93 protein-coding genes and 5 pseudogenes are annotated in these 97,854 nt (G+C 72.6%); 40 read left to right on the plus strand and 58 right to left on the minus strand.

Features of this window, described 5'->3' with window-relative positions; translation table 11 throughout:
- Positions 1-564: 564 nt before the first annotated feature.
- The 8 genes and pseudogenes from ACZ55U_RS20620 to ACZ55U_RS20655 form a co-directional block, all read right to left on the minus strand.
- A complete protein-coding gene (locus ACZ55U_RS20620) occupies positions 565-666 on the minus strand; it encodes a hypothetical protein (RefSeq protein WP_465527592.1) in 102 nt (33 codons plus the stop codon).
- A 10-nt stretch (positions 667-676) separates the two neighbouring features.
- Positions 677-787, minus strand: a pseudogene (locus ACZ55U_RS20625) (DUF6087 family protein); the annotation flags it as partial.
- 34 nt (positions 788-821) lie between these two features.
- The gene (locus ACZ55U_RS20630; RefSeq protein WP_465527593.1) at positions 822-1,361 is read right to left on the minus strand and encodes a hypothetical protein; all 540 of its coding nucleotides are present in this window, start codon (positions 1,359-1,361) and stop codon (positions 822-824) included.
- Positions 1,362-1,554: 193 nt separating this feature from the next.
- A complete protein-coding gene (locus ACZ55U_RS20635; RefSeq protein ID WP_465527594.1) occupies positions 1,555-3,132 on the minus strand; it encodes a sensor histidine kinase in 1,578 nt (525 codons plus the stop codon).
- Positions 3,129-3,872 (minus strand): response regulator transcription factor, encoded by a 744-nt coding sequence (locus ACZ55U_RS20640; RefSeq protein WP_465527595.1) that lies wholly within the window; start codon positions 3,870-3,872, stop codon positions 3,129-3,131. Before ACZ55U_RS20640 ends, ACZ55U_RS20635 begins: the two co-directional genes overlap by 4 nt.
- Positions 3,873-3,935: 63 nt before the next feature.
- A complete protein-coding gene (locus ACZ55U_RS20645; protein WP_465527596.1) occupies positions 3,936-5,477 on the minus strand; it encodes a streptophobe family protein in 1,542 nt (513 codons plus the stop codon).
- A gap of 90 nt (positions 5,478-5,567) precedes the next feature.
- The gene (locus ACZ55U_RS20650; RefSeq protein ID WP_465527597.1) at positions 5,568-7,817 is read right to left on the minus strand and encodes an MMPL family transporter; all 2,250 of its coding nucleotides are present in this window, start codon (positions 7,815-7,817) and stop codon (positions 5,568-5,570) included.
- Positions 7,818-8,561: 744 nt separating this feature from the next.
- Positions 8,562-9,272 carry a hypothetical protein gene (locus ACZ55U_RS20655; RefSeq protein WP_465527598.1) on the minus strand — a complete coding sequence of 237 codons (711 nt, stop codon included), beginning with the start codon at positions 9,270-9,272 and terminating at the stop codon, positions 8,562-8,564.
- A gap of 158 nt (positions 9,273-9,430) precedes the next feature.
- On the opposite strand from ACZ55U_RS20655, the gene cpt reads away from it, so the two are divergent.
- Positions 9,431-9,964 (plus strand): chloramphenicol phosphotransferase CPT, encoded by a 534-nt coding sequence (gene cpt, locus ACZ55U_RS20660; protein WP_465527599.1) that lies wholly within the window; start codon positions 9,431-9,433, stop codon positions 9,962-9,964.
- Between the two features lie 220 nt (positions 9,965-10,184).
- Here cpt and ACZ55U_RS20665 read toward each other — a convergent pair whose 3' ends face one another.
- The 10 genes from ACZ55U_RS20665 to ACZ55U_RS20710 form a co-directional block, all read right to left on the minus strand.
- Complete coding sequence (locus ACZ55U_RS20665; RefSeq protein WP_465527600.1) at positions 10,185-10,385, minus strand: hypothetical protein; 201 nt, start codon at positions 10,383-10,385, stop codon at positions 10,185-10,187.
- 95 nt (positions 10,386-10,480) lie between these two features.
- Entirely contained in the window at positions 10,481-12,724 is a 2,244-nt protein-coding gene (locus ACZ55U_RS20670; protein ID WP_465527601.1) for a peptidase domain-containing ABC transporter, read from the minus strand.
- On the minus strand, positions 12,721-16,146 hold the full coding sequence (locus tag ACZ55U_RS20675; protein ID WP_465527602.1) for a type 2 lanthipeptide synthetase LanM family protein: 3,426 nt from the start codon (positions 16,144-16,146) through the stop codon (positions 12,721-12,723). The genes ACZ55U_RS20670 and ACZ55U_RS20675 overlap by 4 nt, the downstream gene beginning before the upstream one ends.
- A 281-nt stretch (positions 16,147-16,427) precedes the next feature.
- On the minus strand, positions 16,428-17,657 hold the full coding sequence (locus tag ACZ55U_RS20680) for an MAB_1171c family putative transporter (protein WP_465527603.1): 1,230 nt from the start codon (positions 17,655-17,657) through the stop codon (positions 16,428-16,430).
- Complete coding sequence (locus ACZ55U_RS20685) at positions 17,650-18,180, minus strand: ParH-like protein (RefSeq protein ID WP_465527604.1); 531 nt, start codon at positions 18,178-18,180, stop codon at positions 17,650-17,652. Before ACZ55U_RS20685 ends, ACZ55U_RS20680 begins: the two co-directional genes overlap by 8 nt.
- A 40-nt stretch (positions 18,181-18,220) precedes the next feature.
- Complete coding sequence (locus ACZ55U_RS20690; protein WP_465527605.1) at positions 18,221-18,646, minus strand: XRE family transcriptional regulator; 426 nt, start codon at positions 18,644-18,646, stop codon at positions 18,221-18,223.
- A gap of 521 nt (positions 18,647-19,167) precedes the next feature.
- Entirely contained in the window at positions 19,168-20,142 is a 975-nt protein-coding gene (locus ACZ55U_RS20695; RefSeq protein ID WP_465527606.1) for a redoxin family protein, read from the minus strand.
- A gap of 334 nt (positions 20,143-20,476) precedes the next feature.
- Positions 20,477-21,649: a serine hydrolase domain-containing protein gene (locus ACZ55U_RS20700; protein ID WP_465527607.1), complete on the minus strand. Its 1,173-nt coding sequence runs from the start codon at positions 21,647-21,649 to the stop codon at positions 20,477-20,479.
- Positions 21,650-22,187: 538 nt separating this feature from the next.
- The gene (locus tag ACZ55U_RS20705) at positions 22,188-22,523 is read right to left on the minus strand and encodes an STAS domain-containing protein (protein WP_465527608.1); all 336 of its coding nucleotides are present in this window, start codon (positions 22,521-22,523) and stop codon (positions 22,188-22,190) included.
- On the minus strand, positions 22,514-23,020 hold the full coding sequence (locus tag ACZ55U_RS20710) for a J domain-containing protein (RefSeq protein WP_465527609.1): 507 nt from the start codon (positions 23,018-23,020) through the stop codon (positions 22,514-22,516). Before ACZ55U_RS20710 ends, ACZ55U_RS20705 begins: the two co-directional genes overlap by 10 nt.
- 158 nt (positions 23,021-23,178) lie before the next feature.
- Here ACZ55U_RS20710 and ACZ55U_RS20715 point away from each other — a divergent pair, with 158 nt between their 5' ends.
- Entirely contained in the window at positions 23,179-23,373 is a 195-nt protein-coding gene (locus tag ACZ55U_RS20715) for a hypothetical protein (protein WP_465527610.1), read from the plus strand.
- Between the two features lie 106 nt (positions 23,374-23,479).
- Here ACZ55U_RS20715 and ACZ55U_RS20720 read toward each other — a convergent pair whose 3' ends face one another.
- Positions 23,480-23,773 (minus strand): helix-turn-helix domain-containing protein, encoded by a 294-nt coding sequence (locus tag ACZ55U_RS20720; protein WP_465527611.1) that lies wholly within the window; start codon positions 23,771-23,773, stop codon positions 23,480-23,482.
- Positions 23,774-23,947: 174 nt separating this feature from the next.
- Here ACZ55U_RS20720 and dnaK point away from each other — a divergent pair, with 174 nt between their 5' ends.
- Positions 23,948-25,804, plus strand: coding sequence for a molecular chaperone DnaK (gene dnaK / locus ACZ55U_RS20725; RefSeq protein WP_465527612.1), 1,857 nt, complete (start codon positions 23,948-23,950; stop codon positions 25,802-25,804).
- A gap of 302 nt (positions 25,805-26,106) precedes the next feature.
- Here the strand turns inward: dnaK and ACZ55U_RS20730 are convergent, their stop codons facing one another.
- A complete protein-coding gene (locus ACZ55U_RS20730; protein ID WP_465527613.1) occupies positions 26,107-26,328 on the minus strand; it encodes a hypothetical protein in 222 nt (73 codons plus the stop codon).
- 337 nt (positions 26,329-26,665) lie between these two features.
- Here ACZ55U_RS20730 and ACZ55U_RS20735 point away from each other — a divergent pair, with 337 nt between their 5' ends.
- The 4 genes from ACZ55U_RS20735 to ACZ55U_RS20750 all read left to right on the plus strand — a co-directional run bounded on the left by ACZ55U_RS20735 (position 26,666) and on the right by ACZ55U_RS20750 (position 29,256).
- Complete coding sequence (locus ACZ55U_RS20735; protein WP_465527614.1) at positions 26,666-26,857, plus strand: hypothetical protein; 192 nt, start codon at positions 26,666-26,668, stop codon at positions 26,855-26,857.
- A gap of 3 nt (positions 26,858-26,860) precedes the next feature.
- Positions 26,861-27,208 (plus strand): ArsR/SmtB family transcription factor, encoded by a 348-nt coding sequence (locus tag ACZ55U_RS20740; protein ID WP_465527615.1) that lies wholly within the window; start codon positions 26,861-26,863, stop codon positions 27,206-27,208.
- Positions 27,205-28,917: a SulP family inorganic anion transporter gene (locus ACZ55U_RS20745; RefSeq protein ID WP_465527616.1), complete on the plus strand. Its 1,713-nt coding sequence runs from the start codon at positions 27,205-27,207 to the stop codon at positions 28,915-28,917. Before ACZ55U_RS20740 ends, ACZ55U_RS20745 begins: the two co-directional genes overlap by 4 nt.
- Positions 28,918-29,124: 207 nt before the next feature.
- On the plus strand, positions 29,125-29,256 hold the full coding sequence (locus ACZ55U_RS20750) for a DUF6126 family protein (protein WP_465527617.1): 132 nt from the start codon (positions 29,125-29,127) through the stop codon (positions 29,254-29,256).
- A 261-nt stretch (positions 29,257-29,517) separates the two neighbouring features.
- Here the strand turns inward: ACZ55U_RS20750 and ACZ55U_RS20755 are convergent, their stop codons facing one another.
- The 3 genes from ACZ55U_RS20755 to ACZ55U_RS20765 all read right to left on the minus strand — a co-directional run bounded on the left by ACZ55U_RS20755 (position 29,518) and on the right by ACZ55U_RS20765 (position 31,377).
- On the minus strand, positions 29,518-29,838 hold the full coding sequence (locus ACZ55U_RS20755) for a DUF6191 domain-containing protein (protein ID WP_465527618.1): 321 nt from the start codon (positions 29,836-29,838) through the stop codon (positions 29,518-29,520).
- Positions 29,839-30,424: 586 nt separating this feature from the next.
- Positions 30,425-30,739, minus strand: coding sequence for a hypothetical protein (locus ACZ55U_RS20760; RefSeq protein WP_465527619.1), 315 nt, complete (start codon positions 30,737-30,739; stop codon positions 30,425-30,427).
- Positions 30,740-30,819: 80 nt separating this feature from the next.
- Positions 30,820-31,377: a hypothetical protein gene (locus tag ACZ55U_RS20765; RefSeq protein WP_465527620.1), complete on the minus strand. Its 558-nt coding sequence runs from the start codon at positions 31,375-31,377 to the stop codon at positions 30,820-30,822.
- A gap of 721 nt (positions 31,378-32,098) precedes the next feature.
- Between ACZ55U_RS20765 and ACZ55U_RS20770 the strand changes: the two genes are divergently transcribed.
- The 3 genes from ACZ55U_RS20770 to ACZ55U_RS20780 all read left to right on the plus strand — a co-directional run bounded on the left by ACZ55U_RS20770 (position 32,099) and on the right by ACZ55U_RS20780 (position 34,695).
- Positions 32,099-32,683, plus strand: a complete 585-nt coding sequence (locus ACZ55U_RS20770) for a DinB family protein (RefSeq protein WP_465527621.1) — start codon at positions 32,099-32,101, stop codon at positions 32,681-32,683.
- A gap of 171 nt (positions 32,684-32,854) precedes the next feature.
- A complete protein-coding gene (locus tag ACZ55U_RS20775) occupies positions 32,855-33,709 on the plus strand; it encodes a MerR family transcriptional regulator (RefSeq protein ID WP_465527622.1) in 855 nt (284 codons plus the stop codon).
- Positions 33,706-34,695, plus strand: a complete 990-nt coding sequence (locus ACZ55U_RS20780; RefSeq protein WP_465527623.1) for a BtrH N-terminal domain-containing protein — start codon at positions 33,706-33,708, stop codon at positions 34,693-34,695. The genes ACZ55U_RS20775 and ACZ55U_RS20780 overlap by 4 nt, the downstream gene beginning before the upstream one ends.
- A 418-nt stretch (positions 34,696-35,113) precedes the next feature.
- On the opposite strand, the gene ACZ55U_RS20785 is transcribed toward ACZ55U_RS20780, so the two are convergent.
- A complete protein-coding gene (locus tag ACZ55U_RS20785) occupies positions 35,114-35,995 on the minus strand; it encodes an SDR family oxidoreductase (protein WP_465527624.1) in 882 nt (293 codons plus the stop codon).
- Positions 35,996-36,079: 84 nt separating this feature from the next.
- Here ACZ55U_RS20785 and ACZ55U_RS20790 point away from each other — a divergent pair, with 84 nt between their 5' ends.
- Both ACZ55U_RS20790 and ACZ55U_RS20795 read left to right on the plus strand, forming a co-directional pair.
- Positions 36,080-36,655 carry a TetR/AcrR family transcriptional regulator gene (locus tag ACZ55U_RS20790; protein WP_465527625.1) on the plus strand — a complete coding sequence of 192 codons (576 nt, stop codon included), beginning with the start codon at positions 36,080-36,082 and terminating at the stop codon, positions 36,653-36,655.
- Between the two features lie 7 nt (positions 36,656-36,662).
- A complete protein-coding gene (locus tag ACZ55U_RS20795; RefSeq protein ID WP_465527626.1) occupies positions 36,663-37,022 on the plus strand; it encodes a hypothetical protein in 360 nt (119 codons plus the stop codon).
- An 806-nt stretch (positions 37,023-37,828) separates the two neighbouring features.
- On the opposite strand, the gene ACZ55U_RS20800 is transcribed toward ACZ55U_RS20795, so the two are convergent.
- Positions 37,829-38,899, minus strand: a complete 1,071-nt coding sequence (locus tag ACZ55U_RS20800; RefSeq protein ID WP_465527627.1) for a YncE family protein — start codon at positions 38,897-38,899, stop codon at positions 37,829-37,831.
- Between the two features lie 138 nt (positions 38,900-39,037).
- Between ACZ55U_RS20800 and ACZ55U_RS20805 the strand changes: the two genes are divergently transcribed.
- From ACZ55U_RS20805 to ACZ55U_RS20815, 3 genes are all read left to right on the plus strand, one after another.
- The gene (locus ACZ55U_RS20805; protein WP_465527628.1) at positions 39,038-39,937 is read left to right on the plus strand and encodes a LysR family transcriptional regulator; all 900 of its coding nucleotides are present in this window, start codon (positions 39,038-39,040) and stop codon (positions 39,935-39,937) included.
- 71 nt (positions 39,938-40,008) lie between these two features.
- Positions 40,009-40,134 carry a hypothetical protein gene (locus tag ACZ55U_RS20810; protein ID WP_465527629.1) on the plus strand — a complete coding sequence of 42 codons (126 nt, stop codon included), beginning with the start codon at positions 40,009-40,011 and terminating at the stop codon, positions 40,132-40,134.
- A gap of 184 nt (positions 40,135-40,318) precedes the next feature.
- Positions 40,319-41,347, plus strand: coding sequence for an aminoglycoside phosphotransferase family protein (locus ACZ55U_RS20815; RefSeq protein ID WP_465527630.1), 1,029 nt, complete (start codon positions 40,319-40,321; stop codon positions 41,345-41,347).
- Positions 41,348-41,354: 7 nt separating this feature from the next.
- On the opposite strand, the gene ACZ55U_RS20820 is transcribed toward ACZ55U_RS20815, so the two are convergent.
- The 5 genes from ACZ55U_RS20820 to ACZ55U_RS20840 form a co-directional block, all read right to left on the minus strand.
- Positions 41,355-42,524 (minus strand): methyltransferase domain-containing protein, encoded by a 1,170-nt coding sequence (locus ACZ55U_RS20820; RefSeq protein ID WP_465527631.1) that lies wholly within the window; start codon positions 42,522-42,524, stop codon positions 41,355-41,357.
- 214 nt (positions 42,525-42,738) lie between these two features.
- Positions 42,739-43,173 (minus strand): ATP-binding protein, encoded by a 435-nt coding sequence (locus ACZ55U_RS20825; RefSeq protein WP_465527632.1) that lies wholly within the window; start codon positions 43,171-43,173, stop codon positions 42,739-42,741.
- Positions 43,174-43,429: 256 nt separating this feature from the next.
- Complete coding sequence (locus ACZ55U_RS20830) at positions 43,430-44,278, minus strand: helix-turn-helix domain-containing protein (protein ID WP_465527633.1); 849 nt, start codon at positions 44,276-44,278, stop codon at positions 43,430-43,432.
- 38 nt (positions 44,279-44,316) lie between these two features.
- Entirely contained in the window at positions 44,317-44,844 is a 528-nt protein-coding gene (locus ACZ55U_RS20835) for a DUF6879 family protein (RefSeq protein ID WP_465527634.1), read from the minus strand.
- Positions 44,798-45,079, minus strand: coding sequence for a hypothetical protein (locus tag ACZ55U_RS20840; RefSeq protein WP_465527635.1), 282 nt, complete (start codon positions 45,077-45,079; stop codon positions 44,798-44,800). Before ACZ55U_RS20840 ends, ACZ55U_RS20835 begins: the two co-directional genes overlap by 47 nt.
- Before the next feature lie 281 nt (positions 45,080-45,360).
- On the opposite strand from ACZ55U_RS20840, the gene ACZ55U_RS20845 reads away from it, so the two are divergent.
- Entirely contained in the window at positions 45,361-46,416 is a 1,056-nt protein-coding gene (locus ACZ55U_RS20845; protein WP_465527688.1) for a saccharopine dehydrogenase family protein, read from the plus strand.
- Entirely contained in the window at positions 46,413-46,994 is a 582-nt protein-coding gene (locus ACZ55U_RS20850; RefSeq protein WP_465527636.1) for a TetR/AcrR family transcriptional regulator, read from the plus strand. The genes ACZ55U_RS20845 and ACZ55U_RS20850 overlap by 4 nt, the downstream gene beginning before the upstream one ends.
- Before the next feature lie 314 nt (positions 46,995-47,308).
- Here ACZ55U_RS20850 and ACZ55U_RS20855 read toward each other — a convergent pair whose 3' ends face one another.
- Entirely contained in the window at positions 47,309-47,821 is a 513-nt protein-coding gene (locus ACZ55U_RS20855; protein WP_465527690.1) for a hypothetical protein, read from the minus strand.
- 264 nt (positions 47,822-48,085) lie between these two features.
- Between ACZ55U_RS20855 and ACZ55U_RS20860 the strand changes: the two genes are divergently transcribed.
- From ACZ55U_RS20860 to ACZ55U_RS20890, 7 genes and pseudogenes are all read left to right on the plus strand, one after another.
- On the plus strand, positions 48,086-50,380 hold the full coding sequence (locus ACZ55U_RS20860; RefSeq protein ID WP_465527637.1) for an excinuclease ABC subunit UvrA: 2,295 nt from the start codon (positions 48,086-48,088) through the stop codon (positions 50,378-50,380).
- 669 nt (positions 50,381-51,049) lie between these two features.
- Positions 51,050-51,346: a hypothetical protein gene (locus ACZ55U_RS20865; protein WP_465527638.1), complete on the plus strand. Its 297-nt coding sequence runs from the start codon at positions 51,050-51,052 to the stop codon at positions 51,344-51,346.
- 1,159 nt (positions 51,347-52,505) lie between these two features.
- Positions 52,506-52,868, plus strand: a pseudogene (locus ACZ55U_RS20870) (DUF6192 family protein); the annotation flags it as partial.
- Positions 52,869-52,983: 115 nt separating this feature from the next.
- Positions 52,984-53,148, plus strand: coding sequence for a DUF6192 family protein (locus ACZ55U_RS20875; protein ID WP_465527639.1), 165 nt, complete (start codon positions 52,984-52,986; stop codon positions 53,146-53,148).
- A 290-nt stretch (positions 53,149-53,438) separates the two neighbouring features.
- Positions 53,439-53,570 (plus strand): annotated as a pseudogene (locus ACZ55U_RS20880) (site-specific integrase); the annotation flags it as partial.
- A gap of 134 nt (positions 53,571-53,704) precedes the next feature.
- Positions 53,705-54,298 (plus strand): winged helix-turn-helix domain-containing protein, encoded by a 594-nt coding sequence (locus ACZ55U_RS20885; RefSeq protein ID WP_465527640.1) that lies wholly within the window; start codon positions 53,705-53,707, stop codon positions 54,296-54,298.
- A gap of 32 nt (positions 54,299-54,330) precedes the next feature.
- On the plus strand, positions 54,331-55,602 hold the full coding sequence (locus ACZ55U_RS20890) for an MFS transporter (protein ID WP_465527641.1): 1,272 nt from the start codon (positions 54,331-54,333) through the stop codon (positions 55,600-55,602).
- Between the two features lie 121 nt (positions 55,603-55,723).
- Here ACZ55U_RS20890 and ACZ55U_RS20895 read toward each other — a convergent pair whose 3' ends face one another.
- The 8 genes from ACZ55U_RS20895 to ACZ55U_RS20930 all read right to left on the minus strand — a co-directional run bounded on the left by ACZ55U_RS20895 (position 55,724) and on the right by ACZ55U_RS20930 (position 63,456).
- Complete coding sequence (locus ACZ55U_RS20895) at positions 55,724-56,167, minus strand: hypothetical protein (protein ID WP_465527642.1); 444 nt, start codon at positions 56,165-56,167, stop codon at positions 55,724-55,726.
- A gap of 15 nt (positions 56,168-56,182) precedes the next feature.
- On the minus strand, positions 56,183-58,498 hold the full coding sequence (locus ACZ55U_RS20900) for a putative T7SS-secreted protein (protein WP_465527643.1): 2,316 nt from the start codon (positions 58,496-58,498) through the stop codon (positions 56,183-56,185).
- Between the two features lie 4 nt (positions 58,499-58,502).
- On the minus strand, positions 58,503-59,075 hold the full coding sequence (locus ACZ55U_RS20905) for a hypothetical protein (RefSeq protein ID WP_465527644.1): 573 nt from the start codon (positions 59,073-59,075) through the stop codon (positions 58,503-58,505).
- A complete protein-coding gene (locus ACZ55U_RS20910) occupies positions 59,068-59,415 on the minus strand; it encodes an SseB family protein (RefSeq protein WP_465527692.1) in 348 nt (115 codons plus the stop codon). The genes ACZ55U_RS20905 and ACZ55U_RS20910 overlap by 8 nt, the downstream gene beginning before the upstream one ends.
- Positions 59,416-59,922: 507 nt before the next feature.
- The gene (locus tag ACZ55U_RS20915; RefSeq protein WP_465527645.1) at positions 59,923-61,359 is read right to left on the minus strand and encodes an MFS transporter; all 1,437 of its coding nucleotides are present in this window, start codon (positions 61,357-61,359) and stop codon (positions 59,923-59,925) included.
- Between the two features lie 257 nt (positions 61,360-61,616).
- Positions 61,617-62,114, minus strand: coding sequence for a nucleoside deaminase (locus ACZ55U_RS20920; RefSeq protein WP_465527646.1), 498 nt, complete (start codon positions 62,112-62,114; stop codon positions 61,617-61,619).
- A gap of 142 nt (positions 62,115-62,256) precedes the next feature.
- On the minus strand, positions 62,257-62,727 hold the full coding sequence (gene cynS, locus ACZ55U_RS20925; protein ID WP_465527647.1) for a cyanase: 471 nt from the start codon (positions 62,725-62,727) through the stop codon (positions 62,257-62,259).
- 141 nt (positions 62,728-62,868) lie between these two features.
- Positions 62,869-63,456: a carbonic anhydrase gene (locus tag ACZ55U_RS20930; protein ID WP_465527648.1), complete on the minus strand. Its 588-nt coding sequence runs from the start codon at positions 63,454-63,456 to the stop codon at positions 62,869-62,871.
- Positions 63,457-63,580: 124 nt separating this feature from the next.
- Here ACZ55U_RS20930 and cynR point away from each other — a divergent pair, with 124 nt between their 5' ends.
- On the plus strand, positions 63,581-64,510 hold the full coding sequence (cynR, locus tag ACZ55U_RS20935) for a transcriptional regulator CynR (RefSeq protein WP_465527649.1): 930 nt from the start codon (positions 63,581-63,583) through the stop codon (positions 64,508-64,510).
- Positions 64,511-64,941: 431 nt separating this feature from the next.
- Here the strand turns inward: cynR and ACZ55U_RS20940 are convergent, their stop codons facing one another.
- Entirely contained in the window at positions 64,942-65,133 is a 192-nt protein-coding gene (locus ACZ55U_RS20940; protein WP_465527650.1) for a hypothetical protein, read from the minus strand.
- Positions 65,134-65,214: 81 nt separating this feature from the next.
- On the opposite strand from ACZ55U_RS20940, the gene ACZ55U_RS20945 reads away from it, so the two are divergent.
- Positions 65,215-68,025 (plus strand): NACHT domain-containing protein, encoded by a 2,811-nt coding sequence (locus tag ACZ55U_RS20945; protein WP_465527651.1) that lies wholly within the window; start codon positions 65,215-65,217, stop codon positions 68,023-68,025.
- Between the two features lie 261 nt (positions 68,026-68,286).
- Here ACZ55U_RS20945 and ACZ55U_RS20950 read toward each other — a convergent pair whose 3' ends face one another.
- Positions 68,287-68,853, minus strand: coding sequence for a hypothetical protein (locus ACZ55U_RS20950; protein WP_465527652.1), 567 nt, complete (start codon positions 68,851-68,853; stop codon positions 68,287-68,289).
- A gap of 148 nt (positions 68,854-69,001) precedes the next feature.
- Positions 69,002-69,154 (minus strand): hypothetical protein, encoded by a 153-nt coding sequence (locus ACZ55U_RS20955; protein ID WP_465527653.1) that lies wholly within the window; start codon positions 69,152-69,154, stop codon positions 69,002-69,004.
- A 58-nt stretch (positions 69,155-69,212) separates the two neighbouring features.
- Between ACZ55U_RS20955 and ACZ55U_RS20960 the strand changes: the two genes are divergently transcribed.
- Both ACZ55U_RS20960 and ACZ55U_RS20965 read left to right on the plus strand, forming a co-directional pair.
- Positions 69,213-69,437: a serine protease inhibitor gene (locus tag ACZ55U_RS20960; RefSeq protein ID WP_465527654.1), complete on the plus strand. Its 225-nt coding sequence runs from the start codon at positions 69,213-69,215 to the stop codon at positions 69,435-69,437.
- A gap of 348 nt (positions 69,438-69,785) precedes the next feature.
- Positions 69,786-70,538 carry a hypothetical protein gene (locus ACZ55U_RS20965; protein ID WP_465527655.1) on the plus strand — a complete coding sequence of 251 codons (753 nt, stop codon included), beginning with the start codon at positions 69,786-69,788 and terminating at the stop codon, positions 70,536-70,538.
- A gap of 250 nt (positions 70,539-70,788) precedes the next feature.
- On the opposite strand, the gene ACZ55U_RS20970 is transcribed toward ACZ55U_RS20965, so the two are convergent.
- Positions 70,789-71,514 carry a GbsR/MarR family transcriptional regulator gene (locus ACZ55U_RS20970; RefSeq protein WP_465527656.1) on the minus strand — a complete coding sequence of 242 codons (726 nt, stop codon included), beginning with the start codon at positions 71,512-71,514 and terminating at the stop codon, positions 70,789-70,791.
- A 256-nt stretch (positions 71,515-71,770) separates the two neighbouring features.
- Here ACZ55U_RS20970 and ACZ55U_RS20975 point away from each other — a divergent pair, with 256 nt between their 5' ends.
- Positions 71,771-72,994, plus strand: coding sequence for a serine hydrolase domain-containing protein (locus ACZ55U_RS20975; RefSeq protein WP_465527657.1), 1,224 nt, complete (start codon positions 71,771-71,773; stop codon positions 72,992-72,994).
- 109 nt (positions 72,995-73,103) lie between these two features.
- On the opposite strand, the gene ACZ55U_RS20980 is transcribed toward ACZ55U_RS20975, so the two are convergent.
- The 5 genes from ACZ55U_RS20980 to ACZ55U_RS21000 form a co-directional block, all read right to left on the minus strand.
- The gene (locus tag ACZ55U_RS20980; RefSeq protein ID WP_465527658.1) at positions 73,104-74,378 is read right to left on the minus strand and encodes an aminotransferase class V-fold PLP-dependent enzyme; all 1,275 of its coding nucleotides are present in this window, start codon (positions 74,376-74,378) and stop codon (positions 73,104-73,106) included.
- Complete coding sequence (locus ACZ55U_RS20985) at positions 74,375-75,277, minus strand: class I SAM-dependent methyltransferase (protein ID WP_465527659.1); 903 nt, start codon at positions 75,275-75,277, stop codon at positions 74,375-74,377. The genes ACZ55U_RS20980 and ACZ55U_RS20985 overlap by 4 nt, the downstream gene beginning before the upstream one ends.
- Positions 75,278-75,293: 16 nt before the next feature.
- Complete coding sequence (locus ACZ55U_RS20990) at positions 75,294-76,586, minus strand: glycosyltransferase family 4 protein (protein WP_465527660.1); 1,293 nt, start codon at positions 76,584-76,586, stop codon at positions 75,294-75,296.
- A gap of 18 nt (positions 76,587-76,604) precedes the next feature.
- Positions 76,605-77,606, minus strand: coding sequence for an NAD-dependent epimerase/dehydratase family protein (locus ACZ55U_RS20995; protein ID WP_465527661.1), 1,002 nt, complete (start codon positions 77,604-77,606; stop codon positions 76,605-76,607).
- Positions 77,607-77,703: 97 nt separating this feature from the next.
- The gene (locus tag ACZ55U_RS21000) at positions 77,704-77,910 is read right to left on the minus strand and encodes a hypothetical protein (protein WP_465527662.1); all 207 of its coding nucleotides are present in this window, start codon (positions 77,908-77,910) and stop codon (positions 77,704-77,706) included.
- Positions 77,911-78,301: 391 nt separating this feature from the next.
- On the opposite strand from ACZ55U_RS21000, the gene ACZ55U_RS21005 reads away from it, so the two are divergent.
- Together ACZ55U_RS21005 and ACZ55U_RS21010 are read left to right on the plus strand one after the other, a co-directional pair.
- Complete coding sequence (locus tag ACZ55U_RS21005) at positions 78,302-79,354, plus strand: MFS transporter (RefSeq protein ID WP_465527663.1); 1,053 nt, start codon at positions 78,302-78,304, stop codon at positions 79,352-79,354.
- Positions 79,258-79,659, plus strand: a complete 402-nt coding sequence (locus ACZ55U_RS21010; RefSeq protein ID WP_465527694.1) for a hypothetical protein — start codon at positions 79,258-79,260, stop codon at positions 79,657-79,659. The genes ACZ55U_RS21005 and ACZ55U_RS21010 overlap by 97 nt, the downstream gene beginning before the upstream one ends.
- 90 nt (positions 79,660-79,749) lie before the next feature.
- Here ACZ55U_RS21010 and ACZ55U_RS21015 read toward each other — a convergent pair whose 3' ends face one another.
- Positions 79,750-81,075, minus strand: a complete 1,326-nt coding sequence (locus ACZ55U_RS21015) for an MFS transporter (RefSeq protein ID WP_465527664.1) — start codon at positions 81,073-81,075, stop codon at positions 79,750-79,752.
- Positions 81,076-81,135: 60 nt separating this feature from the next.
- Here ACZ55U_RS21015 and ACZ55U_RS21020 point away from each other — a divergent pair, with 60 nt between their 5' ends.
- The 3 genes and pseudogenes from ACZ55U_RS21020 to ACZ55U_RS21030 all read left to right on the plus strand — a co-directional run.
- The gene (locus tag ACZ55U_RS21020) at positions 81,136-81,777 is read left to right on the plus strand and encodes a TetR/AcrR family transcriptional regulator (protein ID WP_465527665.1); all 642 of its coding nucleotides are present in this window, start codon (positions 81,136-81,138) and stop codon (positions 81,775-81,777) included.
- A 354-nt stretch (positions 81,778-82,131) separates the two neighbouring features.
- Positions 82,132-82,506 carry a hypothetical protein gene (locus ACZ55U_RS21025; RefSeq protein ID WP_465527666.1) on the plus strand — a complete coding sequence of 125 codons (375 nt, stop codon included), beginning with the start codon at positions 82,132-82,134 and terminating at the stop codon, positions 82,504-82,506.
- A pseudogene (locus ACZ55U_RS21030) lies at positions 82,425-82,853 on the plus strand (transposase); the annotation flags it as partial. The gene ACZ55U_RS21025 and the pseudogene ACZ55U_RS21030, both read left to right, overlap by 82 nt.
- Positions 82,854-82,955: 102 nt before the next feature.
- Here the strand turns inward: ACZ55U_RS21030 and ACZ55U_RS21035 are convergent.
- From ACZ55U_RS21035 to ACZ55U_RS21045, 3 genes are all read right to left on the minus strand, one after another.
- A complete protein-coding gene (locus ACZ55U_RS21035) occupies positions 82,956-83,366 on the minus strand; it encodes a VOC family protein (RefSeq protein ID WP_465527667.1) in 411 nt (136 codons plus the stop codon).
- A 394-nt stretch (positions 83,367-83,760) separates the two neighbouring features.
- Entirely contained in the window at positions 83,761-84,441 is a 681-nt protein-coding gene (locus ACZ55U_RS21040) for a response regulator (protein WP_465527668.1), read from the minus strand.
- The gene (locus ACZ55U_RS21045; protein ID WP_465527669.1) at positions 84,438-85,691 is read right to left on the minus strand and encodes a sensor histidine kinase; all 1,254 of its coding nucleotides are present in this window, start codon (positions 85,689-85,691) and stop codon (positions 84,438-84,440) included. Before ACZ55U_RS21045 ends, ACZ55U_RS21040 begins: the two co-directional genes overlap by 4 nt.
- 164 nt (positions 85,692-85,855) lie before the next feature.
- Here ACZ55U_RS21045 and ACZ55U_RS21050 point away from each other — a divergent pair.
- Positions 85,856-87,475 (plus strand): annotated as a pseudogene (locus ACZ55U_RS21050) (serine hydrolase domain-containing protein).
- A gap of 269 nt (positions 87,476-87,744) precedes the next feature.
- Here ACZ55U_RS21050 and ACZ55U_RS21055 read toward each other — a convergent pair.
- Both ACZ55U_RS21055 and ACZ55U_RS21060 read right to left on the minus strand, forming a co-directional pair.
- Positions 87,745-88,428 (minus strand): response regulator, encoded by a 684-nt coding sequence (locus tag ACZ55U_RS21055; protein WP_465527670.1) that lies wholly within the window; start codon positions 88,426-88,428, stop codon positions 87,745-87,747.
- Positions 88,425-89,633 (minus strand): sensor histidine kinase, encoded by a 1,209-nt coding sequence (locus tag ACZ55U_RS21060; protein ID WP_465527671.1) that lies wholly within the window; start codon positions 89,631-89,633, stop codon positions 88,425-88,427. Before ACZ55U_RS21060 ends, ACZ55U_RS21055 begins: the two co-directional genes overlap by 4 nt.
- Positions 89,634-89,999: 366 nt before the next feature.
- Between ACZ55U_RS21060 and ACZ55U_RS21065 the strand changes: the two genes are divergently transcribed.
- From ACZ55U_RS21065 to ACZ55U_RS21075, 3 genes are all read left to right on the plus strand, one after another.
- Entirely contained in the window at positions 90,000-90,635 is a 636-nt protein-coding gene (locus ACZ55U_RS21065; protein ID WP_465527673.1) for a PadR family transcriptional regulator, read from the plus strand.
- Positions 90,632-92,161: an FAD-dependent monooxygenase gene (locus tag ACZ55U_RS21070; protein WP_465527675.1), complete on the plus strand. Its 1,530-nt coding sequence runs from the start codon at positions 90,632-90,634 to the stop codon at positions 92,159-92,161. Before ACZ55U_RS21065 ends, ACZ55U_RS21070 begins: the two co-directional genes overlap by 4 nt.
- 167 nt (positions 92,162-92,328) lie before the next feature.
- Complete coding sequence (locus tag ACZ55U_RS21075) at positions 92,329-93,102, plus strand: maleylpyruvate isomerase family mycothiol-dependent enzyme (RefSeq protein WP_465527677.1); 774 nt, start codon at positions 92,329-92,331, stop codon at positions 93,100-93,102.
- 224 nt (positions 93,103-93,326) lie between these two features.
- Here the strand turns inward: ACZ55U_RS21075 and ACZ55U_RS21080 are convergent, their stop codons facing one another.
- The 4 genes from ACZ55U_RS21080 to ACZ55U_RS21095 form a co-directional block, all read right to left on the minus strand.
- The gene (locus ACZ55U_RS21080; RefSeq protein WP_465527679.1) at positions 93,327-93,626 is read right to left on the minus strand and encodes a hypothetical protein; all 300 of its coding nucleotides are present in this window, start codon (positions 93,624-93,626) and stop codon (positions 93,327-93,329) included.
- A 321-nt stretch (positions 93,627-93,947) separates the two neighbouring features.
- Positions 93,948-94,394, minus strand: coding sequence for a hypothetical protein (locus ACZ55U_RS21085; protein WP_465527681.1), 447 nt, complete (start codon positions 94,392-94,394; stop codon positions 93,948-93,950).
- A 192-nt stretch (positions 94,395-94,586) separates the two neighbouring features.
- Entirely contained in the window at positions 94,587-94,991 is a 405-nt protein-coding gene (locus ACZ55U_RS21090; protein ID WP_465527683.1) for a hypothetical protein, read from the minus strand.
- Positions 94,991-95,122: a hypothetical protein gene (locus ACZ55U_RS21095; RefSeq protein WP_465527685.1), complete on the minus strand. Its 132-nt coding sequence runs from the start codon at positions 95,120-95,122 to the stop codon at positions 94,991-94,993. The genes ACZ55U_RS21090 and ACZ55U_RS21095 overlap by 1 nt, the downstream gene beginning before the upstream one ends.
- A 1,232-nt stretch (positions 95,123-96,354) precedes the next feature.
- Here ACZ55U_RS21095 and ACZ55U_RS21100 point away from each other — a divergent pair.
- Both ACZ55U_RS21100 and ACZ55U_RS21105 read left to right on the plus strand, forming a co-directional pair.
- On the plus strand, positions 96,355-96,516 hold the full coding sequence (locus ACZ55U_RS21100) for a cold shock domain-containing protein (RefSeq protein WP_465527696.1): 162 nt from the start codon (positions 96,355-96,357) through the stop codon (positions 96,514-96,516).
- Between the two features lie 293 nt (positions 96,517-96,809).
- Positions 96,810-97,763, plus strand: coding sequence for a phosphatidylinositol-specific phospholipase C (locus tag ACZ55U_RS21105; protein ID WP_465527687.1), 954 nt, complete (start codon positions 96,810-96,812; stop codon positions 97,761-97,763).
- Positions 97,764-97,854: the final 91 nt, after the last annotated feature.

Below are 97,854 nucleotides of genomic sequence, written 5' to 3' on the forward strand. Positions count from 1 at the left end.
GGGGGTGTGTAGGGAGGGTTTTTTTTTTGGTGCGAATGAAAAACAGGTGAGGGAGGGGGGAGCGGCGAGCCCCCCCCCCCCTCCCCCCTTCCCCCCCTCCCCCCCCCCCCCCCCCCCCCCCCCCCCCTCTCCCTCCCCCCCCCCCCCCCCCCCCCCCCCCCCCCCCCCCCCCCGCCCGGCTCTCGCAAGTCAGCCGACAGAGACGGTCTGACGCTCGTTGTGCTTGGTTGAGCGCGGTCCAGCATCATGGTGAACTCGTCAGTCGGCATGTTGTCGATCAGGTCGCGCGCCGCGGCGACACCGTCGCCGTACGAGAACAGCGTGGACTGCTGCGCCCCTGTCGTTTCGGTCGGGCTGGCCTGTCCGGGAACGACTGGCGTGTTCCCCTGCGGCGATGCGCTGGCAGAGGACTCCCAGCGGTGGGAGCCGCCGGCGCCGGGCCGGGAAGGTCGGACAGCCGGTCAGGCGCGGCGGCGGGGGTTCGGCGCAGCACGGCATCCGGTCCGATGGTGGATCAGGTCCGCCCGGCTGTCGTGGGTCGGGCGGGTGGTGTCGGCGCGGGGGTCAGGGCCGGCGGTGGCGGCCGGAGCCGGTCACCACCACGGTCGTCGCTGGTTCGTCGGTGAGCGCCATCGCCGTCCAGGTGTGCCCGTCCCATTCCTGCAACAGCCGCGGGGCGGGTGGGGTCGATGTGTGCGGCGGTCGTGGTGACGACCCGGCGGGTTCCGACCGGGCGAAGGCGCTGGCTGCGGCGCGCGGCCCACTCGCTCAGCGGTTCGTCGTCCACGGCCCGTTCCGTTTCTCGCTGGGGGTCGGTGCGGTCAGCGTGGCAGGGGCTGGGTCTCGAACTCCTCCCACAGCCGCCAGGCCCCGTCCTGGCGCACCCGGTGCTCGCGCTCGCCGTCGCGGAACGTCGTCGCCGACCAGGCCGGTTCGGCCGGCGAGTACAGCCACAGGGTGCGGGCGCCGTCGTCGTGCGATTGAACCGCGTGTGTGACGCCGTCCAGGAGCAACCCCATCAGGAAGGTGAAGGCGGCGTGGTCACCGTGCTGCTTTCGGCGAGGGGGCCACCCGGTGCCGGTGCCGACCTCCAGGACGCGCTGCCCGGAGCGGGCGTCCAGGTGCTCCAGCATCGCGGCGACCACCGAGGGCTGGGAGGCCGAGCTGATCGGCACACTGCCGGGCTGCTCGCCGTGGTGGCGGCCGTCGTCCCACTGCGTGACGATCGGGATCTCGGCCGCGGTGGCCGTCGCCCAACCGCCCGGGTCCGCGGTCCTGCTGACGGGCCGACTGGTGTTGGTGGCCGGGTCGTGCGCCCACATCAGGTCCGGCAGGAACAGGGAGCGGGGAACCGCGGTCAAGGCGGCATCCCGGGTGCGGGCGGGCCGCCCCGGTGCGGGGCGTCCCGCCTGCTGCGCGGTGCTGGTCACTTCCGGCGCCCTCCGTCACCGGGCGGCGTGCTGCCGTCGGGGTTCGGCGGGTCCGCCGGCGGCGTCCACGGGGTGCCCGGGTACCGCCCTCGACGAGGTCGGGAGTACGCCGAGATCGGGCGGGTCACTGGTGCGATGGCGGGGGCAGGGGGAGGAGGACACGGAAGGTGCAGCCCCGGCCGGGGGCGGTGTCGAGGGTGATACGGCCTGCGTGGGCGGCGACGAGCGCCTGGGCGATGGCGAGGCCGAGGCCGGAGCCGCCGGTGGCGCGGTTGCGGGAGTCGTCCGCGCGGTAGAAGCGGTCGAATACCCGTTCGCGTTCGGTGGGGGTGAGGCCGGGGCCCTGGTCGGCGACCTCGAGCACGGCGTGGGCGCCGACGGTGCCGACGCCGATGCGGATCCGGGTGCCGGGCGGGGTGTGGGTGACGGCGTTGCCGATCAGGTTGGTGACGACCTGGCGGAGGCGGGCCTCGTCGGCGATGGCGGGGGCGTTGGACGGTTTCCCTCCGCCGGGTCCCGTGAGAGTGACCGGGCGGTCCTTGTCCAGGGCGCGTACGTCGCGGAGGGCGTCGGCGGCCAGGGTGCGCAAGTCCATCGGGGCGAGGTCGAGGGCGAAGGCCGGTACCCGGCCGAGCCCGGCGGCCGCGTTGTGGGTGTCCTCGTCGAGACGGGCGAGGAGGAACATCTCCTCCACCAGCCGGGTGAGGCGTTTGGACTCCGCCGCGATCCGGGTCATGGTCCGGTCGAGGTCCTCGGGGGTGGACAGGGCACCCATGCGGTAGAGGTCGGTGTAGCCCTTGATGCCGACGAGGGGAGTGCGGAGCTCGTGGCTGGCGTCGGCGAAGAAGCGCCGCGCTCTCGACTCGGCCTCCGCGCGGGCCTGGAACGCCGTGTCGATCCGGGCGAGCATCTGGTTGAGGCAGGCCGCCAGGCGTCCCACCTCGGTGTGGGGAGCGGCCAGTTCCGGGACCCTGTGGGAGTAGTCACCGACGGTGATCGCCGTCGCGGTCTCCTCGATCCGGGTCAGGGGGCGCAGGCCGGAGCGGACGGCGAACCAGCCGACGGCCGTCAGGACCGCGAGCAGTGCGGCCCCCATGGTCAGGGAGAGGGTCCGGGTCTTGGCGATCGTGCGGTCGACCTCGTCGAGGGCGGTCGCCACGACGACGCTGCCCCGCCCCTCGGACGGGTCCGGCGGGACGAGCAGGGTGGGCTGCGTGAGGGCGACCACCCGCCAGTCGTGCTCGCCGTCACGCGAGGGCACGGTGAAGGGGCGGCCGCCGCGGGCGAGGACGGCCTCGCGGTCGAGGGGAGGCGTTTCGGGGCCGCCGCCGGGCGGCGTGGGGCTCACGTCGAACGCCCTGCGGGTGGCGCCCCCGTCGTCGAGGTACGTCACGGTCGTGTCCCCGAGGACGCCCAGGGCCTGCACGCCCGTCGGAGTACCGGTACCGGCGGGCGGCGAGAGACGGGCCGCGATCTGGCCGGTGAGGACCAGCCGGTCGTCGACGCGGTCCTGGAGGTATCCCTGCAGGGCCCCGGTGACGAGCAGGCCCGTGCCGATGAGGCCGACGGCGACCAGGGCGATGGACAGGCACAGCAGGCGGGTGCGCAGCGACAGTCCGCTCAGCCCGCGCCGGATCGGCGACAGGAGGCGCGCGGCTGGGGCCTGGGCGTGGGGCGGGGCCGGTGGCGAGGGGCGCGTCACGGGCGCGGCCCGCGGATCACGTACCCCACCCCGCGGACGGTGTGGATGAGCTTGGGCTCGTCGCTGTCGACCTTGCGGCGCAGATAGCTGATGTAGGTGTCGACGATGCCGGCGTCGCCGCCGAAGTCGTACTCCCACACGCTCTCCAGGATCTGGTTCTTCGTCATGGTCCGTCCGGCGTTCGTCACCAGGAAGTGCAGCAGGCGGAACTCGGTCGGGGACAGCCGCACGCTGCGCCCGGCCCGGGTGACGTGGTGGCTTTCGGGCTCGACGGACAGGTCGCCGACGGTGATCCGGGCCGTCTGCTCGCCCCGGGTGCGCCGCAGGACGGCGTGGATCCGGGCGATGAGCTCCTCCAGGTCGAAGGGCTTGGTGATGTAGTCGTCGCCGCCGAGGCTCAGGCCGTGCAGGAGGTCCTGGCGGTCCTCGCGCGCGGTGACGAAGAGGACCGGCACGTCGCCGCCGCGGCCGGGGTGGGACGTCCGGGGCTGGGCGCGCAGGCGGCGGATCACCTCGAAGCCGTCCATGTCGGGGAGCATGACGTCGAGCAGGACGAGATCGGGTGTGTGCCGTGCGGCGACTTCGAGGGCCTCCTGCCCGGTGCCGGCGGCGTCGACGTCGAAGCCGGCGTAGCGCAGGGCGGTGCGCAGCAGTTCCCGGACGGTGGGCTCGTCGTCGACGACGAGCAGGTGGTCCGGTCGGTCACCCGCGGGTCGGGGCGGGTGGGTCGGTGCCGCCATGGTGTGGATCGCCGCCTTCGGGGACAGGGTTGGCCGGGGTCCTCCCAGGAGATCACACGGAGCTCAGGAGGCGGGTTCGGAGGAGCGCGGGGAGGAGTTCCGGGAGGATGCCCGGCGGGCGGGCGCGGGGGCGGGGGCGGGCGCGCGGGCGACGTTCTGCGGCGCGGCCCCGGGGACGTGGACGGCCCGGTCGCGGCGGCGGGCCCGCCACTCGTGGAGGCGGCTGCCGCCGTAGCCCGCGAGGGCGGCCAGGGCGACGGCGGCGAGCGCCGACAACCCCGGGCGTCCGTCGAGGGCGGCGGTCATGCCCCCCATCTCGTTGCCCATCAGGCTGACGCCGATCCGCAGCGACCCGCGGGCCACCAGGGGCAGCAGGAGGAACGGGAGGCCGGCCGCGATCCCCAGGCGCATGGCGGTCTCGGTGTGCCGGTCGAACACGGCCTGGGCCTCCTCCCGTCGGGTGCGCGCCGGGGTGCGGGCGGCGGCGAGATACCCGGCGATCACCAGCAGGAGCGAGACGAGCAGCAGCCCGATCAGCCACACCGGCACACCCGCACCCGACCAGCCGCCGATGCTCAGGGACCTGTCCGTGCCGGCGGCGTCGCCGCCGGCACCCCCGCCGAACATGCCGGACATCCCGCCGCCCTCGGGCCTCAGGCGGTGCACTCCGGCCTCCCACGGGGTTCCCGGCCCGGCGGTGAGCAGCACGGCGACCAGGTTCGGGCCGACGAGCAGCAGCGCCCCGGCCGCCTTGACCGCCTGCTCCCGGCCGGCCAGGGCCGCGAGTCCGGCGACGAGGGCGACAGCCAGGACCGAGCAGCAGAGCACGGCGGCGATGCCCGTCAACGTGGACGTGACGGCGTGCCACCTGCGTCGCGCCTGGCCCAGGGTGAGGGCGCGCGACAGCGTCGTCCGCCGGGCCGTGACGCAGCCGATGCCGAGGACCACGCACACCCACAGCAGCCCGAAGAAGACGGTCACCGCGACGTTGGTGTCGAAGACCACCGAGGACAGTCCCGAGGTGAGGCCACCACCGCCGCCGAACCGGCCGAGCGCTCCGGACGAGCCGCCGTTGCCGAACCGCCGCGTCACGCTCTCCGGCAGCCGGGCCGTGCCGTGAGCCGCGGCGGCCAGCAGGGGAAGGAGCACGGCCGCGACCGACACCGCGCCGCCGAACCGGGCCCACAGCATCTCCGAGGCGGGCTGTGGCCGCCGGTGCAGGGGGCGGAAGAACCCGATCGCCAGGACGGCCGTGCCCAGGAAGGTCAGGGTCAGGGGCGTCACCGAGAGTACGCCGGTCAGACCGAGGTCCAGGCCGCCACCCCCGCCGAGCAGCCCGCCGAGCCCGCCCCCGCCGAGTCCGCCGTCGCCGCCGGACCCGGGCATGGCCGCCGGCTTCACGGTGATGTCGCCGCCGAAGGCCATGCCCACGGCCGTCGGCACCAGGCGGGAGACTGGGGCGATCGCATCGGCGCCGAGGGCGGCCAGCGCCGCCCAGGCGGTGGCGGCCATGACCACCAGGGCGGCCACGATGGACAGCGCTCCTTCGAGGACGTGGCGCCAGAGCGTGCGGGCGGAAGCGGGGCGTGGCGGGGCAGCGGGCATGAGCGGCCTCCTGTGCGTGGGGATTCGGGGCGGACGGTGCCGGAGGATCGGGCCGGGAGCGAAGCCCCGGCCCGAGGAGGAGCGGACGGCTCAGGTACCGGGCGTACGGGGGCTTCCGCTTCCGGGCGCTCCGGCGACGGGGTCCGGGCCCGCGGCGGACGACACCTCGGCCGGCACGGCCACGGCCGCGCCCGAAGCCCGTTCGAGCCGCTCGCCTTCGACGTCGAGGTCGGGCAGGAGGCGGTCCAGCCGGCCGGGCAGGTGCCAGGCGCGTCGTCCGAGTAGCGCCAGGACGGCCGGCACGAGGGCCATCCGGACGACGAACGCGTCGAGGAGGACGGCCGCGGCCAGCCCGAAGCCGATGGCCTTGAGCATCTGCTCGTCCGATCCCATGAACGAGGCGAACACCGAGATCATGATCACCGCCGCGGCGGTGACCACCCGCGCGCTGTGCTCGAATCCGCTGACCACGGCTTCCAGCGGCGCCTGCCCGTGCACGTACGCCTCGCGCATCCTGGTGACCAGGAACACCTCGTAGTCCATGGCGAGGCCGAAGACCACGCCGACCATGAAGATCGGCATCATCGACATCACCGGCCCCGGCTCCGCGGCCCCGAGGAGGGACCCGAGCCAGCCCCACTGGAACACCGCGACCACCGCGCCCAGCCCGGCCACGACCGACAGCAGGAAGCCCAGCGCCGCCTTGAGCGGGACGAGCAGGGACCGGAAGACGGCGATCAGCAGCACGAACGCCAGGCCGACCACGAGACCCAGGTACGGGATCAGCGCGCCGGACAGTTTCTGCGAGACGTCCACGTTCATCGCGGTCGTACCGCCGACGAGCACGTGGGCGCCGCTGCCCCCGGCCAGCGCCGGATCACGCAGCGCGTGCACGAGGTCGCCGGTCTCCGCGCTGCCCGGCGACGCGGTCGGGACGACGTTCAGGACCGCGGTGTCGCCGGACTCGCTGAGCTTCGGCTGCCCGACCGCGGCGACGTCCTTCCTTCCTCCGAGCCCCGCGGCGACGCTCTGCGCCGCCGCCTGGGCGCCGGCGCCGCCGTCGGCCTGGACGACCACGGTCAGCGGGCCGTTGAAGCCGGGGCCGAAGCCCTCGGAGATCATGTCGTAGGCCCGGCGCTGGGTCGTCGAGACGGACTTGCTCTCGTCGCCCGGCAGGCCCATCTCCAGCGAAGCCGCCGGGACCGCGACCACGCCGAGCAGGGCGACGCCGCCCAGGAGAACGGCGACCGGCCGCCTGACGACGAACCGGGCCCACCGCACGCCCAGGCCCGGCCGAGGTGCGCCCTTCACGCCTCTCCCCCGGCGCCGCGGGCGGACCGGGCCGATCCGGCGGCCGCAGATTCCGAGCAGGGCGGGAATCAGGGTGACGGCGATCAGCACCGCCATGACGACCGTACCGGCCGCGACGAGGCCCATCCGCGTCAGCAGCGGGATGCCCACCACACCCAGTCCCACGAGGGCGATCACCACGGTCAGACCGGCGAACACCACCGCCGAGCCCGCGGTGCCCACCGCGTGGCCGGCCGCCGACTCCCGGCCGCGGCCACGGGACAATTCGGCCCGATAGCGGGAGACCACGAACAGGGCGTAGTCGATGCCGACGGCCAGCCCGAGCATGGTGGCGAGCCCGGTCGTCGTCGAGCCGAGACCGAGCGGCTGCGCCAGCACCCGGATGGCCAGCCCGCTGATGCCCACTCCGAGCACCGCGGTCAGCAGCGGAAGTCCGGCCGCCAGCAGCGAGCCGAACGTGACGACCAGCACCACGGCGGCCACCGCCAGGCCGAGGGCCTCCGAGGAATGCCCGCCGGGCGCGGCGTTGACGGCGTTGCCGCCGACCTCGACGGACAACTCCGGCGAGCGTGACTGCTCGACGGTCGACAGCAGCGCGGTGCGCGAGCTGTCCTCCAGCTTCGACGCGGGGACCTGGTAGGAGACCTGCGCGTACGCGGTGGAGCCGTCCTCGCTCACCGACCGGGCAGTGAACGGGTCGGTGACCCGCGCGACCTGCGGATCGCTCCCGAGCGACCGGACCGTCCGCCCGATCGCCTCCTTCGCCCCGGGATCGGTGACCTTGCCGTCCTGCGCACGGAAGACCACCCGGGCCGTCGCACCGTCGGCGGTCAGCTCCGGGAAGCGATCCTTCAGAACGTCGTACGCCTGCTGCGCCTCCGTACCCGGCATGGAGAAGTCGTTCGGCGGCGGAGCGGCGGCCCGCCCGGCCAGCACCCCCGCCCCCAGGAGCAGTCCCACCCACAGCAGGGCGACCAGCCAGTGTCTCCGGAAGGAGAACCGGCCCAGCTTGGAAAGGAACGTGGCCACGGCAAGAGCTCCAAGTCGGTCGAGGCTCGGTGGGAAGAACCGGCACCGACGTTTTCAGCCCTCTCTGGCTGCCTCGGTAGAGAATCTGGGAGTCCTCTGAGAACTCCGGCCGCCGTCCATCGCCGGAACGGCGGCAACCGGACACTCCTGCGATCGGCGCTCCGGGATTCCCAGGAAGCTCTTCCACTTCGGGCGCTCGCTGCTCGGTTGTGGCGGAGCCGTCCGGAGCGCTGGGCGAGCACGCTGGGCGGCTGGGACCGGATGGGACCGGCCGGGCTCCTGGATTCCGGATCACGGCATGCGGTCCGCGCTCAGGGCCGCCGGGTGGCCCCCAGCCGACGCCCGCCGACTGCCCTTTCGGGCCCCCGCCGCAATCGCGCCCCGGCCATGGTCCCGGGGCCCGGGCGGGTCATTGGTTTCCTAGTGGAGCGGGATGGGGGTGAGGCCGGGCTGTCGTAGAGAAGGGCTGGCCCGTGTCCGGCGGCGGGCGGACGACATGCCTTGGCGTGGCTCGGCCGTGCGCATCCGACCGGGCGAACCGGTCCAGGGAGACACGAAGCCGGCCCACGCCGTCGCCCGCCTGGATCGCGGTGCGGTGCGCGTCGAACGTCGCCCGGTCGCAGCGCAGTTGGAAGACGTCGTGCGAAGCGGCTGAGTCGATGTCGAGGGTGGCGGTGGCATCGCCGTCGCCATTTTCCGCACCAACGGGGTGGTCGTGCGAGTGGCTTGCCTCGATGCCGGGTTTCAGATAGCGATCGGGAGGGTCTCGATCCAGCAGTCCGCGGCCTTGGGCGCGATCATGGTCCGGGCGTCTTCCGCATCGGTTTCGGTGAGGAAGACGCCGGCACCCGAAATGCCTGCCCCGTTGGCTTGTTCGACTCGGGTCATGACGACGTAGACGTGGCGATAGCGTTCTCGGCGGACCGGGCCATCGTCGGTGGTGCTCAGAGCGGTGATCAGTTCCTGCACCGAGGCGAGGTTGAATCTGGGCCCGGCGCTGAACAGCGGCTCGCTGGGCCAGCGAGGCCTGCCGGCGTCGACGTCGTTGAAGAAGCTCTGCCGAGTGGGTGACAGGACGCCCTCGCGCCAGCCGACGGCCATGGCCACGACGTAGTCGGTTTCGCCCTTGCTTTCCAATATGAAGACGCGGTCATCCCGGTAGAAACGGACGCTGGGGTAGGCGGTCTGAATGCCTTCGGCCTCCTGGACAGTTGCGCATCGGATGACCAAGCCGTCGTAGAAGTCCCGGATCCTCAGGACGCCAGCCGGTTTGAACAGTACGTCGATCGTGGTGTTGGCCGGGCCACCAGGGCGGTCCAGGTCCGCGTGGCTGCGCAACAGCAGCTGGCCGTGGCTGTTGGCGTAGGCACAGAGCTCGAACCTGCGGGCGCTTCTGAAGAGTTCCGTGCCCGGCTGCAGCGCGGACCCGGCGTTGAGCCACTCCTCGGTTCCCATGCGGGCAACGCTGTCGGTCCTCTCCGCCCCTCGTCAACTCGATTGAATTGGGGAGGTCCCCGAGGATCGCGACGATCAGGGTCGCCTTGTCCGCTGGGCTGTGCCGGTTCGCCCGAAAAGATGTTGGATTGGTATCCGGGCCACCTTAGAGTGGCGCGATGGCGACTCAAGTGATCATTCTCAATGGCGGTTCCAGTTCGGGGAAGACCGGTCTGGCCCGCTGCCTCCAGGCCGTCCTGCCGGACCCTTGGCTGACGTTCGGGCTGGACACGCTGATCCAGGGCATGCCCCCGTCCCTCCTCGCCTCGGAGGAGGGGATCGACATCGGCACAGACGGCTCGGTGTCGGTAGGGAACGGCTTCCGGGAGCTGGAGGACGCCTGGATGGCGGGGATCGCGGCCATGGCCCGCGCCGGGGCACGGGTGATCGTGGACGAGGTCTTCCTCGGCGGCCCTGTCTCCCAGGAGCGGTGGCGGCGGGCCCTCGCAGGGCTCGAGGTGCTCTGGGTCGGTGTGCGGTGCGAGGCGGAGGTCGCGGCGTGGCGCGAGGTCACCCGGGCTGACCGGGTCGTGGGGATGGCAGAGGCCCAGGCTGTGGCCGTCCACCAGGGCGTGCACTACGACCTGGAGGTGGACACGGCCGGTACCGAGTCCGTGGAGTGCGCGCGGTTGGTCGCGGCCAGGCTCGGCTGACCCGCACGGCCGTCCCCCGCGCCGTCGGACGGCCTGAGGCCGCCGCACCTGGCAGAGCGCGGCCCAGGTCGGGCCCGGGTGGTCTCACGGTCGGATCCGGGGGTGTCCTCCCGGCCGGCACGCGCGAGCGGGCGGCGGGCGGGGTGCGCCGCAGGACGGCGACCGGGCGCGCGACGGCGGGTGCCCCCGGCCGGGGCTGCCGGGGGCACCTGGGCCGGACTCAGCAGAAGCCGATGAAGGAGTTGCTCCCGCAGCCGACACAGTAGCTCGCGAGGGTGCCGCAGCCGGCCTCCTCCAGGCCCGTGATGTCCTGCTCGCCGCCGAAGATCGCGGTCAGGTCCGGGTCACCGAGCGGGTATCCGGTGGCGGAGCGGTCCGCCTCCGGGTCCTTCCAGGCACGGACGATCTCGTGGTCGCTCATCTGGTTGTCCCTTCGGGTAGCGGTCGGCCGGGATGGCCGGACCGGGTTCGGGGGCGGGGCGGTGAAGCGCCTCCGCAGGGGGCCGGCCCTCGGCGTCAGGGGCGCGGGGCGGGCAGGGCGGCATCGGCCGGGCCGAACAGGCGGCGGTAGACGCCCTCCGTTCCGATCAGCTCCTGGTGCCGGCCGCGCTGGACGATCCGGCCCTGGTCCAGGACCAGGATCTGGTCCGCGCCGCGCACGGCGTTCAGCCGGTGCGACACCACGATCCGGGTGACCGCCAACTCGCCCAGGGCGCGGTCCACTTCACGCTCGGTCTGCGGATCGAGGTGGCTGGTCGCCTCGTCCAGGAGCAGCAGCCTCGGCCGGTGCACCAGCGCCCGGGCCAGCGCCACCCGCTGCCGCTGGCCCGCCGAGAGGGCCGAGCCCGACTCGCCGACCGGCGTCCCGTAGCGCCGCGGCAGAGCCATCACGTCCTCGTGCAGACCGGCGATCCGCGCCGCGCGGGCCACCTCGTCGTCCGTCGCATCCGGCCGGCCGAGCGTCAGGTTCTCCCGGATGCTGCCGCTGAACAGGCTCAGCTCCTGGAGCACGGCGCCGCAGTGCGAGCGCAGGTCGGCGAGGTCCAGCCGCTCGATCGGCACCCCGTCGTGCTGCACCGACCCCTCGGAGGCGCGGAGCAGGCCGAGCAGCAGCAGCGCCAGCGTGCTCTTGCCCGAGCCGGTCCGGCCCACCAGGGCGAGCTTCCCCCCGGCGGGCAGGTCCAGGTCGATGCCGCTCAGCACCGGCGGGCCGCTCCGCTGGTACCGGAAGGCGAGGCCGGTGGCGGTGACCGCGGTGGGACGGGTGGCGGGGAGCCGGACCGTACCACCCGTCTCCGTCGGCGTGTCGGTGACGTCGAAGAGCCGTTCCACCTGCGCGTTCACCGCGAGGAAGAGCTGCCCGCCGATGCCGAAGGTCTCCAGCGGCGCCAGCGCGGACAGCGCCAGGCTGTTCACGGCCAGCATCGTGCCGAGCGTCATCCGGCCGCTCATCACCAGGCTCGCACCGGCGCCGAGCAGCAGCAGCGGCCCGAGGGCCAGCAGTCCGCGCTGGGCCCCGCCGAACCAGGCGGCCGCCCGTCCGCGCCGCACCATCGCGCCCTGGTAGCGGGTGAACAGCCGCTCCCAGTGCTCCACCGCGCGCTGCTCGAACCCGTTCGCCTTGAGCGGGACGACCGCCTCCAGCGCCTCCACCAGGTAGCTCTGCTCGTCGGATCTGGTGGCGAGTTCGAGTTGGGCGAGGTTGCGCAGCCGGCTGTGGGTGCGCGCCACCAGCAGCAGCTGGACCAGGCACAGCGGTATGACGGCGAGCAGGTAGAGCGGCTCCAGTGCCACCACCGCGACCAGGTAGCCGGCCATCAGGGCGCCGTCCAGCGCGAGCGTCATCAGCTGCTGGGTGAGCGCCTCCCGGGTGCTGGAGACGCTGGACAGCCGCATCAGCAGGTCGCCGCGGCCGCGCTCCAGGAAGAAGTCCACCGGCAGCCGGAACAGATGGGCGACGAAGTCGCGGGTCAGCGCCTTGTCCCCGCGCCGGCGCAGTGCCAGCAGTGCCAGGGCGCGCAGCGCCGTCAGCGTCCCGGTGAGCAGGGCGGCCCCCAGCGCGCCCGCGCCGAGCACCCCGAGCAGGTCCGTGCGGTGGTCGGGCAGCACCGAGTCCACCACCGAGCGGGTGATCAACGGGACGGCCAGGCCGAGCACTTGGAGAAGCGCGGCGATCAGCACGGTGAGCCCGAGCAGCGCCCGGCCGCCGGGGGCCGCGACGAACTCGCGCAGGTAGCGCACCATCGGCCGCTCCCGCAGCGCGGTCCGTCGCCGCTCGAAACCCTCGGCCGGCCGCAGGTGCAGCACCACGCCGCCGAAGACCTCGTCGAAGTCGGCCCGGGTCATCTGGCGCCGGCCGCCGGCCGGATCGACGAACCGCACGCGGCGCTCGTCCACCCGTTCGAGCACCACGAAGTGCTGCTTCGCCAGGTAGGCGATCGCCGGGCCGTCCAGTGGCCGGGCGAGCGCCGCGGGGCCGTGCTCGGCCTCCGCCGTCAGGCCGCAGCGCCCGGCCGCCGCCATCAGCGCCGCCACCGAGGCGCCGTCCCGCCCGGTGCCGAGCATCGGACGGCACTGGGCCACCGAGGTGTCCCGGCCGTGGTGGCTGAGCACCATCGCCAGGCAGGCGGCGGCGCACTCGGTGCGGGTGAACTGGAGCCGGGGCGGGACCCGGTGGCCGCGCGGACGGCGGCGCGGGCTCGACGCCGCGGCGGCCCGCTCGGCGGTAGGCGGTGGTACGGCCGCCTCGGGGACGGTCATCGCCCGGCCCCCTGCGGCGCGAGCAGCAGAACCGGTGCGACGAGCTCGGGGGCCGCGATCCGCAGCAACCCGTGCCCGATCCCGGCCAGTCCGGCCATCAGCCCCGGCGTGGCGGCGCCGCCCGGAGTGCCGCAGACCGGGCCGCGCTCCTCGATCCTGCCCACGATCGCCGCGGCGGCCCGCCGCTGGGCCGCGCCCGCCTCCGTGATCCCGGCACCGGCCGCCACCGCGAACAGCTCCAGGTTGCCGAGGTCACCGTGGCACAGGCTGTCGTTGCCGACCCCTCCCGCCGCGTCCGCGGACCGGACGGCGCGGCGCAGCGCGCGGTCGTCCTCGGGCGTGCGCAGCCCGGCGGGCAGGCCGGCCCGCAGCAGTCCGATCCCGGGCGCGCCATGGCACCAGGCCTGCATGTGGTGGACCGCCCGAGGATTCCGGGCCGGCTGCCCCGGGCGCGGCACCTGCTCCCGGAAGTCCGGCCAGTTGCCGATGCCGTCGTCGAAGCCGGCGTTCTCGTACGCGAGCGCGCTCCGGCCCGTGCGCAGCGCCTCGGCGTCCCCGGTCCGCGCGGCGTGCCGCAGCAGCGCCCAGCCGATGCCCCCGGCGCCGTGCGACATCCCCAGCAGCGGCCGCACGGCGGCCATCGGGGTGCGCCAGGCGACCGTGCCGGGCGGGCCGTCCGGCTGGGCCTCGGCCTGCCGGAGGAGGACGGCGGCGCACGAGGCGGCGAGGTGCTCGGCGACGCTTCCGTACCGGCCCACCAGGGCCTCGGCCACCGCCAGGCCGCCGGCGGCGCCGCCGATCACGTCGAGTTGCTCGTCCGCGCCGGCGGCCCGGCCGGCGGCCGCGAGCAGTTCGGGCACCGGTGCCGCGATCGCGCGTTCCCCCAGCAGTTCGGCGGCGCAGTCCAGTGCGTAGGCCAGGCCGGCCAGGCCGGTGAACGCGCCCCAGGGGGTGCGCCCCGGGCCGTGCCGCCGGGCCAGGTGCGCGGGGAAGGGCGCGAGGATCCGCCGGGCCCAGGTCGCGTACGCGTCGTCGCCGGTCACCCGGGCCAGCTGGGCGAAGAACAGCGCGATCCCGGGGTAGCCGTTGTAGAGGTCGTCCCGCAGCCCGACCACCCGCCACTGGTCCCGTGCCAGGTCGAGCCCCAGCCAGCCGACCCGCTCGCCTTCGTGCCAGGCGCTGTCGGCCAGCCGGTCGGCGACCCGTCGGGCCTGCCGCAGGGCCCGGTCGGCGAGGGAACCGTCGCCGCCGTCCGCCCCCGGGCCGGCCGACGGCCGACCGGTCGCGGAAGGGGCGGCGGAAGGGTCAGTGGAAGGGGCGGTGGGGGCGCCGCCGGACGGCCGCTCCACCGCCCGGGCGGCGAAGGCCGCCGTGATGATCCAGTCCTGGGTGGCGAGGTCGCGCTCGCCCAGCCCGCGCACGATCCGCCGGGCCCGCTCCAGGCCGGATTCCGGCAGCGCCGCGGGGAGCACGGTCCCCCGGTGCGTCCGCAGGTCCCGCGAGCCGGCCGTCGCGCGGAACAGCGGGACGTCCCCGGCCCACAGGTCCTCGGCCTCCTCCCGGAGCAGCGGCCAGTGGGCCGGGTTGTCCGCGGACTGCGCGAAGAGCAGCCCGAGCAGCCGGTCGCGGTCGAGCGCGTCCCGGGTGGCGTCCGGGTGGGTGCTCTCGCTCAGCAGCTGCGCGTAGGTGCGGGTGGCGCGGACGAGGGTCCGGGTGGTGTCCTGCGCGAACCGGTCCAGCGGGCCCCCCGCCGCGAGCAGTTCCTCCCGGCGGTCCGCGATCGCCCGGTAGCCGGCCCGGAACCCGGCCCGCAGCGCGTCCAGGTGGCTCACCGGGTCGAGGTCGCGCCCGTCCAGGGTGGGCCGGTTCTGACTTCCGGCGAAGGTCTGCCGCACCCGGGCCAGGCGCATCTCGTCCGTGCCCCGCCCCTCCCAGGCCACCGACCTGAACGGAAGCACCGCTCCCTTGTCGGCACCCATCCCGCCCACGTCCAGCGCCACGCCGTCCTCGCCCACCAGCAGGAGCGGCAGCAGGCCGACCCGCTGCACCGACTGCCCGAGCATCCGCTGCGCGGGATCGCCGTCGACCAGCGGGCTGCCGGTCAGCCTCGGCACGTCGGCGTGCAGGACGGACTCCAGGTCCACGGCGACCGGTTGGTCGCCGACGGCGATCACGTTCTCGAAGTGGAAGTCGGTCGCGGCCAGCGCGTACAGCAGCGCGAGCAGCGCCCCCTGGCGGTGGTAGAACCGCTCGGCCGCCGCCTGGTCCGCGCAGGCGGCCGGCTCGACGAACTCGGTCCAGCCGTGCCCTCCCCGGTCCAGCACGCCGACGGTGCGCAGGCCGAGCCCGGGCAGCGCCGCGTTGAACCAGCCCACCACCTCGTTGAAGTGCTCGTGGACGGCCAACGGCCGTGGCTTGTACACCAGTCGGACGCCGGAGGCGAAGCGCAGCAGGGCGACCGAGCGGCTCGCCTCGTGGGCGTCCCCACCGCCCGTCCGCACCTCGGTGAGCACCCCCGGGTCGGCCCCGCCGAACATCCGGTCCACCAGCGACGGGCGGTCCTCGACGAAACGGGCGGCGAACTCGGCGTACGCTCCGGCGGTGTCGACGGTGGCGGTGGCGACGAGCCGGGCCAGCACGGCGTACTCGTCGAGCAGTGCCGCGAACCGGGCCGGTTCGCACTGCAGGGCCACGAAGGAGCGGAACCGCTCCTCGGCCGTCGCGCCGGACAGCTGCCCCGACAGCCGGGCCACATGGAGCTCCAGCACCAGGGCCCGCCCGAGGAGGTGGACCAGCCGGCCGCGCAGCGCGCCGGTCAGGGAACGGACGAGCGCTTCGACGTCGAGCACGGTGCGGACGGCGGGGTCGGCCAGGGCGGGCGAGCCGAGCAGCAGCCGGCGCGCCTCGGCGAGGAACGGCTCGACGACGGCTGCGAAGCCGTCGAACCAGCCCTCGCCGGCGCCGTCGTGGCGGGGGTGCGGGTGGGCGTGCGGCCGGTGGGGTCCGTCGTCGTCGGCGGCGGCGACGGGCTCGACGGGCTGGGCGGCGCGGGCCATGACCTCCTCCACGAACACCGCCCAACCGGGCTTGGCCGCTCGCGCCGCGAGGCTGTCCGCGGGCTCGGCGAGCAGCCGGTGCAGCAGCTCCGGGTCGGTGCCGAACGCCTGCGCCTGCGCGGCGGCGGTGTCGTCGGCGTGGTCCGGGAACGCCGACCGCCAACGCGCCAGGCGGCGCGCCGCACGCCAGCCGGGACCGCCCTCCGCCGGCGTACCGTCCGCGAGTTCGGGCGGCTGCCCGGCGGCGGCCAGCCGCTCACCCAGCCACAGCCCGCGCGCCCACCAACTCCCGGTCAGCGGCGCGGCGTCGGAGCGCTGCCACGGAGGCGCGGCGACCGGGCCGGCGTTCGGCGTCTCAGCGGGCATGCGGGTGCTCCTGACCTTGCGGGCGTGGCAGTGGCGCGACGAGCGGGCCGGCGGCGGCCGGACCGTCGGGTCGGATCGGTCGGGTCGGATCGGTCGGGCCGCGGACATCGGGCGGACCGACTGGGGACGTACCGTGATGCGATGAGCGGAGATGAATCTCTTTCGATGGTCATCCATCTCAGCTAACAGCCAGGAGTCTGCCCACGACCCGACGGCACGTCAACTGCCGAGACGGGATTCGTTCCTCGCCCCGCTCCCGAACCCCGGGGCCCCGCCGCCGGCTACGGTGCCGACGGGCGGGGCCCGCCGAACGCCCGGGAGACGGCGGCGAGGTGGGCAGCCTCCCGCTCGATCCCCGGGCCGGTCCGGTCGGCGCCGGTCGGGCTGCCGGAGGAGGGCGCCGCCAGGCGGGCCAGCACCGCCGCGCCCAGGGGCCGCCGGAACGGCGGCGGCGCCGTGCCGGCCGGGCCCGCGCCCGCCCGTCCCAGCGCCCGGACGATCGCCGCGGCCTGGGCGTCCGGTTCGGCGGGGAGGTCGGGCCGGTCGGGCGGCGTGGACACGCCCGGGCCGCCGGACGCGGGTTCGAGGAACGGCCGGAGCGCCAGCAGGCCGTCGTTGATCTCGATGATCCGCCGGTAGAGGGCGAACTGGATGCCACCGGGGGGCCTGACCGGCCCCCGGCGCCCCGGCGGCCGCAGGGCGATCTCCGGGAAGGCGTCGTACAGGCCGTGCCAGAGCCGGGCCAGCTCCCGGTACGTCAGGTGCGCCCACAGCCACCGCCGCAGGGCGGGGAGCCCCCTGCCCCACCCGCGGACGGTGACGCCGGCCACGACCAGTGCGGTGCAGACCGCACCGAGGACCACCGAGACGCCGTCCTCGGCGCCCGACTGCCGACCGCTGCCGAGGGCCTGCCGGACGTCGTCCAGGCCCCAGGCCGTCCACACCACCCCCGCCCTGACCCCCCAGGCGATCAGCCGCATCCCCAGGCGCTGCCCGGCGCCCTCCGTCCGGCGGGCCCGTGCCTGGATCTGCCCGCCGAGCGGCACCAGGCAGCAGGCGACGTACACCGTGATGAGCGCGTCGTAGCCGGCCAGGGCCAGGCGGTGCGCCCCGGCCACGTGGATGTCGCCCGCGGTGTAGCGCGGGTCGGCGGCCAGGAAGAGGAGGACGGCGGCGACGATGACGGCCGCGGCGACCAGCGTGTGGCGCCGCACCGCCCCGGCCGGCACCGGCGGTCGCCGCAGTTCCAGGCCCAGCAACCCGAGGAAGCAGCCGGCGCCCAGCCGCAGGCAGTCGCCGACCAGCATCGCCAACCCCGGCACCCCGGACCACCGCTCGATCCGCCCGACGCTCCCCGGAGCCAGGACGGCCATGGCCGCACCGAGGCACAGGACGAAGCGGTACCCGGAGCGGAGCGCCGCCGTGGACCGTCCGCCCCGCAGGACGAACCACCGGCGGAGCCCGAGCGCCAGGAGCACTGCCGCCACGGCGTGGAGCGCGAGGTCAGACACCCCGGTGCTCCCCGCCCGACGGCCCGAAGAACGGCTCCAGCAGCGGGGAGTGCGCCTCCCCCGCCGCGCCCGACGGGCCCCGGACCGCCCGGTTCAGGACCATCGACGCCAGGAGCTCGGCCTCCTGCTCCTGCGGCTCCGAGTAGACGGTGCGGCCGAGCACCCGCCGCACCAGCTCCGGGGAGAGGCTCGGCACCAACGCCCCGACACCCGGTGACCGCCCGCCCGCCGAGGCGCCGCCGAACGGGCTCTCACCGAGCGGCCCGAGGTGCCCGCACAGCAGGTGGGCGACCTCGTGGAGGAGGATGTGCTGACGGTGGAGGGGCGAGGTGTCGGAGGAGTAGACGATGTAGTCGGCCTCGTCGGTGGTGACGACCAGCCCGCACGGCACCCCCGGCCGCCAGGGCGTCGGCAGCAATTCGATCCGCCGCCCCCGCTGCTCGGCCACCCGGCGCACGAGTTCCTCGGCGTCGAACGGCTCGGGCAGTTCCAACTGCGCGTCGATCCGCCGGCACCGGCGCACCTGCGCGCGGTACCGCCTCCCCCCGAACCCCCCGAGCACCTCAGTGGCCTTGCGATCTGAGCTGTTCGCGCCGGGCGATGGTGTCGATGATGTCGCTCACGGTGTCCAGCCCGTCGGGCGAGAGGTTGACCGCCCGCAGGGCGACGTTCCGCACACCGGCGTTGCGCAGCGCCCCGAGGAGCGCGATCTCCCTGGCGACCTCGTCGCCCCGGGCGTCGTCGAAGAAGTACGTCACCGGCACCTGGAAGAACCCGGCCAGGGCCTCCAGGTGACGCTTCGTGGGGTTGTCGCGGCGCCCGTGCCGCAGCTGCCACAGATAGGTCGCGGAGAAGCTCTCCCCCGTCGCCTCGCGGCACGCCCGGGCTGCCTCCTCGTGGGTGTACTGCTCACCGTCCGGGCGACGCACGGTCAGGAACAGCCTGTCGATCCGCTCTGCCAGCGTCCAGGTGCCGGCCTCCTCGGCCATCGTCCACCTCGTTTCCCATCCCCTGCGGCCACGCCGCGGATGTGCCCCGGCGAGTGGCTCACGGTAGCAAACCGCCCGCCGCCCATGGGGCTCGCCGGCCGCCGCCAGGCGGCTGCCCGGCCCGACGGACGGGATCGGAGCCGCGGAGTTTCCGAGAGAGTTCGTCAGGAAGGCGGTGGCCGGGATGTCGGGGAGGAAGATCCGGTGCACGTCCACCTGGCCGACGGTCATACGGACGGGTGGTACGTCAGAGTCACCTCGATGTCATGGACGGTGAGAAAGTGTTCGAGTTCAGTGGGATGGCCAGCCTGAACGACCGCGCCGGGAGGGGCGCCCCGCGCTCCGTGCCACACGCCGAGGACGAAACGGTGGGGACGCGGCCCGGGGGCGTTCTGGGGCGTCGGACGGCCGACTGGTCGTCAGCCGATGAGGTGTGACTGAGCACTTTGGTTGGCGAGGCGCGCCAACCAAAGTGCTCGACCGAGTGAGCCGGTCAGAAATGGGGCCCTGTGCCGACTCGCCTACGCGGCGCGATGGTCTCGGAACCACTGCGCGACCTCGTCGGCGTGGGTGTCCGGCGGGAAGACCGGATAGAAGACGTGCTCGATCGTGGCGCCGCGCAGCACGAGGGTGAGGCGCTTGTAGAGCGTCTGGCCGTTGGCCTCGAACGTGGGGAGCTTCAGTTCCTCGGCGAGTGTGAGCTGGGGGTCGGAGAGCATCGGGTAGGGCAGGTGCAGCCGGTCCACGAGCGCCTGCTGGTAATCGGCCCGGTCCGAGGACAGGGCGAGCACCCGGTCGACGCCTTGTGCCCTCAGTGCGTCCAGGTTGTCGCGGAAGCTGCACGCCTCCTGGCTGCAGCCGCGGGCACCAGGAATCTCGTTCCAGCCCTCCGGAATGTCGGCGGCCGGGTCTCCGGTGAGGGGGTAGAGGAACAGCACCCAGCGCCCGTCGGAAACCGCGTCCAGGCGTATGGCGGTGCCGTCCGTGCCGGTGAAGGACAGGGCGGGCAGCGTACGGCCCGGCAGATGGGCGGCGGCGCCGTCGTCCACCGGGGCCGGCAGGTCGAAGGGCAGGGGGTCGGCCTGGGGCAGCATCTCGTCGGGCTCCTTCATGGGCTCAGGGGCAGCGGTGGGGGTGGGGAAACCTCGCCGGGCCGCCGCGTCCCTGCGGCGGACCAGCTGGTCCCGGCTGCGGGTCAGCCGGGCGACGAGCAGGTCGAGCGCATCGATCTTCTGCTGGTAGGCGGCGAGTGACTCCGCGCAGTGATCACCCTCGTCGTGTCCTGCGCGCAGGCAGGAGAGAAACGGCTGGGTCTCCCTGGGTGCGAGGCCGAGCGTCCCGAGGCTGCGGATCTCCTCGGCCAGCCGAACGTCCTCCGCGCTGTAGTCGCGGTAGCCGTTGCCCGCACGGCCCGGACTGAGCAGCCCGCAGGCCTCGTAGTACCGCAGCGCCTTGATCGTCACTCCAGCGGCAGCCGCCGCCTCACCTGCACGCATGAGCACCTCCTCGTCGTCCAGAACGCTAAACCCGGACCCCGGGGTCCGGGTCAAGGGTGGACCGCCAGCCTCCTCCGGCCGACCGCTCGCCAGCTGACTCTCAGCCCGCCAACTCAAGCGCTCATTCGCCAAGTGAAGCTCTGAGTCCACAGGGGACTTCGGTGGCCTGGTGGCCAGCGGGGGTCCAGGTGCGGATCTCCAGGTAGGCCATCTCGGCGTCCTCGGTAGCGCGGGCCGAGACGACCGGCCAGGGGCCTGCCGACGTCAGGGCCCGTTCCACTGTGCCGATACCCCGCGGGTATGGGCACAGTGTGGAGCTGCCGGCCTGACCGCCTCAGCGGCACAGGGCCTCGTCCACCGCCGCCACCACACGTTGCCTGAGGGCGGGCGAGGCCAGCACGGTCACCGCGACGCTCACCGCGCGCCCGTCCTCGGTGACCCCGCCCCGGGTGAGGTACCCCGGGATGCCCCCGCCGTGCCCCCAGGACAGCCCGCCGCACGGCAGCGGGCGGCTCGCCAGGCCGAGCCCGTAGCGCGAACCCGGGACCGCGGGATCGGCCGGCACGGTCGTGCGCATCTGGGCGAGCTGCGCCGGAGGCATCAGCTCGCCGCCGAGCAGGGCCGAGAAGAACCGGTTCAGATCGGTGTTCGTGGACACCATCGCCCCCGCTGCCCAGGCCCAGGACGGGTCCATCTCGGTGACGTCCAGCAGCGGATCGCCGGGCTCGTCCGCGACGTACCCGTGCGGGTGGCGCTCACGGACACCGGTCTCCCCCTGCGCCGGGAAGTACGTGTGCCTGAGCCCGATCCGGTCGATGACACGCTTGGTGATCTCCTCCCCCACCGGTCGCCCGGTGACCCTCTGGACGATCAACCCGGCCACCACGTAGCCCGTGTTGCTGTACTTCCACCGCGTCCCCGGGGCGAAGTCGGCCCTGTGGGCGAGCGCCGCGTCGAGCAGCTCACGCGGCTCGACGTACTGGGTGGCACGGGAGATCTCCAGGAAGTCCGTGTAGTCCGGCAGCCCGCTGGTGTGCTGGAGGACCTGGCGCACGGTGATCCGCCGTCCGTCGATGTCCTCGCCCCTGACGAGGCCGGGCAGGTAGGTGTCGAGGGAGGCGTCCAGGTCCACCCTGCCCTCCGCGACCAATTGCAGGACGACGACCGCGACGAACGTCTTGGTGTTGCTGCCGATCCGCACCTGACCGTCGACGGGCACCGTGGCGCCGGTCCTCAGATCGGCCACCCCGGCGGTGTAGGTGCGGCTGCGGCCGTTCCGGTCGCGGACGGTCGCCAGGGCTCCCGGCGCGCCGCCGGCGACGAGCGCGTCGAGCCGCCGCTGGAACGGGCCTGTCCTCGTGACGACGGCCGGGGCATCGCCCCTGGGTGCGGCGACGGCCGGCAGGACGGGCGAACCGAGAGCGAGCGCGGTGGCCGTCACGCCCGAGGCGACTGCCACCGCGCCACGGCGCGGGGAGCGGAACCGGTACGGGGAAAGGGAGTTCACAAGACGCCTCCTGAGGCTCGACGTACACGCCAGGCCGAGATTCCGGCCCGCTCAGGACATCACGCGGCCGTCGCGGCCGCCGTCACCACCGAGGACGAACGCGGCTCGCGCGCCCTCGTCCTGACGGCGTATCGAGTCCCCGAAACACCCCCGGAGTACGGTGCCGCGCCCGACCCTGCCTCCCGCGCGGACCGGCCCCGCCCCGGCGCGGGCCGCGCCCTGCCGAACCGCGCGAAGCGGTGGGCCGGGGCCGGGGGTGCCGGGCGGATCCGTACACGTGGCGTTGTGGATGACGGTTGCGGCGTCGACAGCGTCCGCGCTGCGGACCCCGGGCAAGTCGGCGCAGGAAGGGGGTAGGACTCGATTCGGTTGGTCACGACCGGCAGACCGGTCTTGGTGGGGTGTGGAGCGTGCGCCGGGGTTGTGAGCGCGCCCTTACGACCGGCCACCACGCTTTCCACCCCGGTGCCGCGCTTCGGACCGCGTCCGAGTCTCGGCAGCGCCACGGTGCATGGTCCGGTGTCGTCTCCGACCGGGGTCAGACCGGTGGGAGAGGTTCGACCAGATCGGTGAGTCCGAGAAGGTCGAACACCCGGGTGACTATCGGGGCTCGCACCTCCGTGACCTTCAGGACGACGCCTTCCTCCTGTGCCTGGCGGTGGAGCCGTTCCAGGGCGTGCGCGCCCGAGCAGTCGCAGAACCTCACCCGCGCGAGGTTGAGGTCTATGCGTCCGGGCCGGCGCGTCAAGCACTCCTTGACGCGACTTTCGAGCTCCGCTGCGGTGGCGAGGTCGATCTCGCCCGTGACCGCGACGGTGATCCGGCCGTCCCGCTGGGAGATGGCGGTGCGGAAGTCGTTGCCGGTCACAGCCATGGCTCCACCTCCCACAGCCGGTGCGCCGTCCACTCCCAGAGGTCACCGTGGCCGTCCCGCGCCCACACCGACGCGCCCGGCGGTGCGACTCGTACCGGGCTCACCCGCACGAGCGGCTCGGTTCCTCGCCGCATCGCGCCGCCGGAGGGGGTCGGCGTGGCGTGCCCCGGCTCCGCACCACCGGTTGCCCGGGCGATGCGTACGGAAATCCGTCGACCGGTGGTCGGGGAAGGGGCCGGGGCGCGGCCGGCTTCTGGCCGGTGCCGGGCGGTTTCGCGTTCGGCGTCGTAGGCGGCCCGCAGCTCGGGGTCGCGCAGGACCTCATAGGCGGCGACCACCGCGACAAGTCGCTCCGCCGATCCGGACTCGACGGGGCGGGTGTCCGGGTGAAGCAGCCGGACCAGGGTTCGATAAGCCGAGGTGACCTGCCGCGCGGACGCCGTGGGCTCCACCCCCAGCACCGCGTAGTGATCGCGGCGGTCTCGCGATCCCGTCATGGCGGCCCACCTCCCGGGCGACCCCGGCGAACCTCCTCATTGCCCTGGATAGAACCTTCACCGGCACTTGTCAAGATGTCCGAAATACGGGCATATGGACTAGTGGGCCCGCGAGAGCCCCCATCGCTGTCACCGACCCACGGGGGGAGTGACCTGTGATGGTGATACGAACCGATCCGTTCCGCGAACTCGACCGGCCCACCCAGCAGCTGCCGGGTACCACGGCCCGGCCGGCCGCGATGCCGATGGACGCCTACGAGAGCGACGGGACCTTCCTCATCCGCCTCGATCTGCCCGGCATCGCGCCCCCAGAGCATCGAGGCGAACGACGTCGGTCGAGCCGAACGTCCTGACGGTCAGGGCCGAGCGGCCGGCGCCGGAGACCGAGGATCGCGAGATGGTCGTCGCCGAACGGCCCCACGGTGTCTTCAGCCGCCAGGTGTTCCTTGGCGAGACGCTTCACCGGCCGCGGGCCCGGCCCAGGTCGGCCTCCAGCTCCTCCACCCGCGTCTGGAGATCCAGCACACGGCGCGCGCCCTCCAGCGTCAGTCCCTCGCCGATCAGCTCCACCAGGGCCGCGACCCTGTCGATCTCCCGGCGCGAGTACCTGCGCTGTCCGCCCGCCGAACGCACCGGCACCACCACGTCTTGCTCGTCCAGCCTCCGCAGGAAAGCCACCTGGACATGCAGCATGGCCGCGACCTGTCCCACCGTGTAGAGCGGCGCATCCGGGTCATCGATCGGCAGCACCACAGCGACCTCACCTCGCCGCTCGTAGACCTCGACTCCACGCTACAGATTTCCTCCATCCCCAGCCACGCCTTGTGCCCTCGGCCTGCCAACCCCCAAGACTTGACATCGCACGACTCAAGTTTTATTCGTCGATACAGGAAGGTTCCGTGCTCGATGCGGTGAAGGAGGTCGGAGATGACTCGCGCAGTCGGTATCGATCTCGGGACGACGAACTCGGTGGTCTGCGTCCTGGAGGGCGGCGAGCCGACCGTCATCACGAACGCCGAGGGTGCGCGCACCACCCCGTCGGTGGTGGCCTTCGGCAAGGGCGGCGAGGTGCTGGTCGGCGAGGTCGCCAAGCGCCAGACCGTCACCAACGTGGATCGCACGGCCCGCTCGGTGAAGCGGCACATCGGCGAGAGCGACTGGCGCTTCCCGGAGAAAGGGGACGTGGATGGCAAGCGGTACACCGCGCAGGAGATCTCGTCACGGGTGCTGCAGAAGCTGAAGCGCGACGCGGAGGCGTACCTGGGTGAGGAGGTCACCGACGCGGTGATCACCGTGCCGGCGTACTTCAACGACTCCCAGCGCACCGCGACCAAGGAGGCCGGGGAGATCGCGGGCCTGAAGGTGGCGCGGATCATCAACGAGCCGACCTCCGCCGCCCTCGCCTACGGCCTGGACAAGGAGAACGATCAGACCGTCCTCGTGTTCGACCTCGGCGGCGGCACGTTCGACGTGTCGCTGCTGGAGATCGGCGAGGGCGTGGTGGAGGTCAAGTCCACCTCCGGCGACACCCACCTGGGTGGGGACGACTGGGACCAGCGGATCGTCGACCACCTGGTGAAGCAGTTCAAGAACGGCTACGGCATCGACCTGTCCAAGGACAAGATGGCAGCCCAGCGCCTGCGCGAGGCCGCCGAGAAGGCCAAGGTCGAGCTGTCCGCCGCGACCGAGACGACGATCAACCTGCCGTACATCACGGCCTCCGCCGAGGGCGCGCTGCACCTGGACGAGAAGCTCACCCGCGCCCAGTTCCAGCAGCTCACCGCCGACCTGCTGGAGCGCTGCGAGGGCCCCTTCCACCAGGCCGTCAAGGACGCGAAGATCGATGTCTCCGGCATCGACCACGTCATCCTCGTCGGAGGATCCACCCGGATGCCCGCCGTCACCGACCTGGTGAAGAGGCTCACCGGCAAGGACCCGCACAAGGGCGTCAACCCGGACGAGGTCGTCGCCATCGGCGCGGCACTTCAGGCCGGCGTGCTCAAGGGCGAGGTCAAGGACGTCCTGCTGCTCGACGTCACCCCGCTGTCCCTCGGCATCGAGACCAAGGGCGGCATCATGACCAAGCTCATCGAGCGCAACACCACCATCCCCACCCGGCGCTCGGAGGTCTTCACCACTGCCGAGGACAACCAGCCCTCGGTCACCGTGCAGGTCTTCCAGGGCGAGCGGGAGATCGCCGCGTACAACAAGAAGCTCGGCATGTTCGAGCTCACCGGCATCGCCCCGGCCCCGCGCGGCCTGCCGCAGATCGAGGTCACCTTCGACATCGACGCCAACGGCATCATGCACGTCGGCGCCAAGGACCTCGGCACCGGCAAGGAACAGAAGATGACCGTCACCGGCGGCTCCTCGCTGCCGAAGGACGACATCGACCGCATGATCCGGGAAGCCGAACAGCACGCCGAGGAGGACCGCCGCCGCAAGGAGGCCGCCGAGACCCGCAACCAGGGCGAGCAACTCCTCTACACCACCGAGAAGTTCCTCACCGACAACCAGGACAAGGTGTCCGCCGACGTGAAGAACGAGGTCGATGCGGCCCTGGCGGACCTGAGGGAGAAACTCAAGGGCGAGGACATCGCCGCGATCCGCGCGGCCGGCGACCACGTCACCCAGGTCAGCCAGAAGCTCGGCCAGGACCTCTACGCCCAGACCGCCGCCCCCGGTACGCCAGGTGCCGGCGCGAGCGGCCCTCAAGGCCCGGAGGAGGAGGTCGTGGACGCCGAGATCGTGGACGAGGACGAACACAAGGGAGGCGCGGCGTGACCACCCCGCCCGGGCCCGGCAGCGCGCTGCCACTACTGGACGGTGGGCGCGGTCTCGTCTCCGGTGTCGGCGTGCAGGTCAGCGCTCCGCAGGTCGTCCCGGGCGGCGGCCAGGGCCCGGTCGATCCCGGGCAGGGTCATCCCGGCCGCCCGGCGACGCACCCGGTGGCGGACGGCGCCGAGCAGTCGGCGGGGCGCCCGGGCTCGCTCACGCGGGTCGGGAACCGGTTGTCGGCCGGGCGGCGTGGCTACGAGTGCGAGGCCTGGGCTGCCCGGCCGCGACCGTCCTCTGGACAGGTCGGCTCAGTGGGCGCGGTCCTGGAGATCGGCCATGGCGACGGCGGCGCGGATGTACTTGTTCCGCCCGAGGTCCCCGATGCTCTTGATCTTCAACGCTTCGAGAGCGGCGCCGTGGGCGTCCGTCAGCCCGGCCAGGGCCGCCACCGGCGCCTTCAGCACCTCCTCCAGCGTGAGGTTCTCGTACGCCTTGTCGAGGATCTTGTCGAGGTCCGCAGTCACCGTCATGGCACATCGCCCTTTCTGGCCGGAAGCGTTCTCCCGTCAGGAAACCCACTCCCTCATCGGCGCGCACCCCGGGCGGGGCACCCGGATGAGTGCCCCGCGCAGTACCGAGGTGGTCTGGAGCTGATATCCCAGCTGAGCCGGCCCGCTGCCCGTTCGGGGTCCCGGCGCGCAGACCGACGGCGGTAGGAGCGGTTCCAGTCCGGTTCCACTGATCGCCGCCCGCGCCCGACTTGCCGCGATCATAAGTTGAAGAATTCTTCATATTCATAGATGCTGCATCCTTGTATCGAGAGTGAGTGCGGCCGACCGCTGTGAGGCCGGTCCTGGGAGGGCGGCTATGAGCAACGTGTTCGACGAGGAGCTGCGCCGGCAGCTTGCCGAAGCCCGCCAGGCCCGCAGAAAGGCGCGGGCCGAGGGCGACGACGACGGCGCCCAGGCGTACGCGGGCCGGATCACGCAGCTGCTGCGGATCGCCGCCCACCACGGCATCGCCCTGGACCACGCCGCGGACGAAGAGGATGAGGACTGAGCGATGGCCGTCCCGCTGTACCAGGCCAAGGCGGAGTTCTTCCGCACCCTCGGACACCCGGTCCGCATTCGGGTGCTGGAGTTGCTCCAGGACGGTCCGCGCCCGGTGCGCGAGCTGCTGGCCTCGATCGAGGTCGAGCCGTCCAACCTCTCCCAGCAGCTCGCCGTCCTGCGCCGGACCCAGCTGGTGACCGCTACGCGGGAGGGCAACACCGTGGTCTACGCGCTCAGCACGCCGGACGTCGCGGAGCTGCTGCGCGCCGCCCGCCGGATCCTCACCGAGATGATCAACGACCAGTCCGGGCTGCTCGCGGAGCTGCACGAGCCTGAACGGCAGGCGCACAACGCATGAGCGGGGGCTTCACGACGTACGGCCGCCGTGCGGGAGCACGGCTGCGAGCGGTGTTGCCGAACCGGGCGGCGCTGGTGACGATGGGCCGCTCTCCGCGCAAGGACCTGCTGGCGGGTCTGACGGTGGCGATCGTCGCGCTGCCGCTGGCGCTCGGGTTCGGTGTCGCCTCCGGTGCGGGCGCGGAGGCCGGGCTGGCCACAGCGGTGGTGGCCGGCGCGTTGGCGGCGTTCTTCGGCGGCTCCAACCTCCAGGTCAGCGGCCCGACCGGCGCGATGACCGTGGTGCTGGTCCCGATCGTCCACCAGTACGGCACTGCGGGGGTCCTCACCGTCGGCATGGCTGCGGGTGTCCTGCTGATCGCCGCAGCACTCGGCGGCGCCGGACGGTTCATGGCCTACGTCCCGGCACCGGTGGTCGAGGGCTTCACCCTGGGTATCGCCGCCGTGATCGGACTCCAGCAGGTCCCGGCCGCCCTCGGCGTCAAGCCGTCGGGCGCGCAGAACGTGGCGGTCGCCGCCTGGGACGCGGTCACCGGCTTCGCGGACCACCCTGACCCGGCCGCGCTCGCCCTCGCGGGCGGCGTGGCGGTGGTGATGCTGCTCGGTGCCCGGACGCGGCCCGGCATCCCGTTCTCCCTGCTCGCCGTCGCCGCCGCCACCCTGGTCACCTCCGTGGCCGGCCTGGACGTGGCGACCATCGGCCACCTGCCCGCCGGACTGCCCGCGCCCTCGCTCTCCTTCCTCCACCTCGATGACCTCCCGCGCCTCTGGACCGCCGCCCTCGCCGTCGCCGCGCTGGCCGCCCTGGAGTCGTTGATGTCGGCCACCGCCGCGGACGCGATGAGCGTCAGCGAGCGCCACGACAGCGACCGCGAACTCTTCGGACAGGGCATCGCCAACCTCGTCGCCCCGTTGTTCGGCGGCGTCGCCGCGACCGGGGCCATTGCCCGCACCGCCGTCAACGTCCGCTCCGGGGCGGCCTCCCGGCTCGCGGCCCTCGTACACGCGGCCGTGCTCGCGGTGGTGGTGTTCGCCGCCGCCCCGCTGGTGGCGGGCATCCCGCTCGCGGCGCTCGCCGGTGTCCTGATCGCCACCGCGATCCGCATGGTCGAGGTCGCCTCGCTCCGGGCGCTGGCCCGCAGCGGGCGCGGTGAGGCCGCGATCCTCGTCCTGACCGCGGCCACCACTCTCGCGTTCGACCTGGTCACCGCCGTCATCGTCGGCCTGCTCGTGGCCGGCGCGCTGGCGCTGCGCCAGGTCGCCCGCTCCGCCGCGCTGACGATGGTGCCGTTGCACGATGGCCTCCCCCCGGCCGACCACCACGCCGAGGAGCAAGCGCTGCTGGCCGAGCACCTCGTCGCCTACCGGATCGACGGCCCCGTCTTCTTCGCCGGTGCTCACCGGTTCCTCCTCGAACTCGCCGAGACCGGCGACGTCAAGGCGGTGATCCTGCGCCTGTCGCGGGTCGTGGCGATCGACGCCACCGGCGCCCTCGTCCTGGGCGACGCCATCGCCAAGTTGGAACGCCGCGGCATCCTCGTCCTGGTCTCCGGCGTGAAGGAGGAGCACCTCAAGAAGCTGGACGCCCTCGGCGTACTCGATCGTCTGCACGCGGAGCACCGGGTGTTCGCCGCGACCCCCGAGGCCATCGCCTACGCCCGTCACCACCTGAGCGGCGCACTACCTGCCGCGACGCGCGGGGACCGCTGACGGCCGCGCCCGACCGGAGGAAGCCCGCCCCGATGCGCTTCGAGATCACCGTCCTCGACGACTGCGGCAGCACCCTTCCCGTGCTCCCGGCCGAAGACCCAGCCACCCTGTGTGAGCACGCAGACCGCGCTGCCACGACCGGCCGGCGCTTCCACATTCGCCCCGTCCACGGGCCGCCGGCGCGCCGACGACAATCAAGGAGCCCCGATGAGCGAAGCAGGCCGTGACGAGAAGATCCGCCGCAAGGCCATGCTCATCCGAGCCTCGATCTACGTCGTCGGCACCCATGTGTTCGCCGGCTTCGTCATCCTGCTGTTCGCCCTCGGCAACCGCCGCTGACCGGCCTCACCACCGGGCACCCCAGGCCGGACGGGCGCAGCAGCGTGGCGCGGCAGCGTGGCGCAGCAGCCGACGTCGGCCGGGGCCCGCAGGCGGGACTGGCCGTCCTGTACAGCGGCTCGGCTCCCGGCACCGGACCGATCGAGCGGGCCTGGGCCCGGACCTCACAACTCTCCCGCGACAGCTGCCGACTCGCCGTCAGCGGATCCGGTCCTCCCCGTCGCCGGCATGTGGCCGGCGGTGCGACATGCCCGCCGCCTTCTACTGACCGGCCTGCGGTATCCGGACGACCGCGACCCCTCCGTCCAGGTCCACCGTTGTCCGGTTCGGCGGCGCCCCGTCCTCCTCGTCATCCCTCATCATCAGTGCCGACTGTCGCTCCTTGAGCTCGCTCTGCTTCCCGGACGAAAAGCTCGCGTGGAGCTGCTCGAACCCGGTCGCGGAAATCTGGCCCTGCCGGACGCTGTTCCGCCACGGCAGCAGGCCGGCGCGCCCGGCACGCAGTAGCAACTGGTCCGCGAAGGCCACAGCGGTCAACACGATGACCAGTCCGGGCAAGGTCATGAAGACGGCGAATCCCATGCCCCCAGTATCCGGGGCGGAGGTGATGCCGACCAGGCAAACAGAAAATCGAGCCTGTTCGAATCCGAGCCGAGCGGCAGCGGCATACCGCGTCGGCCCCGGATCCCCGCGGGCGGCCGGGGCCGACGTACGCTCGGCCGGGAGAGCCCGTGGACGGCGATGGCGCTGTCGTGCGGCCAGACGAACCGGTGTGGTGGCCGAGCGGGTTGAAGCCGGGCGCGGCGACCAGCGACTTCTTCACTCCGCGCACGCGGCCTTGGGGCCGTCCCGGATTCATCCCAAACATGACGAGCGTGGCCTGCCCGTCCAGGCTCCAGGTCCTGGTCAGGTCGCGGTTGACACCAGTGGGCCCGCCAGCCCTTGCATGCCCGCGTCGCAGGGGGCGCAGATCAGCGCGGCACGGCCCCGGACCGGAGGACGCGGAGTGACACCGGTGGTTCCTGAGCTGGGCTTTGTCAGGACGGTGAGACGCCCTGCTCCAGGATTCGCAGTGAAGGTGGCAGTTTCCGGACCAGGCCCGACGCTGGTGCTCTGAGTGGTGTCCCGCCCCAGCGGATGCCCCCGCGGAACCCTCCCGTGCGAAGGACTACTTCTCGCGCAGGCTCGCAATTTCGGCGGCCAGCACAGCCATGTCGCGCACGTGCGTGTAGTACTCGGCCGCGTACTCGTCGTCGATCGCCGGGAGGACCTTCCCGAACGCTGACGTCAGCCACGTCAAGCCTGCCCGGTGCTGCTCGCTGAGCGGGCCTTCACAAACGACGGCTGCATAGCCATAGGAGTCCGCGTCGAGCAACACCATGTCCTCGCCCTCGACGACCAGGCCGCGGCAGCCGGGCGGGAACGGCCTGGCCATGTGCTCAGCCATCACTTGGGCAAGCGCGTCGAGCTCTTCTTCGAGCATGCGGGAGATCGTGCCAGACACGGGCTCGCGGCTGCGGACCGGATGCCGATCTTGACCGATCGCCAAGCCGGCCGTCCGGTTCAGGACCATGGTGCGGCCCCGCTCCCCGTCGGGACGTCGCCGACCGGCTGGTCAGACTGTCGGCCCTGCGGAACCGAGGCGCGCAGGCGGCGAATGGCCCGAAGAACCTCCGGTCGGTGCTTGGCCGACTTCACCCAGGCCGGCAGCCGCTCCACCAGGCTCATCGATCCGGGAACCGCGGCACGTTCACGCAGCCCGGCACCGACGTAGCCCTGGAGCAGGTCGAGGTGAGCGAGGTTGTACGCCCAGAGCCGCTGACCGCCGCGGCAGTCCGCAGCCAGCCAGAGAGGCAGCCCGAAGTACGGGTCGACGGGCCGCCCGAACGTCCGGCAGTCCCGGAACTCGTCCCTGACGTGCCCGCAGCCGCACCGCAGCCGTCGACGGGTGTACTCCCGGCCGCCGACCCGGCGGTGCTCGCACTCACCCAGCCGCGCGAGGACGAGGGCGCAGCCCCCGCACACCGGGCAGCGGACGAGTACCTCATCGGCGAACTCGTGCACCTTGACCCCGGGGTCGACGAAACGGCCCACCACCATGCCCTCCGCGATGCCCGACATCTCGTCCAGCGATCATCCCACCAGCCGCAGTGCATGCCGCCCGCGCACATCGGCGCCGTGGACGAGGTGATCAAACTCACCCGGTAATCGGCGAAGGTCGCCTGTCGGACGCACCGGCCGGGACAGCGCCGGACATCCGCCGTCCCGGTCCCCCGGCCACGGCCGCCGAGGGCCGGCCGGCGGGCGACTCGGGCCTGTTCCAGATGTCTGGAACAGGCCGGGCGGCACGACGCGGCAGCGCCGGGCGGCCTCGGGGAGCGCCGGCGGGAAGCCGCCCGGGCCGCGCGACGGACCGGGCACCGGCCAGGACGCGGCGGGACGGCCTGACGGCCGACCAGGAGGACGAACAGGCCACCACCAGCGACCCGAGCGGCCAGCAGGCCGCCAAGACCGGTGATTGGCCCCGCAATCGCCGTCCGCACCGGCGACGGCCTGGCGTCAGTGGGTGAGGGGTACCTCGTGATGGCCAGGTCCTCGGTGTCGAGCGCGTACTCCTCCACGCTCCGGCCGTTGTCGCGGGCGAGCAGCGTGGTGGGCGGGGGCGACAGTGGGGGTTCAGGGCGGCCTCCGACGGCGAGGTCCCTTGGCCGGCCCCGGTGTCGCCGCGAGCCGCTCCCCGCAGGTCTGGGTGGCGGCCATGGTCAGCCTCGGCTCCGCCGGTCGTGGCGGACCACGTACGGATCTTGAGACCACGAGGCAACCCATGGCAGGCTCATGCCGCATGATCGATGAGTTCGCGAAAGACAGTCTGCACGGGAGACTGCGGCGGGACCGCGAGGCGCTGCTCTGGAAGCTCGACGGCTTGTCCGAATACGACGCCCGCCGACCTCTGACAGCGACCGGGACCAACCTCCTCGGCCTGGTCAAACACGTGGCCACCGTCGAGGCCAGGTACTTCGGCGAGGTCTTCGACCGCCCTTGCCCGGAACCGCTGCCCCGGTGGCAGGACTCCGACGGCAGCGATCTGTGGGCGACCGAGGACGAGACCCGCGATCAGATCATCGCGTTCTACCGGCGCACGTGGGAACACTCGGACGCGACGATCGACGAGCTTCCCCTCGACGCCCCCGGCCACGTGCCGTGGTGGCCGGAGCCCCATGCCGACACGAACCTGTTCGCCGTCATGGTCCATGTCCTCGGCGAGTCCAACCGGCATGCCGGGCACGCCGACATCCTGCGCGAGGGCCTCGACGGCCGGACCGGGGTGCGCCCCGAACACGAGAAGCGGATCGACGAGCAAGCCCGTGCGGCCCACTGCGCGAGGATCGAGCAGGCCGCCAGGTCGGCCGCACCCATCAAGGCTTAGCGGACGTTCGGTCTCGCGGTTCCACGATGTCCGGTTCGGGTGCCTCGCCAGGTGGGCGTTGATTCGTTGGCGGCGTCGGGGTGCCCCGCCCCGGCGCTCGGAGCGCCGGGCCGGGAGCACGGACTCGGCCGGAATGGACCCTCCCACAGCGGGAGGGTCCACGATGGGCACGTGCGAGATCCAGACGACGTCCCGAGGGACGACCTCCTCACCATCGGGCGCTTCGCCCGCCTCTGCCGGCTGAGCGTCAAACAGCTGCGCCACTACGACGACACCGGTCTGCTGCCGCCGGCCCGGGTCGACCCCGCCACCGGCTACCGCTACTACGCCCCCGGACAGGCTCGTGACGCGCTCACCGTCGCCCTGCTGCGCGACCTCGACGTGCCGCTGCCGGTGATCGCCGCGACCCTGGAGTCCGCCGAACCGGAACGTGCCCGCCTGCTGCGCGCCGAACGCGACCGGGTCGCCGAGCGGATCACCCGCGACCGGGCCCGCCTGGAACTGCTGGAGCGCCTCGCGGACGGCGGCGGACTGCCCGGGTACGCGATCACCCTCGGCCGGGAGCCGGAGCGCCGGCTCACCGTGGTGCGGGCGGTGGCCGGACCGGGCGAGCTGGCGGAACGGGTCGGCGAGTGCGTCGGGCGGCTGCTGGCGGCGCTGGACGGCACGCCGTGGCGGCCTCCGCTGCGGGGCCTGTTCCCGCTGGACCTCGCGGACGGCATGCGGATCGCGGTCGGCGCCGAGACGACCGCCGAGACGACCACCGCGGAGACGGGCGCGGTGCCGGGCGGCCTGGACCGGGAGGTGCTGCCCGGCGGACCGACGGTGGAGACGGTGCACCACGGCCCGTACACCCAACTGCCCCTCGCCTACCATGCGTTGCTGGCCGCCGTGCACGAACGCGGGCTGCGTCCGCTGGCGCCGGTGCGCGAGGCGTACCTGGTCGGACCCGGGCAGGCCCCGGCGCGGGAGTGGACGACCCGGCTGGTGGTCCGGGTCGGAGAGCGGACGCAGGAGGCGGCATGACACCGGTGCGCGCAGGCGAGCACTGCGAGACGACGGCGCTGGACGTACTGCTGCGCCACGAGGGCGTGGAACTGTCCGAACCGATGCTGTTCGGGCTCGGGTCCGGGCTGTCGTTCGTCTACTGGGACGGCAAGGCGATGGACTTCCCGTTCCTCGGGGGCCGGGTCAAACCGTTCGAGCTGACCCGCGCGCTGGCCGCCCGGCTCGGCCTGGAACTGGACGTCCGGGAGACCTCCTCGTCCCGCCGGGCCTGGCAGAACGTGGCCGCCGAACTGGACGCCGGGCGCCCGGTCGGGCTCCAGCTGGACAGCTACCACCTGGAGTACTTCACGTCCCGGATCCACTTCGGCGGGCACGTGGTGGCGATGGTGGGCTACGACGGGCACGACGCGCACCTGGTGGACACCGCCCAGCAGGGCGGGGCTGTCACCACCACTCTGGCCTCGCTCGCGGCGGCGCGCGCCGAACGCGGCCCGATGACCGCCCGCCACCGCTCCTTCACGCTCGCCCTGCGCGGCGAACTCCCGGACCTACGCGGCCTGTTGGCCCCGGCGATGGCGCACTGCGCGGCGGCGTTCCTGCACCCGCCGATCGCCAACCTCGGGCACCGCGGCATCGCGAAGGCCGCCGCCCTGGTGCCAGGCTGGCGGGCCCGAGCCGACCGGCCCGAGGTCCGGCTGCCGCAGGCCGCGCGCATGATGGAGTCGGCCGGAACGGGCGGCGCGCTGTTCCGCAACCTCTACCGGGACTTCCTCGGCGAGTGCGCCGAACTGCTCGGAGACCCCCGGGTGCGGACCGCCCGCGACCTGTACGCGCAGGCCGCGGCGGGCTGGACCGAGACGGCCGCGCTGATCGCCGCGGCCGGGGAGTCCGACGACACCACCCCCCTGAAACACGCCGGCCGGCTACTGGGAGAGCTGGCCCGGATCGAACGCGAAGCGATGGAACAGCTGGCCCGACTCACCGGGCCGAACACGGCTTACTGATCGTTTCAAACGAGGCTTGCTCTGCTTCGACTCCCGTCCCGGGTGGAGGAACCCTGTCCATCTGTTGTGGGAGCCCCACGCTCGCTGCGACGGCAGCACCGGTGATCGAAGGGCGGGATGGACCGGGTGCCTGGTGGTCCGCTGAGGAGTGTCCTTTCGGAGGCGGAGGTTCGGTCGTTCGAGCGTGACTGCGGGGCGGCCCTCCCCTCGGACTGCCGAACGTTCTTGATGACCGTCGGCGACGGCGGCCCGGGGCCCCACCACGGCATGTGGGCGCTGAGCAGGGCGCTTCCCCAGGGTCTGACCTTGGGCCAGACCCCGGACCTCCTCCAACGCCTCATCGCCATCTGGACCGGCCACTGCCGCACATGCCGGCGCCCCACTCCATGGCGGCCCCACGACACCGCCCGGCAAAGCACTACGAGGAGAAGTAGTGGCCCTTGTCCAGGTCCTCGATGAGGCTCGGCTGAGTCGGCTGCCAGTCGAGCAGTTCGCGGGTCAGGGTGCTGGAGGCGGGCTGGTCTACGGCGAGAATCCGGCCCAGGAAGCCGAAGTCCTCGGCCGGGAGGGAGGCGGTCGGCAGACCGAGGTGGCGGCCGATCACTTCGGCGATCTCGCGGACCGCGATGCCCTCGTCGGCTACGGCGTGCAGCGTCGATCCGGCAGGGGCCTGTTCGAGTGCGAGGCGGAACAGGCGGGCGGCGTCCCGGACGTGCACCGCGGGCCAGCGGCCGGTCCCGTCGCCGACGTAGCCGGAGACTCCCCTCTCGCGTGCGGTGGCGACGAGTTGGGCGATGAAGCCGTGGTCGCCGGCGCCGTGCACGGTCCGGGGCAGGCGCACGACGGACGATCGGACGCCGCGCGCTGCCGCGTCGAGCGCGGACTTGGCGTTGGCGTCCCGGCCCGCCGCGGGTGAGCCCGGGGCGGAGGCGTCGTGCTCGGTCGCGGTCCTTCCGGGCACGGCAGCGGTGCCGGCGGTGACGACCAGGGGTTTGCCGGTGCCTTCCAGCGCGGCGGCCAGCGTGGCGATGGCGCGGGCGTCGGCCTGTACCGAGGCCTCGAACCGGGTGAAGTCGTGGATGAACGCGAGGTGGACGACGCCATCACAGCCGGCGGCCCCGGCCCGCAGGGTGTCCAGGTCGCCCAGGTCGCCGCGCAGGACCTCGACCCCGGCGGAGGCGAGGGCGGCGGCCGAGGAGCCGGACCTGGCGAGAGCGAGGACCTGGTGACCTGCGCCGATGAGTTCAGGGACGACGGCCGAGCCGACCCAGCCGGATGCGCCCGTGACGAATACCCGCATGGCGGGACCTCCCAAAGAGTGATGACAGGTTCTGTCATCACCATAGCGGCGACGACAGGCACTGTCATCACATAGAATCGCGGCATGGGTCGATGGGAGCCGAACGCGCGGGGCCGACTGGCGCAGGCGGCGCTGGAGCTGTACGCCGCGCAGGGGTTCGAGCGGACCACCGTCGGGGAGATCACCACACGGGCGGGGCTGACCGAGCGCACCTTCTACCGGCACTTCGCCGACAAGAGGGAAGTGCTGTTCTCCGGTTCGGAGATGGTCAAGGAGCTGCTGGCCCAGGCCGTCGCCGACGCGCCCGCCGAGGCCTCGGCGATGGACGCGGCGGGCGCGGCCCTCGAAGTCCTCGGCGCCCGGCTCCAGGAGGATCCCGAACGGGTCAGGCTGCGGAACTCCGTCGTGTCGGCCAACGCGGAGCTGCGCGAACGCGAACTGATCAAGCTCGCCCACCTCGCGGAGACGATGGCCGCCGCACTGCGCGACCGCGGCACTCCCGAGCCGGCTGCCAGCCTGGCCGCCGAGACGGCCATCGCCGTGTTCAAGGTCGGCTTCGCACGCTGGATCGACGGGCCGGGCCGATCGGACCTGCCGGGCATCCTCCGGGCGTTGAGGCAGGAACTCGGGAACGTCCTCGCGGAACGGGCGCGCGTCTGAGCTGCCGGTGCTCACACTGCTGGGCCTCGCCGGCCTCACGGGGCCGGGGAAACCACCCCCCGGGTGGTACGTCTACGACGGCCATGACCACCTCGCGTACAACGCCCCGCGAGCCGCCGAGCTGCGCGGTGTGTGCTCCTGCGGCTGGGCCGGCCCCTCGTACCCACTCGACTGGGACCAGATCGGCGAGCAGAGCCTCCACGAGGCGGCCGGGGCCCTGGCGGACGAATGCGAGCAGGAGTGGGACAAGCACACCGCCGAGGTCGACCAGTCCGCTGTCGCCCTGCCGGACGATGTCGCCGAACTCGTACGCCTCCTGGCGGAGAAGTCGACGTGCTGGGGCATACCTCCCCGCTGGCGGTGCTGAGGGCCGCCCGCCGGCCGGAGGTGACCGCCGAGCGGACCGCCTACTGGCCCGCTCACGATGTTCGCCGCGACATCGGTCTGGAGAAGGCCGCCGCCGCCCTCGGTCTGGACGAAGACGACCCCAGCAGTCTGCTGAGCCGCTTCGGCCGTTGGAGCCTGTACGGCCGAGACACCAACGCCACGCGCCTTCCCCCGATTCGTCGGTGCGATGCGGACCGCAGTGACCCACCAAACCTTGCACGCCTTCAGCGACCGCTCGGATGCCCTGGGCGGCACCTTCCGCAGTAGCCCCCCGCCCCACACCGACCGGCGTTGCGACGACCGAACCGGGGCGGCCCTCGGAGTACAGCTCGCAGCCGTACCCGAACGGTTGGACGATCCGGTTCGGGCAACGCCGCTGGGTCCGCAGCAAGCCTCCGGTCGACGGTCAGGGGATCGGCACCGGCGAGAGGCAACTCGACGGCATCGGCCCATCGCGGCGCGCTGAGCCCGGGTGGGGCGTGACATGGACGCAGATCCTCCGTGGGACGCCCCCGCACCACCACCGTGATCCCTCCCGTCCGGCCCCGCGCCGAGGCGGACCGACACCTCCTGCGAGCGGTGACCAGGCACTACGTCACCGGCCTGGTCTCCGGCCGGGTGTAGCCGGCGCCGTGCAGCCGGATCCTCCGTCGCGAGGTCGGGGCGGGACGGCCCCGACCGCGCCCTCGCACACCGCACCGCCTCCCCTCGGTGGAGTCCGGTCGGCACCGGGCGTGGAACAGCGCCCGATGGCCCGCCCCGGGAACCGAGGCGGGCCTCGCGGGATCAGGAGGGGCGGGGGAGGTAGGCGAGGCCGTGGGCGCCGGGCTCGCCGAGTTTGGGGACGGTGAGACGGGCGACGGTCCGGAAGTCGTCGAGCTCGACGACGTCGACGGTGGAGGAGACGACGGAGGAGACGTAGGCCAGTCGGCCGTCGGGGGAGGAGGTGATGGTGAGGGGGAAGCGGCCGACCTCGATCGACGCGAGCCGCCGGTGGGTGTCGGCGCAGAACACGGTGAGCCGGCCGGGAGCCTGGCGCCCCAGGGCGGAGTCCGGGCCGGAGGCCGTACGGAGCTCGCCGGCCAGCAGTTTGCCGCCGGCGGTCAGGTGGACCGGCATGACGACGCCCTCGGTGGGGAGCAGCGCGGTGACCGAGGCCGTGTCGGCGTCGACGACCCGGATGCCCGTCGGGGACGCGGCGGCCTCGGGACCGTTGTACGGCGCGGCGACGTAGGCGCGGCGGCCGTCGGGGGAGACGGCGAGGCCCTCGCTGCCGGGGACGGCGACCCTGGCGGTCAGGGCGCCGCAGTCGAGGTCCACGACCGAGACGAAGGGGGCCTCCTTGTTGGCGGCGTAGCCGGTGCGGCCGTCCGGGGAGACGGCGAACCAGTGCGGGCCGGGGGCTCCGGTGTCGATCCGGCCGACGGGGCGGCGGGTGCGGGTGTCGACGACCACGACGCCGCCGGGGCGGTCCGCCGAGGCCTCGACACTGACGTAGAGGCGGTGCCGGGCCGCGTCCAGGGCCAGTCCGTGCGGGCCGTGTTCGGGGGAGAGGTCGACCACCTCGACGATCCGGCGGGTGTCGGCGTCGATGACGGTCAGTTCGGTGCGGCGGCCGGTGTTGGCGTGGTAGTAGCCGGAGCGGTAGGCGGTGGTGCACCAGAGCAGGCGCTGGGCCGGGTCGAAGCACAGCTCGTGAGGTTCCGCCGGGACGTCGAGCGCGTCGAGGAGCCGGTCGGTGACGGCGTCGAAGAAGACGACGGTGGGGCCGCTCTGGCTGACGACGGCGAGGACGTCGCCGGTGCGGTCGCTGCGGTCGGCGCTATCGCTGCGGTCGCTGCGGGGGGTCGGTGACACGGGGGCTCCTTCGCGGAGGGTTTCGGGGAGGCACTTCGTTGACGGGTTCCACCCTCGTCGGCCTGCGGGACGGGAACAATGCAAGGATCGGCACCCGATACTTGCCCTCAGCGCAAAAGTGCAGCTCAGGAGTTGGATGTGGACCTCAACCTGCTGCGGGCCCTGGACGCCCTGCTCCGGGAGAACAGCGTGACCAGGGCCGCCGAGCGTCTCGGCACCTCGCCGGCGGCGGTCAGCCGGACCCTGGCCAGGCTGCGCCGCGCCGTCGGCGATCCGCTGCTGGTGCGGGCCGGCCAGGGGATGGTGCCGACGCCGAGGGCCCTCGAACTCCGAGAGGAGGTGGGCGCGTTGCTGCGCGACTGCGAGAAGGTGCTGCGGCCCGGGGCGGGCTTCGCGCCGGGGCGGCTGGGGCGCACCTTCACCGTGCAGGCGGCCGAACTGCTGCTGGTGCGGGTGGCCGGCCCGCTCGTCGCCTCGGTCCGCGCGGAGGCGCCCGGGGTGGACGTGGTGTTCCTGCCGGAAGCGCTGGAGGGTGGACCGGCGCTGCGCCAGGGGCTGGTGGACGTCGAGTTGGGCGTGCTCGGGCACCTCGATCCGGAGGTCCACACCCGCCCGCTCCTTCGCGTGCCCCTGGTCGGGGTGGCCAGGAAGGACCATCCGCTGTTCGAGGGCCGGATCACCGCCCGGCGCTTCGCCGGTGCCGACCACATCGGCGTGTCCCGGCGCGGCAAGCGGCTCGGGCCGATCGACGCCGCGCTGGCCGACCGCGGCCTGAGCCGCCGGGTCGCCGTCGTGGTGCCGAGCCACACCGGCGCGATGCTGCTGGCCCGGGACAGCGACCTCGTCACCCTCGCCCCGGCCGACTGGCTGCCGGAGACCGTCGCGGCCCTCGGCCTGCGCACCTTCCCGATCCCGCTCGAACTCGACCCGCTGGACCTGGGCATGGCCTGGCACCCGCGCAATGCGGCCGACCCGGCCCACCGCTGGTTCCGTGACCACCTGGCCGCCGCCGTCCGGCAGGTGCGGGCGCAAACGTAGGGTCCGCACCCCTCGGGAGGGTGCGGCCCCGAACGAGTTTCGGTTCAGCTTGCCGTCCAACCCTGGTGCGATTGCTGTTTCTTGATCGTCTAGGCGCGTTTGACGGTCTGTCCCGCACGATGGTCGCCAAGGGCGCCGGCTCCCGCGCCGCCGGGTCGGCGATGGTCTTCGAACTCGTCGAGTCGGCCCAGGCCTGATGGCGCTCCGTCCAACGGTGGCCACCTCGTCCACCGCGTCCGTGCCGGTGCCCGCTTCGAACGCCCTGAGCTGGTCGAATGCCCTGAGCTGGTCGCTGCATGATTCCGGCCTTCGTACGAGCCCGCCCTGAGGTCCAACTCGCTTAACAGTCAGTAGTGTTCACGCGTATGCGAAGATGAAGCCATGTGGTCAGGAGTGCCATTCGGGGAGGCGCTGCGGGCCGAGCTTGGCGCACCTCGTCGGGCCCGCCGGCTGGGCAGCAGCCCGCGGTCACGGGTATGGCGGGCCGAGCTGTCCGGCACGCCCGTGGTGGTCAAGCAGTTGGTCGACGGGCCGGAGGCCGCCAAGAGGTATGCCCGCGAGGTGGCCGCGCTGAAGCTCGCCTCCCGGGTCGACCCGCCCGTGGTGCCGATGCTCCTCGGCACCGATCCGGGAGAACGGGTCCTGGTCCTTGAGCACCTGGACCACCAGCAGCCCCGCGAGGACTGGGTGGTCGACTACGCCTCGGCGCTGGCCCGACTCCACGCGGCCACAAGCGCCGACCACGCAGGCATGCTCCCCGGCTGGTCCGGCCCGACCCACGACGACGTCGACTCCTTTCTCGGGTTCGCCAGGGCGCTCGGCGTCGCGGTGCCGTCCGGGGTACGCACCGAACTGGACGATCTCGTGAACCGTCTGCTCGGCACACCGGGCCATGCCCTGCTGCACGGCGACCCCTGCCCCGGCAACGACATGCACACCAGCAGTGGCGTCCGGTTCATCGACTTCGAACAGGCCGCGCTGGGCAACGGGCTCGTGGAGCTTGCCTACCTGCGCATCGGCTTCCCGACCTGCTGGTGCGTCACCGCCCCGGCCCAGCCCCTGCTGCACGCGGCAGAGGCCGCCTACCGCACGACGTGGCGCGACGCGACGGGCACCGAGGCCCAGGACGACCTCACCGACGCATGCGCCGGCTGGCTGCTACGAGGCGACGCGCTGGTCCAGCGGGCCTACCGCGGGACCGCCGACCACTTGGCCGGGATCCCGAACCGGGACTGGAAGTGGGGCACGGCAACCGCCCGGCAGCGACTCGTCCACCGTCTCGGGATCGTCAGCCAGATGACTACGGAGAGCGATGAGCTCAAGGGTCTGGGGCGACTCGCAGCGGCCATCCGCCACGCCATGCTCATCCGATGGCCCACCCTTCGACCGCTGCCCCCGCGCCGGCCTTAGGGGGCCTTCACGCTCGTGACCCGGGCGGTGACGACCTCGATCCATGAACCTTTTGGGCCGGGTCGTCCAGCCAGGCGTGCCAGCCGTCCGGGCTGACGGTGAGTCCGAGCCGGTCGACGCCGGGCTCGCCCGCCTCGTACCACCAGGTGAAGGTCTGCTCGAAGTCGTCCCACAGGCGGCGGCCGCCGTACTGGCGGACCCGGTGCTCGTCCTCTCCGACCCGGAAGGTTGTCGCCGACCAGGCCGGGGTGGTGAGGGAGTAGAGCCACAGGGTGCGGGCGCCGTCCTCGTGCGGCTGGATCGCGTGGACGACGTCGCGCAGGCGCAGGCCGGCGGCGAGGGGGAACGGGTCGAACTTGCCGTGCGCGGGCAGCGTCGCGGTGGTCGTGGTCTCGGTGAGGCTACCGCCGTCCGGGGGGCTCTGCGGCCACTTGAGGCGTTGGGAGCGCATCTTCATGAACTCGACCGGCTGGAGGAACGGACCGGACGCGGTGCCGTCGCCGTGGACGGTGAGGCGCACCAGGGCGTCGGCGTTGGAGTAGTGGGTGCCGAACGGCGCCAGGATCAGCCCGCCGGGCCGGGTCTGCTCGATCCACGCGCGCGGGATCTCCCGCAGTCCGTACGTGACGGTGATCCGGTCGTACGGTGCCCCGTCCTTCCAGCCGAGCGCGCCGTCGCCGCGCACGACGGTCGGCCGGTAGCCGGCCCGTTCGAGTGCGGCGCGGGCTCGGGCGGCCACGGCGGCGTCGATCTCGACCGTGGTCACGTTCGCGTCGCCGAGCCGGTGGGCGAGCAGTGCGGCGTTCCAGCCGGTACCGGTGCCCTGCTCCAGCACCCGCGTCCCCGTCTCGGCCTGGAGGTACGCGAGCATGGAGGCGACCAGGGAGGGCATCGAGGCGGAGCTGGTGGGCACCGTGCCGGGCTCCACGCCCTGGTGCCGGCCGTCGTCCCACTGGGTGACGATCGGGATGTCCGCGGCCGCCGCCGCCAGCCAGCCGGCCTCGTCGGTGGTCCGGTCCAGGGGCCGGCTCGTTCCGGTGGGCATGTCGTGCGCCCAGACCAGGTCCGGCAGGAACAGCGACCGCGGGACAGCGTCGAAGGCGGGTGCCCAGGCGTCGGTGACGGGGAAGGACCGCCCCTGCGAGAGACGGCCCTCCTGCTCGGGTGCGAGCGTCACTTGCGGTGTCCCCCGTCTCCGGGCGGGGTGCTGCCGTCCGGGGACGGCGGGTCGGACGGCGGCGTCCACGGAGTGCCCGGGTGCCCGTCCCCTCCGCCGCCCTCGCCGCCCGGGCCTGAGCCGCCGTGTCCACCGTCGATGTCCATGCCGACCTCCTCGTCGTCGTTGTGATGTGCCCTCCCGGGGCCCGGGAGGAGTAGAGGGCCGGCGTCGGCTACGCCGGGCCGGGGGAACGGGTTCGCAGATCCGCGTGGACGGTCTTGCCCAGCGGCTCCGACGTCGCGCCCCAGTGCCCGCCGGTGAGGTGGTGGACCAAGGCCATGCCGCGGCCGGACTCGGCCGCTGGGCCCGCGTCGATCAGGCAGGGCAGGGCGCGGGAGCCGTCGCGGACGCTGATCCGCACGCACCGGTCCGTGATCCGCTCGACGGTGACCGTCATCGTCAGCCGGCAGCCGGTCTTCCCCGCATTGCCGGCCGGCTCGCTGACGACGAGTTCGCCGGCCTCGACCAGGTCGTCCAACCCCCACGTGCGCAGTGCGGCGCGCACCAGGCGCCGGGCCGCCGAAGCGGACCGCGGCTCGTAGGGCAGCAGCACCCTGGCGGAGTCGGCAGCCGGGGGCCGCGTCGGGGTTTCGACGGGCGTGGTCACCGGGAACCTCGCGCCCGCCGGCGCTTCCCGGGCGCGGCCATGGCCGGTGGGCGGGGTATGCGGTGCGCGGCCCACGGCGGTTCTCCACTCTCTCGTCGGCGGTGACGACCGCATCCGCCCGACGAGGGCAGGCGGGCGCAGCGGTCCCAGCTCGTCCGCCGGAGACCGGGTGTGCGGTCCGTCACGGCGGGCGACGGTTCGACGGTAGGGAGTGCGCGGCCGGCCCCTCAACGAGGTTGCGCCATCTTGCGCGAAGTCACCCGAGGGTGGCTATCGCCGCGGTGATCAGCTGACGCGCCCCGGCTCCGTGGACGGCCATGGACGCCAGGTCGGTGAAGGTGCGCACGTAGTCGGCGATCTCCCGTGGCTGGGTGATCCGCAGGTAGCCGGAGGTCAGCTCGACGGCCACCTCGGTCTCGTCGAACATGTAGAAGTCCTCGACCGGCAGGTGCGGGCGGTCGGGCCGGGTCGGGATGACGCCGACGCTGACGAACGGGCTGGAGGAGACGGCGAGCAGGTGGCCGAGCTGGGCCGCCATCGTCTCCACGTCGCACACCGCGGCGCGCAGCACCCACTCCTCGATGAGCAGGCCGAAGCGGTGCCGGCCGGAGAAGAGCATCCGCTGGCGTTCCAACCGGGCCTCCACGGCGTCGGCGACGTCGTCGACTTCGACGCGGGCGCGCTGGATCGAGCGCAGGACGGCGGTGGTGTACTCGGGGGTCTGCACCATGCCCGGCATGACGCGGCTGGCGTAGACGCGGAAGTGGCCGGTGCGCTGGTAGAGGGCGGCAACCGACTCCTGGGCGGCGCGCAGCCCGCCGCGCTCCATGCGGCGCCACTCGGTGTACATGAAGTCCACCGCGCGGGCGGCGGCGATCAGGTCGAGGGCCTGGTCGGCGGCGCCGCAGGCGGTGCACCAGGCGCGCAGGTCGTCCCCGGAGGGAGCGGACTTGCCGCTCTGGATGCGGGAGGTCTTCGCCGGGTGCCACCCGCAGCGGGCGGACAGCTCGTCGCCGGTCAGGCCTGCGTCCTTGCGCAGGCCGGCCAGGCGGTTGGCAAGCGCCTTGCGCGCCTCGATGACGCTGGACGACGGGGACGACGACATGGTGCTGGCTGCCCGGTGGGTGGTGGTGGACGGGGTGTTCAGACGGTGTACTGCACGTGTGGGACTGCCCGGTCCCAGACCGCCTCGAACGCGGTGGCCACCATCTTCACCACGGCCGGATCCTCGGTGGTCTCGTGGCCGGCCCACTCGCCGTCGCCGGTGAACCAGTGGAAGAGGACCAGGCGCTCGTCCACCAGCCACAGGTCGTTGCCCGGCAGCGCGAGGTCGGACGCCTTCGACCGGGGCAGCCAGCGGACCTGCTCCCCGAGCGCGATGTTGTGCCGCTCGGTGATCGCGTGCTCCCAGCGGATGTAGGCGGTGACGGGCTCGGAGACGATCCGGGCGCGACGCATCACCACCCCGCGGCCGACGGTCTCCCGCACCAGGGCGGCCCAGGCCGTGTACTCCGCGGGCAGGTCGTACGCCTCGGGCCGCTCGACCGGAAGGCCGGCGCGCCAGTCGGCGAACACGGGGTCGTCCATGTAGGAGTCGCGCATCTCCAGGTGGCACGCGGAGCGTTCAGCGCTCCTCAGCAGGGTTCCAAAGTCCGGTACGCTCGGCTTCATCGCACGCCTTTCGCAGGAACGGGATCATCCGGACCGGGATCCGCACGACGCCCTCGTGGTCCGGGACGCCGAGGGCGTGGCCCTCCACCCACTCGGTCTCGCTGATCACGCGGTACGTCTCCATGTCGGGCAGCCAGCCCTGAATGACGATCTCCGCCTTCTCGTCCTCCAACCACACGGTCGGAGACCCGCCGTTGGGTGTGTCCGGGTCGATGCCCTTGAACCGTAGCGCCATGACCGCTCCTTGTGGCAAGCCGGTTGCGGATCCTTGTGTCTCCACCGTTCCGCTCGGGCTGACGTACCGTCAAGAGCGCGCGGACGCAACCGGGCGGCACGCGTCGGCCGGGGCGGGCTTGTGACGGCGCTGCGGCTCGCGGTCGCGTCGGTCATGACGAGAGTTCTAGGTCGCATGACCTATATTTGTCTCCCGTGAGCACCGCGACCCAGGCCGGCCACCGGCACGGCGACGACAGCGTCCCGCACGACCTCCTCACCCACGACCCCGACGGTCCCGTCCTGCTGGTCGGCGGCTACGGCACCGTCGGCGGCGAACTCGCCAGGCTCGCCGCCCCCACCTGGCCGCTGCTGCTGACCGGCCGCTCCGAGCAGCGCGGCGCCGCCTTCGCCGCAGGGCTGGACGGCACCGCGGCCCGCCGCTGGGACCTCGCCGCCCCGGCACCGTTCACCGCCGCCGCGCGCGCGGTGGTCAGCGTGGTCAACGACCCGGACGACCGGGTGCTGCGCGCCGCCGTGCGCGCGGGCATCCCGTACGTGGACGTCACCCGCTGGACCGCCCGGCTCCAGCGCGCGGCCACGCGCGCCGCACTGCTGCGCCCGACCGCGCCGGTGCTGCTCTCCTCCGCCTGGATGGGCGGGGTGACCAGCCTGGTGGCCGCCGCCCTGGCGGACCGGCTGGGCGGGGCGGAGCGGATCGAGACCGCCATCCGCTGGGACCTCGCGGACCGGGCCGGAGCCGACTCGGTGGAGTTCATGGACCGCCTCGGGCTCGACTACGAGGTGGTGCAGGACGGCCGCCTGCGCTCCGTCACCCCGCTCAGCCGCCCGCGCACCGTCCGGATCGGGGACGCGCCGACCCTGGTGGCCGGCATCGACACCCCCGAGCAGTTCACCCTCCCCCTCACCCTGGGCGCCACCACCGCCACCACCCGGATCGGCTTCAGCTCCCGCTCCTCCACCACCGCCCTGCTCGCGGCCCGGCGGGCCGGCTTCTTCCGGTGGGCCCGCGGCGAGCGCTGGGAGCCCGCCCGCCGGGCCCTGCTCCACTCCCCCGGCGAGGGCGGCACCGCCCGGCTGCGCGTCGACGCCGCGTCCGGCGAACGCGTCCTCACCGCCACGGTCGAGGACCGGGCCGGCCAGGCCCACCTCACCGCCGTCGGCGCCCTGCTCGCCCTGCGCCGCGCGCTCGGTGCGGACGGCGCCCCGCCACCGCCCGCCGGGATCGTCTTCCCGGAGCAGACGCCGCACCCCGAACGGGTACCGGCCGACCTCACCGCCCTGAACGTCACGGTGACGGTGGCCGACACGCGACGCGGCGAGGAGACGGCCGCATGAGCGGCGTCCGGGGCCTGAGCGGCAAGGGCGCCCAGCGGCGGGAGCAACTGCTGGACGCCGCCGAGGAGTTGCTGGTCGCCCCAGGCGGGTCCGAGCTCTCCATGCGGGCGGTGGCTGCCGCCGCGGGCGTCCGGCTCGGGCACCTCCAGCACTACTTCCCGGCCCACGCCGACCTGGTGGCCGCCCTCCTGGAGCGGGTCCTCAGCCGCTCCGTCGAACGGCTGACGCCGCTGCTCGACCCTTCGGGCGAGGCGGACGACGTGCTGCACGCCATCCTCGCCGAACAGCTGGACGCCCGGCTGGTCCGTCTGTTCGCCGAGCTCTGGACCCTGGCCGCCCGGGACCCCTCGGTGGCCTCGGCCGTCCGGTCCTTCTACGACCGCTATCGGGAACTGGTCGCCTGCTACCTCGCCGAACGGCACCCGGCGCTCACGGACGGGGAACGGCAGGCCCGCGCCCGGGTGTTCATCATGCTGATGGAGGGGGCCTCCCTCTTCCGCTCCGGCCTCGCAGGCCTCGCCGATCCCGACGGCGACGCCGAACTCCTGCGCACCGCAAGAGGTTTGCTGGGCTCCTGAGGCCTGATCCGGACCGGGAAGCGAGCGGGCGGTGCTGCGGGCCGGGAGGCGGGACGTCCCGTGAGAAGGAGCGCCGGATGCTGCTCCGCTCTTGCGTTCCGCGTGACCCGGTGGCGGCCGCTCAGTGTGGCAGCTTCACTTCGGCGACAGACAGTCCACCCTCGACCAGCTGCTGAAGCGGATCTCCGCCGTACCCACGCCCGCCGTCCCCGGGCGCCGGCCGGGCCGACCCCCGGCAGATCGGCGTCCCGGCGCAGGCCGCCCTGCCGCCGCCCGTCGTTGAGATCAACCAGCAGCCGACCGAGCAGTGGCGCTCAACGGCCCAGCCGGTGCCGAACGTAGTCCGGCTGGGCCGCACCGGTCTCGACGCGGTTCTCGTCGAGGCCGTTGACGATCCGCAGACGGCCATCGGTGAAGGCGAACTCCACCGCCGCCGTTCCGGCCGCCAGGTCATGGTCTGCCGGCCGCCACTCAAGCAGCGCGACTTCGCGCAGTTCCTGGCCGACGAACGGCTCCAGGCGTTCGTCGCTGTGGGACCACCGGGGCGTGAGCTCGGACCACTCCCATCCGGTGATGGCCGCCGCGGTGTCGATCGTGTTCCATCCGATCGAGAGTTCGTCGAGCTTCGAGTGGCAAACCTCCACCTGGAGGCCGTCGAAGTCCATCACCACCGGGCAGTCGGCGAACCAGTCTCCGTCCTCGACGAAGCGCACCACGGCGAATCCCGTCAGCCGCCTGCCGACGAGCGTCGCCAGACGTGATCCGTGAGCCTGCCGAACCGCCTCGATCCCGACCTGGAAGGACGGCTTGAAACCAGAGATCCCCATGTTCACAGCACCTGAGTCTTCCGGCCTGCGCCCCAACCGGCCAACACATATGCGAATCGGCAGGGTCCTCGGCGGCACTTGACCGCTCGGATTCCACAGAACGATCCGGTTGACGATGCCCTCGGCCTTCCCGGAGCTCCACTCCGGTCGCCGACGGGTGCCGTGGCCTGCGGTCGACCGGTGCCGGGCACGTGGCGGCCCCGGTCGCCGCCGGGGCGGACACCTCGCCGAAAGAGGTCAGCGGCCGAACTTATGATGGTCGGCATGGGCGCTCAGCATTCGGCCGACGAAGCCGTCATCCGGGTCGTGGGAGCGACTGTCAACAACCTCCGCAACGTCAGCCTCGACCTGCCGAAGAAGGCACTGACGGTCGTGACGGGCGTGTCCGGGTCCGGCAAGTCGTCACTGGTGCTCGACACCGTCGCCGCCGAGGCGCAGCGCCTGGTGAACGACACGTACGCGGCCTTCGTGCGCAACCGGCTCCCGCACATGCCGGCGCCCGAGGTGCAGTCGATGGACGGCCTCACGTTCACCGCGATCATCGACCAGCGCCGCTTCACCGGCAACGCCCGGTCGACGGTCGCCACGGCCTGCGATCTCGCCCCGCTGCTCAGGCTCGTGTTCTCCCGGATCGGTGAGCCCTGCGCCGGTTTCTCGCCCGCGTACTCCTTCAACGACCCGGCGGGCATGTGCCCGGACTGCGAGGGCCTCGGCACGGTCGTCGACATCGACGTCGAGGAGCTGATCGACCCGGAGCGCAACATCGACGAGGGGCCGGTGCGCTTCAGCCAGTTCCGGCCGGGTGTCTACCGCTGGAAGCGCTTCGCCTACTGCGGGCTGTTCGACCGGAAGAAGCCGCTGAAGGACTACTCGGACGAGGAGATGCGGCTCTTCCTCTACGCGGACCAGCTCAAACTGCCGAATCCCGATCCGCGTTTCCCCAAGACCGCCCGCTTCGACGGTGTCATCACCCGGATGCGCGACGTGTACGTGAAGAACCGCCCCACCAAGATGTCCCCGCTGGTGCAGGAGGAGCTGGAGCGCCTCACCACCCACCGGGTCTGCCCCGCGTGCGGCGGCGGACGGCTGAACGCCGCCGCCCGTGCCAGTCTCGTCGACGGACGGTCGATCGTGGACTGGTCGGCGATGTCGGTGGCCCGGCTGCGTGAGCTCCTGGAGACGGTGGACGACCCGCGCGTGGCGCCGGCGCTGGAGGGCATCCGCCGCACGCTGGACGCGCTGCTCTCGGTGGGGCTCGGCTACCTGTCGCTCGACCGGGAGTCCTCGACCCTCTCGGGCGGCGAGGCGCAGCGGGTGAAGATCGTCCGGCACCTCGGCAGTGCCCTCACCGACATCACGTACGTCTTCGACGAGCCGTCGACCGGCCTGCACCCGGCCGACGTGCAGCGCCTCAACGAGCTCCTGCTGAGGCTGCGCGACGCGGGCAACACCGTCCTCGTGGTGGAGCACCATCCCCAGGTGATCCGGGTCGCCGACCACGTGGTCGACATGGGGCCGGGTGCGGGGGCGGACGGCGGCATGGTGCAGTTCCAGGGGACGCCCGGGGAGCTGGCCCGCAGTGCCACCGTCACGGGGCGGCTGCTGTCCACGCCGCTGGAGCTGCGGCGCACGGTGCGGGAGCCGCGCGGCCATGTGCGGGTCGTGCGCGCCCGGGCCCACAACCTCACCGGCTTCGACGTCGACATCCCGCTCGGCGTGCTGACCGCCGTCACGGGTGTCGCGGGCTCCGGCAAGAGCTCTCTGGCCACCAACGAACTCCCGCGCCAGCACCGCGAGTTCACGGTGGTCGGGCAGGATCCGCTGCGCGGTGGCGTGCGATCGATGTCGCTGAGCGTCCTCGGTGTCGCCGACGCGGTGCGCGAGGCGTTCGGTGCCGCGTCCGGGCTGGAACCGGCCTGGTTCAGCTTCAACTCCAAGGGCGCCTGCCCCGCCTGCCGCGGCAAGGGCCACATCACCACCGAGCTCGCCTTCCTGGACGACGTGGCCACGCCCTGCGACGCGTGCGGGGGCGAGCGCTTCAATCCCACGGCCCTGAAGGCGGAGCTGGACGGCCGTACGATCGCGGACGTGCTGCGGATGCCGGCGGGGGCGGTGGCCGAGCTCTTCGCCGACCAGCCCCGGATCGCGGGGCCGTTGCGGTGGCTGGATCGCGTCGGGCTCGGTTACACGGCCGTCGGGCAGTCGCTGGACACCCTTTCCGGCGGTGAGAAGCAGCGCCTCCTGCTCGCCAGGCACCTGAGCGCGTCCGCCGGTTTCGCCGAGGAGCGGATCGTCCTCGACGAGCCGACGACCGGTCTGCACCCCAGCGACGTGGAGCGGCTGGACGTGCTCTTCGCCGACCTCGTGGACGCGGGCGCGACCCTGGTCGTCGTGGAGCACAACCTGCGCGTCGTCGCCCAGGCCGATCATGTGATCGACATCGGTCCGGGTGCCGGCACGGACGGCGGGCGGTTGCTGTTCACCGGTCCGCCGGCCGAGCTGGCCGGGCGGACGGACTCGCTCACCGGGCGGGCCCTGGCGCGGGCCGCGGCCGGGTAGGGCCCCAGCGCCCCGGGGCGGGCCTCAGCCGGTGGCGGTTCCGGCTGCGCCGGGGTGCCACGGCGTTGCGGCTGGTGCTCAGCGGACGTCGGCGGCGGTCCGGTGCTTGGCCTGGTCCGGCCTTCCGGGTCGGCCCTCCGGGTCGGCCCTCCGGGTCGGCCTTCCGAGTCGGCCCTCCGGTCCGGCCCTCCCCGCCGGACGAGGTGGACCTCGGAGACGAGGACCGGGAGCAGCGGCACGTGGTGAACGGGCCGCTCGCCGAGGCGGGCGAGACGGAGGGGCGAGCGGGTCGGGTGGGTACGCCGGGTGGGTGCGCCGTGCCAGGTCGCCGGACGGCAGATGTGGGAGGCGCACCGCACGGTGCTGGGACGGGCGGCCGACGCCGTCGGGCAGGCCCGCAGGCCCGCAGGCGGGAGATCGTACCGGGCGGCGGCACCGCACCAAGCGGCCGCGCATGGGGGGGCGGCGCCCGCCGCTCCGGCTTCGAGCCGGCCTTCCCGCCGATCGAGCCCCGGCGCGTCCGGCGCGGCGTTCGCGGTACGGGCGGCCTGGCGGCCACGCCGCGGCCATGTCGGAGCAGGTGGGCCGCATGCAGACGGCCGTTGTGGGCAGACGCCGGACGACCACGCCGTGCCATGCGCGGCTTCCCCAGCTGCTGAGGAGGACCTGGTGCTCGACACACCGTCCCTGCTGGCACAGACGTCCAGCGGCCCCCCGTTGCTCGTGCTGATCGTGCCCGCCGTGCTGATCGGCGCGGCCCTGATCGGGGCGTTCGTCTGGGGCGGCCGCCGGCGCGCCGCCCGAGCCAGGCCGCCCGAGCCGGTGCCCCGCGCCGCCCCCGGCCAGGAACCCGACGGCCGGCGGCCCGACCCCGGCTCCTGGCAGGTCGCCGGCACCGACCAGAGACCGTCCTCAACCGGCGCACCGGGCGAGTACGGCCAGCGCAACCCCGGCCCGCCGCAGTGAGCCACGACGCCGGCCGGCGGCGTCCCGCCCACGAGAGCCGCCCGGAGTGGCGCACGGCCTGGCGCGAGGCCGACACCCATTGGCACCCAGCCACGGGCGGCGGAGCGCCACGCAGGGCGGCGGACGCGGCCGGTGTCCGGAGGAAGTCAGCGCCGAGGCCCCGTGGAGGTGGCCGCCGGCCCGTCAGAACCGACAACCCACAACCGGCCCGGCAAGCCGGGCGGACTCGGTGCCGCCCAGCGCGAAGGCGCCGGTGCGGGTGTGCTTCAGCCAGCTCATAGCCCGGCGCGGCGTGGCGGGGCCGAGGGCGTGGACGGCCTGGTGGCCATCGTCGGCCAGGTCGTGGAGGCCGACGCGGTCGAGGGCAACGTAGGAGGGGTTGCGCGACGGGCCCGGCCAGGTCCCGGCGGGTGAGGTCGGCGCTGCTGCGGGCCCGGTAGGCGACTTCGGCAACGCGGTCGGCGATGTCGCGGCGGTGGTGCTCGGCGCGCAGCGCGCGCTGGAGGTCGGTCGTCGTGGTCGAGATCGTAGCCCTCGGTACCGGTCTCGGCCGTGTGGTCGCGCACGCGCTCCCACTCCTGGAGGCCACTGCGGCTTGAGGCGCGGCGTACTCGTGACTGGCATCGGTCCACCGGTCCACCGGTCCCAGGTTGCGGAAGCCGCCGGAGCCTCCCCTGCCGGCGGCCCCGCCCACCCGGGGCCGCTACCCGCCGACGGGCCTGCTCGCCCGTGACACACCGACACGAGGAACTCCCCTACGGGCGGCCGGGGGCCCACGGCCGGCCGGACGACGACCAGCCGGGACGACGACGCACCGGGGCGCAGCGGCGACGGATGCATCCTGAGACGGCCCGCCATCGGCATGCTCAGTTGTTCACCAGCCGCCGCAGCGGGCCCGGCAACACGGGCTGGCCGGTCCGTTCAGTCCCCGTAGCGCGATGCGTACGCGTCGGTGTACAGGGAGGGTGGAAAATCGGAGCGAGTGACCCAGGCCGAGATGCCGTCCAGCACGACGGCCCATGAGGAGTGACCAACTCATCGGTGAGGAAAGCACGCTGGACGTCGTCGAAGTGGCCGAAGGAGCGGCGGGTGGCCGAGGTGTCCCACACCGTCCATCCGGGTCCTGGCGACCATACCCGATGACGAGGAGCGGGTCGCCGTGATCCTCACGCCGCCGGGCAAGGGGCGGTGGACCCCGGACGAGGCGAATCGGCGGGTCGGCAGGCAGGCCCAGGAGCCGGTCACCCCGCAGGAGAAGGTCAGCGCGGTCCACACGCTCGTCCAGGACGAGCGTGTCGCGGCGACGGTGACTGGTGACCTTCTGCGGCGTCCTGCGGTGGTCGCGCAGGTCAAGCCTGAGGACAAGGTCCGGGTGGTGGAGGAGCTGACCCGCGACGAGGTCGCGGCTGCGGTCGCCCCGGACTTCCTGCGGCGCCCGGCGATCGTTGCCCGGGCGGCCGCCGACGACGCCGCACGCCACCAGGTCAACCACGCCCAGGTCGAGCGCGGCCGGCAGGCCCGCGAGCACTTCGAGGAGAACAGCCCAGTCGCGCCGACGATCCGCAGGCTCGATCCGACGGCGGAGTTCCCTGGACCTGGTCACCGCCTGCCACGCGTTCGCTGCCGCGGCCGGCCGGGTGGTCCCAGGGCTGCGGGACCGGCAGCTCGGCGACGACGAGCGCGCGATCGTCCACAAGAACGTTGCCCGGGTGCGGGCGACGCTGGACTGGATCGAGACGGCTGTCGACACCGGCGAAGTCGACGCGGACAGCGAGCTGGCTCGCCTGCTCCAGGGCGAGTAGGCCATGCCCCGCGCTTCCGAGCGCAGACCGTCAGCCGCCCCCGCGATCACCATGATGACCAGGCGCACATCACCCGCCGGTCCGCCCGCCGCTCGGGACAGCCGGAATCCCGCGAAGCCCAGAGGGAGCGACTGAACCGGAGGTCACCGGGGGACCTCCATCGAGACCGGTCCGAACCGCCGTCCCGGACCCGCCTTCCCACGTCCGCTACCGGCCAGTCAGCGGATTGGGGATTGTGTGAACCGTGCTGACGGGGCATCGACGGCCGGACGTGTCCGAGCAAGGCCCGAGCCAGTCTGCCGATGTTGATGGCCAAGTCGCGGCACAAGAAGCCCGAGAACGTACGGCGCTACTTCCGCCCCTCGGCGGAGGCGATCGCCGAGGTCACCAGCTTCTTTGCCCCTGGAGGCAATCGGCGCTGACCTCGTCAGCGGCAGTCGAGATGAGTTGAGCTGAGCTTAGCTTTTCAGCCTCCTGCGCACAGCGCCTGGCTGCTGGACCATCCAACTCTGAAGCAAATATTGCGAAGTTTTCGCTTCATATCTACGGTGGGCGCATGCGACCGAAACACTGGCCTGGACAGATCACCGACCTGTCACACCTGAGGGCGTTCATGAACCCGCTGCGGATGCAGCTGTACCGGCTGCTGTACGCTGCGGGCACCGCGACCGCCTCTCAGCTCGCCGAGCACGTCGACGAAACGCCCTCGCTGGTCAGCTACCACTTGCGCAAGCTGGCCGAGCACGGCTTCGTGACCCAGGCGAGCGACCAGAGCACCGACGGCCGCGAGCGATGGTGGAAGGTCGCATCCGAGGAGGGCTGGGGCTTCCGCGACTCGGACTTCGCGGACACGCCCGAGGGCGCCGCCGCCGTCGGCGCGGTGACCCGAGGGATCTTCGACACCCGCGTCACCCAGTACCGCACGTATCTCGACCAGAAGTCCGCCTGGGGAAAGGCGTGGACCGACGCGTCCTTCACCTCCGAGTGGCTGCTCGACCTCACCCCGTCCGAACTCAGCGAGATGAGCGACGAGCTTCAGGCGCTGGCCCGACGCTGGCGTGAGCGCGGCAAGGCCGCCAAGGCGGCCGGCGACACCGAGGACCGCGAGCACGTGTCCGTGCACGTCTACGGCTTTCCCTTCCGGCCCTGACTCAGCCGAATTCCCACCCACTGGAGCCCACCATGGCCACTCCGCAGACGGTCCTGCCCGAACACGCCACCACACCGGCCCACCGCGACGCCAACGTGCTGCGCTGGCTCACCGCCTACACCGTCTCCATCATCGGCGACAGCGTGTACTTCGTCGCCCTGGGTTGGTCCGCCCAGAAGGCCGCCGGTCCCACCGAAGTCGGCCTCGTCATGGCCGCCGGGGCACTACCGCGAGCGTTACTCATGCTCGGCGGAGGTGTGGTGGCCGACCGCTTCGACCCCCGCCGGGTGATCCTCGGCAGTGACGCGCTGCGCTGCATCCTCATTCTGGCAGTGGCCGCCGGCATCGCTCTGACGGCGCCGGCCCTGTGGATCCTGGTCACGGTGGCGCTCGTCTTCGGTGCCGTGGACGCGCTGTTCGTACCCGCTGTCGGCGCCCTCCCTCCCCGGATCACCACCCCCGACCAGCTGGCCCGGGTCACCGGCATGCGCTCGCTGTCGACCCGCCTCGGCCAGATCGCGGGCCCGCCGGTCGGCGGCCTGGCCATAGGACTCGGCGGACCCACGGCCGCCTTCACCGTCGCCGGACTGCTCTTCGCACTGTCCCTGCCGCTCTTGCTGACGATACGGATCGGCTCCCTGGGGGCAAGCGACGCCGAGCGGCCGGAGCCCGGCACCGCGCGGCAGGACCTGCTCGACGGCCTGCGCTACATCCGCCGTCACCGCCTCATCGGCCCGCTCGTCGCCGTCGGCGCCATCTGCGAACTCGGGCTCATCGGCACCCTCAACGTCGGCATGGTGCTCCTCAACGCCGAACGCGGCTGGGGCCCCTCCGGCTACGGCTGGATCGTCAGCAGCTTCAGTGCGGGAGCAGCGGCCAGCGCCGCGCTGCTCGCTATCGCAGGCTGGCTGCCGCGTGCCGGCCTGATGATGTCCGGGACACTGCTCGTGGGCTGCGCGGGCGCGGCCACGATCGCACTGGTGCCCACCCTTTGGCTCGCCACGGTGCTGGCCGCGGTCATCGGACTGTGTGCGGGCGTCTTCGGCAGCCTGGACAACGCCCTCATACAAACCGCAGCGAACCCGGCCTACCTCGGCCGGGTCACCTCCGTCGTCATGCTCACCATGGTCGGTATCGCCCCCCTCAGCTACCCGCTGGTCGGTGCCGCCATCGGACTCTGGGGCGCCGCCCCCGTGTTCGTCAGCTGCGGCATCTTCGCCAGCCTGGGCGTGGCCATCGCCCTGGCCTCCAACGCGGTGCGCCATGCCGAACTACCCCGGCAGCGGCTAGGTGTGACCGCCTGAGCAACCCGACCTCAGCCCAGTGAACCCAGCCCTGTTCGATTCCTGACCTGGCGAAACACTGCCCGGAAGCTTGCAAACAGGCGCTTAGGCGACCTCGGCCAATAACCCCCCCTTGTGAAACTCAGCGGCCACGGCCGCGGGTCTGCTCCGACGGTGTCGGTGGTGCCCACCCTTCGCCAGCCTTCTCCCGCAATCCTTCAACGCTTTCTGCTTTGGCCTGCGAGCCAGGAACGATCTTCCCCGACCGTTCGATGCCGGCATCGGCGGACAAATCGGCCAGAGCCTGCGAGGGAGGCAATGCCCGGGACTTCGCGTCTCGCAGCTTCATAACCCAGTACCCGGCAGCCTGGGCCGCCGCGCGGCCGGCCGCGCGGCTTTCCACCCAGCCAGCCGCGTCATCGGCGTCACATGTCCAGAGATAGCCAAGTACGCGACCGTGATCATCTGCGACAGCGACATACTCAACTGGCTTGTCTGTCGAGTATCGATAGTCGACTCGACCATCCTCCAGAACTCGCAACTGCAGGTCCTCGCCAAGCCGCGGGTTCTTCATGGCGTCACTCATTAAATACCTCTCCCCTTACGGCAGGACTTCGCCATAGATCTGATATGGCCCTTCGTCCGGCACGACGACACGATCGCAGCGCCATTTCATGCCACGCCCCAATAGAATTTCCTGCTCGTCACTACCGTATTGCGAGACCTTCTCGACCCACAATCCGTCCGTGCCTGCAGGCACCTTCAAATGTAGCATGGCCTGGCCGCTGGTGAAGGGAGTCTCACCTAGCGAGGCCGAGGTAAAGGAATCCTCGGTGAAGACGTGCCCCGTCATCTGGGATGGACTCATAGGGATGTGATAGAGGTCAGTCCCTCGACTTACCATCACGGACTCTGGCAGGGGGCGCCCCGCCAGCGCGGCATCAATTTCTGCAATCTTGTCCAAAATGTCTTGAGCAACCTCGCCACCGGATCGAAGATAGCCATTTATAGCCCTGTACCCAGGCCCCGTGTAGGACCACAGCGCATCTCTCTGCGATTCGGGGAGACTTGTGGCGTATTGATTCCAGTAATCGGCGCCATATTTCCCGGCTTCAAAGTTATCCTTAAAAGTCTTTGCCCCCTGCGAGGCCTCAGACCAGGCAACCTTCATCTGGTCTTCCGGCGTCAGTCGGCTGAATTCCTCCGAGGACATGTGCGGTCCGCCGCCGGGAACGTCTGCGCCATGGATGTCCTTGGCCGCGGAGACCTCGCCGCCAGTGGATTCCACTGGCGAGGGAGCGTGACCGACATCCTGATTGCCATGAGAGCTGACGCCACTTCCGGCATCCGCGTGGTCCGCGGCATGGCCGTAATTCGGCGCTTCTGTCGATTTTGCATTGACCTGAGCAGCATCGGATTCCGTGGTCGGTTTAACCGACGGATGCGCTTCTGCGGGTTTGACTGGCCCCGTTACAAAATCGGAATTCGGGGGCGGATTCGGCAAAGGGCTCGGTTCTGGCTGCACTGGGTGCGGAACCTTCTGTGACGGCAAGTTTTTGGCACCGCTTGCCGTATCGGCCGCTTCCTGCAAGCTGGTTGAGTGGGTCAGTCCTGTAACTGTCGGTTTAGCCGACTCGGCGGCCTTCTCCGATGCGTCCTTGACGGCCTTCTCGGCGGCTTCCTTCGCAGCATTCTTGGCCGCTTCCTTGGCAGCGTTTTCGGCGGCTTCCTTAGCAGCGTTCTTGGCCGCGTTTTCGGCTACGGCGACGGCTTCGCGTTCGGCGACGGAGGCGGCGACACTGCTGCCCCCGGTCTCGGGAGCGAGGAGCAGGTTGCCGACGAGTTTGCCGGCGGCTTCGGCGGGGTCGGAGCCCCAGCCGCTGCCGACGAGGCCCTTGACGGCCTCGGCCGGGTTGTTGGCAGCCGTGCCCAGGCCGGCTACGAGGCCGGAGAGGCCCGTGGCGTACTCGGCGGGGTGCGTGAGGTTGTAGGGGTCGAGCGGGTTCACGCTGCGCAGGAGCTTGTTCAGGTCGACGACGCTCTTCACGAGGCCGCCGCCGAAGTGGAGGCCGAGCTGCGGGACGGACGTGACGGTGTCCATCAGGTCGGCCTTGAGGATCTCCGTCCGGCTCGGCATCGCGGGGGCGCACTCCACGAGCGCCTTGATGGCCGCGAGTGCCGTGCGGGCGGCGGAGTCGCGCTGGGTGCGCGCGGCGTTGAGCTTGTCCTCGGCCTCCTTGAACTGGGCGACCGCCTCCGCAGGGGGTGTGAACGTGCCCGGGTCGGCCGGCGGGCCCCCCGCACGCTGGTCGGCCGGTGTCGCGTTGTACTCCTTCAGCCGCATGTCGTAGGTCATCGTGTCGGCCATGAAGGTCTTGACGGCGGCGTCGGTCTTCTTCTGCGCCTCCTTCCAGATCCTGACCGCGTCCTTGGCCTGGTCCTGTGCCCAGCCGACGGTGTGGGCGTAGGTGGCCAGGGCGGTGCCGGCCTTCCCGAAGGAATCCGCCGCCGTCAGCCACTGCTTGGGCTGGGGGTCGAAGTCCCGGCGGAAGGCTTCGGCTGCCTCTCCGGTCCAGTGACTGGTGTCCAGACGGGTCAGGCCCTGGCCGGCCTTGTCGAACGCGTCGTGGAACTTCTGCAGGTGGCCGGCGACCTCGTTCAGTCGTTTGGCGTCGCCGTGTAGCAGTTCCTTCGGGTCGTCACTCTGATCGAGGTTGCGTTCGGCGACCTTGAGACCGGCCTCGTCCGCGATGTCGTCGCCCCAGCTGCTGACGGTCTGTCCGGCACTGTGCAGGCCTGCCTTGTCGAGCGCCTTCCCGGCCAGGTGCCCGCCCTCTTGCACACCCTTGGCGATGGACTTCGTCCCGCTGTCGATGACATCGTCGATGAAGTCCGCAGCGTCTCCGAGGAACCCCATGCCGTCACTTCTCCGGGGCCGGCGGGACGGGGCCGACCGTCGCGTTCAGCGTCATGTTGACGACGCCGGGTTTCTGAATCGCGTCCTGGGCCGCCTTCTGCCACTGCTGCTTGATGTCCTCACCGGCCTTGTCGAAGGACTTGCCGGAGTAGTCCGGGTGCATGATGTCGTTGATCGGGTTGTCGCCCCACACCTGCGACCACGACTCGTGCTCGATCTGCTCCTCGGTCAGATGGGGATTGCCCATCGCGCCGGCCACGACGTCCTTCATCAGCCCGTTCGCGTACTGTTCCTGCTCGTGGTAGGTACCGGCGGCCAGGCCGATCTTGTCCGCCATGTCCGAGCCCTTCAGCACCAGCGATCTGACCGCCCAGCTCCACCGTTCGCAGAATTCCCCGAACGTCGACGACAGTCCGGAGTCGCCGGCGTCCATCCCTCCCAGTTCCAGCTCCGTGAAACCGCGCCCGCCCTCCGCGACCCCGGCTATGCCGATCGACTTCAGTTCGGCGATCACCCCGTTGAGGCCGTCCGCCACCAGCTTCAGCGCCTCGGGATCCGCCTGATATCCCTCACCCAACGCCCACACCCTCCGTCGACACCGGTCCGTCCAGGGCCACCTCGTCCGGCACGATCCCCCGCACCGGAGGAAGGAGCATCGGCTGCTTCCCCTCCACGTCCAGCGCGATCCCCCCGGGCACACCCAGACCCGGCACCGCCACATCCAGCAGCCGGCTCCCCAGCACCGTCATGTACGGGAAGCCGTCCAGCGGGAGCCCCTTCGACCTGACGAACGCCGCCAGTTCCTCCTCGGACGAGAACACGAAGATCCACCGCAGACCTCCCTCGTCCGCCGTCCACACCGCCTCATCGCCCCACAGCGGCACCAACACCGCACTCAGCCGGAACTGCGCCAGCATCACGGCCGGATCCCCTGCCCCCGCCCGCATCATCCGTACCTGGTGAACCAGGCCAGTGTTAGCCATCGGCACCCCCCAAGGTCTCGTGGCCAGTCGTCACCATAACGCACACTCGTTCGAGCAGAGCGTCACCGGTATCCCCGGATGGCTCTGTCGTGCAGGGCAACATGGTGAGATCACGGTTCCACCGTCGGTGGGGTCGTGCCCCAGTCGGAGTCCGTCGAGGTCCGTCGTAATCCGGGTTCATGGTGTTGCGCTCATATAGGCCGTGCGATCGGAAAAGGGGATCGGGGGCGCCGAGGCCTGGGGCGGCGGGGACGGCGCAGTCGGAGGGAACAGCGAAGCCCTCCGTTCTCACCCGTCCCCGCTCCTCGCCTCCCCGCCGTGGCCCCAAAGCGGCTGGACTGCCCTGCCCGCGGTGCCTGCGCCGCCCATCCAGGCCTGCGGGGGCGCGGGGTGTGGGCGGGGCCCATGCGGGCGGGGCGCTGCCCACGGGGACCGTACGGGTCACGCCCCTGCCCGCGAAGTCTGCCGGCGGTGCCGGCCGGTCCTCGTCGGTGCCGTGCCGGGTGGGGCGCTGCGGCGCGCCTGGTAGCGCGTGGAAGCGGCCAGGGCGGCGATGGTGAGGCCGCAGCCGGTGATGATCCACCAGGCTGGGCGGCTCGCGTGGTCGAACGCGGCGGCGGTGGAGCCGACGGCGGGGAGGGTGGCGCCGGTGACGGCGACACCGAGGGCGCTGCCGATCTGGCGGCTGGTGGTGGTGATGGCGGAGGCCACGCCGGCCTGGGCGAGGGGCATGCCGGAGACGGCGGTGTGGGTGATGGGGACGTTGACGAGTCCGAAGCCGATGCCGACGAGGAGGTAGCAGGCCGCCAGCAGCGGGGGGTGCCGCTGGGCTCCGAGGAGGGCGAGGAGTCCGGCGAGGGCGGTGGCGGTGCCCGAGAGCATCAGGGGCAGGCGGGGGCCGCGGGTGGCGGTGAGGCGCCCGGCCAGGGGCGGACAGGCGATGGTCATGGCGGCCATGGGCAGCAGGCGGAGGCCGGCCTGCCAGGCGGACAGGCCGCGGGCGCCCTGGAGGTCGAGGGCGGTGAGGAAGAGGAAGCCGCTCAGGGCGGCGAAGGCGCACACGGCGCTGAGGGCGGACACGGTGAACAGGGGCCGGCGGAAGAAACGCAGTTCGATCAGCGGCTCGCGCCGGGTGAGCTCGGCGGTGATCAGTGCGGGCAGTGCCACGACGGCGGTGAGCGCGCAGGCCAGGACCGGGGCGGAGGTCCAGCCGGTGACCGGCCCCTGGATGATCGCGTAGACGGTCGCGGTGAGCAGGACGACGACCAGCGTTTGGCCGACCGGGTCCGGGCGGCGGGGCCGCGGGGCGCGGGACTCGGGCACCCGGCCGGTCAGGGCCAGCGCGAGGAGGCCGACGGGCAGGTTGATCAGGAAGATCCAGCGCCATCCGGTGGTGTCGACCAGGAGCCCCCCGAGCACGGGGCCGACAGCCATGGTGATGCCCTGGACCGCACTCCAGACGCCGATGGCGCGGGCGCGTTCGCGGCGGTCCGTGAAGACGTCGGTGATGATGGCCATGGCCACGGGAGTGAGCATGCAGCCGCCCACGGCCTGGAGGGCGCGGAAGGCGATCAGCCAGCCGAGGGTGGGGGCCAGGGAGCACAGCAGGGAGGCGGTGGTGAACAGGGCGAGCCCGGCACGGAAGACGCGGCGGCGGCCTATGCGGTCCCCGGTCGAACCGGCGAGCAGCAGCAGGGAGGAGAGGACGACGAGGTAGGCGTCGACGGTCCACTGCAGTGCGGCGGTGGAGGCGCCGAAGTCGTGCCGGATGGCCGGCAGCGCGGTGTTCACGGCCGTGTTGTCGAGGCTGGCGAGGAACAGGGCTGAGCAGCACACGGCAAGGGCCAGCAGGCGCTGCCTCGGGGGCGGCTGGGACACGGCACCACCTTGGGGAGGGACGGGTTGGGGGTGAGGTGGGGGAACGGATGAGACCTGCGGCGGCGGACCGGTCCGGGGGGAGGTGGGGAAGGTGTGCGGCCGGGGCCCGGCGCCGGGTTCCTCGCGGATCCGGCGAGCCACGGTCCGCTCGGCGTCCTCTCCGGGTTCGCGCTTGTCACCGGGCGGGCGCTCAGGAACCGGCCCTCACCCGGGCCCGGGTGAGGGCCGCCTCCTCGGTCACGCCGGGTACGGCAGGCTCAGGCGGTGGGGGCACCGGCGACTCGGCGCTCGCCGCCGTTGCGCTCCTGCCAGAACCGGTACACCTCGACGGCGTCCTCGCGTGCCTCGTGGCGCATCGGCAGACGGCGCTCCTGCCAGGGCTTGGCGAACTCGTCGTAGAAGCTGTTCAGTTCGAAGTACTTGCGGTCGTCGACGTAGTGGGGCTCGTAGGCGTCGCGGGTGGTGAGGAAGACGACCTCGTCCGGCGAGCAGTAGTACAGCGACCCCAGGCACATCGGGCAGGGATGGGCGAGGACGTAGATGGTGGTGCCGCTCAGGTGCTCGGTGCCGAGCTTGGTGCAGGCCTCGCGGATGGCGAGGATCTCCGCGTGCGCGGTGGGGTCGTTCGTCTGGGCGACCTTGTTGGGGCTCTCGGCAATGATCTCGCCGTCCTTGACGATGACGGTCGCGAACGGGCGGCCGCCCTCGGCGACGTTCTGCCGGGCGATGTCGATGGTGCGCTGGACGAAGTCCATGGAGGTCCTCCGGAGTTGGTGGGACGGGCCGCCGGCGGGCGGCTTCGCGGGGGTCGGGGAACGGGCGGGGCGGGGCGAGGCCGGAGGGCTGTTTTCCGGCCCCGCCCCGTCGCCGTGCCGTGCGACGCCGTATCGGCGCCGGTCAGAAGGGCTTGGTCGGCAGGTACTTGCCGTCCAGGGTGATGACGGCGCGCTCGCCGCCCTCGGGGTCGGCGACCTTCTTCACGTCCAGCTTGAAGTTGATCGCGGAGATGATGCCGTCACCGAACTCCTCGTGGACCAGGGCCTTGAGGGTGGTGCCGTAGACCTGGAGCATCTCGTAGAAGCGGTACATGGTCGGGTCGGTCGGGATCCGGTTCGGCATCGAGCCGCGCACCGGGATGGTCTGGAGCAGCAGCGCCGCGTCGTCGTCCAGGCCGAGCAGTTCGGCCACGGCCTTGGCCGACTCCTCCGGCAGGGGGTGCTGGCCGAGGACGGCGGCGGTGGTGAAGGCCACCGACAGGCCCGAGGCCTGCGCGATCTGCTTCCAGGTCAGGTCCTTGGCGGTCTTGGCCGCCACGGCCTTGGCGGCCAGGGCCTCACGGGCGGTCTGCTCGCACTGTGCGTGCACCATGATCATTGAGTCCTTTTCTCTCGGGTGTGCCGCTTCACGGGGAGGGTGGAGCGGCGGGTTGGGGGGGTGGACACGGGGCCCGGCGGGCTGACGCGCGGGGCGGGAGCCCGGAGCCGGGCGGGAGCCCCGGAGCCAGGCGGGTCAGGCCGCGCGCACGGCGCCGGCGGCGGTGAGGTCGTCGACCCGGCCGGTGGGGATGTCGTAGACCCAGCCGTGCAGGGCGACCTTCTCCTCCGCCAGGGCCTTGGCGACCGAGGGGTGGGTGGCCAGGTTCGCCAGCTGCGCGAGCACGTTCTGCCGCACCAGGGCCGCGACGCCACCGCCGGCGGCGGTGCGCGCCACCGAGGCGTCCGCGAGCCGCAGCCAGGAGGCGACGGCCGGGGCGCCGCCGAGGTCGTGGCCCGCGGCGAGGGCGGTCATCGCGCCGCACGCGGAGTGACCGCAGACGACGATGTCCTTCACCCCCAGCGCAGCCACCGCGTACTCGATGCTCGCCGTGACCCCGTCGGCCCCGGGGGTGTAGGCGGGCACCAGATTGCCGGCCGTGCGGATGACGAAGAGGTCACCCGGCTCCGCTCCGGTGATCAGTTCGGGCACGACACGGGCGTCGGAACAGCTGATGAACAGCGTGTGCGGCGAGTGATGCGTGGCCAGGTGGTCGAAGAGCTCCGCCTTGGCCGGGAAGACGTCCCGCCGGAAACGGGCGACGCCCTCGATGAGGTCCTGCATGGTCACTCCCTTCGGGTGGTGATCGGCCCCTGTGGGCTGGTGAGATCCACCATGCACGACCTGCGTCTATAGCGTCCAAGAGCTGTTGGAAATGAGATCTATTGATGGCATCTATAGTGGTTCCATGGCCGCTCTCGAACTGCGTCACCTGCGCTATCTGCTCGCCGTGGCCGAACACGGCAACTTCACCCGCGCCGCCGAGGAACTGCACATCTCCCAGCCCACGCTCTCCCAGCAGATCAAGCAGCTGGAACGGATGGTGGGAGCGCAGCTGCTGGACCGCACCGGCCGCGCCGTTCGGCTCACCGACGCCGGCGCCGTCTACACCGACCACGCCCGGCGGGCGCTGCGCGACCTGGCCTCCGCCGAACGGGCCGTGCACGACGTCCGGGACCTCTCCCGCGGCCACCTGCGCCTGGGCGTCACCCCCACCTTCACCGCCTACCTGGTCGGCCCGCTCACCGCCGAAGTCCACACCCGCCACCCCGGCGTCAGCCTCGCCCTGACCGAGGCGACCCAGGACCGCATCGAAGCGGCGCTACTCGCGGACGACCTCGACTGCGGTATCGCCTTCGCCGGCGCCCACCCGCCCGGCATCACCGCCACCGCGCTGTTCACCGAGTCCCTCAGCCTCGTCACCGCCGCCCCCCGCGCCCGGGCGACGCCGGAGCCCCTACCGGTCCACGCCCTCGACGGCCGACAACTCGCCCTGCTCAGCGGCGACTTCGCCACACGCGGCCACATCGACGCCTACTTCGCCCGCCACCGGGCCACCCCACGCATCACGGTCGAGGCCAACTCCATCCAGGCCCTCACCGAAATCGTCCGGCGCACCGACCTGGCCACCGTCCTGCCCGACGCCGTCACCCACGACCACCCCCACCTCGCCCCCGTCCCCCTCGACCCGCCCCTGCCCACCCGCACCGTCGCCCTCCTGCACCGCGAGAACGCCTACCAGAGCGCCGCCACCCGCGCCTTCACCCGCCTCGCCCACGACCTCGTCCGCACCCGCGGCTACACCCCGCCGCCCGAGGCCGGTCCTCGGGTAGGATGACTGGCGCGGCGGCCCAGCGCGGACACGGCCGTGAACCGGCGTCATACCGGGGGGATACGCCCGACCGAACGGGCGAAGGGGCGGCCGGCCCGAATCACGTGTGGGGTCGGAGCCGGTCGTCGAGCGCGGCACCCACGTCGGGGCAGTTCTTCCGGATGGTGTCGAGGAAGGCGTGGAGCACCGGGGAGTGGTCGCGGGCCGCGAAGGACAGGACGAGGTCGGGCGGTGAAGGGCTCCCCGTTCCTGAGCCGAGTACCGGGCAGATCGTGCGGGTCCGGCCGGACCTGCCGGCCTTCCGCGAGCGCCACACCATCAGGCTCGTTGAGGGCTGTCCGGCCACGCTGCCCAAGGACCACCGGTTGTCGCTGACGAAGGCCGGCCCTCCGACAGGGCCACCCGGCCGTCCAGGCCGGTGGGCCCGCTGCCGGGGGCTAGCGTGACCGCGTGCGGCGCAGCGCGTCCAACAGGAGTCGAAGCACCTCGCGAGCGGCCGCCCGGCGGGCCGGACGGCGGGACCAGACGGCGGGCAGGACGACGCCCAGCAGGACGGACAGGAGCAGCAGGCAGGGCAGGGAGGAGAGGTGGAAGAGGGAGGACAGGCAGGGAGCGAACTGGTTCGGCACGGGTCTCTCCGTTCGGCTGGATCGGGCGGACGGGAGCCAATCTGGCCGAATCCGCGTTCCGCGCCGTTCGCCTGAACGAAGATGAACGCCATGCAGGAACTCGCCAGCACATTGCGGGAATTGATGGTCCGGCGGCGGCTCACCGTGGACCAGCTCGTTCGGAAGGCCGGCCTGGGGCGGACGACGGTGAGCCAGGCGCTGAACGGTTCGAGGCTGCCCTCGGAGCGGACGGTGGTGTCGCTCGCCACCGCGCTGCGCGCCGAGCCCGGACCGCTGCTCGACCTGCGCCGGCGGGCGGCGGGGCCCACCCCCGCCACCGTGGCGCGCGGGGAGTTCGAACGGCGCTACTGCGAGTACCTGGTCAAGCGGCACAGCCATCTGGACATCATCGGACTCGACCTCAGCCGCCCGGAGCGGGCCCGCTGGCCGCTCGACACCGCCTACCTCAGTCTCGAACTCGCCTCCTCCGCACCGCGCTCACCGGAGGAGCAGCAGGTCCACCAGGTGCAGCGGGCCGAGCGGGCGCTGGCGGGCAAGGAGCGGATCCTGGTGCGCGGTCAGGCGGGGAGCGGCAAGACCACGTTGTTGCAGTGGCTCGCGGTGGTCACGGCGCAGGACCGGCTCCCGGACGAGCTCTCGTCGTTGAGCGGCACGGTGCCCTTCCTGCTACCGCTGCGTCGGCTGGTGCGCGCCGCGGCGTTCCCGACGGCCGGTGAGCTACTGCGGAGCATCGGGTGTCCGCTGGCGGCCGCCCAGCCCCCGAACTGGGCGGACCGGCTGCTGGTGGAGGGGCGCGGGATGCTGCTGCTGGACGGACTGGACGAGGTGCCGCAACGGGACCGGGCCCGCACCTTCGACTGGCTGAGCGGGCTGCTGGCCGCCTATCCCTCCTGCTTCACGGCCGTCACCACGCGGCCGACCGTCCTCCCCGAAGGAGCCCTGGTCGCCAACCGTTTCGCCGAGCTGACGGTCCGCCCGATGGGCCGACGCGATGTCGCCGTCTTCGTCCGGCGCTGGCACGACGCCGCCCGGGCCGAGACCGACGACCTCCCGGAGATCGAGCGGCTGACCCAGCTTGAGCACCAGCTCGGGGACACGATCAGGGCGCAGCGCGACCTGGCCCAGCTCACCACCACTCCCCTGCTCTGCGCGCTCGTCTGCGCGCTGCACCGTGACCGGCGCGGGCACCTGCCCCGGGGCCGGAAGGCGCTCTACAGCGCCGCGCTGTCCATGCTGATGATCCGCCGCGACGACGAGCGCGACATCCAGGCGCCCGAGGGGATCGTGCTCGACGAGGACCAGACCACCGAGTTGCTGCAGCGGCTGGCGTACTGGATGATCCGCAACGGCCTGGCCGAGGCCGAACTGAACGACGCCGCCCACCCCATCGGCGCCGCGCTCCCGGCCATGCCCGAGGTCCGCGCCCAGGGGGATGCCCGGCAGGTGCTCGCCCACCTCATCGCCCGCAGCGGGCTGCTGCGCCAGCCGACCGCCGAGACCGTGGATTTCATCCACCGGACGTTCGAGGACTTCCTGGGGGCCAAGGCGGCGGTCGCTAGTCTCGACTTCGGTGTGCTGAAGGAACACGCGAGCGATCCCCAGTGGGAGGACGTGCTGCGCATGGCCGTGGCGCACGCCCGTCCTGACGAGGCGGCGCGCGTGCTGCGGATGCTGATCGGGCTGGGAGACGGCAGTGCCGAGCACGGTACCCGGCTCCACCTGCTGGCCGCGGCCTGCCTGGACCAGGTCACCGTGCTGGATCCGGCGGTGCGGGAGGAGGTGGAGGAGCGGCTACGGCGTCTGCTGCCGCCCCGGTCGTCGCACGACGTCGACCGGCTGGCCGCCTGCGGACCGTTGGTGCTTGACCTGCTGCCCGGCCCGGAGGAGCTGGACGACGAAGAGCGGGCGTTCGTCGTCCAGACCGCGGTACGGGCCGGCGGGGAGCAGTCCCTGCCCTACCTGAAGCGGTTCCGCTCGCTCAGGGGAGAGATGATGTGGACCGCGCTCGGCCACGCCTGGGCCGATTCCCGGATCGACGCCGCCGAGTTCGCGCGGGAAGTCCTCGCGTACGGTCCGGGGGACGGCTCGGTCGTGATCAGCACGCCCGAACACTTCACGGCCCTGCGCGAGATCGGCGACTTCCCGCGGATCCAGTTCGTCGGCCCCTTCAAGCAGGACGATCTGATCGCCTCCGGGCGTCTGGGCACCTGCCGGGCCCTCTCGATCAGTGGAAGCCACCTGGACGACCTGGGCTTCCTCCGTGACTATCCCGAGATCACCGACCTGAGCCTGACGGCCTGCGCGATCAGTGGCGATCTGCTCTCCTCCGGAGCCGCGGACCAACGGGGCTCGGGGACCCGTGCTGCTCCCCTCGGCGGGTACGAGCCGCTCGCCGCGCTTCCGGGCCTGCGCCACCTGACCCTGGGGCAACCGCTGCGCTGCGCGAGCCTGCGCACGTTCCCGGCGCCCGACGATCTGGTCACGCTGAACCTCCTGGCTGACTCGCTCCAGGCCACCTCGATCACCGGGATCAGCCGGTGGTCCGGGTTGCGGGCCGTGACCCTGGAGTACCGGGGAATCCAGCCGCTGGACGAGCTCGCCGAGTTGCCGGAGCTCGTCCAGCTCTCCCTGTACTGCTCGGATCACCCCTATCTGCCCGTCCTGCCGAAGGTGGACTTCCTGGACATCGGCAGGCTCGTCGCGCTGAAGATCCTCGGTGATCTGCCCGTGGCCACGCCGAACCTGCGCCGGCTGACGCTCTCGGCCGGGTGGCAGACCGACCTCGCCCCACTTCGCGATCTGCCTGGTCTGGAGGAGGTCGTCGTCTTCGGTTCCGGGGAACTGCTGAACATCGACGTGCTCCCGCCCGGCACGCTCGTCCGCCGCCTCTGACGCCGGGGCGGTCGACGAGGCCGCCGGTGGGAACCGGCACGGGCGGCCCGGGCGACGGCTACGCCCAGGGTGAGCGGGTCGTCCGGCCGGTGGAGCCGCCAGGACATTGGCCCCACCGGCCCCTCATCGGCCACCCGCCACCCCGTCTCCGGCCCCTCCCCCGGAGCCGACCGTCCTCTGCCGGCACACCGCCGCCCTCGCCCGCTCCGAGGACCCGCTCCTGCTGCCCCGCCTGCGCCGGCGGGCCCCGATCCGCGACGCCTAGGCGGAGTTGCTGAGGACCAGGCAGACCAGGGCCCCCGTCGCATCACGGATGGCGGCGGCCGCGCCGCACCCGGCGGAGGAGCTGACGTGGAAGGCGACGCACTTCGCCCCGTCGCCCGAATCCGCCGGCACCTCGACGACGTTGGGCACCCGTCCGGCCCGCGCCCCGGCCGCCAGCTGCGTCGCGGCGCGCGCGGCGAAGGCACGGTCCCACCCGATCCGCGACGGCCCGTCATCGCTCCAGATCGCGCCGAGTGGGCCGAGCGGCTGGTAGTCCTCGATCGGGTCGTCCAGCCGTCCGGCGGTCAAGGACTCGGCGATCACCTCGGGGGCGGCCAGGGGAACGACCGCTATGGACACCCACGAGGCGGGCAGGTCGTACGCCGCTCGCTTGGCCGGATCGGCGTCGGCGACGACCTCCAGGTACACGGGGTACCGGCCGGGCGGGACGTCGATCGGCACCACCACGGCCCCCGCGTCGCTGGGCGCGGAGGCCTGAGCGCCCACCCAGCCGGGAGGGAGGAACGGCCGGCCGCCCTGGGCGACCACGCTTCGGTCCAGCACCGGAACCCGCTCCTCACAGCGGGAGGCGGGCGCAGCCTGCGGCGCTGAGGGGCCTGCTTTGCCGGCGCCGGTTCGCCGCGAGCACCGTCGCCCATGCCGGCTGCCCCCGGTCACCGGCGACGGGCATGCCGCACGGCCGGGAGTTCACTCAGTACTCCTGTCCGCTCCAGCCGTGCCGGTTCCGGCCGCTGCCGCCCGGCCCGGCCGTCTGGTCAGCGGCGGCGCTGCTTGCTCTTGAGCCGGTGGACACCGCGCTGGAGGAGAGCACCACGATGCGGCGCACACTCGCCGCCTTCGCCATCAGGAATCGCCCTGATCCCGGCGCGTCATCCAGCCGAGAGGTGGGCATGGTGCCGGTCATGACGGACGACGACTTCGACTTCGCTTCCCTGCGTTCCTGGCCCCACCTCGTCGGCACCGACGTCGACGAGGCCAGGACCGTGATCGAGGCGGAGAACCCGGACCTGCACGTTCAGCCCGTGCCGATGGGTGACGACGTCCCGTGCGACTTCCAGCCGGACCGGGTGTGGTTGTGGTTCGCCCCGGACACCCGTCTGGTCAGTGGGAGGCCCCGGGTCGGCTGACCAGAGAACCCACCCGCCCTGCCGGCTTCGGCCAGGTCGTGGGGGCCTGGTCCGCGCGCACCTGGACTGATCAGGATCCGGGAGCCGGGCCACGGGGCAGCCCGGCCCGGACGGCGGCCCGGCACCGGCCGAGACGACGACGCCGGCCCGCACAGCGATCATCCGGCGACCTCCGATTCCCCGGCAACGCCGAAGTGCACCGGCACGACGCGACCACGACCACGGCGCCGGGGGGCGGGGCCGCGCTCCGGACAGCAGCCAGGGCGGGTGGGCGAACGGGCGGCGGCGGACGGCGGGTGCGATACGCCCACCCGGCCCCGGCACGGCCAGGATCAGTAGGCTGGCGCGATGGCTGGGGTACTGGGCTTCGACGCGCTGCTGGCGTGCCTGATGAACCATCGGGCACTCGACTCCGCCGCGCTCTCCGCGGCGGCGGGCGCCGACCCGGCGCAGCTGCGGGCTGTACTCGCCGGGCAGGGGCCGACCGGACGGCTACTCAGGGACCTCGGACCGGTCCTCGGTCTGCACGCCGCCGATCTGTTCGTCCTCTCCGGACAGCCGGTGCCTGACGACCTGACGCCGGTCACCCGCAATCCGAACTGGTCGATCAGCGCTGTCGTCCACAACGCGATGGTCATGCCCGCTGGGAACCGGCGACCGCTGCTGGACGCGATCCGGGCGCAGCCCCCGGTGTCGCGCGAGGGGCGAGGTGGGATCGACCGGCCGTACCACCGGTACGAGCCGGGCTTCGGCGCGGTGCTCCTGGCGCTCGCGCACGGCCGGAACCTCACCTGGTCAAGCACGGCGAAGGCGCTGTACGCGGTCACCGACGGGCGGGTCTACCTGTCTCCGTCCACCATCGGCGGGGTGGGCCGCGGCGCCGTCGAAGCGACCCCCGAACTGGTGGCCGGCTTCGCCGGTGTTCTCGGCGTTCCCGCCGCCGACCTGGCCGCGCTCGGCGGCGTCCCTCTATCCGACGACCTGCCACCGCTCCATTCCCGGGCCGCGGACGTGGCTGCCGTCATCTGGGAAGCCCGACGTCTGACCACCGCCCAGCTCCAGGACGTCGAACGCACCTCCCGCCACCTGGCGGGCCGCTGACCGCCGCCGCCAAGGGCCCGGGCAACCACCCGGGCGACAGCCCACCCGCCCGCGGCCGTCACCGGAGCCGGGAACGGTGCCGGTCCGTGACGGCGAGATCGAGAAGCGAGCGCGCGAGCGGAGCGCCCAGGCCTTCCCCGGGACGTCGTGTCCGGGGGCCACACGCCGGGCCACTGCTCGGCGCGGTGCCGAGCGCGATCGGACCCCGCTTGCCGATCGGCGGCCAGCAGGGGCTCGGGTCGTCGGGCGGTCAGGACGGGAGCGGGCCGCGCTCCTCGTACCACTGGCGGACGGACCGCACGATGTCCTGGCCGATCCGGTCCAGCAGCGCGGACGCGTCGTCCATCCGGGCGCCCGCGGGGGTGGCGGGTCCGAGCAACTCGGCGCCGTGGCGGGTGATCCCGGCGAGCATCGTGTTGCGTTCGGCGCTGGCCAGCAGCGCGCGGTACCAGATGTCGCCGTCGATGACGTAGCGCTCGCGACGTTGCCGGTCGTCGCGCTCCCGGCGGACCAGCGCCTGCCCCTCCAGGTAGCCGATCGCTTTGGAGACGGCGGCCGGGCTCACCCGCAGCCGCCGCACCAGGTCGCCGGAGGTCAGGCTGCCCTCGTCGGTGACGTAGAGGCAGCCGAGCACCCGGGCCGCCATCCGGGGCATGCCGACGTGCACCAGCAACTCGGCCAGCCGGTCGGCGAACGCGCCGACGGCGGCCGGGTCCCGGTCGACGCCGCCGGGGGCGGCCGGGGCGGTCGGGCGCGGGGCGGCGGGCGCGGTACGGCTGCGGCGGGAGCGCTGGGCGGTCGCGCGCTGGGCGCGCTCGGCCTGGTAGCCGGACGGGCCGCCGTTGCGGGCGATCTCCCGGGTGACGGTCGAGGTCGGCCGGCCGAGGCCGCGGGCGATCTCGCCGTAGCCGAGCCCCTCGGCCAGGCCGGTGGCGATCCGGCGGCGGTCCCGCAGGGTCAGTCGGCCTCCTGGCATCCGTCCACTTCCCCTCGTCCTGTCGGGTTCCTCGCGCGGGCGTCCTCGCGATCGTCAGGAGAGTATCCGTCCGACGCCCGCCTTGTTGCAATGGGAGCGCGGAGGTGTTGCTTTCACCGGCAGTCCCATTGCAAGGAAACGAGCAAACTGAGCTTTGGTGATGCGGAATGAGCCATGGAGTTGATGTTGACGGTCCTGTGAATCAGCGGGAGCGTTCTCTCCGTCCACGGGAAACACCGTCGAGGGGGAGCACACCATGAGGACCACGACCCGCGCCGCCGTCACCGCCCTGCTCACCGGGGCCGTGCTCGCGGCCACCGTCTCCACCGCCGCGCCGGTGTTCGCCGACCAGGCCGCCGGGCAGAGCGGGCAGACCGGGCGGGCCGGGCAGCGGGAGCGCCACCCTGCCGTGCAGGCGGTGCTCGACCGGGGCGTGGCGACCGGTGGACTCCCCGGCGCCGTCGCCGAGGTTCGGGACGGCCGCCATCGCTGGTTCGGCGAGGCGGGCGTCGCCGACCTCACCACCGGGCGGCCCCGCCAGGAGCAGGACCGGTTCCGGATCGGCAGCACCACCAAGACCTTCGTCTCCACCGTCGTGCTCCAGCTCGCCGCCGAGGGCCGGCTGAGCCTGGACGACAGCGTGGAGCACTGGCTGCCCGGCGTCCTCGACGCCCCCGGCTACCGGCCCGACCGGATCACCGTCCGTCAGCTGCTCAACCACACCAGCGGGGTCCCCAACTTCGCGACGGACGACGAGATCGGGAAGGAGTTCCGCTACGAGCCCTTCCTGCGGCACCGCTTCGACGACTTCACCCCCGAGGGGCTCGTCGGCATCGCCCGCGCCCACCAGCCCGACTTCGCCCCCGGCACCGGCTGGACGTACTCCGACACCAACTACGTCCTCGCCGGGATGATCGTCGAACGGGCCACCGGCAGCGCCCTGTCCCAGCAGATCCGCCGGCGCATCACGGCTCCGCTCGGCCTCACCGGCACCTACGAGCCCGCCTCCGACGACGTCACCATCCACGGTCCGCACGGGCGGGAGTACTCCCACCTCGGATACACCGACCCCGACACCCCGGACCACGACGTGACCGAGCTGAGCCCGTCCTGGGGCTGGGCGTCCGGCGACATGATCTCCACCACGGGCGACCTCGACTCCTTCTTCGCCGCCCTGCTGGGCGGACGACTGCTGCCGCCGGCCCAGCAACAGGAGATGTTCACGATGGTCCGGACGCCGGCGGACAAGTGGATCAAGGGCACCGCCTACGGCCTGGGCGTCAGCTCCGTCGACCTGCCCTGCACCACCGTCTGGGGCATGGGCGGCGCCATCAACGGCTCGTGGACCTACACCTTCGGCAGCCGGGACGGCCGCCACCTGCTCTCCACCAACGTCAACGGGGACTGGCTGAACGGCGGCAGCGGGCCGATCGACCTGTTCACCGCCGAGCTGGAGGCGGAGTTCTGCCCCGGCTCCTGAGCCGAGAACGCCACTGACGGCCCTTCGCCCCCGGCCTCGCCCCGTCCGGGAAACCGGGAGGGAGACGGACGTGACCGCCCGTTCCCGGTGGACGGGCAGGCCCCTCCCCTCATCGGCCGAAGGCGGGATGTGTCCCGGCGATGGCCTTCTCCAGGGCGGCGACCGCCCGGTCGACGTCGGCGGTGGTGTTCAGGACGCCCGGTGCGAACCGGACGGCGCTGCTGCGGTAGGGGGTCTGGCCCGCCATGACCTTGTCGCGTTCGAGGGCGGCGACGATGTCCGCGGGGTCGTGGCCGTCGACGTCGAAGCAGATCATCCCCGAGCGGAGCCGGGCGTCGGCCGGGGTCCGGAGGCGGACGCCGTCGAGTTCCGCGAGCCTGGCCCGGCAGTAGGTGTTCAGTTCGGCGATGCGGGCGGCCACGCGTTCCTTGCCGAGCCGCTCGTGGAACTCGAAGGCCTCGGCGAGGGCCCAGCGGTGCTCGTACGCGGGGAACCCTCCGGGGGTGCACAGCCGAGCCCGTGGTGCCACCTCCTCCGGTACCCGGCCGAGGTACCAGGGCCAGAACACTTCGACGTCGAACGAGGTCATGATGGGCTCGACCGCCGCCCAGCCCTTCTCGCTGCCCCAGACGACGCCGGTCCCGCGCGGACCGAACATCCACTTGTGGCATCCGGCGACGAGGAAATCGCATGCCAGGTGGGCCACTTCGAAGTCCTCGACGCCCATGGCGTGGACCGCGTCGACGCAGACGATGACCTGCCGGTGCCGCGGCCTCGTCGCGTTGGCCTCGGCGACGGCCCTGCCGATCCTGGCCAGGGGGAGTTTGACGCCGGTGCCGGAGTGGACCCAGGTCAGCGCCAGGACACGGGTGTTCTCGCGCAGTTCGCGGGTCACAGCCGCCACCATCTCGTCGGCCGTCGCCTCGGACGGGTTCCGGTAGAGGCTGACGACCCGGTGGCCGGCCCCGCTGGCCGCCGCCTTGAAGCGCAGCAGTTCGGAGGAGGCGTAGTGCTCGTGGACGGTGCTGAGGATCTCGTCGTCCGGGGTGAGGCGCATCCCGCTGTACACGACCGCCAGGCCGGCGGTCGTGCTCTCGGTGAGGGCGATGGAGTCGGGGTCCGCTCCCAGGTACGCCCCCGCCCGCTCCAGGACCCGGCGGACGTTGGCGTCGCGCTCGTGGAAGTGGAGGGCCGGGTTGCGGTCCAGGGCGTCGCGGTGGCGCCGGACGGCTTCGCGCACCGAGCGGGGCTGGGGTGCGAGCATCGACAACGCGAGGTGGACGTAGTCGGGGTCGAGGCGGAACTGGGCGCGGGCCCAGTCCCAGACGGCGGGATCGTCCGCGGGGATCTCCGGCGCTGCGTGCAGGGGTTGACCGAACGTCATGTCACTCCGTCGGGGGTGGGTCGGGTGTCGTCGTCGTGGGCGGCCGTCCGCGCCGGTCGTGGCCCGCGGCGGGCGACGACGTAGGTCACCGGCACGGGCAGGACGATGTGGTCGGGTTCGAGGCTGCGGGCGCGCGCTTCGGCGGCGATGGCCTCCCGGTGCCGGGCCCGCTCGTGCACGGGTATGCGCTCCCAGAGCAGCCGCATGCCGTGCGACCACGTCCACCGGAGGAGGGCGGTGGCCGACGGTGCGGTGATGCGGGCCTGCTCGTGGCGGATGTCGACGGTGGAGAAGCCGGCCGCCAGGAGCTCCTCCTGGGCCCGTTGAGGCCCGCCGAGTGCCTCGCCGTAGGGGTAGATGCCGCTGCCGGAGTCGTACTCGGCGCTCATGCGCGCGATGGCGGTCAGGCCGAAGACCTCCGGCTCGGGCCGCCGGACGCTGGTGGGCACCGCCAGCCCCAGGCGCCCGTCGGGGCGGAGCAGCCGGTGGTAGGCGCGGAAGGCGGCGGCGGGGTCGGGCAGCATGTGGACGCTCATGCTGCCCGTGACCACGTCGAAGCTCCCACCGGGGAAGCGCGGTAGCCGGCCGTCCATCACGACCGCCCTGACGTGGGTGTACCCCGCCCGGTGCGCGTCCTCGTTGGTGGCCTCGACCATGGCGGCGGCCAGGTCGATGCCGGTCACGGAACCGGTGGGTCCGACCGCTCGTGCGGCGGGGAAGAGCACCGCGCCCCGGCCGCAGCCGACGTCGAGGACGGACTCTCCCGGCGAGACGGACGAGAGCCGGACGAGCCGCCGGCCGATCGGGGCGAAGAACTCCACGCCGGTGCGGTCGTAGTCGGCCGCGACGGTGTCGAAGAGGACGTGTGCCGGGTTCGGCCGGCGTGGCCGGTCGGCCATGGGGCGGCTCCTCCGCTCAGGTCCGCAGGTCCCGGACGTCCGCGGTCTCGGCGTCCATCGTCTTGAACACTTCGTGGTGCAGGTCCCGCAGCAGTGCCTCGTCATCGGGGCGGAGCGTGCCGTTCAGGAGCCCGAGGGCGCCCGCCTTGGTGAAGAGGTCCTCGGTCTGCCCGAGGCCGTGGTGGGCGAGGACGGCGCGGACCGGAGCCGGGTAGCGGTCCGTGTCGAGCGGCGAGGACGCCACGGGCGGGGTGCGGGTCCGGCCGGCGGCCGCCATCCGTTCGACCACGCCGGCGAGGACCCGGACCGACCGCTCGTAGGTGGCCCACTCCGGCACCCCGTCGGGGGGCGGCTGCCCGCGGTCGAGGACCTTGCGGCAGACCTCCGCGAAGTGCTCGTCGTTCATGCGGGCGAACTCGTACGGGTTGGCCTGGGGTCGGGACAGGTACTCGACGTCGACCAGTCCGCCCTGCTCCTCGCCGATGAAGTAGGGGAAGCCGTCCCAGCGGGGCACGACGACGGGGATCCCGCAGGCGAGTGCTTCCAGGGGGGACTTTCCGTAGGTCTCGAAGATGCTGGTGGCGCCCGAGACGAACAGGTCGGCGGCGTTGTAGAGGTCGACGGTCCGCTCCTTCTCCAGGCGGTGGAAGAGGACGACGTCGCGCAGGCGGGCTGCCAGCCGGTTGTAGTACGGCGGATCGATGTGGGTCACCGACATGGCCAGGAGCGTGCGGGGCTTCTCGTCGCGGAGCCGTTCGTAGCCGGCCAGCAGCGGTTCGAGGCCCTTGTCGTTCATGAACCGGCCGGTGTAGAGCAGGATCGTGTGGTCCGGCGGGAGCCCCAGACGCCCTCGGCTCTCCGCCCTGTCCTTCCTGCGGTAGAGGTCCTTGATGCCGAACGTGCAGATGTTGCCGGCCCGGATTCCCGTGAGGTGCTCGTAGGCGCGCTGGGCGTTGGTCGAACCGCAGACGACCAGGTCAGCGGGGTGCGGGTGTTCGGCGATCAGCAGGAAGTAGAAGAGGATGTGGAGCGGATAGGGGTTGGTGTGCGGGATCATGAGCGCCGGGCAGAGGTACCCGTCGCGCCGCATCAGGTACAGCAGCGGGAGTGCTTCGACGTACTCCGCGACGATCACGTCGACGGTGGAGAGGTCGCAGGAGGCCTTGAGTGTCCGGTAGATCTCCTCGAACCGCGCGGGGGAGTGCTCCTGCGGGGGCAGCAGCCCGATCCGGAAGAGGAGCAGTTCGTCGCCCCGGCAGAAGTGCCGGACGTCCTCGGCGGAGTCGGTGAGAGCGAGGATCCTCGCCATCGCCCTTCCCTTCCCGGGTCAGCTCGTCGGCAGGGTCTCGAAGTACATCTGGGCGTCCTTGAGTTCGGACGAGCGGCCGGCCTCCTGGGCGCGCCGGGTCGAGGCGAGCACGCGCCGGATCCCCTCCCGCACGTCGATCTCGTGCCGGAATCCGAGGATGTTCTCGGCGCGGGTCACGTCCGCCCACAGGCGTTCGGCGTAGATCGCGATCGGCACGTCGACGTGCTCGGGTTCGACGGGCCTGCCGAGCTCCAGGCCGATGAGCCGGAGGACCTCGTTGAAGGTGGTCTCGACGCCGGTGCCGACGTTGAACTCCTGGGTCGGCAGGTCGCTCTCCAGGGCGGTGCGGAAGGCGCGACCCGCGTCCTCCACGTAGATGAAGTCCCTGGTCTGCTCGCCCGATCCCCACACGACCGGGGTCTCGCCGTGGAGCACGGCCCAGGCGAACAGCGAGATGACGTTGGCGTAGCCGCCCTTGCTGAACTCGTCGTGGCCGTAGACGCTGAACGGGCGCATGCCGATGGCGGTGATCCCGTACCGCTGCGAGTACTGCCGGGCGACTTCCTCGTTCCACTTCTTGGACAGCGCCTTGAGGTCGGGCGGGTTGACCTCCATGGACTCGTCGTAGGGCACCGGGTTCCCCTCGTACACGGCGCTGGTGCTGGCGTACACGAGCTTGCCGACGTCGTTGCGGCGCATGGACTCCAGGACGTTGAGGAAGCCGTGGGTGGTGACCGAGGCACCGTCGACCGGGTCCTCCTCGTACATCAGGAAGGACGAGGGCGCGGCGAGGTGGACCACGGCGTCCTTGCCGCTGACGAGCTTGTTCAGCAGGCCGAGGTCACGGGTGTCGCCCTGGACCCACTCCACGTGCTCGCGGATGTCGTCGGGGATGTGCTGCTTGCCGCCGATCTTGTAGTTGTCGAGAGAGGTGATCACGTAGCCGTCGTCGATCATGCCCCGGATCATGTTGCGCCCTATGAAGCCGGCGCCTCCGGTGACGAGGATGTTCTTGGACATGCTGCTTCCTCTCGGTCGTCGCGGTGTTCTGTCGTCGCTGCTGCCCGAATGGACGCAGCCGCTGCCGGGGCAGCGGCTGCGCGGTTATGGCGTGGCGTCAGCTGATCCTGACGAGCTGGTAGTCAGCTTCCACCGCCGCTTCCACGGCCGGGGCCCACTGGGTCCGCTCGGGGGCCCACGCCGTCATGGCCGGGGCCCACTGGGTCCGCTCGGGGGCCCACGCCGTCATGGCCGGGGCCCACTGAGTGCGCTCGGGGGCCCACGCCGTCGTGGCCGGGGCCCACTGAGTGCGCTCGGTCTGCATGATCACTCCATTCCCAGGACAAGGGAGTGAACCCCCCGGCAGGTCGCATTTCCGTGCCCTTCATGGACGGGGAATCTGCTCCATGGCACACGAATCTGTCCACCCGTGGGGTCGAATCGAGGGCTTGTGGTCCGCTTTCACGGTTCTCCCCAGCCCTGCTTGGGTGCGGCGCCTCGATCTGAACGACAGGATGCAACGGTTCGGAGCGGGAAATCAATACCCGAAGAGAAATGCGACGGATGATGCGGACGTGACCCGTCTGGCACGAGTGGCCCGTTCGCGGTTTTACGGCGGGGAGTCGCTGTTGCCAGTTCGACCGGGAAGTGTTTGACTGACCGACATTCCCTCGGCAGCGAACGAATCCTCCTATCACAGGGGAGGCATATCGGTTGTGTGTGTCCGCACGCGGCGGGCGGCGGGGACCGCCCGTGGAGCAGATGGCCGCAGGACCCGCGCCGCGGCGGCCGGCGCTCACGGGGCGGCACGCCGGGCAGCCCTCGCGGGACTGCTCGGCACGACGGTCCAGTACTTCGGGTTCTTCAGTTACGCACTGGCGTCCGCTCTCGTTTTCCCTGCGGTTTTCTTCCCGGCGACGTCCGGCACCTGGGCCAGGCTGATCTCCTTCTCGACGATCGGGGTGGCTTTCGTCGTGCGCCCCGTGGGCGCGGTCCTGTTCGGCCACTTCGGCGACCGGTACGGGCGAAGACCCGTACTGGTCGGCTCCCTGTCGTTGATGGGTGCCGCGACCTTCGCGATCGGCCTCCTGCCCGGCTTCGGGGCCATCGGCGCACTGGCGCCCGCGCTGCTCACCGCCCTGCGCGTGGTGCAGGGAGCGGCGCTCGGCGGCGAGGGCATGGGTGCGACCGTGCTGGCCGTCGAGCACGCGCCGCCGGAGCGCCGGGGCCTGTTCGCGGCGTTTCCCGGAATCGGTGCCTCCCTGGGGACCCTGCTGGCGAACGGACTGTTCCTGGTGCTTTCCGATCGGCTGTCCGACGAGCAGTTCACTTCCTGGGGCTGGCGGATTCCCTTCCTCGCGAGCGTCGTTCTGGTGGCCGTCGGACTGTTCGTTCGAGCGGCGGTCCCGGAGACGCCCGCGTTCCTGGAGTCCGCCGGCGGTGACGCGGTGTCGAAGGCGCCGTTCATGGAGGTCGTGCGTCGACAGCCCCGGGCGCTCGTGCTGGCCGCGATGGTGGTGATCGTCGGAAACGTTCTGTACTTCGTGACGCAGACCTTCGCATTGTCTTATGCCACCACCGTACTGAACGTTCCGCGGACGACCATGCTGAATGCGACACTCGTCTCGGTCAGGCCGTATCCGGATTTCTCTGTTCCGCGCTATCGGATCGACTGGGCAGACGCCGGTTGTGCGTCATCGGCGCAATTCTCTGTGCACTCTGGGCCGCGCCTTTGGTCTGGCTGCTCGAAACCGGGCGGCCGACACTGATCGCCGTCGGATTCTCGGTGGCGATGCTCGTCTACGCGGTGTTTTCCGGACCGCTGAGTTCCTATCTGGCCGGGGTCTTCGAAACCGGGTACCGGTTCACGGCCGTCGCGCTGGCATTCAACGCGGGCGTGATGGTGGGCGGAGCCCTCGCGCCGATCGCCGCCGACCGCCTGATCGCGCTGACGGGTTCGGTGTGGGCGGTCTCCGGACTGGTTCTCGCCTCCGCGGCCGTCAGCCTGACCGCGCTGCACCGGCTCCGGGAGGTACACCCGGGGCGTCTGCACGGACGCGTCACCCGGCGGTGACCGGGCCGTCCGCCGGGGGATCCCGGTCCCCGTCCACCGGTTCGTGGTGGACGGGGACCGGGACCAGCCGGGCCCGCGGGTGTCACGATGTCACGCACGATGGCGCGGACCGTCCCGGAGAGGCCCCGGCACGGCCGCGGCGCCCTGCTGCCGCCCCTGCGGCGGGGCGTCACCGTCCGCCGTCGCGCCGTCCGCCGTCGCGCGGTCCGCCGTCACGGGCGGTTCGGCCTGCGCGGCCTGGGCACGCAGCGTCAACAGCGCCAGCACGAGGCCGGCGGCCACCAGCGCGACCGCGACGGGCGCCAGCAGCCCTTCCTCCAGGGCCACGACGGCCCCACCCGCAACCCCTCCCAGGGCCGAGCCGACGTAGGCGGAGCTGCTGCTGACCGCCATCGCCTGCGCCGCGGCCCGCGCGCCCGTGCGGGAGAGCATCAGGACCTGGATGCTGGGCGGAACCGCCCAGGCCGCCGCCGACCAGACCAGCAGCAGACCCGCGACGAACACGGCGGGAACCGGCCTGACGAGCCAGAGCAGACCGAGCGCGAGCATCGCGACGCAGAAGACGCCGCAGGCGAGGGCGAAGGCGCGCAGGGGCTTGTAGCGGTCCGCCAGCCACCCGGACAGACGGGTTCCCGCGACGCCCCCGACACCGGCACAGACCAGCAGCACGGCGAGGGTCCGCGGGCCGGCGCCCGCCAGGTCGGCCAGGTAGACGGAGATGTAGGTCTGGAAGGCCAGGTTCCCGGCCACCACCAGCACGGTGACGACGAGGATGGCCGCGACGGCTCCGCTCAACAGCGGTCGCAGGAGGCCGGCGAGGGTCCCGCGCTCCTCCCCCTTCGGCGTCGCGACGGCCGGGAGGGCCAGCGCCACCCCCGCGAAGGCGACGACGCCGATCAGTCCGCAGGACGTGAACGTCGCACGCCATCCGAACTCCGCTCCGATCCACGTGCTGGCGGGCACGCCGACCAGGACGGCACCCGTCAGGCCGACCATGACGGTGGCCAGGTACCTCCCCCGCCGCTCGGCGGGCGCCAGTGCGCCGGCCGAGGCCAGCGCACCGGGAAGGACCACGGCGGCGGCCCCGGCGGCCAGGACCCGCAGGACCATCAGCTGCGGGTACGAGTCCGACCCGAGGACGGCGAAGTTCACCACCGCGAAGAAGGCCAGCGCGCACATGAGGGCCGCACGGCGGGACACCCGCGTCAGTACGAGCGACCACGCCGGGGCGGCCAGCGCGTACACCAGCGAGTAGACCGTCACCAGCTGACCGGCGGTCGGCTCGGCGACCTTGAGATCGTCCGCCATCTCCGGCAGCACCCCGACGATGATGAAGTCGTCGGTCTGGACGACGAAGGCCGCCAGCGTCAACACGTAGAGCCACCAGGGCCTGCGGGCAACAGCAGTAGGGTTCACGGAGTGAGGGTAACAGTTGTTTCCCTCATGGTGTGAGAGCCTTCGGACCGGAGGTGCCACATGCCCAGACCCGTGAACCCGGACCGACGACGCGAAGTCGTCGACGCCGCCATCGACCAGCTGGCAGCGACCGGAATCGGCCACTTCTCGCTGCGCACCGTCGCCGAGGGGATGGGCCAGAGCACCCGCGTCCTCACCCACCACTTCGCCGACAAGCAGGCACTGGTCACCGCGGTCCTGGAACGCCTCGACGAACGCCAGCACCAGGCCCTCCTCGCGACGCCCGCCTGGCGCGACCCCGCCGTCCCGGTCAGCGCCATCGTCAGAGCGGCCTGGCAACGCACCCTCGGCCCGGAGGAGCTGGCCATGACCCGGCTCATCCGCGAGATCGAGGGACTCGCCGCCGCCGGCCGGCTCACCCTCCCCGGGCCGGGGTTCATCCGCGGCCGCGCCGAGTTCGTCGCCTCCTGCTTCACGCTCCGCGGCCTCGCCGAGGACGACGCCCTGACCACCGCGACGCTCCTCAACAGCGCCTTCTCAAGCCTGCAGAACGACTACCTGATCACCGGGGACCACGAGCGGGCCGTGGCCGCTCTCGACGAACTCTGCACGTGGGTCGACGCCCGCGTGCGGCACCACCGCCCGGCGGGACCTCCCCACGCCCACGAGGACCGGCCGACGGCCTCCGGTGGGACGAGGTAGGCGCCTCCTCCGCGTCGGCGCGGTGGACGAAGCGGGACCTGTTCCCTCTGCGCAGGGCAACGTGACGCGCACCCATCCCGCGGCGTCCTCCAAGGCACCGGCGCTGCGCCCCGCACCCCACGACCGCGCCGGCTCGGCGCCGCCCTGACCGGCGGGGAGCGTCACTCCCAGGGTGCGGAGTTCACGGTCATCCACGGGTCGTCGTGGGACTCCTCGCCGGTGCCGGACCACGTCGCTTCCCCGGGCTCCGCCCCCCGGCTCCACCAGCGCCGCGCCTCTTCCCCGGTGAGGCCCACCGAGCGCGCCACGCCCAGGCACGGGCATCCGCACCATCGAGAGGAACGAGCACCCCCTGTGGGATCCAGCTTCTGCGTCAGCGCCGACCGCGAGCACGTCGGCCCGTGGACCTTCACCGGCGAGCAGGTCCAGGAGTGCGTCCGCCGGCACTGGCCGGACGCCACGGTGAGCAGCGCGTTCGAGGGCTTCCTGGAGATCGTGGTGGACGCCGGGTCCGGCCGGCCGGCGGAGCTGTCGTTCGACCTCCGGCACGGCGTGTTCTCGTTCGAGGACCGGGGATCGCCCTCCGGGCCGCTGACCGTCGTCTACCGGGTGCTGCACGACCTGGCACCCGACGTTCCCGTCGTGTGGTGGATCGACTACGACGTGGACCTCCGGACCCTCGACCTGGCCGGTGGCCTCGACGCGTTCCTCGCGAGCTTCCCGCTGTAGCCCGCCGCGGACTCCACGCGGACCGAAGCGGGTGCCTCGGACGATGGCCCGGCACCAGGCGCCGGGATCCCGGGCAGGAAAGTAATGCCAGACCTGATCCGACCCAGCAGGCACCGTGGCCGGAGCAGCCGCACTGGACAGGCCTCCCACGGGCTTCACACGGGTACGGCCGTGCACGGTCGTCCTGGACAACGCCCCGCACACGTGGCCCGAGTCCCCGAAGGGCGTCGCGAGGAACTGGCCGTCATCGGCGTCGAACTCTCTTCTACCTCCCGCCTGACAGCCCCGAGCTGAACGACATCGAGCGGGTGTGGCGCTCGGCGAAGTACGAGGACCACCCCGAGCGTGTCCACACCACCGCTGAAGCGGTCGGCACCGCAGTCGACCGGGCCCTGAACCGACAACGGACGCGCGTCAGAGGATCAGCAGTCGACTTCACCGAAGCCGCGTCAGCCGCGCTTGGGCCAGACCGGGCCCTGGTCGGTCCAGATGACGCCCTTGTTGCGGCACAGGCAGAAGGGGTGGCCGATCGGGTCGGTGTAGACCTGCCAGCCGTAGCCGTTGGGGCCGATGAAGTCCTGCCTCAGCGTCGCGCCGAGGTCGAGGACGCGGCGCTGCTCGGACTCGATCTCGTCCACTTCGAAGTCGAGGTGGAACTGCTTGGGGTGCTCGCTGTCGGGCCACTGCGGAGCGCGGTAGTCGTCCACCCGGATGAATGCCAGCTCGATCTCGCCGAACTGGATGCCGGCCCAGTCCTCGGAGCTGCCTTCCTTGATCGGGCGGCCCGTCACTTCGGAGTAGAAAGCCGCCAGCTTCATCGTGTCCGGGCAGTCGATGATGAAATCGGTGAGTCGCAGCATCCCGTGATCTTGCCATGAACTCACCCCCGACTTCGAGACAGGCCCCCGAGTAGCTCCGCCGAGGTGCAGGAACAGAGAGTTCCGGGGAGGGCTTCGCCCCCGGACCCCGTTCACCAGGGCGGCCAGGGGTGTACCGCAGGTGCGGATCAGCGGCGGACTTCGGCGGAGCCGCTTGGTACGGCGACGGAACGGCCCCGTCCGGGCCTGTCCGGTCCCCGAGCGATTGCGCATGGGGACCGAGGACGTCCGCGCCGCCGATTCGCTCGCTCGGGGGCGGCCGGTGGCCTCGGCCACCGATTCGCTCGCACCCGGCCTCCCGGCGGGCGCGAGCGGGCGTCCCGGGCCTGGCGGCAGCCTGCGCGCAGCCCATCATCTCCTCCGCGCCGGCCTGCTCCTACCGGCCCGGCGCCCGGGGCGGCTCGTCCATGTGCCCGTGGCGGTAGGCCCAGGCGGCGAGTTCGACGCGGTTGCGGACGTCGAGCTTCAGCTGCGCGGCGGCGAGGTGCTTCTTGACCGTGCCGAGGGAGATGTACAGGCGGTCGGCGATCTCGGCGTTGGTGAGCCCCTCGGCGGCGGCCCGGACGGTCGTCAGCTCGCGCTCCGACAGCGGGTGCCGGTCCGAAGCGGGCAGCGGCGGCCGGGCCCGGTGGGACGTGAAGTGCCGCAGCAGGCGGACGGTGATCTGCGGGGAGACCATGGCCTCGCCGCGGGCGGCGGCGCGCACGGCCTCGATGAGCATGGTGGGGCCGGCGTCCTTGAGCAGGAAGCCGACGGCCCCGCCGTGCAGGGCCTCGTGCACGTACTCGTCGAGGTCGAAGGTGGTGACGACGATGACGCGCGACGGGTCCGCCACGCCGGGGCCGGCGAGTCGGCGGGTGACGTCGAGTCCGGTGATGCCGGGCATCCGGATGTCCAGCAGGCAGACGTCGGGGCGGTGGTGCTCGGCCAGGCGCAGGGCCTCGATGCCGTCGCCGGCCTCGGCGACGACCTCGATGTCGGGTTCGGCGTCGAGGATGTAGCGGAAGCCGGTGCGGACCATGCGCTGGTCGTCGGCGAGCAGGACGCGGATGGTCATCGCGGCGCCGCTCCGTCGGCTGCCGGAGCCGGCCGCCCGGGCCGGTCCGCCGCGCCGGGCAGGCGGGCGGCGACGTGCCAGCCGGAGCCGGACGCGGCCGGTCCGGCGTGGAGGGTACCGCCGAGCAGCTTGGCGCGCTCGGCCATGCCGATCAGCCCGTACCCGTCCCGGTAGCCGTCCCCGGAGGGGGCGCGGACGGGGCCGCGGCCGTCGTCGTGGACGTCCAGGCGCAGCCACCCGCCGCCACCGTGGACCCGGACGGTGATCCTGGTGGCGCCGCGGGCGTGACGGTCGGCGTTGGTGACGGCCTCCTGGGCGATCCGCAGGACCGCGGCGGCGATCTCGGCCGGTGCGCCGTCCAGTTCCTCCTCTCCGCTGACGGCGATCTCGGGGCGGTGGCCGTTGCCGGGCCGGGCGAGGGCGGTGAGTTGACGGGCCGGGGAGTCCGCGTCCTGGCGCGGGTGTTCGCCGTCGCGCAGCGCACCGACCAGGCGGCGCATGGCGGCCAGCGCGTCCGCCCCCGCGTGCTCGATCTCGGCCAGGGCCGTGCGCAGCAGCTCCGGGTCGCGGGCGGCGATGTGCTGGAGGGCCTGGGCCTGGACGACGATGCCGGTGACCTGGTGGGCGACGACGTCGTGCAGGTCCCGCGCGAGCGCGTTGCGCTCCTCGCGCACCGCGCGTTCGATGTGCCAGGCCCGGCGCTCCGCCCGCCAGCGCAGCAACAGGCCGGGGCCGAGCAGCACCAGCACCAGCAGCGCGTTGTCCACGTCGTACGGGCCGCCGTCGCGACCGGCGGCGGCGAGGAGGGCCGCGAAGGAAGCCAGCGCCGTGCCCGCGATCACCAGCGGCCGGCAGCGGCGGGCGACCAGCGGGAGCAGCAGGGCGAGGGCGAGCGCCTCGGTGAGGCCGATCGGCCGGTGGCCGGTGGGCAGCAGCGCGTACCCGCCGGACGCCGCGAACGAGACCAGCAGCGCCGCGGCGGCGGCTGCCGCCGTGCCCGTCCCGCCGCGACGGTGGGCGGGGAACGGGCGCAGTGCCCACAGGACCAGCGATCCCATCGCGGCGCCGGAGACGAGGAACAGCGCGTCGCCGGCGTGTCCCGGGCGCATGCCCCACCAGCGGTCGAGGTCGGTGAGCAGCGCCGGCAACAGGGCGATCGCGGCGAGGAGGGCCGGCGTCGGGCGGGCGCGCCTGGGGGCGGTGTCCTCGCGGGCGGGAGTGGGCGGACTGGCTGCCGGTCGGTCGTGCATGCCGCCACCGTACGCGGGCGCGAAGGCGCCGGGGGTGGCCGATCGGCTACTTCGAAGCGGGCCGGGTGGCTGTTGCGTCACCCCGCTGACCTGGGTGAACGTGAAGTCCGTCACTCTGCGGCCCGGTCCGCCGGCCGCCGCCCGCACCTTCTGGAGGAAGCCCCGTGCCCCTGCCCGGAACCACCCCGCCCCCGCCCGGCCAGGCCTCCGGCGACGCCGGCCCCGATGGCGTCCGCCCCCGGCCCGCCCGGCTCGGCACGGCCGCGCGCTGGACGGTCGTCGCCGCCGTCGTCGCCGCGCTGGCCGCCTTCGCCGCCGGTCCGCGCAGCGCGCCGGTCGCCGCCCACCGCAGTGGTGACGCGGCGTTGGCCGAGCGGGTCGCCGGCCTGCTGCCGGACGGTCAGGGAGCGGGCGGCTCGGTGGGCGTCTCGGTCGCGGTCGTCGACCACGGCACCGTCACCAGGGCCGCGCTGGGCACCACCGACGGCTCGGCTCCGGTCACCCCGGACACCGCGTTCGAGACCGGCTCGGCGCAGAAGGTGCTCACCGCGAGCCTGCTCGGCAGCCTCCTGGACGCCGGGAGGATCAGGCTCACCGACACCGTCGGCGCCCTGTGGCCCGAGTACTCGTTCGCCGATCCGGCGGTGGCCGGCATCACCGTCGAGCAACTCGCCACCCACACCGCCGGTCTGCCGTCCTTCCCGGTCGGCGGCCCGCGCTTCCCGCTGGCGATGGCCGGCTACCTGCTGGGCGGCGACGGCTAGTCGCTCCTCCAGGACCCGGTGCGCGCGCTCGCCGGCCTGACCGGCCACGGGCCGAAGCCCGACACCGCGTTCTCCTACTCCAACCTGGGCTACGCCGTCCTCGGCGAGACCCTCGCCAAGGTCGACGGCCGCGACTACCCGACCGCGCTGCGCGAGCGGGTCCTCGCCCCGCTCGGCATGGACCGCACCACCGTCCGCACCACCCCCGGCACTCCGGACCGGGCCGCCCTCCCCTTCCACACCGCCGGCACCCCGGTCGTGCCGTGGACCAACCCCGGCTGGGCGGCGGTCGGCACCGGCACCTGGACCACCAGCGCCGACCTCGCCGCCTTCCTGGCCGCCAACGCCGCCCCCAACCCGCCCACCGCGCTCGCCCTCACCCACACCCCGCGCGCCGCCGTCGCCGACTACGCCGACCGTGACGGGCGCATCGGCCTGGGCTGGCAGCTCTGGAACGCCGGGGGCACGACCGTCAGCTGGCACAACGGGCTGACCAACGGCTCGCGCGCGTTCGTCGCCCACACCGCCGACCAGCGCGCGGTGGTCGTCCTCAGCAACTCCACCCGCACCCCGGCCGAGAGGATCGGCTTCGCCCTGCTCGGCGTCGACGCCCCCGAGTTCGACGAGCCGCAGACCCCGCACCCCGTCCTGCTCGCCGCCACCGGGCTGCTCGCGGCCGGCGCGCCCGCGCTCGCCCTCCTCGGCATGGTGCGGCCCCGCCGCGCCCGCTTCTCCCGGCCCCTGGACCGCCTCAAGGCCGTCTGCCTGCCGCTGACCGCCGCCACCTGCTGGCTGCTCGCCCTGCGCACCGGCGAGTGGGGGCACGTCCCGGGTGTCCTGTGCGCGATCGGCGCGGGGCTGGTGGCAGCCACGGCCGCCGAGGCCGTCCGCCGCTGGCCCGCCCTGCCGACGGCTCGGGGCCGGTACCCGTGGCTGCGCGCCATCACCTTCGCGCTGCCCGTCCTGCCACTGGCCGTGCTGTTCTGCACGACCGCGGTGATCACCGCCGACCTGCCCTGACCAGCAGCACGCGCACGGGGTGGCCGGTCCGGTCCTCGTCGGGTCGCCCACCCCGCCGCGGGTCCCGCTCCGGCGGCATCGGCTCGATCGGCGCCCACTGAGCTCGCGCCGTCCTGAACGGGCCGGCCAGGGTGCCGGGCAGGACGGTGTCCGTGCGTGCTCCCGCTGTGGGTGGTGGCCCGGAGTCGGGGCGAGCCGCGGCGGGTGAGGACGCGCCGGTTCCCGAGCGCGGCGAAGCCGTGCTCGGGAACCGGCTTCCGATCCCGCTCCTAGCGTCTCCGGGGCACGAGTCCGGTTTCGAAGGCGGTGATCGCCAGGTGGACGCGGTCCCGAGCCTCCAGCTTGGCGAACAGGCGCGCGACATGGGTCTTCGCGGTCGCCGCGCTGATCACCAGCCGCTCGGCTATCTCGGTGTTCGACAGTCCCTGTCCGACCAGTGCCAGCACCTCGCGCTCCCGGGCGGTGATCCCCGCGATGGGACTCGTGTCAGCGGCGGGTCCGGCGTCCGGTTCGGGCGCCGCGGGGCGGGACGTTCCGGCGAAGTCCGCGATCAGCCGCCGGGTCACGCTCGGCGCGATCAGCGCGTCGCCCGCGGCCACCACGCGGATCGCCTCCAGGATCGCGTCCAGGGCCATGCTCTTGAGCAGGAATCCGCTGGCCCCGGCGCGCAGCGCGCCGTAGACGTACTCGTCGTCGTCGAAGGTCGTCAGCACCAGGACCTTGGGCGGGTCCGGCTCGGCGGTCGCCTGCCGGGTCGCCTCGATCCCGTCCACGCCCGGCATCCGGATGTCCATCACCACGACGTCCGGCCGCAGTTCACGCACCAGGCGCACCGCCTCGCGGCCGTCGCCGGCCTCACCGACCACCTCCAGGTCGTCGGTGTCGCCGATCAGGATCCCGAGCCCGACCAGCATCAGCGGCTGGTCGTCGACCAGCAGCACCCGCACGCTCATGCCGGGAGCCTCGCCGTCACCCGGAATCCCCCCTCCGGACGCCGGCCGGCGCTGAACTGGCCGGACAGCAACGTCACGCGCTCGCGCATGCCGAGCAGGCCGAAGCCGCTCCCGCCGGTCGCCGAGGGCCTCGGACGACCGGGCCCGCCCGGACCGTCGTCCCCGTCGTCCACGACCTCGATCGTCACCCCTTCCGGCTCGTAACCGACCGTCACCCGGCACGTCCGCGCCCTGGAGTGCCGCACCACGTTCGTCACCGACTCCTGGACGATCCGGAACGCCGACAGTTCGATCTCCGGTGGCAGTGGACGCCGCTCGCCCCGCCAGGTCACCTGGACCCGCACCCCGGCGCCGGCCGTGCGTTCGGCGAGCTGCGCGACGTCGGCCAGGCTGCCGGCCGGCGCCAGCGGAGCGGCCTGCGGCATGGCGTCGTCCGGCTTGGCGCGGCGGAGCGCCCCGAGCATGCGCTGAAGTTCCAGCAGCGTCTCCCGGCTGGTGGTCTCGATGCCGGTCAGCGCCCGCCGGGTCTGCTCGGGCTTGGTCTCCACGACCCGCGCCGCCGCTCCCGACAGCACCGTGATGATGCCGATGCTGTGCGCGACGCTGTCGTGCAGCTCGCGGGCGATCCGCAGCCGCTCGGCCATGACGACGCGGGCCGCGGTCTGCTCCCGCAAGGCGTCGAGGTATTCACGGCGCTTGCGGTACACCCCGCCGAAGACCCACGCGACCGCGAACCACAACGCGAACTGCCCGGCCCACTGGGTCGCGTCGCCGACGGTCTGCCCGGGGACGTGGAGGTCGTTGAGGAACACGACCGCGACGGCCGCGACGGAGCCGACGGCGGCGGCCTTGGGCCGCCGGACGGCGAGGTACCCGCCCAGGCCGACGAGCAGGACGAACGGGATCGAGGGCCGCGCGCCGAAGGCGTCGCCGAGGACCGACTCGCCCAGGACCACCGCGAAGACCGCCGCCGGCAGACGGCGCACCAGCAGGACCGGCAGGGCGAGCACGACGCAGAGGCCGAGCATCTGGAAGCTGCCGATGTCGGGGAACCGGAACAGGCCCTCGTAGTGCGCCCAGTCGGTGGGCAGCACCGTCAAGGCGAGGGTCAGCGCGTACGAGCAGGCGGTGGCCAGCACCGCGCCCTGCGACATCAGCCAGGTCACGTGCTTCGATGTCGACAGGCGCTGGAGAAGCTGTTCCATGCGCAGATCGTATTCAGCGGCGTCGGCCCCGCGCGTCGGCCCGGGGATGTACGGCGGTGGTCTTCGCGGACGCCCCGTCCGCGACGATCACCGCCGGCCCGTCACAAGGCGGAGAGGGCCGGTCAGTCGATGGCGATGCCGTCGATCAGGAGGACGGTCGCCACTTGTGCCGGCGGGCGCCCCGGCAATCAACCGCTCGAACGGCACCCCTGATCGGCGCGAGACGGCGGCGGGCGGGCCCTGCAGGGACCCGGCAGAGACGGCGTCAGGACCTCCTGCGCCGCCGGCCGGCCGCCCGACGCCCCTACCTCCGGCAGCAGTTGATGCCATATAGTCGGTTCCTACTATTAGGGGGCGGCGATAGAGATGGCGAAGCGGAAGATCTCCAACACCCTGGCGCTCGCCGTGCTGGGCCTGCTGCAAGAGCAGCCGATGCACCCGTACGAGATGGCGTCCACCCTGCGGGAACGGCACAAGGACGGCAGCTTCAAGGTCAACTCCGGGTCGCTGTACGACACGGTCGAGGCCTTGGTCCGGCACGGCTGGATCGAGCCGGTGGAGACGACGCGCGACGGCAGGCGGCCGGAGCGGACCGTGTACGCGGCGACCGAGCTGGGCCAGCGCGAGTTCGTCCACTGGATCGACGAGCTCCTCCGCACGCCCGTCGCGGAGTACCCGAAGTTCATGGCCGCGGTGTCCTACCTCGGCGCACTCGGTCCGGACGGGGCGACGGAGGCGTTGGCCGAACGGGCGGGGCACCTGGCCCGGCGGATCGAGGAGACGAGCGCGGTGCTGGCCGACACGGTCGGCTCCGGCAGGGTCCCCCGGCTGTTCATGATCGAAACCGAGTGCGCGGTGCACGCCTGGGAGGCCGAGCTGGCCTGGACGCGGCGGACCATCGCCGAGATCCGCGACGGCAGCCTGTTCTGGCCCGAGGTCGAGCGGACCGAGCAGGGATGGACCTGGTCCGTCCCCACCGGCCGGGAAGGAAGCAGCCGATGACCGAGGTGTCGGACGTACTGGTCGTGGGAGCCGGCCCGGCCGGGCTGCTGCTGGCCGGTGAGCTCCGGCTCGCCGGCGTCGACACGGTCGTGGTCGAACGCCACGCGCGCAGGCCGGACCACTGCCGGGGATTCAACCTCAACGCCCGCGCCCTGGACCTGCTGGCGCGGCGCGGCCTCGCCGAGAGGTTCGTCGCCGAGGGCCGGCAAGTGCCGCACGCCGCGTTCTCCGGCCTGCCCGTGACGCTCACCCTGGCGGGCACCCACACCGACCACCCGTACTCGCTGGGCATCCCGCAGACCCGGGTCGAGGAGATCCTCGAAGCGCACGCCCTCGACCTGGGAGCCGACATCCGGCGCGGACACGAACTGCGCACCCTGGAGCAGGATTCCGAGTCCGTCACCGCCACCGTCGCCACCGGCGACGGCGAGTACCGCGTCCGGGCCGCGTACCTGGTCGGTTGCGACGGCGGCCGCAGCACCGTCCGCAGACAGGCCGGCATCGACTTCCCCGGCACCGAGGCGACCGGCTTCTACCTGCTCGGCGACGTCGAGCTCGCGGACCCCGAGGCGCTGCCGTTCGGCGCGACCACCGGCCCCGGCGGGGCCGTGTTCGCCATCCCCCGCCCCGGCTACGTCAGGATCATCACCTCCGACCGGCAACCCCCCGCGGACAAGGACGCCCCCGTCACACCGGGCCTCTTCCAAACCGCCGTGGACAACGCGCTCGGCCGCCACGTCGAGCTGCGCGCCGCGCGCTGGCTGACCCGCTACGGCGACGCCGCCCGGCAGGCGGCCCAGTACGTCCGGGGCAGGGTCGTCCTGGCCGGGGACGCCGCGCACATCCACCCACCGGCCGGCGCGATCGGCGTCAACGTCGCCCTGGACGACGCGTTCAACCTCGGCTGGAAACTCGCCGCCACCGTACGCGGCACCGCGCCGGCCCACCTGCTCGACAGCTACCACACCGAACGCCACACCGCCGGTGCGCACGTACTGGCCAGCACCCGTGCCCAGGTACTGCTCGGCGACGCCGACGACCGGCTCGGGCCGATCGCCGACCTGCTCACCCGCGTCGCCGGCCACCCCGCGGGCAACCGCGCCCTCGCCGAGACCGTCACCGGCCTGGACACCCGCTACGGGATGCGCCCCGACTCCGGCCACCCGTGGCTGGGCCGCCTGGCGCCCGACCTCGCCCTGACCACGGGCGACGGCCCCGCGCGCCTGGCCGGGCTGCTCTCCTCGGGACGCGGCCTGCTGCTCGACCTGGCCGCCGACAGCGCCATCCGCGAGTCCGCCGCCGGATGGGCGGACCGCGTGGACGTCGTCACCGCGACATGCCCCGACCACCCCGAACTCCACGCCGTCCTCCTGCGGCCGGACGGGCACACCGCCTGGCTGCGCACCGCCGGTCACGACCGCCTCGACGGGCTCCACCAGGCGCTGCACCACTGGTTCGGTCCGGCAGCACCGTCGGCCGCCGTGTTCGCGGCGGCGTCCCACGGGCGCTCCGAGCGGGAACGTTGACCGGGTTGACCGGGTTGGCCGGGTTGGCCGGGTTGGCCGGGTTAACCGCGACGGGCCGAGCGGGGACGGCCCGACCGGTTCCCGGCGACCGACAGGCGCACCCACGCCGCGACCGGCGTCCACAAATTCGCTGTCCGGCGGCCGGAACGCGGTGATAGACATCCGGGGTGCACAACACTGTGGAGTTCCCCGAGGTCCTGCGGCTGATCGAAGACCGCTCAGCCGCGTTCCGCGCCGCGATCGCGTCCGCCCCCGACCTTGACGTCCAGGTCCCGACCTGCCCGGACTGGACGCTGCGCGAACTGGCGCAGCACCTCGGCGATGGCCGCCGCCGCCAGGCCGCCATCGTCGCCGCGGGCCCGGGCGCCGAGCCCCCGGCGAAGACGGACCCGAAGGGCGCCCCGACCGCGCCCCGCGACCGCGAAGCCCTGGACGCCTGGCTCGCCGAGTCGACCGAGCTCATGCTCGCCGCGCTGCGCGAGGCCGGCCCGGACCGCGGCTGCTGGACGTGGTGGGGCCGTTCGCAGGCCCCGCAGACCAGCGGAGCCGTGGCCCGGCACCAGATCCAGGAGATCGCCGTCCACACCTACGACGTCCAGCGCACCCAGGGGGCCGCACAGCCGCTGCCGACGGACGTCGCGGTCGAGGGCGTCGACGAGTTCCTGACGACCGTCTCGGCGACGACCGTCCCCTGGCCGTTCAAGCCGGCGACCATCGACCTGCACGCGACCGAGGGCCGCTCCTGGCGCCTGACCCTCGACGCCGACGGTGTCCGCTGCGACGACCTCGCCGCCGACGCGGAGCCGGGCGACCTGGTGATGCGAGGCGCGGCGAGCGACCTGGTCCTCTACTTCTACGACCGCCTCCCGCTCGACAGCCTGGAGAACACCGGCGACACCGAGCCGATGGAGCAGCTCGCGGACTGGGACCCGACCGCGTAGAACGCGCGCTGGTGACGCATCCACCGGTCGTGCGCGCGCTCCTGCGGGCGCCTTGACACCGCGGGTGGGTGGCACGGGCGGGGGCGGGCCCGGGAGCGGCGAAGCCCCCGCCGAACGGGGCGGGGGCTGACTGCTGGATCACCGGTCAGGTCGTCAGGGGAGGCGCGGCGCAAGGGCGTTGACGCACGTCCCGGACTGCCCGGCGTTGCGCGCCGGATGGTGCTTCAGCAGACCACCGTCTTGCGGTAGGTCCCGACCTTCAGGATGAGTTCGCGGGTGGCGTGGTTCGCGAGGCGCAGACAGCTGCTGTCGTACCAGCCGTCCACGATGACCTTGACGTGCATCGTCTTGCCGCAGTCGTTCGACAGCCACACGTGCTGGCCGTCCGGCATCTCGTCCACGACGCGGGCGATGCACGCCGGGGCGGTGCCGCCCGCGGCGTGCGCGGCGGGCGCGGTGACGAGGGCGGCCCCGAGAACGGTCAGGGCAGTGGTGGCGATGGTGACGGGCTTGCGGAAACGCATCGATTGCTCCTTCCGGCGAGACGGGTCAAGGCCTGGTGGTGGCCCACGCCGTTCGAGCATCGGCTCGGCGAAGCGCGACAGTCAATCACTCACAGTGATGAATCGGGCGCTCCGGGCGCCCGATAGCGCTGCCCACCCGGCGTGCGGCACCGGCGCGCGCCGTCACGACGCCTCGCCGGGCGCTCGCACGCGCCCACAGCCTGTCCAGCGGTGTGACGGCCCCGACGAGAGCCCGGCCGGCGGCGAGCAGCCACAGCCCGAACGGGCCCGCCTCAGGGCAGTGCAGGGGTTCGGCACCTGTGGGAGTGCCGAACCCCTGTCTCATTTGCGCTTTGCGAATGCGGGCTTCACGAGTACGGAGAGAAGAGCCAGCACTGTCGCCGCGAAGAGCGTGAACAGGTGCTCCCCCGACAGCAGGCCGTAGCCAAGCAGCATGACCTGCACCGATCCCGCCCCCACCAGGGCAAAGGAACTACGGGACGTCCTACTCGGCGACTGCATCGCCCACAGGCCCCGAGCGGCCCAACCGTTGATCCCAGCCATGACGATTCCCACAGAAAGGAACCCGTACGGCAGGAAGCGTGGAGTGGGCGCCATCTCATCCTCGAAGGCAATACCGCCCGCAAGCAGCGGCATGGCAATGCAGAAGAAGAGCACGATCGCGATCGTCTCAAGCAGGATCAGGGCCATCGCTCCCAGCAGGGCAGCAGTCGAGGAGCGGGTCATCTTGCCTTCCACGCGCGTGCCGTCCGCCACCGCAAAGGGCAACCGTTTACCTTTGGCACACCCTACCGATTCTCGAATTCGGAAACCATGGCGCCCCGGAGTGCACCTTCAACCTCTCGCGGACGCCCGAGCGGGCGCGCTGTGCGGACTCTGGCGGCCATGCCGCCGCGAATGCGATGACCACTCCGCAGGCCCGGCCCGGCCGAGGATCAGGCGTCGGTCGGGCGGGGCGGTTCAGCGTCGACGGGCGGTGACCCGGAACCGCGCCTCTGGCATCAGCTTGAGCACGAAGCCGAGTTGAACGGCCGTCAGCGTCAGCAGCAGCCATCCGGGCCCGCTGAGGACCAGGATCAGTAGCAGTGGCCCCGACAGCGCGATACCGCTGAAGGTGCGCAGCTGCGGAAAGAACCGCAGCGGCGAGACGGCCAGCAGGATCATCAGGGAGATCCCGCCGAAGAGCGGGAAGAGCAGGTACCCCGCCGTGACCAGCCCGTCGGAATCCTGGTCGCCCGGGTGGGGGACCAGGAGGGTGAGCGCGCCGGCCAGTACGAACCAGCCCACGGCGAAGGTCAGGGTGTACCTGACCGCCGCCCGGAGGAACCAGCGCAGCGCGCCTTCGGCCCTCGCCTCAATGGCCATCAGCGGGCGCCGGAGGAGTCGAGCGTGGGGGCGTCCCGGCCGTCGGCCTGCGAGGGAGCCGTGGTGATCCCGTCCTCGGAGGGCCACCGGACATCCGCCAGCGGGTCCTTGCCCAACGTGTTCGACGCCATTCCCCGACGGTACTGCACCGCCTCCGTGTCCGGGCACTTGTCCCCCCTCCTCTTGCGCTCCACCGGGACGGAGGACGTGCCGGGGCAGGCCGTCACCGTGGTGGGAGCGCACAGCGGACTGCCCCGTCCGGGCTCCCGAGCACCGGGGGCACGCCGGACTGCACACAATGGCCACCACGCCATGTCGGCCCGCTCCGAGCCGAGGTCCAAGTCGGCGTGGAAGGGCCGGTGTCCGCCGTGGACGCGCTCCCGCGCGCCGGAGACAAGAACCCCGCCCACGGCCACTGTAAGGAACGGACCCCTGTCGTGATGGGTTCCCCGGCCGGGCATCGCCGCGCCCGGAAAGGGGCGTGAACCGGCCGCCACGCACGGGCCGTCGACCGAGCGTTCGCGGTGCGACCGGCGGCGCGCTTCGCTGCCGAGGCGATCCGCTCCACGCCGCCGGCCGGAACCATCCCGGTCCCCCGCTCCCCCAGCAGAAAGCGCGTCCGCGAGCTCCCCGTACGGGGAGGTTCGAGCCGCCGGCCCGAGAGGACGGAAGCCCCATGGCCACCTCAGACCACGAGATGACAGGCCCGGCGCTCCCGCGCCAACTGGCGCGCCGCGCGGCGGTGCCCCTCGGAGCGGTCGCCCTGCTCCTGGCCGTGGCGGCCCCGGCCGCCGCGGCGGAACCGGCGGACGACGGGGTGGAGTTCGCCACCGCGAGCGCCTCCGGCAGCGTCGTGTCCTGGAGCGGCAGCTACTCCTGCGAGGCGTCCATGCTGCTCGCCACCCTCACCGTCACCGCCACGGACACCGCCGGCGGCTCCGGCACGCAGACCATCCCGGTGTCCTGCCTGGGCGGTCCCACCGGCCGGCCGGTCAGTGGCCGGGTCGACAACGGCATCCTGGGCTCGGGCGGTAGCTGGGGCGACGACATCACGGTGACCGCCACCCTGACCGGCGCGCTCGGCACCCCTCTGGGCTACGACCGGATCGCACTGCTCGACAACCAGGTGGGCGAGGTGACCCTCGACAGCGAGACCCCGGACCAGAACGGGACCCTCGCGGTGGCCGGCGAGTTCATCTGCCCCGCCGCCGGCAGCGGCACCCTCACGGTCGACGAGAGCGCCCCGTTCCAGAGCACCGTCCTGGCCACCGGCACCATCGCCCTCGCCTGCTCCGCCCCCGGAGCCCAGGCGACCTTCACCTTCCCCGCCGCCCGATCCGCGCCGGGCCCCGAGGGCCGTGCGGTGGGCACGGTGAAGTGGTTCAGCTCCCAGAAGGGCTTCGGCTTCATCACCCCGGACGACTCCAGCGCCGACGTCTTCGTCCACTTCGACGCCACCACGCCGGCCGGCACCCAGTCCCTGGAGGCCGAGCAGAAGGCCACCTTCACCACCACGCCGGGCTAACGCGGGGGACGTCGAGCACGGCTCCCGGCCAGTCCGGCGCGGCCGGCGCCGTCCTCGTCGAGCACTGACACCACGCCCAGGGCGGCACCGGGGACAACGGCCGGCTCGCGCCACCCGGATGCGAAACCCCGACGACTGCCCCTGGCTCGCCGGGCTTCGCGGAAAATTTCGCGCCGTGAACCTGTCAAGGTCACTGCCTCGTGTTCCAAGATGACAAGCGCACAACTCGGGTGACTCGCACGACTGGCACGACTGGCACGAACGACCTGACCGACGGACATTGGGGAGCCGCCATGGGCATCGCACGTCGTGAACTTCTCACGTGGGGCGCGGGATTCGCCGCCACCGCCGCCGCGGCCCTCGCCCTGCCGGGCAGCGCCCGGGCGGCGGCCGGCGCCACCACCCCGCGCGGCCTGCCGACCGACGGCTGGATGAGCCGCCTGGACGGCGGTGTCTCCCTGCTGGACCTCACCATCCCCGGCACCCACGACTCCTGCTGCGAGAACCCCGCCTACGGCACCGAGTGGTCGCACACCCAGAACTGGGGCCTCCCCCAGCAGCTGACCGAGGGCGTCCGCTTCCTCGACATCCGCTGCAACGGCCTCCAGGGCGCGCCCGACGAACTCGGGATCTACCACTCCGACGCCTACCAGCACCTGCGCCTCCAGGACGTGCTCGATCAGTGCCGCGACTTCCTCCGGGCCCACCCCGGGGAGACCGTTCTGATGCGGCTGCGCAACGAGCGCGCCGGCGGGCAGGCGCTCGACGACGCCGAGTTCATGCGGCGGGTCGACCACTACCTCGACGCGCTGGGCTACCGCGGCCTGTTCCACTTCCACGGGTGGCCGACCCTCGCCGCCGCCCGCGGCAAGGTCGTCCTGCTCGCCGACTTCGCCAACCCGGGGGGCCTGATCGACTGGTCCGGCGGCGAGAACGGGTACTTCGACACCCAGGACCTCTGGCAGACCGGCGGCCTCGACCCCCTCGGCACCAAGGGCCTGCGCATCGTCGCCCAGTTCGACAAGGCCTTCGCCAATCCGGCCTACCCGAAGATGTTCGTCAACTTCCTCTCGTTCGCGGGGGGTTACTGGCCCAAGACCAGCTCGCAGTCATTGATGGACCGCACCGTCTACCCGTACCTGAGCGCCCGCACCGAGCAGCGCGCACGGTTCGGCATCGTGCCGATGGACTTCCCGGACTTCCACGTCAACGTGCTGCGGATGCTGATCGACAAGAACTTCGTCTAGATGAATGAGTCCGATGTCCTTAGTGGTCATACGCGATGAGTGACCGCTTGATCGTGGCCCCTGCGGTCCAGTTATGCCAGATCGCAGCGGC

It is taken from the genome of Kitasatospora sp. NPDC034533, from assembly GCF_055575155.1.

Excerpts from the sequence above, each read along its gene's own strand:
- ACZ55U_RS20990 (WP_465527660.1), bottom strand. The coding sequence starts at position 76,586 with ATGGCGAGGATCCTCGCTCTCACCGACTCCGCCGAGGACGTCCGGCAC.
- ACZ55U_RS20970 (WP_465527656.1), bottom strand. The coding sequence starts at position 71,514 with ATGCCAGGAGGCCGACTGACCCTGCGGGACCGCCGCCGGATCGCCACC.
- ACZ55U_RS21055 (WP_465527670.1), bottom strand. The coding sequence starts at position 88,428 with ATGAGCGTGCGGGTGCTGCTGGTCGACGACCAGCCGCTGATGCTGGTC.
- ACZ55U_RS20890 (WP_465527641.1), top strand. The coding sequence starts at position 54,331 with ATGGCCACTCCGCAGACGGTCCTGCCCGAACACGCCACCACACCGGCC.
- ACZ55U_RS20885 (WP_465527640.1), top strand. The coding sequence starts at position 53,705 with ATGCGACCGAAACACTGGCCTGGACAGATCACCGACCTGTCACACCTG.
- ACZ55U_RS20770 (WP_465527621.1), top strand. The coding sequence starts at position 32,099 with ATGATCGATGAGTTCGCGAAAGACAGTCTGCACGGGAGACTGCGGCGG.
- ACZ55U_RS20895 (WP_465527642.1), bottom strand. The coding sequence starts at position 56,167 with ATGAGTGACGCCATGAAGAACCCGCGGCTTGGCGAGGACCTGCAGTTG.
- ACZ55U_RS20640 (WP_465527595.1), bottom strand. The coding sequence starts at position 3,872 with ATGGCGGCACCGACCCACCCGCCCCGACCCGCGGGTGACCGACCGGAC.
- cynS (WP_465527647.1), bottom strand. The coding sequence starts at position 62,727 with ATGGTGCACGCACAGTGCGAGCAGACCGCCCGTGAGGCCCTGGCCGCC.
- ACZ55U_RS20980 (WP_465527658.1), bottom strand. The coding sequence starts at position 74,378 with ATGACGTTCGGTCAACCCCTGCACGCAGCGCCGGAGATCCCCGCGGAC.
- ACZ55U_RS20740 (WP_465527615.1), top strand. The coding sequence starts at position 26,861 with ATGGCCGTCCCGCTGTACCAGGCCAAGGCGGAGTTCTTCCGCACCCTC.
- ACZ55U_RS20975 (WP_465527657.1), top strand. The coding sequence starts at position 71,771 with ATGAGGACCACGACCCGCGCCGCCGTCACCGCCCTGCTCACCGGGGCC.
- ACZ55U_RS20690 (WP_465527605.1), bottom strand. The coding sequence starts at position 18,646 with ATGGCCGAGGAGGCCGGCACCTGGACGCTGGCAGAGCGGATCGACAGG.
- ACZ55U_RS21040 (WP_465527668.1), bottom strand. The coding sequence starts at position 84,441 with ATGACCATCCGCGTCCTGCTCGCCGACGACCAGCGCATGGTCCGCACC.
- ACZ55U_RS20945 (WP_465527651.1), top strand. The coding sequence starts at position 65,215 with ATGAACGCCATGCAGGAACTCGCCAGCACATTGCGGGAATTGATGGTC.
- ACZ55U_RS20760 (WP_465527619.1), bottom strand. The coding sequence starts at position 30,739 with ATGCTCGAAGAAGAGCTCGACGCGCTTGCCCAAGTGATGGCTGAGCAC.
- ACZ55U_RS21020 (WP_465527665.1), top strand. The coding sequence starts at position 81,136 with ATGCCCAGACCCGTGAACCCGGACCGACGACGCGAAGTCGTCGACGCC.
- ACZ55U_RS20920 (WP_465527646.1), bottom strand. The coding sequence starts at position 62,114 with ATGGACTTCGTCCAGCGCACCATCGACATCGCCCGGCAGAACGTCGCC.
- ACZ55U_RS20655 (WP_465527598.1), bottom strand. The coding sequence starts at position 9,272 with ATGGGAACCGAGGAGTGGCTCAACGCCGGGTCCGCGCTGCAGCCGGGC.
- ACZ55U_RS20755 (WP_465527618.1), bottom strand. The coding sequence starts at position 29,838 with ATGGGATTCGCCGTCTTCATGACCTTGCCCGGACTGGTCATCGTGTTG.
- ACZ55U_RS20665 (WP_465527600.1), bottom strand. The coding sequence starts at position 10,385 with ATGAGCGACCACGAGATCGTCCGTGCCTGGAAGGACCCGGAGGCGGAC.
- ACZ55U_RS20705 (WP_465527608.1), bottom strand. The coding sequence starts at position 22,523 with ATGGCTGTGACCGGCAACGACTTCCGCACCGCCATCTCCCAGCGGGAC.
- ACZ55U_RS20715 (WP_465527610.1), top strand. The coding sequence starts at position 23,179 with ATGGTGATACGAACCGATCCGTTCCGCGAACTCGACCGGCCCACCCAG.
- ACZ55U_RS20965 (WP_465527655.1), top strand. The coding sequence starts at position 69,786 with ATGGCTGGGGTACTGGGCTTCGACGCGCTGCTGGCGTGCCTGATGAAC.
- ACZ55U_RS20710 (WP_465527609.1), bottom strand. The coding sequence starts at position 23,020 with ATGACGGGATCGCGAGACCGCCGCGATCACTACGCGGTGCTGGGGGTG.
- ACZ55U_RS20815 (WP_465527630.1), top strand. The coding sequence starts at position 40,319 with ATGTGGTCAGGAGTGCCATTCGGGGAGGCGCTGCGGGCCGAGCTTGGC.
- ACZ55U_RS20840 (WP_465527635.1), bottom strand. The coding sequence starts at position 45,079 with ATGGCGCTACGGTTCAAGGGCATCGACCCGGACACACCCAACGGCGGG.
- ACZ55U_RS20835 (WP_465527634.1), bottom strand. The coding sequence starts at position 44,844 with ATGAAGCCGAGCGTACCGGACTTTGGAACCCTGCTGAGGAGCGCTGAA.
- ACZ55U_RS20780 (WP_465527623.1), top strand. The coding sequence starts at position 33,706 with ATGACACCGGTGCGCGCAGGCGAGCACTGCGAGACGACGGCGCTGGAC.
- ACZ55U_RS21080 (WP_465527679.1), bottom strand. The coding sequence starts at position 93,626 with ATGCGTTTCCGCAAGCCCGTCACCATCGCCACCACTGCCCTGACCGTT.
- ACZ55U_RS20750 (WP_465527617.1), top strand. The coding sequence starts at position 29,125 with ATGAGCGAAGCAGGCCGTGACGAGAAGATCCGCCGCAAGGCCATGCTC.
- ACZ55U_RS20910 (WP_465527692.1), bottom strand. The coding sequence starts at position 59,415 with ATGCTGGCGCAGTTCCGGCTGAGTGCGGTGTTGGTGCCGCTGTGGGGC.
- ACZ55U_RS20765 (WP_465527620.1), bottom strand. The coding sequence starts at position 31,377 with ATGTCGGGCATCGCGGAGGGCATGGTGGTGGGCCGTTTCGTCGACCCC.
- ACZ55U_RS21070 (WP_465527675.1), top strand. The coding sequence starts at position 90,632 with ATGACCGAGGTGTCGGACGTACTGGTCGTGGGAGCCGGCCCGGCCGGG.
- ACZ55U_RS20960 (WP_465527654.1), top strand. The coding sequence starts at position 69,213 with ATGACGGACGACGACTTCGACTTCGCTTCCCTGCGTTCCTGGCCCCAC.
- ACZ55U_RS20745 (WP_465527616.1), top strand. The coding sequence starts at position 27,205 with ATGAGCGGGGGCTTCACGACGTACGGCCGCCGTGCGGGAGCACGGCTG.
- ACZ55U_RS21045 (WP_465527669.1), bottom strand. The coding sequence starts at position 85,691 with ATGCACGACCGACCGGCAGCCAGTCCGCCCACTCCCGCCCGCGAGGAC.
- ACZ55U_RS20850 (WP_465527636.1), top strand. The coding sequence starts at position 46,413 with ATGAGCGGCGTCCGGGGCCTGAGCGGCAAGGGCGCCCAGCGGCGGGAG.
- ACZ55U_RS21090 (WP_465527683.1), bottom strand. The coding sequence starts at position 94,991 with ATGGCCATTGAGGCGAGGGCCGAAGGCGCGCTGCGCTGGTTCCTCCGG.
- ACZ55U_RS20985 (WP_465527659.1), bottom strand. The coding sequence starts at position 75,277 with ATGGCCGACCGGCCACGCCGGCCGAACCCGGCACACGTCCTCTTCGAC.
- ACZ55U_RS20995 (WP_465527661.1), bottom strand. The coding sequence starts at position 77,606 with ATGTCCAAGAACATCCTCGTCACCGGAGGCGCCGGCTTCATAGGGCGC.
- ACZ55U_RS20735 (WP_465527614.1), top strand. The coding sequence starts at position 26,666 with ATGAGCAACGTGTTCGACGAGGAGCTGCGCCGGCAGCTTGCCGAAGCC.
- ACZ55U_RS20675 (WP_465527602.1), bottom strand. The coding sequence starts at position 16,146 with ATGCCCGCTGAGACGCCGAACGCCGGCCCGGTCGCCGCGCCTCCGTGG.
- ACZ55U_RS20830 (WP_465527633.1), bottom strand. The coding sequence starts at position 44,278 with ATGTCGTCGTCCCCGTCGTCCAGCGTCATCGAGGCGCGCAAGGCGCTT.
- ACZ55U_RS20900 (WP_465527643.1), bottom strand. The coding sequence starts at position 58,498 with ATGGGGTTCCTCGGAGACGCTGCGGACTTCATCGACGATGTCATCGAC.
- ACZ55U_RS21035 (WP_465527667.1), bottom strand. The coding sequence starts at position 83,366 with ATGCTGCGACTCACCGATTTCATCATCGACTGCCCGGACACGATGAAG.
- ACZ55U_RS20645 (WP_465527596.1), bottom strand. The coding sequence starts at position 5,477 with ATGCCCGCTGCCCCGCCACGCCCCGCTTCCGCCCGCACGCTCTGGCGC.
- ACZ55U_RS20955 (WP_465527653.1), bottom strand. The coding sequence starts at position 69,154 with ATGGCGAAGGCGGCGAGTGTGCGCCGCATCGTGGTGCTCTCCTCCAGC.
- ACZ55U_RS21060 (WP_465527671.1), bottom strand. The coding sequence starts at position 89,633 with ATGGAACAGCTTCTCCAGCGCCTGTCGACATCGAAGCACGTGACCTGG.
- ACZ55U_RS20855 (WP_465527690.1), bottom strand. The coding sequence starts at position 47,821 with ATGGGGATCTCTGGTTTCAAGCCGTCCTTCCAGGTCGGGATCGAGGCG.
- ACZ55U_RS20860 (WP_465527637.1), top strand. The coding sequence starts at position 48,086 with ATGGGCGCTCAGCATTCGGCCGACGAAGCCGTCATCCGGGTCGTGGGA.
- cynR (WP_465527649.1), top strand. The coding sequence starts at position 63,581 with ATGGCCGCTCTCGAACTGCGTCACCTGCGCTATCTGCTCGCCGTGGCC.
- ACZ55U_RS20930 (WP_465527648.1), bottom strand. The coding sequence starts at position 63,456 with ATGCAGGACCTCATCGAGGGCGTCGCCCGTTTCCGGCGGGACGTCTTC.
- ACZ55U_RS20670 (WP_465527601.1), bottom strand. The coding sequence starts at position 12,724 with ATGACCGTCCCCGAGGCGGCCGTACCACCGCCTACCGCCGAGCGGGCC.
- ACZ55U_RS21065 (WP_465527673.1), top strand. The coding sequence starts at position 90,000 with ATGGCGAAGCGGAAGATCTCCAACACCCTGGCGCTCGCCGTGCTGGGC.
- ACZ55U_RS20785 (WP_465527624.1), bottom strand. The coding sequence starts at position 35,995 with ATGCGGGTATTCGTCACGGGCGCATCCGGCTGGGTCGGCTCGGCCGTC.
- ACZ55U_RS21095 (WP_465527685.1), bottom strand. The coding sequence starts at position 95,122 with ATGGCGTCGAACACGTTGGGCAAGGACCCGCTGGCGGATGTCCGGTGG.
- ACZ55U_RS20730 (WP_465527613.1), bottom strand. The coding sequence starts at position 26,328 with ATGACGGTGACTGCGGACCTCGACAAGATCCTCGACAAGGCGTACGAG.
- ACZ55U_RS20790 (WP_465527625.1), top strand. The coding sequence starts at position 36,080 with ATGGGTCGATGGGAGCCGAACGCGCGGGGCCGACTGGCGCAGGCGGCG.
- cpt (WP_465527599.1), top strand. The coding sequence starts at position 9,431 with ATGGCGACTCAAGTGATCATTCTCAATGGCGGTTCCAGTTCGGGGAAG.
- dnaK (WP_465527612.1), top strand. The coding sequence starts at position 23,948 with ATGACTCGCGCAGTCGGTATCGATCTCGGGACGACGAACTCGGTGGTC.
- ACZ55U_RS21105 (WP_465527687.1), top strand. The coding sequence starts at position 96,810 with ATGGGCATCGCACGTCGTGAACTTCTCACGTGGGGCGCGGGATTCGCC.
- ACZ55U_RS21000 (WP_465527662.1), bottom strand. The coding sequence starts at position 77,910 with ATGCAGACCGAGCGCACTCAGTGGGCCCCGGCCACGACGGCGTGGGCC.
- ACZ55U_RS20695 (WP_465527606.1), bottom strand. The coding sequence starts at position 20,142 with ATGCGTGCAGGTGAGGCGGCGGCTGCCGCTGGAGTGACGATCAAGGCG.